Consider the following 112,980-nt stretch of genomic DNA (forward strand, 5'->3'; position numbering starts at 1 on the left):
GGCGCCGGCCACGAACACCACCGGCTTGCCCTGGCCCCAGTCGGTGTAGAACAGGCTTGTTTTGTCGGAGCCTTCGAAGTACGGCATGTGCGGGTCCCTCCTGGACGGTGCGGTGTGCTGTGCCGACAACTCTCGTCCAACGGGCAGCACACCGTCGATTACTCCACAGGTAACCGTGGAGCCCGAACCCGGCGGGCGGGTCGTCAGCGCGTGCTCGGGCCGCCGGTCCAGGGCCGGTTCGGGACGAGCCCGGCCATCGCGCCGCCGCCGGCGTCGACGCCGCCGCGCGGCTGACGGACCGGGAAGGGCGCCCCGTCCTGCCGGCACGTCGTTCCCGGCGGCGGGAGGGTGCCGTTGATGAAGTAGCGGCTCTCGTACGCGTTGACGCAGCTGCTGGGGTTGACCAGTGCGGTGTGTCCGTACCCGTTGTTGGTGAGCAGACGGGCGTTGGCCAGCTCCTTGGCCATGGCCTGCGCGTTCCGGTAGGGCGTGGCGGGGTCGTAGCGGGTGCCGACCAACAGGACGGGGGCCGCCGTCGGTTTGTTCCAGGGCCCCGTATAGCGGCGGGCGGCCATGGTGGGCCACGTGGCGCACGGCTCCGAGGCCCAGGTCCAGACGCGTCCGGCGTCGCCCGCACGGGCGGCGCTCGCCTCCTCCAGGGTGTGGAAGACGCCGGGATCGCGCGGGTTGGGGCTGTCACCGCAGAGGACGGCGGCGGCCTGCTCCTCGCCGGTGTACGGGACCGGGACCGGGGGCGTGGGCAGCGGCCCGGGCGCCGCCGGGGCGCGGCCCTGCCACAGTCCTTGGAGCCGGGCGGCGAGTTCGGTCCAGCCGGGGTGGACGACGTAGAGGCTGTTGATCGTGTCCGCCACCGTCCTGGCGTAGGTCCAGGTGCCGATCGGCCGCTCACGGAGGCGCCGCATCAGCCGGTTGAACTTGTCCCGGGTCGCCTCCGGGCCGCCGGCCGAGAAGGCACAGTTCGCCGTGGTGGTGGATCCGCACAGGGTGAGGAACTGGTCCAGGGTCGCCGCCGCGGAGCGGTCCGAGCCCATCCGCAGGAAGGTCGGGAGCCGGGGGGTGTCGTCGGCGTGGTTCGTCCAGGCCGACGGGTCGATGTTGCTGTCGAGCGTCAGGGCGCGGACCTTGCCGGGGAAGAGGTTGGCGTAGGTGGCGCCGAGGATCGTGCCGTAGGAGGCCCCCAGGTAGGTGAGCTTGGGGTCGCCCACCGACCGGCGGAGCTGGTCGAGGTCGCGAGCGGAGTCGGCGGTCGACACATGACGCAGCAGCGCGGCGTCGCGCTGCTCGCAGCGCCGGCCCAGGTCCCGGTACGCGGCGATCCAGGTCTTCCGCTGCCGCGCGCCGACCGGGAAACCGCTGGGTCTGCGGGCGAGCCAGGCCGCGTTCTCCTTGGCGGTGGCGAAGCAGTTCACGGCGGTGCTGTGGCCGACCCCGCGCGGGTCCCAGCTGACGATGTCGAACCGCTCCCGCACCTCGCGCGGGAACAGCGGGTAGTTCTGCGGCATCTGGACCGTTCCCGGCCCGCCGGGGCCGCCGGGGTTGAAGAACAGGGTGCCGATGCGCCGTCCGGGCCGGGTCGCCTTGCGTCGCACGACCGCCAGGTCGAGGGTGCGTCCGTGGGGGGCGCCGTAGTCCAGTGGCACCTTCGCGGTCGCGCAGTCGTAGTGCGCGTCCCGAGGACAGGGCCGCCAGTTCAGCGCCGGGGCGGGAACCGAAGGCGTCGGCGGGGCGTCCGCCGCGCCGAGGCCCGGTCCGGCCAGTGCCGCGTAGCAGCTCAGCGTCACGGCGATGGCCGCGGCCCGCTTCCGTCGGCCCGCTATCGGTCCGGATATGCGCATGCGTCGTCCTCCCACGGGCCGAGCACCCGTCGGCACCCGGGCAACGGATGCCGACGGCACCCGTGCCCACCCCACCGCGCCGCGGCACCGGACGCGACCGGCCGGGGGCCGAACGGCTGAGCCGGGCTCCGGACGGCTGAACCGGTGCCGCTCCCGCCTGCGAGGAGCGTCATTCCAGTGCCGCCCGTCTCCGCGGGTACCGGTCAGTGGGAGCGCTCCGGCTGCCAGTTGCCGGCGAGTTCGCGGTAGAGGGCCGAGTGTTCGAGCAGCTCGGTGTGACTGCCGACGGTGGCCCGGTTTCCGTCCAGCACGAGGATCCGGTCGGCCCGCCGGGCGGAGCTGATCCGGTGGGCGATGACGATCAGCGTGCCGGGCCGGTCGGCGAAGGCCCGCTCGGCGCGCTGCTCCGCCGCGGGGTCGAGGTGGCAGGTGGCCTCGTCGAGGAGGACGAGCGGGGCGGGGGAGAGGTGGGCCCGGCCGAGGGCGAGGAGCTGGCGTTCGCCCTGGGACAGCGTCGCCGGGTCGATCCGGGCGTCCAGCCCTCCCAGGCGGGAGAGCAACGGGCCCAGCCCGACCGCGTGCGACGTCGCCTCCAGGGCGGCCGTCGACGCCCCGTCGGGGCACAGGTAGAGCAGGTTGTCGCGCACGGTCCCGGAGAAGACGTACGCCTGCTGCGGGATGAGGACCCGGAGCCGGGCGGGGTCGGACCCGTACGCCGCCCCCGGTGGCAGTCCGTCCACCCGGACGTCGCCGCTGAGGGGGTGCAGCAGGCCGGCGAGGAGACCGGTCAGGGTGGACTTGCCGATGCCGCTCGGGCCGACGACGGCGAGGTGTTCGCCCGGCTCGACGACGAGAGCGAGGTCGTGGAGCACCGGTTGCGCGGCGGGCCCGTAGGCGAAGGTGACCGCCCGCAGTTCGACGCGTGAGCCCGCGAGGGGCTCGGGGGACGGGCGCAGGGAACGGGCCGGGAGCCGGGCGGCGTGCAGGCCCCCGGAGCCGTGGTCGCCGGGCGCTGAGCGGACGTCCGGATCTTCGGCCGGTGCCGGGACGGACGGGGCGGCGTCGGCACGTGACAGCCGGGCGTCGGTGGGCGGTCCGCCCGCCCCGTCCGCCCCGCGCCCCGGTGTCCGCGCGGTCCGGGTGAGCCGGTCCAGTACGACCAGGAGCCGGGTGCCTCCGGAGCCGAGGGCGTTCATCAGGGTGTGCAGGGCCGGCAGCAGGGCCTGGGTCAGATAGGTCAGCGCACCGAGCACGGCACCGGCGGTGAGGTGCTCACGCAGCAACCACGGGGTGCTGACCAGCAGCAGGAGGACCGGCAGCTGCCCGGCGACGCCGAGCGCGACGGCCCGGGCGGCGGCCCAGCCCGCGAGGTGCCGGGCGGCCCGCTCCTCGGCGTCGACCAGGGCGTTCGCCCGCGCCGCCACCTCTTCCCGCGCCCCGCACGCGACCACGTCGCGCAGCCCCGCCGCCACCGCGCCGAACTCCGCCGACAGCGTCTCGTCGGCGCGCAGGAAGGCACGCTGCCGCCGGGCCATCGGCACCAGGGTCGCCACGAACAGCAGCAGCCCGGCGACCAGCGGCGGCAGCACGATCAGCAGCAACTGCGGGGCCAGCGACACCAGTCCGAGCAGCGCCCCGGCCGCGGTGAAGACGAACGAACGGGCCACCAGGACCAGCCCGGCGAAGCTGTCCCGCGCCAGTTCCGTCTGATTGGTCAGCCGGGAGACCACCGCGGTGTCGGCCGCGCGGGCCGGGTCCGCGACCGCCTCGTCCAGCGCCCGGGCCACCACCGCACGGACCAGGGCGTCACGCAGCGGCTCGACCAGGCCGGCCAGTCCGCGAAAGACGCCCCGCCCGGCCAGACCGCCGAGGACGACGGCCACCGCGGCGACGGCCAGCCAGGTCAGACCGGTGGCGGTCCGGCCGGCGAGGAACCCGTCGTCCAGGGCCTTGGCCACGCTGTAGCCGCCCAGGAAGGTGTGGGCCGACTCCAGCAGGGACCAGCCGCCCATCAGCAGCAGGACGCGGGTGCGCGCCCGCAGGAAGCGGAGCGCCCGCGGCAGCAGCCGGACCGTGACCGGGGTCATGAGGCGGTACTCGGGTCCGGCGCGGTGCCGGCGAACACCGCGCGGTAGTCGGCGTCCTGCCACAGCAGCGCGTGCGGAGCGACCGCGCGGATCCGGCCGCCGTCCATCCAGGCGACCAGGTCGGCGCGGGCGGCCGAGGCGAGGCGGTGGGTGATCAGCAGGCGGGTGCCCGGCCGGACGTCCTCCAGCAGCGCCCGGCTGACGTGGTGTTCGGTGACGGTGTCCAGACTGGAGGTGGCGTCGTCGAGGATGAGCAGCCGCCCCGCGTGCGCGAACGCCCGTGCCACGCCCAGGCGTTGCAGCTCGCCGCCGGACAGCGGGGCGTCGGCCAGGGGCGTGGCGTAGCCGCGCGGCAGCAGGCGTACGAAGGTGTCGGCGCCGGCCGCGCGCGCCGCGGCCTCGACGGCGGGGGCGGCGGGCCGTTCCGACCCGAAGGCGAGGGCGGCGCCCACGGTCTCGCCGAAGAGCGCCGGCCGCTCGAAGGCGTAGCCGATCTCCCGGCGCAGATGCGCCGGGTCTGCCTCCGCGAGCGGGACCCCGTCCAGCAGCACCTGTCCGCTGTCGGGATCGGTGAGCCGTCCCGCGACGGCGGCCAGCGTGGACTTGCCGGCGCCGGAGTGGCCGACCACCGCCAGGGTCGTCCCGCCGGGCACCGCCAGGTCCACGCCGCGCAGCACCGGGGCGCCGTAGCGGGCGACGGTCACCCCGCGCAGTTCGAGTCGCCCCCGCCCGTCGGCGGGCAGCGGGCGGGCGCCGTGGCGGACCTGCGGCAGGGCGAGCAGTTCGGCGGTGCGCCGGGCCGCGGCGCGGCCCCGTACCAAGGCGTTGAGCTGGCCGGTCACTCCGCCCAGCGCCGCGGTGAGCGCGGCGTACCGGGAGGCCGCCAGCAACTCGCCCACGGTGAGGGCGCCGTGGGCGAGCCGGAGCCCGCCCACCGCGAGGACCACGGTGGTCAGCAGCGGCACCAGGATGCTGCTGCCGACGACCGCCCGCCCGTAGACCTGCCACATGAGCCGGCCGTGCGCGTCGAGTTCGGGCAGCGGCGCCAGGACGCGGGCGCGTTCCCGTGCCTCGGTGCCCGCGGCGGCGATCGTCCGGGCCCCGCCGAGCGCCTCGACGAGCCGGGAGGCGATCTCCGCCTGGACGCGCTGATAGCGCCGCACGCAGTCGGAGGAGCCCTGGGCGAAGGTCCGCAGCAGACGGGTCAGGAGGGGCAGACCGGCGAGGAAGACGACCGCCAGCCAGACGTCGGTCACCGCCAGCGCCACCAGTGCCCCCACCGGGGTGAGCACCGCGGCCAGGCCGGTGGCGGCGGTGGTGGGCGCGGTCCCGGCCTCCGCGGCGTTGCCGGTCAGCCGGGTCACCAGGTCGCCGGCGGTGAAGCGGTCGGCGGCGCGGTGCGGGGCCAGCGACAGCAGATGGCCGATGCCGCGCCGGCGCAGCCAGGCGGTGCTGCGGGCGGTGGTGACGCCGCCGGCGAGTGCCACCAGGGCGTCCAGCAGAACGTCCGCCACCAGCAGGACGGCACTGAGCGTGAGGGCGGCGCCGACGCCGGGCGCGGAGTCGAGCAGGAGGTCGAGGGTGTGGCCGAGGACGGCCGGCAGGGCGAGGGCCACAGCGGCACCGGCCACGCCGAAGAGGCACACCGCGACGGTGTGCACGGGGCTGTGCCGGAAGGCGTCGGTCAGGACGGCGGCACCGGGGTCCGGCTTCCGGCCGGTGGCCGGCGGGCGCGTCGGTGAGGGGGGCCCGGATGGGGCGGGCATGCGGTGGACCTCGCCTCCGTGGGTCGAACGATGCGGCGCGGCGGGGCGGAGGGCCCCGCGCAGCCGGTGCTGCGCGGGGCCCGTCTCACCGTGCCGTTGCGGGACTGGGGGCCCCGCTGCGGCAGGCGGTCAGTTACAGGTGGTGACGCTCAGGCTGCTGTCACCGCAGAGGAGGAGGCTCGCGCGGCTGCCGGTGTGCAGCTCCTCGGTGCCCTCGGGCTTCGGGGTCTCCATCGTCTGCAGGTCGAGAAGCGACATGATGATTCCTTTCGTAAGGGGACGGGAGTGCTTTTCTTGTACGGCCCCGGGAGGGGCCGGCTTCAGGGCCGCCGCAGCGGCGGGAGGAAGGGCAGGTGCACGGGTGAGTCGTGCAGCGCGCTGCCCAGAGCGAGCAGGCATCCGGCGGTGCCGGTGCTCAGGTCCATGGAGAGCCGCATCATCTGCTCCCCGGCGAAGGCCAGATGCCCCTGGTAGGGGACGGCGCCCCAGGAGAGGGACTCGATCTGGCGGTGGAGGTCGGCGGCGTCGGTGCCCGGGCCGGTGGCGGTGGTACGGCTCAGGTACAGCACCATGCCGGCCGCACCGCGGAACAGGCCGGGCTGGGCGTAGAACTTGGCCTGGGCGGCCTTGACGATCTCGTCCCGCGCCGCCGCGAACGCGTCGTCCGGCCGGTGGGCGAGGTAGTCGTCGAGCACCATGCCGATGCCCACGCTGCCGGCACCGAGGTAGGGCATGGTCCGCCAGCCCTCGTTGACCTGAAGGGTGCCGCCCACGCTCCGTACGCACCGGGCCAGGTCGCGGCGCAGCGCCTCGGCGGCCAGGTCCAGCAGCGCGCCGTCGCCGGTGCGTTCGTACAGCCGCAGGAAGAGCAGCGCGGCTCCGCTGTCGCCGTGCAGCAGCCCGGCGCGGGACGGCGCCGCGGTCCCGTCGGCGGGCGCGGTGGGTGGCGGCGCGGAGCGGAGGCGGTGGGCGACCAGCTCCGCGCAGCGCAGCGCCTGGTCCCGCGCGGCGCTCTCCCCGGTGGACCCGGCCAGCTCGTCCAGCGCCAGACCCACCCCGGCCAGTCCGCTGTGCAGGTCGGGTGCGATGTCCTGCCAGCTCTGCGCGGTGACGAGATCGACGAGATCCAGGGCCCGTTCGCGGTGCCCGAGCCGGTCGAGGACCCACGCCACACCGGAGAGCCCGTCGTAGAAGCCCAGCGGGCTGCCCGACGCGGGGCTCTTCGTCCGTTGCAGCAGCCATTCCTCGGCGTCGGGACATCGCTCGGCGCCGGTCGCGGCGAGCGCGTACAGGACGCCGGCCGCGCCGTAGGCGAAGCAGGTTCCCCCGCCGGCCGTGGAGAACTGGGCGATGTCACCGGGGAAGAGCCGGTCCTCCCGCTCGGGGGTGGCCGAGGCGAGCACGGCCCGGACCGCACTGTCCCTGCTGTGGGGCCAGTCGGCGAGCTTGACGGGTAAGTAGGCGTCGGCGGAAGGCTGTTGCGCGGTCGCCGGCGCGTGCGGGACGGGGTGGCCGCGCAGGATCTCCGCGACCGCCGCGTCGAGGAACTCCCGCGGCACCGGGAACTGCTCCGCGGCGATCCGTGCCAGATGCCGGGCCTTGTGCCGGTCCACCGCGAACAGACTGGTCAGCGGCAGGAACAGGGCCAGCCGCAGACAGGCCAGGGCGTAGCGGTCGACGTCCGCGCCGCGCCGGTCGGCGGGGGCGACGAAGCCGGGGTTGGCGATCACCTGCCGGCTGCCCGGGTCGTCGACGGAGGCGGCTTCGAAGTCCAGCAGCACCACCGAGGATTCGTCCTCGGACAGCATGATGTTGAACAGATGCAGGTCGTTGAAGACCACGCCCCGCGCGTGGATCGTCTCGACGGCCTCCTCCACGAGCCGGTGCACGCGCAGCGCCCACTGGGTGTACTCGGCCAGCCGCTCCGGGGACGGATCGGCCTCGATCAGCGGATGGCGGTGCGCGAAGAAGCTGTTGAGCGGCCGGCCCTCGATGTACTCCAGCACCAGGAAGGTGTGCTCCCCGAGCGTGAACCAGTCCAGCACCTCGGGGGCGCAGCCCAGCCCGGACAGCCGCCGCAGGGCGTCCCGTTCACGCTCCAGCCGTGCCACGGCGTCCGCGCCGTCCGCGGCCAGCCCGGCGTGCGGACGCCCCTCCTTGAGCACCACCCGGCGCTCGGTCCGCAGGTCCCGGCCGACGTAGACGCCGCCGCCGTTGGAGAAGTGCAGTGCCCGCTCTATCGCGTACGGCAGGTCGGCGACCGTGGTGGCGGAGCGTGCGTCCAGGTGGGGCTTGAGGAAGTCCGGGAGGGCGACCCACTCCGGAACCCGGAAGGCGGGCTCCCGGCGGTCGGGGACCAGTCGCCCCCGGTCGTCCTCGATCGCGGGGCAGAGCTCGCCCTTGTCGTCGTAGCAGTGCCGCTCGGTGAAGCTGCCGTAGCGCACGTACACCGGGCCGGCGCCCCAGCGCAGATCGCTGAGGATGTACGGACCGGGCTCGCCGGCCAGCAGGGCGTCCAGCTCCTCGGCGATGACGCGGCACTGCTCCGCGTCGGCCGGGTAGACGGTGACGAACTTCCCGCTGGCGCCCCGGTCGGTGTACTTGGCGTTGCGTATGTGCAGCAGATAGCGGCTCGGCATGCACTTGAACGCCACCGAGCGGGGGACGCAGTAGTCCCAGACCTTCTCGAGGATCCGCTCGGCGTTGTCCAGGCAGGCGGAGACATGAATTTTCCAGCCCTGGCTGGGCAGTTCACGGTCCAGTGGGCGGAACGCCAGCCAGTCACCCGACCGGTGGCGCTGCCAGCCGTCGGGCAACTCCCGGCGCAGTACGGGGTACAGGGCGCCGCGGCCCTCTTCGTCCGAGGGAAAGCGGTGCGGAGCGTCGTAGAACTGCCGGTCTGCGTCGCAGAAGACCGCGTACCCCTTGTTCATCCCACTCCCTCGGCCGGTGACATCACCACGCTGTCACGGCGCGGAGGGGGGAAACAGTCATGAGTGTCACGACGAGGTCGTGAGGAATGCATGTTTTACGTGACGGGGCGGCGGGCTCCGCAGGGGCCGCCGCGAGGGTGCGCCGTCGGTGCACGCCGGGGGCCGGGGCGGACACGGCGATGGCCCGGCGGAAGGATCCGCCGGGCCACCGCCTCAGTCTCTGCATGCGCGGCCGCATCTGCCGAAGTGGCTGCGGGGCGCCCTCATCGCTTCAGGGCGTCCTGGGCCTTGTGGCCGGCCTCCCGCATATCGCCCATGGCGCGCTCCGCGCGTCCTTCGGCGGTCATCCGCTCGTTGCCCACCGCGCGCCCGAGGGTTTCCTTCACGGCACCCTTGAGCTGGTCGGCCTTGGCGGACGTCTTCTTCTCGGCGGTCATGGTCGTGCTCCCTTGCTGTCGAGCCGTTCCTTGACAAAGATCCGCCTGCCCGGGGCGACACCGCACAAACCCGCTCCTTGCGCCGGTCCGTGTCCACCCCGGAGGACGCCGCTCACCGGTCCTCCGCGGCGTGCCGGACGGCCGCCCTCGCGAGTCCGGTGACCAGGGGGTGCGGCCGGGTGCCGTCGCCGTGGAGCTCGGGCTGGAACAGGGTGGTGAGGAAGAACGGATGGCCGGGAAGCTCGGCGATCCGGACGTCTCCGGCCTCGTCGGTCCCGGTGAAGCGCAGGCCGTGGGCGCGCAGGGTGTCCAGGTGGGCCGGGTTGGGACCGTAGTTGCAGTGGTAGCGCTCCACCGTGCGCTCCGCGCCGAGGAGTTGGGCGGCCCGGGAGCCGGGAGCGAGCCGGATCGCGCCCTCGTGCCCGACCAGCGAGCAGGCGAGCGGGACGATGACGGCCGACCCGAGGTCGGCCCCCGGGCTGTTCTCGGCGTGGTCCGCCCGGTGCAGTCCGCACACGTTCCGGGCGTATTCGAGCAGTGCGTGCTGGAAGCCGCCGCAGGTGCCGAGGAAGGGGACCCGGCCTTCCCGGGCCGCGCGGATGGCGGCGAGCGCACCCGACTCGCTGCGGTACGGACTCCCCGGCAGCACCCAGACGGCGTCGAAGCCCGCGATCCCCTCCTCGGCCTCCTCGGTGGGGATCCAGTACGCGTCCAGGTCGAGCCCGTCGCGGCTGCGCAGGGCGTCCAGAAGTACGGGGACGCGGAGGTGGGAGCGGACGTTCGGGGAGCGGTCGCCCACCAGGGCGATCCGTGCGTGAGGTGCCATGGCCCCATCGTGTGCGGCGACGGTCCATCAGGTCCAACGATGATCTGCGGACCCCGCATAAGCAACGCTGATGCTCAGGCGATACTGCTGCGCATGGATCCGCACCTCCTGCGCACCTTCGTCGCGGTGGTCGAGCACCGGTCGTTCTCCGCCGCGGCCCAGGACCTCGGCTACACCCAGTCCGCCGTCTCCCAGCACATCGCCACCCTCGAAGCCGACCTCGGTACGCGGCTGGTGGGACGCCGGCCGGTTGCCGCGACCGAGGCGGGCCGGCGCCTCCTCGAACACGCCCGGCCGCTGCTGCTGCGCCTCGACGCGGCCCGCGCCGACCTCGCCAGGCTGCGGGACGTGCGGCCCGCGCGCCTCGCCGTCGACTGCGGTCCGGCCGCGCTCACCCCCGCATGGGCCGGGGCGCTGGCCCGGATCCGGCAGGCCCTGCCCGGCCTCGCCGTCACCATCCGGATCCGCGGCCGGGAGGCCGTGCTGCGGGCGGTGCTGACCGGGGACGCGGACCTGGCCCTCGTCGACGGGGTCACCGCGCCCAGCGACCCGCTGCCGCTGCCGGACACCGGGACCCTGACCACCCTCGCGGTGGGCGAGCAGCCCCTCGTCATCCTGCTGCCGTCCGGCCACCCGCTGGCGGGCCGCCGCGGCCTGCGGCTGGCGGACCTCGCCGACGCCCACTGGCTGGACGCCCCCGACGCCGCGGTACCCCTCGACCGGCTGCGGGCGGCCGCCCACACGGACGGCTTCCGGGCCCACGCCACCTACGAGGGAACGGACTTGCGCGCACTCGGGGCGCTCGTCGCGGGCGGGAACGGCCTCGCCGCGCTCCCCTCCACGGCCGCCGACGGCCTGCCGGGAACGGTCGCCGTACCGGTGAGCGCGCCCCGGCTCGTACACCGCACCGAGGCACTGCACCCGAAGGCACCGGCCAAGGCCGTCGAGAAGCTCCTCGCGGAACCAGGGCTTGTCCGAGGGGCCGCGGCCTTCCCGGCGGCCTGACGTTTCCCCCACCGCCCCGGCAGGCCGGCGGCTCGTTCATGCGATCATGCGGCGATCGAGCCATCGGGCATCGAGCATGCGAGCGAGAACGGGAGTGCGGTGTGAGCGGGGCTGGGGGGCAGGACGGGTCGTCCGTGTCCGATGAGGAGTGGGAGCGGTTCCTCCGTGAATCGGTGGCGGGTACGGCCGGGGCACCCGTGGAGCCGTCGGCGCGCGCCCGTGAGGTGGCGCGGCGGCTGCGGGAGCGTCCCGGGGAGTCGACGGGCTGGCGTACGTACGCACCGGCCCGGCCCCGGCGCAGGACAGGCTGGTACGTGACCGGGCTGGTGGCGGCCGTGGTCCTCCTGGTCGTGGGGCTCTTCCCGGAGCAGGTCGTCGGCTGGTTCGGTGGCTCCGACGGCGGTCGGGACGGGGCGCCGTTGGCCGCCGAGTCGGAAGGCCCGCGGGAGGCACCCGGTGCCGAGCCGGCTCTGCGCCCCACCCTCGCCGAACCCTTCCGGGGTTCGCCTGCCGTCCACTGGGCTGACGGAGCGGCAGGGATCACGGTGCCCCCGGCCGAGGCGACCGGCTGGATGGACGCCGCCCAGGTCGAGCGGGCACTGCGGCAGAGCCGGGACTTCCTGGTGGCCGCGGGGCTCGACTCCCGTGTGCTGCGCGGCGAGCGGCCCACGAAGGCGATCGCGCTGCTGAACCCGCACCAGAAGGACGTCCAGGAGTATCTCCGTACCGCCCTGTCGTCGACGCCGCCCTCGCCCGAGACCAACCCGCTGCTGTTGTTCAGCCGCTTCCGTACGCAGCAGGCCCGGCTGGTCGGTGAGGTGGTCAAGACGCGCGGTCGACTCGCGTACCGGAAGGGGAAGCGGGGGTCGGTCGAGGTGACGGCGGACGTCACCTTCGTGTACCCGGTCACCCCGGCAGGCGACGGCGGGCGGGACGCCGAGGTCGTCCGTACGATCGTGCGGCGCAAGGTGGTGATGAGCTGGGACGACCCGGCCAAGGTCATCACCGAACCGGGCACGATGTCCCTCGTCTCGTACGCGCTCGACATGACCAACGGCGGCTGCGACGCCCCGACCGGCTACTTCGTGCCGCCCTTCGGCACAGCCGGCGAGCAGCCCGCCGACAAGGCCCACCGGGTCGATCCGTACGACCGCAGCAAGCCGATCGACACGAGCAACGGCACGACGGTCACACGCAACGGCTGCGCGACCGCCACCCGCTCCTAGGTTTTGTCGTCACATGTCACGCCCACATCAGGAGCGAGCGGAACCGGGTGTGGAGCGTGGCTCACGGCGATAACCGGATGCGCGCGACCGGTGATGCTGCCAGGCTGCGCCGGTGAATCGCGAACAGATGTCCCGCATCGCCCACACCGGGCACCCGATCAAGGCTCCGCTCGACGACGAATCCGTGCGCCGGCTGCTGGAACGCGGCACGCCACGCGGCGACGAGCGGCTGCTCGACCTCGGCTGCGGCAGCGCGGAATGGCTGCTGCGCGCCCTGGCCGCCCGCCCTCAACTGCACGCCGCAGGCGTGGACATCTCCGAGGACGCGCTGGCGCAGGCGCGAGAGGCGGCCGACCGCCGCGGCGTCGGGGAGCGCCTCGTCCTCCACCACGCAGCGGCCGCGGACTTCGTCTCCCCGGACCCGTTCGACCTGGTGCTCAGCGTCGGGGCCGCGCACGCCTTCGGCGGTCTGCTGCCCACGCTCGCCGCGGCCCGCGCGCACCTGGCGCCCGGCGGCGCCGTCCTGATCGGCGACGGGTTCTGGGAACACCCGCCGTCGCCGGAGGCCATCGAGATGCTCGGCGACTTCGCCGACCTCGCGACCACCGTGGACCGCGTCGTCGCCGACGGCTGGACCCCCGTCCACGGGCACGTCAGCACGCGCCAGGAGCTGGACGCCTACGAGTGGGCCTGCTGGGGGACCCTTGCCGCGTGGGGCCTGGACCATGCCGGCGACCCGGACGGCCCGGAGGCGCTGGCGATGGCCGCCACCCGGCGCTCCGAGTGGCTGCGGAGCTACCGCGACACCTGGGGATTCGTCACCCTGATCCTGCGCCGGACGGCCGACTGACCCGCCCCGCGATCGTCGTCACCGACCAACTCGCCGACGCCACTGGGGCGTTGGGGCGTCATCTCGGCCGGCGGTGTTCTCCGCAGCCCGTACCGCGCTGACCGGAGTGGAGGACGCCGTACCGGCTGACGCGCCGACCGCCGCAGGCAACCCACCGCGGCGGCGGGCCCGTCAGCCCGTGGTGAGGACCATCCGGAAGCGGGCGGCGCCGGAGAGCATCTTCCGGTACGCCTCGTCGGCCCGGTCGAGCGGCATGGTCTCGATCATCGGGCGGATCCCGTGCAGGGCACTGAACGCGATGGTCTCCTGCACGTCCTGCGCGGTGCCGGAGGGATGGCCGCGGACGACCTTGCCCTGCATGAGCAGCTGGTTGGGGCTGATTCCCAGGGGTTCGGTGTCCGCGCCGATGACGATCAGCTCGCCCCGCGGGGACAGTCCGTCCACCGTCGCGGTGATGGCCTGTGAGTTGGCGGCGGTGGCCAGTACGGCCTTGGCGCCGCCGAGCGCCTGCAGGGCGTCCCCGACGGGGGTGTCGGCCGTGGTGTCGATGTAGTGGTGTGCGCCGAGTTGCCGGGCGAAGTCCGCCTTGTCGGCCCCGCGGGCGAGGGCCACCGTTTCGAAGCCCATGGCGGCCGCGTACTGCACGCCCAGGTGGCCGAGGCCGCCGATGCCGAGGACGGCGACCAGGTCGCCCGGCCGCGCGGAGCTGCGCCGCAGACCGTTGAACGTGGTCACGCCGGCGCAGGCCATGGGTCCCGCGTCGGCGGACGGGACCGCGTCGGGGATGCGGGCCAGGGCGTCGGCCGGTGCGATCACCACCTCGCCGAAGCCGCCGTCGTACGCCCAGCCGGGGACCTTCAGGTTCTCGCACACGATGAAGTCGCCCCGGCGGCAGGGCGGACAGGCGTGACAGCTGCCCCCGAACCAGCCCACCACCACCCGGTCGCCCACCTGCCAGTCGCCCGGCGTCGCCTCGCCGATCTCGTCGATGCGCCCGGCGATCTCGTGCCCGGGGACCAGCGGGAACCGCACGCCCGGCAGCGCGGCCTGGACGAAGAAGGTGTCGCTGTGGCAGATCCCGCACGCCTCCACCGCCAGCCGCACCTGGCCGGGGCCCGGCCGCGGCACCTCCCGCTCGACGATCTCGAACGACCCGCCCGCGGCGGCGACCTGCGCGACTCGATAGGCACTCATCTGGACCTCTCCCGGGTGCACGGCGATCCCCCGACCCAGCAGACCAGTTCCGGTCCGAGGACGCGCGCCGGGCGGGAACCGACCGGCACCCGGCCGAGGCCGTCCCCACCGCACGAGGACGGCCCCGCCCCCGGACCTCCGGCACCGCCTCCCGCCCGCCCCGGCTCCGCCGATCGGGTGACGGCCTCGCGGCCGAGGGGCTGCCGACGCGCCGTAGGGGGAGCGGTGGTCAGGCCCGGGCGTAGTCGGCGAGCGCCGGCTCCAGGACCGCGAACGCCCGCTCGGCCTCCTCCGCCAGTACGGCGGCGATCTCCGGGCCGGCGCGGCCCGCGAGGGTGAGCTCCTGGATGCGCCGGAACAGGAGCCGGTGCACCCCGCCCAGCAGGGCCGCGGCGGTGCGCGGGGTGATGTCGTCACGGGCGGCGCCGGTCGCCTCGGCCAGCGCGGCGGTCAGGGCGTCCTCGCGCTGGTCGTGCAGGCTGCGCAGGCAGGCGGTCAGGGTGGGGCTCTCCGCGATCATGCGGGTGAACTCCGGTCCGGCGAAGCCCGCGACGGGGTCCTGCGCGGTGACGGCCGACAGGAACCCGCGGCGCAGTGCCGCGAGGGCGGACTCGCCGGGCCGGCGGTCCTCCACGGTCCGGGCCGGGCCGGCGACGAAGGCGTCCTGGTGATCGAGGGCCAGGTCCTCCTTGCGCGGGAAGTAGTTCGTCACCGTCTTCTTGGCGACGCGGGCGGCGTCGGCGATCTCGGCGACGGTGGTGCGCTCGAAGCCCTGCTCGACAAAGAGCCGGGTCGCCCGGTCGGAGATCAGCTGCCGCGTCTCGCGCTTCTTGGCCGCCCGCAGGCCCGGCGCCGCGGCGTCCGTCGTAGTGCTCGACTCGATACCCATGAGCGAATCTTACCCTCGTAGTATTTTTACGTTGACACCCCACTGCCCCTGACGTAATTTTACCCTCGTCGTAAATTCCCTACGGGTGCAACTCGCCCATGACGGAGGACCGTTGCTCACTCTCACTGCCGTTCCCGCCGGGCCCGGGCAGGCGCAGGCCGTCCGTGACCGCATCGGCGCGCTGGTCAGCGGCCCGCTCCCGGCCGACGCCGAGGTGCGTGGCGACTGGGTGCGCGCGCCGGGCGCCGGGAGCGGCGCGGTGATCTACGTACACGGCGGCGGTTTCACGGACACCTGGCCCGAGGCCGAGCGGATGATGGCCTACCGGCTGTCGCGGACGACCGGACGGCCGGCGCTGCGGGTCGCCTACCGGCTGGCGCCCGCGCATCCCTACCCCGCGGCGCTGGACGACGTACTGGCCGCGTGGCGCAGCGTGCTGGAGGCCGGCGTGCCGGCCTCGGAGGTGGTGTTCGTCGGCGAGTCGGCCGGCGCCACCCTGGTGCTCTCCGCCCTGCTGGAGCTCAAGCGCACCGGCGGCCCCCTCCCCGGCGCCGCGGTCGCGGTCTCACCCGTCACTGACCTCGCCCTGACCGGTGCGTCCCTGACCACCAACGACGGCAAGGACCTGATCGACCGCGCCGTGCTCGCCGCCGTCAGCGACCGGTACCTGGCCGGTGCCGGCCCCCGTCAGGCCCCGCAGTCGCCGCTGCACGGGGACCTGCGCGGGTTGCCGCCGCTGCTGGTCGCCGTCGGCACCGACGAGGTCCTGCTGGACGACGCCCGCCGCTTCGCCGAGGCCGCCGACGCCGCCGGGGTGAGCGTCCGTCTCGACACCTACGAGGACGCGCCGCACTCCTTCCACCTGTCCGACCTGGGCGAGGTGCTGCTCGACCGGATCGGCCGGTGGCTCGCCGACCCGGTCCGCGACCACACCGTCAGCGGGCCGGACGCGGGCCCGTACGCGCTCGCGGAGGGGCCCGACGGCGCGCTGTGGTTCACCCTCGTCCACCAGGGCGCGATCGGCCGCCGGGACGCGGCCGGGCACCTCACCGTCAACCCCGTGGGCGCGGGCCCGACGGTGATCACCCAGGGCCCGGACGGCGCCCTGTGGTTCACCGAGTACGGCACGCACCGCATCGGCCGGATCACCGTCGACGGCGAGGTCTCCGCCTTCGAGCCGCCCACCGCCGGCGGCGGTCCGTTCGGCATCGCACCCGGCCCGGACGGCGCCCTGTGGTTCACGCTGTCCGCCGCCGACCGCATCGGACGCCTCACCACCAGCGGCGAGTTCACCGAGTACCCGGCACCCGGAGCCTTCCCGTCCGCCCTGGTGGCGGGCCCCGACGGCGCCATGTGGTGCACCCTCAACCAGGCAGGCGCGATCGGCCGGATCACCATGGACGGCCGGACGACCGCCTTCCCGCTGCCGACCGAGGGGGCCGCGCCGGTCGGCATCACCGCGGGCCCGGACGGCGCGCTGTGGTTCACCGAGATCGGCGCGGGCCAGATCGGGCGGATCACCGTCGACGGCACCGTCACCGAGTACCCGCTGCCCGACCGCCAGGCACGGCCGCACGCCCTCACCACCGGCCCCGACGGCGCCCTGTGGTTCACCGAGTGGGGCAGCGGCCGGGTCGGACGCCTCACCACCGACGGCCGGTTCACCGGCTACGACCTGCCCCGCCCGGACTGCGAACCGCACGGCATCGCCGCGTACCGGGGCGCCGTGTGGTGCGCCCTGGAGACCGGCTCCCTGGCCGCCGTCGAGATCTCCCGGTGAGCGCCTCCCTGACCGCTGGCCGGCCGAGTGTCCCCATGACGAGAGGAATGTCCGTGACCCCTGCCCCCTTCGATGCGGGTGCCGAATTCGAGCGGCAGGTCCGCAATCTGACGGACCGTGACTACCCCGCGCTGTCCGGCCTCGACCCGGAGCGTTTCGGTGCGCTGCTGGCCCCCTTGCGGGCCCACGCGGTGGCCGCCGCGGCGGGCGGCCGGTGCGCACCGGAGACCGGCCGGGTGCCGTTCCTGCTGGTCGTCACCCGGAGCCTGGTCCCCGTCGAAGAGGCCATGCCCCGCACCGTCCTGCACGGCGGGCGGCTGCCCGGCTTCATCGACCGCTCCTTCGAGCCCGGCGCCCTCGAACGGTTCGTCGCCACCGAGGACACCGCGCTCCCGGCCCCGGACGCCTACCTGCTGCTCGACGTCGAGCGGGGGGAGGAGTTCTGTGGTGCGGTACCCCACGAGGCCATGGCGACCCTCGCCGGGCGGGGCCGCACCCTGCTGACCATCGAGGAGGGCATCGCGCTCCTCACCCACTTCCCGGAGGTGCTGGTCAAGAACAAGTGCTTCTCGCTGGGCGGTTCGCGGTGCGGCGACCGCAGGGTCCCGGCGATCTGGATCAGCCAGAAGGCACCGAAGCTCGGCTGGTGCTGGCAGGGCAACCCGCACACCTGGCTCGGCATGGCCTCGGCGGGCGCCCGTCGCGCGTGACGGCCCTCCGGCGGGCGGCACGCTGACGTCCGCCGGCCCGGCCGGGGGAGGGTTCCCCCGGCCGGGCCGGCGATCCGCTCAGCGGGTGGACTCCACCAACTGCGCGTACTCCTTGCCGAGCTGCGACATGGCGTGCGCGAACTCCTTCTGGGAGATGGCCTCTTGCAGGGTGCTGAGGACCGCCCGGACGCCCCGGGCGGCTTCCGGCTCGGTCAGCCCGGTGTGCTCGCCCACCCTGCGGATCGATTCGTCGGGACCGAAGATCTCCATCTCCCCCTGTCCGGACTGGAGCGAGCCACGCAGCGGCTCGGGAAGTTCGAGGGCCAGATCGCGGGCCTCGCCGGCGCTCAGCCGGTGCCCGAGCGTGTCGAGGGTGGCACGGGTGAGATCGGCCGCTTCCTGCCGGGAGAGTCCCGAGCGCTCCGCCACTGCGCGGAAGAACTCCTTGTCGTCCATGTGGGCCTCCTCTGCGGAATCGGATGGGCGAGGGAGGCAACCTCACCCACCACCTTGCCACGCCCCCCTCCCGCGTGCGAGGCGCCGCGGACGCGGCCGCACCGGCTCCGCCTGCGCCTGTGCACTGGTCCAGTCCAAAGTGTTGACGCGTACGCGACGAGCGGCCAGGCTGTGGGTGATTGGTCTGGACCACTTTCGCCCCGCGGGAGGGCATGTGCCACCTCGAAACGTCAGAACCTTCGCCGCCGTCGCCTCGGCGGCCTGCCTCGCACTCGTGGCGGCCGGTACGGCCCTCGCCACCGGGCCCGGCGCCGCCGCCGCGGCCCCGAAGGCCGTGGGCAGCAACTGGTACGCCGCGGCGCCGTACCTCATGCCGCTCGACAACGACCCGCCGGACGCCGGAGCCGTCATGGATGCCACCGGCCTCAAGGCGTTCCAGCTCGCCTTCCTGCTGGCGCCGAACGGCGGCGGCTGTTCGCCGACCTGGGGCGGGACCGGCCCGGTGTCCTCGGACACCGCCGTGGCCGGCGTGATCGCCGCGGTCCGCGCCAAGGGCGGCGACGTGTCGGCCTCCGTCGGCGGATACGGCGGCACCAAGCTCGGCCAGACGTGCGGCACCCCCGAGGCGACCGCCGCCGCGTATCAGCCGGCCATCGACAAGTACGGCCTCAAGGCGCTCGACTTCGACCTGGAGGAGCCGGAGTACGAGAACGCCGCGGCCATCCACAACGAGATCGGCGCCGCCAAGATCCTTCAGCAGAAGAACCCCGGCATCTACCTCTCCGTCACCACGGCCGGCACCGCCGACGGCACCGGCTGGTTCGGCAAGCAGATGCTCAACGAGGCCAAGGCCCAGTCCTTCACCCCGGACAACTTCTCCATCATGCCGTTCGACGGGGGCTTCAACGGCGCGGCGTCGCAGACCGCGGCCCTGACCAACTTCAACTCCGTCCTGCGGTCCACCTTCGGCTGGGACGAGGCCACCGCGTACGCCCACGAGGGCATCTCGCAGATGAACGGCCGCAGCGACACGGGGGAGTACTTCACCCAGGCGGACTTCCAGACGGTGCTGGACTTCGCCACCGCCCACCACATGGCGCGCTTCACCAACTGGTCCGTCAACCGCGACCGGCAGTGCTCCCCGCCGGACAACAACGGCAAGACGTCCGGTACCTGCAGCAGCGTTCCGCAGGGCGCCTACGACTTCACCAAGTACTCGGTGAAGTTCGCCGGGGCGACGCCGCCCACCACACCACCCACCACCCCGCCCACGACACCGCCGGGCAACGGCGGTTGCACCGCGGCCGCTTACGGCGCCGGCACCGTCTACCTGGGCGGCGACACGGTCTCCTACCAGGGCCACACCTGGAAGGCCAGATGGTGGACGCAGGGCGAGGCGCCCTCCACCGGCGGCTCGGGGGTCTGGCAGGACCTGGGCGCCTGCTGACCCGCGCTCGTGGCCTCCCGCCCACCGGGGAGCCGCCGGGCAGCACACAGACGCGCGTCCCGGCACCGGCGGCGAGGCCGGTGCCGGGACGCGCTGCGCCGGGGGCGCTCAGTTCACGTTCAGGCCGGTCCAGGCGGCGCCGACCGCCTTGTACTCGGCGCCCGTGGTGCCGTACAGGTCACCCGCCGCCTTCAGGGTCGCCGTGCGGGCGGCCTTGTAGTTGGTGGTGGAGGTCATGTACGTGGTGAGGGCCTTGTACCAGATCTTCTCGGCCTTGTCCCGGCCGATGCCGGTGACCTTGGAGCCGTTGTAGGTGGGGCTGTTGTAGCTGACGCCGTTGATGACCTTGGCGCCGCTGCCCTCGGACAGCAGGTAGAAGAAGTGGTTGGCGACGCCGGACGAGTAGTGCACGTCCTTGTTGCCGACGGAGCTCGACCAGTAGTCGGCCGAGGCGCCGTCCTTGCTGGGCTTGTCCATGTAGCGCAGCGGGGTGCCGTCGCCGTTGATGTCGATCTTCTCGCCGATGAGGTAGTCGCCCGGGTCCGAGGCGTTGTTGGCGTAGAACTCGGCCGACGTGCCGAAGATGTCGGACGTCGCCTCGTTCAAACCGCCGGACTCACCGCTGTAGTTGAGGCCGGCGGTGGCCGCCGTGACGCCGTGGCTCATCTCGTGGGCGGCCACGTCGAGGGAGGTCAGCGGGTGGGTGTTCCCGCTGCCGTCCCCGTAGGTCATGCAGAAGCAGCCGTCGTCCCAGAAGGCGTTGACGTAGCTGTTGCCGTAGTGCACGCGGGAGTAGGCGCCCTTGCCGTCGCCGCGGATGCCGCTGCGGCCGAAGGTGTTCTTGTAGAAGTCCCAGGTGACGGCCGCCCCGTAGTGCGCGTCGACGCCGGCGGTCTGGCGTCCGCCGCCCCACACGTCGTCCGCGTCGGTGAAGAGCGTGCCGGTGCCGGACGTCTTCTGGTTGAGGTCGTACGTCTTGTGGCCGCCGCGGGCGCCGTCGGTGAGCTGGTAGGTCGTTCCGCTCTTGGTGGTGGTGAGCGCGACCTTGCCGCTGTACGTGCTGGTGCCGGTACCGGTCTCGATGGCCTCGTTCTGCCACAGCTTCTTGCCGGTGGCGGCGTCGGTGATGACGTGCAGCCGGCTGGGCGTGCCGTCCTTCTGGACGCCGGTGACGACGGTTTCGTACGCGAGGACCGGCTTGCCGGTGGCCGCCCAGATCACCTTGCGCGGCGTGCCGGAGGCGTCCGTCTTGGTGTCCTTCCCCGCGGCGGCGGCGCGCAGGGCGCTCTTCTTCGCGGCGGAGGGGGCGAGCGTGGCGGACGTACTGGCCACGGATATGCGGGCGTTGGTCGCCTTGGTGACGCTGTGCGCGCCGTTCTTGGCCTGGTGCACGACGAGGTCGCCGCCGAGGACCGGCAGCCCGTCGAAGGTGCGCTCGTACCGGGTGTGCACCGTGCCGTCCGCGTCCTTGATGACGTCCCGGACGACGAGCTTCTCGCGTGCGCCGAGGCCGATCTTCGCGGCGGTCGCGGAGGCGTCGCTCTGGGCGCTCTTGAGCGCGGTGGCCCGCTGTGCGGCGGAGAGCTGGACCGCCGACGCGCCGGTCTCGCGGTCCGGCTGCGCACTGGCCGATCCGGCCTGGACGCCGATGGCGACCATGGCGGCCGAGGCGACAAGGGCGGCAGCGCGCAGGGTGTTCTTGCGGGGGGTGGACGAGATCCGTCTCAACTCGGTCTCCCTTGTGTGGGCCGCGGGGTCGCGGTCCCAAGAAGCGGCCGGGCAGCCGAGGGGTGGGGTGCCCGGTGGAGCAAGAGTGAATCGAGGGGAGACTGCCACGAGTTGACGCTTTTTGACAGATGTTCAACATCTAAGAAACAAAAAATTCACGGATTCAATCGCTTCGTAACGTCGATGTCCGAACGGCGTGCGACCGGGCCAGGGGATCGCCCCACGGGCCTCGTTCGCCCCTTCCGCCTCAGTGACCCCCTACTTTCCTCAAAATTCCCTATCGCCCCTCCAACAGGGGAAGTTAGAGTACTTTCATGACCGAGCGCTTCTACTCCGTGGAGCAAGTCGCCGAGCACCTCGGCCTGCACGTCCGCACCGTCCGCAACTACGTCCGCGACGGGCGGCTCCCCGCCGTCCGCATCGGCAAGCAGTACCGGATCGCGCACGAGGATCTGGCGGCCCTCACCGGCCGTCCGGCTCCCTCTCCGGGGGACCGGGCCGGCGGGCGGGCACCGCACACCGAGGTGTCGAGCATCGTGGAGATCGACGGGGTCGACGCCGGAAAGGCCGGCCGCCTGGCCGGCCTCCTGATGAGCGCGGCTACCCACGGCCGTCCCGACGGGGCGCCGTTGCGGATCGAGACGGCCTACGACCCGGAGCGGGCGCGCATGAAGGTCATCGTCCTGGGCAGCCCGGGTGACACCGCCCGGCTGCTGGAGTACATGGAGGGGGTACTCGCGTCATGAGCGCGATCTACAAGTCCGAGGCGGGCGCGCGGGAGTTACGGCGGCGCTACCGCGAGGGGCTGGACGCCTGGCCGGTCCCCGCGGAGCACCTCCGGGTACCCACCCGCGAGGGCGAGACCTTCGTCGTCGTCTCCGGCCCCGAGGACGCGCCGCCCGTGGTGCTGCTGCACGGCGCGGGGGCGAACACGACGATGTGGCAGGACGACATCACCACCTGGGCCCGGCACTTCCGCACCTACGCCCTCGACCTCGTCGGCGAGCCGGGACTGAGCGCACCGTCCCGCCCCCCGCTGGCCTCGGACGCCCCGGCCCGGTGGCTGGACGACGTACTGGACGCCCTCGGGATCGCCCGCGCCGCGTTCGTCGGGACGTCCCTCGGCGGCTGGCTGGCGCTGGACTACGCCACCCGCCGCCCGGCACGGGTGGACCGCCTGGCCCTGTTGTGCCCCGGTGGCGTGGGGCGGCAGAAGATGGGGTGGCTGTTCAGGGCCCTGCTGCTGCGCCCCCTCGGGGCCTGGGGCGTGCGCCGGTCGGCCGGGACCGTCGCGGGTCTGGACCGGCCCGAGCACCGGGCCGTTCTCGACCAACTCGTCCTGACCTTCGCGCAGTTCAAGCCCCGCACGGAGCGGTTGCCGGTGTTCCCCGACGGCGTGTTGCGCCGCCTGGCCATGCCCGTCCAGGTGACCGTCGGTGGCCGCGACGCCCTCTTCGACTCCGCGGACACCGCCCGCCGACTGGCCCGCTGCGTCCCGCACGCGACCGTGCATGTCCTGCCCGAGGCCGGACACGCACTCCTCGGGCAGACCGACGCCGTACTGGCCTTTCTCCGCAACTGACATGAAGGAGGTGTGGGCCGCGATGCCCACGACCGACCTGCTGGGCCCGCTCGCCACGTCCACGGACCGCTTCGTGCGGACCGTCACCGCGCTCACCGACGCGGACATCCGCGGAGCGACGCTGGTGCCGCCGTGGACCCGCGGCCATGTGATCACCCATGTGGCACGCGCCGGCGACAGCCTCTGCCGACTGCTCACCTGGGCCCGCACCGGTGTGGAGACACCGCAGTACACCGGGATGGACGCCCGGGCCGCCGAGATCGAGGCCGGCGCCCGGCGCCCGGTCGACGAGCTGGTGGCCGACGTCCTGGCGAGCGCCGCGCGCTTCGACGACGCCATCGGCGCCCTGCCCGACGCGGCGTGGGACCACGAAGTCCGCCTGCGCACCGGTGAAGCGCGCACACCGGCCGGCCTGATAGCCGCCCGGCTCCGCGAACTCGAAGTGCACCACGCCGACTTGGCGGCCGGCTACACCTTCGCCGATGTGCCGCCGGAGGCCGCCCGCTGGATCATCGACGACCTCATCGAGGCACAGCGCCGGCGCGACAGCACCCCGCCGCTGCGCATCGAGGCCACGGACACCGGCCTGACCCACGAGCTGGGCAGCGGAGGCCCGACCATCCGGGGCACCCAGGCGGACCTCCTCGGCTGGCTCACCGGCCGCACCGGCGGAGCCACCCTGACGACCTCCGAGCCCGGCCCGGTCCCCGACGCCCCGTACTGGATCTGACCGTCACCTTCTCAACGGCAAGGGGCCCGCCGTGCGCGGGACCCCTACGCCGGCTGCCCGCGGCAGCTACCGCACGCCGGCCAGGAACCCGAGCACCCGTTCCGTGAGCAGCGCCGCCGCCTTCTCGTCGTACGACGGCAGGCTGTTGTCGGCGAAGAGGTGCCGGTCGCCGGGGTAGAGGAACAGCTCGGCGTCCGGCGTCGAGGCGACCAGCGCACGGGCCGCGTCGAGGTCACCGTCCTCGACGAAGAACTCGTCCGCGTCCATACCGTGGATCTGGACCGGCACGCCCTGCGGCCAGGCGCCGCCGAACTCCGAGACCGGGACACAGGAGTGCAGCAGCAGCGCACCCTTGGCTCCGGCCCGCGTCTGGGCGAGGGCCTGGGCGGGCAGGACGCCGAGGGAGAAGCCGAGGTGGACGAGGCCGGCGGGCAGATTCTCGGCCGCGGCCCGTCCGCGCGCGGTGATCGCGTCGAAACCGACCTCCTGGGCGTACGCGACACCGTCCTGGAGGTCCTCGAAGACCCGTCCTTCGTACAGGTCAGGGACGTGGACGGGGTGACCGGCGGCCTCAAGCGCGCCGGCGAACGCGCGGACACCGGACGTCAGCCCGTGCGCGTGGTGGAACAGCAGTATTTCAGCCATGGCGATCCCCTCCGTGTGCGGCGCTCCGGCGGCCCCGCAGCGCCGATTATCACCCGGGATCCGCACCGCCCGGCCGTCCGGCCGTCCCTGGCTGCCGGGCGGTGCGGAGGGCACGTGACCGGCCACGGAACGGCCGATGGCCGGAGCCCGGGCCGGGGGCCGACCGACGCGTTACGCTCAAGGTGTAGGTACGCGTTCCGATCTTGCGGAGGCGGCCATGGGCCAGTACGACGAGTACACGACGCCGTCGCAGGCCGAGGGCGAGCGGCTGGAAGAGGACATGGATCCGGCCGAGCAGCGGCACCCCGAGACCATGCGCACCCAGCCGTCCCAGGCGGAGGGCGAGCGCAGCCTGGAGGACGACGAGGGCTGACGGCGGCAACCGCAGAACACCACGACAGGGCCGGGGCTCCCACGGCCGGGACGTCCCCACGGCCTGTACGAGTTCGCGAGCCCCGGCCGGCGGAGCGTTGTCAGTGGTGTCTGCTTGCATGGGCACATGTCTGTTCACGACGCCGCCCGAGCGCTGCCCGCCGTACCGGCCCTGCGAGCCCTGTGCCGGTCGATAGCCATGGCCGAGGCGGTGCTCACCACGGATGCCGACCGACGCCATGGGTTCAACTCCCGCTGGTCGGAGACCGAAGAGCTCGCCTCGATGAGCAACGGCTCCGGTGACGAGTACGCCATCGTTTTTTCGCCCGCCGGCGCGTACATACGGGGCTTCGACCATGAGTCCCCGTTGACCCCGTACCACCACGAGGACGTACCCGCGCCGTGGCCGGGTGTCGTGGACTCCGTCCCGGAGCCCTTCCGGCGCTACGTCGACGAGCCGGCCTTCACGGACGAGGACGGCACGCCCGTGGTGACGGTGTGCCTGTGGCGCGGGGCCGCGGACGAGCACTGGCAGGCCGGGCCGGTGGAGTTCCCCGAAGGACACCCGGATCCGGACGGATCGGGATGGCTGTTCGGGCTGCTGACGGACCCGACCCCGGAGGCTTTTCAGGAGTTCGCGGAGGACTACTACGAGACCGCCGTCGACCTGCGGGCCGTGCGCCAGGTGTACGACCTGCGCCCGCTGGACCGGGAGCTGATAACCGCGCTGAACCCCGCGGCGTCGGTCGAGCAGGTCGTCGAGGCGGCCGTAACGATCGGCTATCCCCTCGCCGTTGACCTGATACCCAGGGCTGCCTGACGCGCCTCACGGCGGCCGCCGCCCCGCCCTTTCCCTCCGCGGCAACGGGGAGACACGGGGGGAAAGGGCGGGGTGCAGGTGCAGGTGCAGGTGCGGATCGGCGGGCCGCTAGGGTCAACCCGCCCCGGGCAGCCCGTCCGGTTCAGCCCGTCCGGTTCAGCCCGTCTTCGGGATCTGCTGGGTGATGCAGTGGACGCCGCCACCGCCCCAGGCCAGCGTGGTGGCGGGGACGCCGACGATCCGCTTGCCGGGGAAGAGGGACTGGATGACGGCGAGCGCCGCGGTGTCGGATGCGGGGACGTTCGCCGTGGGGACCACGACACCGGTGGCCGTGGGGTAGTAGTTGGTGTAGCTGAAGGTGATCACCTCGTCCGTCCCCACGGTGAAGGTGGGCAGTTGATTCATCTCCGTCAGCTGGAAGCTGCGGCCCCGGGCGTCCGTGCTTGCCTGCAGCACCCTCTTGTTCTCGCTCAGCCGCGGGTAGTTGGGGTTGCCGGTGTCGGACGGCAGATTGATCAGCAGGCGGGCCGGGCCCGCGTAGGCGGCGACCAGATCGACGTGCCCGTTGGTGACGGTGTCGCCGTACATCCCGTACGGCAGCCAGATCATCTTGGTCGCCTGGTAGGCGTCGAGCAGCGCGGCCTCGATCTGGGCCTTGGTCATGTTCGGGTTGCGGTTGGGGTTGAGCAGACACTCCTCGGTGCCGATGATCGTCCCCTGCCCGTCCTGGAGGAGCGCACCGCCCTCGAAGACCATGCCGACGGGCAGCCGCGGCACCTTCAGGTAGTCACAGACGCCGGTCGGGAGATTGTCGTCCTTGTCGAACGGGAACTTGTTGCCCCACCCGTTGAACTGGAAGTCGAGGCCGAGCAGTTTCCGCCCGCCGGGATCGACGCCGAAGATCGGGCCGTTGTCACGCGGCCAGCAGTCGTTGATCGGGTACTCGATGACGGTGACCGTCGGGCCGACCTTCTGCCGTACGGTGGCGGCCATGCCGGGGTTGGCGACCATGGTGACCGGTTCGAACTGGGCGATGGCGCGGGCCACCTCCGCGACCTCGTTCTGGACGGCCGGCAGCTTGTCGCCCCAGTTGTCATCGGCGTCCCACGGGAAGGCCATGAGACAGCCCGCGTGCGGCACCCACTCCCCGGGGACGGTGTAGGTGGTGCCGTTGTACGTGGCAGCGGCGGCGCGCCCGGTACCGGTGCCGGTGAGGGCGGCCGTGGCGGCGGCCATCGCGGAGGCGGTCATGAAGCCCCGCCTGCTGAGCCGGAGGGTGCGAGGCTTTCGGGGTGCGGTCACGGTGCTCTCCTCAGGTGGCGTTCTGGGACGTGGACGTCGAGGTGGAGGTGGAGGTGGAGGTGACAGGAGAAGGGGAGTCGGGGGAGTCCAGGTGGTCCACCGGGCCGGCGGCCGGCAGCTTGTCCTGGGGCCGGCGGGCCATCAGATAGACGGTCCCGGCGCCCAGCACCACGGCGACGCCGAGCGGCGCGGCCCAGGTCTGGTACCAGGGCGCTCCCGGCGGTGCGAGCACCGCGCGCGGCCAGGCGACGTTGGTGACCTCGAAGCCGGTCCAGGCCACGGCGAGGACGTTGAGCACCGTGCCCTTGCGGCCCTGCCGGATGTGACCGCCGGGCACCCAGGTGCCCCGCAGCCGCGCGATCAGGGCGGCCGCGGAGACCAGGAAGAACGGCAGGAAGGTGGCCGCGGTGCCGAAGGCGATCAGTGAGCCGATCGCGGTGGCGTTCATGCCGAGCAGCAGCGCCGTGCCGGACACGAGGGTGGAGGCGATCAGGCCGCCGAGGGGCGCCCGGCGCGCGTTGACCTTGCGTACGTGCCGGGAGAAGGGGAACACGTCGTCGCGGGCGAGCGAGTACAGCCCGCGGGCGGCGCCGCCCTGGGAGGCCATGGCACAGGCGAGGAAGCTGATCAGGACGACCACGACGAACGGCTTGTCGGACCAGGAGCCGAACGAGGTCACCACCGCCGTGGTCACCGGGTCGACGTCCTTGCCCGCGACGACGGTGGCGGTATCCGGGTAGGAGATCGCGACGGCCACCGCGTTGAGGATGACCACCGCGCCGACCGACAGCAGCGCCCACCACATGGCCCGCGGCACCTGCCGGCCGGCGTCCCGGGTCTCCTCGGCCGTCGACACACAGGCGTCGAAGCCGATGAAGGCCCACCCCGCCACGGCCAGCACGGTCAGCAACGCCACCGGCAGGGAGCCGCCGGACAGCGACTCGGCGCCGAAGGTGTGGGTGAACAGCGAGAAGGGGTGTTTGCGGAAGAACAGCAGCAGGGACAGTCCGACGAGCACCGAGGCGATCGCCTCGCCCGCGATGCCCGCCGAGACGAACCACTTCAGGATGTTGATGCCGTACGCGTTGACCAGCGCGCAGAACAGGACGATCGCCAGCGAGACGGCGACCATCGCGCCGGGCGAGGGGGTCACGCCGATCAGCGCGAACACCCAGGGGGCGGCCAGGTAGGCGACGGTGGTGTTGCCGAACATCACGGCGAACTGCCACACCCAGCCGCTCAGCCAGCCGAACGACGGCCCGATGAGCCGGCGCCCCCACTGGTACGGGCCGCCGGCCAGTGGCCACTGCGACGTCAGCTCGGAATAGACGTTGACCACCAGGCACTGGCCGGCCAGGACGACGGGCAGGGCCCAGACCCAGACGGGCCCGGCGATCATCGTGCCGATCATGGAGACCGCGTACAGCGCGACCACCGGGGAGACCACGGCGAAGCCCATGGAGATGTTCCCCAGGATGTTCAGGCTGCGGCGGAGCTCCTGTTTGTACCCCAATGACGCAAGTCGGGCGGCGTCGTCGTCACCGCTGCCGGCGGGGGAGGGGGGCGGGGGTATGGGCATGGACGTACCTCGCCTCGACGTTCGAGCTAAAACTAACTTTGTTAGTCGGCGAACGTAGGGCCGTCCTGCCGGTCTGTGAAGCCCCTGCCGGTGAGTAACCTTGAAAAGCCAGGAATTCGAGGGGAAGCGAGAGGCGCATGGGTCGCCCACATCAGACATTGCTGAGCAGGACGGCCATAGCGCGCGCGGCACTTGAGCTGATCGACGACCGCGGCTACGAAGCGCTCACCATGCGGGCGCTGGCCGACCGGCTGGGCGTGCGCGGGGCCTCGCTGTACAACCACATCGGGTCGAAGGATGACATCCTGGACGCGGTCAGCGACCTGCTCGACGCCGAGATCGACACCACACCGCTGCACCACACCCCTTGGCCCGAGGGCATCGCCGCCTACGCCCGTGGCTACCGGCGGGTCTTCCAACGTCACCCCAACGCCATCGCGCTGGTCGCCCGCCGCGGGGTCCGCACCGAAGGCGCGCTCAAGGAGTACGACACCCTGCTCGGCACCCTGATCGGTGCGGGCTGCGACCCCGCGCTGGCCGCCGAGACCGCGGCCGCCCTCGACTTCCTGGTCATCGGGTCGGCGCTGGAGACGTACACGGCGGGCTTCACCAGGCCGCCGGCCGCGTACCGGCCCGCGTACCCCGCGCTGGCCGACTCCCTCGAAGCCGCCGCACGGCTCGACCCGGCCCCGACGGCACTCGACGACCGGGGCTTCGAGTTCGGCCTGCGCATGATCCTGGGGGGCCTGGCGCAGCAGCTCGACGCCGCGCGGAGCGACTGATCCGCGGCGCTCACCGGGCTCCGTTCGCACCCCGCCGATCCCGCACGCACGCCGAAGGGGCGAAGCCGGCCCGGCAGGTCGGCTTCGCCCCTTCGGCGCGGAGGCGGCGGCTGCCGCCGTCAGCCGGAGGCGCCCGGCGTGACGGCCGTGACGCTGAACTCGTCACCGCAGACCCGGAGGCCCGAAGTGCGCGCGGTCATCGCCTCCTTGGAGCCCGGCGGGTACGCCTGGACCAGGTCGGCGCTCTTCCAGCAGCCGGAGCCCTTCAGCCCCTCGTTGATGGTGTGCAGCACGGCGTGCGCGCTGGCACCGGGGGCCAGCCGCACGGCCTGGCCGGCGCCCTGCTCGCGGGTGGCCGGCTTGCCGATCGCCTGCGCGTCCCGGGCCATCAGCGACACCCCCGGGAAGCCGCGCAGGGTGCAGGTCTGCTTGCCGCTGTTGGTGAAGATCAGCGGGTAGCGGATGTTGCCCGCACCCGCGTCGGGCGCGCCCAGCCGCATCCGCATCGACGCCGCGGTACAGCGGTCCGAGGAGTTGTCGGCGGAGGCCGCGCTGCGTGCGGCGGTGGGCTGACCGCCGGTGCCCTGCGAGCTGCCCGCGGTGCCGCTGCCGCCGGACGTGTCGCCGGAACCGGCGCTCCGGGAGGCGGCGGCCGACGGGTTGCCGGCGCCGGTGGTCTTGCCTTCCTGGCAGGCGGTGAGGGCGACGGCGGCAACGGCGGCGAGCACCGCGGCAGCGGCGTGACGTGCGTGGCGCGGGGTGAGATGGGGGGACATGTCGCTCCTGATCTGGTCGAACGTGGTGCGTGAACCTGCGAGACACTCATCCGCCTGCCCCGGGAGGACGGGCGGCGCAACTCCCCTGGCATTCCGTGGGGTACGGCCAGGTGGGGGCGGGGTTGCGGAGCACGACCTACTCTCCACAGAGTCACTGACGGTCGGCTAATGCTGCGCTAACGTGCCGTCGACCTCGGCGGCGGCGCACCGGGCCGCGGTCGTCCGCCCCTCACGTGGGCGCGCCCTCGGACGGCAGCCGCCGTTCGAGATTCCCCGACAGATGGCGGGCCGCGTAGGAGCCTTCGCCGCCGTTCTCGGCCAGCATCCGCAGCAGCACGAGGGCTGCCTGCGCCTCGCGCAGCGTCAGCAGCGGCAGCCGCTTCTCGTCCATGTCGACGACGCCGTCCACCAGCGCCAGCAGGCGGTGATCCGTTTCATTCACGACCTGGATAACGGCGTGCGTCCGGCGCGGACACGCCTGCCCGCGCCGGGCCGTCCCGCTCCGCCTACGCGGAACGCCACTCGGGGGCGAGCACCGACCAGATCTCGGTGTCCTGCCGCACGCCCCGGTACGGGTGGTTCTCGCGCAGCACTCCGTCGCGGCGCATGCCGAGCCGCCTGGCCACGTTGATGCTCGGGGTGTTCTCCGAGGACACCAGCCACTCCACCCGGTGCATCCCGCGTTCCCGGATCGCCCAGTCGATGATGAGGCGGGTCGCGCGGGTGACCAGGCCGCGTCCGGCGGCATCCGGCTCCAGCCAGCAGCCGGCCTCGCAGTTGCCGGTCTCCGCGTCGAAGAGCCGGAAGAGGACGCCGCCGACGAGGAGTCCGTCGAGCCAGATGCCGTAGAGCCGGCCGGCGTCGGCGGCGGCCTTGTCGGCGTACGACTGGAGCCAGCGCCGGGCGGAGTCGAGGTCGGTCGTGGCGTCGGGGAGCCCGATGTGCCGGCCGATGAATGCGCGGCCGCGGTCCATGTGGGCGAGGAACTCCTCGGCCTGCCAGGGCTCCAGTGGCCGCAGTTCGGCCCCGTCACCCAGGGAAATCGCGAACATCCTCATCCTCCACAGTGCCCGTGCGTGATCACTGGATCCTCGCACGGGCCCCCGCGCGGCGCGGTGGCCGGTTCCGTACCGCGCGCCCCGCCCGCCGGCCCACCGTTCCGGGCTCCGCGGCGGAGGTCAGTCCTGGCCGGACTGGCGCAGCACCAGCAGTGCCCTGGCCTCCACCTCCACCGTGGCGCCGGCCTTCACCAGCGACCGGTACTCCACGTAGGGGATGGCGGTGTCCACGACCACGCTCCACCACGCGCCGAGGCCCTTCGGCACGGTGAAGTCGAGCGGTTCGTAGTGAGCGTTGAACAGCAGCAGGAACGAGTCGTCCTGGATGCGCCGGCCGCGCGGATCCGGCTCGGAGATGGCCTGCCCGTTGAGGAAGACGGTGAGTGACTTGGCGAACCCGGCGTCCCAGTCGTCGTCGGTCATCTCCCGGCCCGCGGGCGTGAACCAGCCGATGTCCGACAGCCCGTCCCGGCTGCCGCGCACCGCGACGCCCTGGAAGAAGCGCCGCCGCCGGAACACCGGATGGTTCCGGCGCAGCGCGATCAGTTCCCTGGTGAACTCCAGGATCTCGCTGCCCTCGGCGACCGCCGGCCAGTCCACCCAGGAGACGTCGTTGTCCTGGCAGTACGCGTTGTTGTTGCCGCCTTGCGTCCGGCCGAGCTCATCGCCGTGCGAGAGCATCGGAACGCCCTGGGACAGCAGCAGCGTGGCCAGGAAGTTGCGCTGCTGGCGGGCGCGCAGCGCCAGCACGTTCCGGTCGTCGGCCGGCCCCTCCGCCCCGCAGTTCCAGGACCGGTTGTGGTGCTCACCGTCGCGGTTGCCCTCGCCGTTCGCCTCGTTGTGCTTGTCGTTGTACGACACCAGGTCGCGCAGCGTGAAGCCGTCGTGGGCGGTGACGAAGTTGACCGAGGCGTGCGGGCGGCGGCCGTCGCTCTGGTACAGGTCCGAGGAGCCGGTCAGCCGGGAGGCGAATTCCCCCAGCGTGCCGCCCTCGCCGCGCCAGAAGTCGCGGACGCAGTCGCGGTACTTGCCGTTCCACTCCGTCCACAGCGGCGGGAAGTTCCCCACTTGGTACCCGCCGTCGCCGACGTCCCAGGGCTCGGCTATCAGTTTCACCTGCGAGATGACGGGGTCCTGCTGCACCAGGTCGAAGAACGACGACAGCCGGTCGACGCCGTGGAACTGGCGGGCCAGGGTCGCGGCGAGGTCGAAGCGGAAGCCGTCCACATGCATGTCGGTCACCCAGTACCGCAGCGAATCCATGATCAGTTGCAGGGTGTGCGGGTGGTTCATGCGCAGGCTGTTGCCGGTGCCGGTGGTGTCCCAGTAGTACCGGGGATCCGCGTCGGACAGCCGGTAGTAGGCGGCATTGTCCAGGCCCCGGAATGCCAGCGTGGGACCCAGGTGGTTCCCCTCGGCGGTGTGGTTGTAGACCACGTCGAGGATGACCTCGATGCCCGCCTCGTGGAGGCTCTTGACGAGGTACCGGAATTCCTGCACCTGCTCGCCGCGCTGCCCCGAGGAGCAGTAGGCGTTGTGCGGGGCGAAGAAGCCGATGGTGTTGTAACCCCAGTAGTTGGACAGTCCCCGCTGCGCGAGGGTGTGGTCGTGCAGGAACTGGTGCACGGGCATCAACTCGACGGCGGTGACGCCCAGTGCGGTGAGGTAGTCCAGCATCACCGGATGGGCCAGGGCCGCGTAGGTGCCGCGGAGGTCCTCGGGGATCGCCGGGTGGCTCCGGGTCAGCCCTTTGACGTGGGCCTCGTAGATCACCGTGTCGTGATAGGGAATGTGCGGAGGGTGGTCGTTTCCCCAGTCGAAGTAGGGATTGGTCACCACCGACTTCATGGTGTATGGCGCGGAGTCCGCGTCGTTCCGGCGGTGGGGAGCACCGAAGCGGTACGGGAACAGGGCCTCGTTCCACTCGATCCGGCCCTCGATAGCCTTGGCGTAGGGGTCGAGCAGCAGCTTGTGGGAGTTGCAGCGGTGCCCCCGGGACGGCTGGAACGGCCCGTGCACCCGGAACCCGTACCGCTGTCCGGGCCCGATGTCCGGAAGATAGACGTGATGGACGAACGCGTCGACCTCCTTCAGCTCGACGCGTTCCTCCTGCTCCCGCTCGTCGAACAGGCACAACTCGACCTTCTGGGCCACCTCGGAGAACACCGCGAAGTTCGTGCCGCTTCCGTCGTAGGTGGCCCCGAGGGGGGAGGCGCTGCCGGGCCACCGGCCCGATTCCGTGGTGTCCTGCCATATCTGCATGTTCGCAAGCCTCCCGACCGGACGGCACAGCACGGCATCACGCGGCATCCACACCACACCCATGCCCCTCCACGGCTCGCCGATGCCGGTGGGGCGCGCCGGGTTGCGCGGGCGGGCGGGAGCGGGGGGTGACGGATGCCCCGCACGCCACATAAGAAACACATAAATTGAAAGGTGTGGTGGTGGGGAGTGCGGGCACACGGTTGTCCGGAGGTTGATAACTATGGTTCCCCTTCTTCTCGTTCTGCTTCTCGCCCTGCTTCTTTTCGGCGCCGGATTCGCGCTCAAGGCCCTGTGGATCGTGGCCGTGGTCGTGCTTGCGGTGTGGTTGCTGGGCTTTGTTGTGCGCTCGGCCGGGCCCGGCGGAAAGCGAGGTCGTTGGTATCGCTGGTGACGGGCGACGTCCGGCGTAAAAGGGGTGGGGCCCCGGCACCGAGAGTGCCGGGGCCTCATCCGTGTGCGTCCGCCCGGCATTTGCCCCGGCCCTGTCGTCCGCTTGCTTTCCGGCCAAACGAAGACCGAAAACGGTGGGGCGTCACGGCGGTGAAGAACGTTTCCAGGGGTACACGGCAGCCGATGTCGAGCTCCGCGAGAGAGGAAATGCTGTGCTGAAGCCCCATCCGGCGATACTGCGGGATCTTGTGAAGCAGTATGAGGAACTTCGTGCCCAGAACCCGGAGCGGAACTCGTCGGAGACCCGGCGCCGGGCGGAGGACCTCTCCTACACGCTCTGCGTCTCCACCGGAACCCGGACCGTCGAAGCCGCCCTGGCCTTCGCCGCCGAACAACTCCAAGCGGATCTCGCGGAGCTGGCCTACGCACCGGGCGCCCCGGCGCCGTTGCAGCTCGCCACCTGAAGAGCCCCGGCCATGATTCTTTCCTCCGTTTCGGAAAGACAGGAATCATCGGCCGCGCAACGGACACAAGAAGAGATACGACGGTCCGGGGGTGCGGCCACGAATTCCCTCCCTCCGCTGCGCCCCTGGAACGTCATCCCCCGGAAATTCCTCGCCGTTCGGCGGGAGTTATCAGGGGCATACGACATACGAACCGCTGAGAAACCGATGAAGGGAGCCCCGATGAGTGCCGAGGAAAAGGCCAAGGCGAAGACGGAGCAGGTCACCGGAAAGGCGGAGAAGGCGGCAGGCCGCGCCGTGGGGAATGAGCGCATGGCAGCCGAGGGCTCGGCCAAGGAATCCAAGGGCGATCTGCGGAGTGCGAAGGAAAAGGCCAAGGACGCCCTTGACGACTGAGCACCGATAACTGAACCCCACACACTGTCACGCCTGTCGGGTGCGGGTCCGTCTCCAGCGGACCCGCACCCGACAGGCATGTGTTCACCCGTTCCAGCTGAGGACGAGCACCGCCAGATCATCGGTGTGCCGGCCGCCGTCGAGGGAACGGGCGGTGCCCGTCAGATGGTTGATCAGAGCGGGCGGTGGCAGGTGCCGGCCCTCCTCGATGATCCGGATGAGGCCGTCCGTGCCCAGCCGCTGATCGCTGTCCGTGTGGCCCTCGACGAGACCGTCGGTGTGCATGAGCAGCGTGGCGCGGGGCGGCATGCTGCACTCCGTGGGGTGCCACGAGGCGCTGCCCGGCAGCATGCCCAGGGCCATGCCGTGCCGCGCCGGCACCAGCCGGGTGGCTTCCGTGGGGGAGATCAGCAGCGGCTCGTCATGGCCGGCGAGGGTCACCGTGGCCCGGTGGCGCGCCGCGTCGAGGACGACCGTCGCGCAGGTCGCGAACATCTCCGCGGCGCTGCGCTCGGCGACCAGTACCTGCTCCATCAGGCCCAGGAGTTCGGTGCCGCGGTGCCCTCCGAGGACGAGGGACCGCCAGGTGATGCGGAGGCAGACCCCGAGCGCGGCGGCGTCCGGGCCGTGCCCGCTGACATCGCCGATGACGGCGTGCAGCAGACCGTCGGGAGTCTCGACGATGTCCAGGAAGTCGCCGCCGAGCAGGGCGTTCTTGCGGCCCGGCAGATAGCAGGTGCTGGAGACCACGGTGGTGGAGCGGAGCAGCGGGGCGGGCAGCAGGCCGCGTTCCAGGCGGGCGTTCTCCTGGGCGCGCAGTTCGTTCTCCCGCAGCCGGGCGGCGGTCCGCTCGGTGTTCTTGCGGTGCAGCGCGTAGCGGATGGCGCGGTCGAGCAGCTCGGGGGTGACGCGTGCCTTCGGCAGGTAGTCCTGGGCGCCGGCGGCCACCGCCTCCAGCCCCGCCCGGGTCTCGTCCAGGCCGGTGAGGACGATGACGGCCGCGTCCGGGCACAGGCTCTGCATCTCCTCGACGGCGCCGATCCCGGAGGCGTCGGGGAGGTGCAGGTCCAGCAGGACGCAGTCCGGCGTCCGGCCGGTGAGGTAGTCGCGGGCCGCGTCGAAGGTCTGCACCCAGGTGAGGCTGACCGGCAGCTCGGTGTCGTTGAGGTATTCCTCGACCAGCACGGCGTCACCGGAGTCGTCCTCGACCAGCAGGACGACCCCCGCGCCGTCCGCGGTCCGGGTGGGGATGACGGGCAGCGGCCGGGCGGCAGGGACGGTCATGACGCGGTCGCCTCTCTCTGCGGGGCACGCTCGGAGGTCTCCGACGCCACGGCCTCGGGAGTGTGGTCGGCCAGGGTGAAGGTGATACGGGTGCCGGGGGAGTGGTCGTGGTCGACGGCGATGGCGCCACCGTGGTACTCGACGACCTTCTTGCACAGCGCCAGCCCGATGCCCGTCCCCGCGTAGCTTTCCCGGGTGTGCAGGCGCTGGAAGATGACGAAGACCTTCTCGCTGTACGCGGGGTCGATGCCGATCCCGTTGTCCTCCATGGCGAACTGCCAGAACCCGTCCTCCTCCTTGCGGACCGACAGGTGAATGGCCGGAGGGCGGTCGGGCGAGCGGAACTTGACCGCGTTGCTCAGCAGGTTCTGCAACAGCATCCCGAGCTGGGTGGGGTCGCCGGGGACCGTCGGCAGCGGGTCGTGGGTGACGGTCGCGGACGCCTCCTCGATGGCGATGCTGAGGGACTCCCGCACCTGCCCGAAGAGCGGCTGGAGGTCGACGGACGTGTGGTCGGCGTGCACCCGTCCCACGCGGGAGAACGCGAGCAGGTCGTTGATGAGCGCCTGCATGCGGTTGGCGCCGTCCACCGCGAAGGCGATGTACTGCTGCGCCCGGTCGTCCAGTTGCTCGGCGTTGCGGCGCTGGAGGAGCTGGCAGAAGCTGGCCACCTTGCGCAGCGGCTCCTGGAGGTCGTGGGAGGCGACGTAGGCGAACTGCTCCAGTTCGTTGTTGGAGCGCTGCAGCTCGGTCGCCTGCTCGTCCAGCTGCGACCGGGCCGCGTCGCTGAACTCCAGCTCCTCGACGAGCCGCTTGCGCATGCCGTCGATGTCGGACGCCAGGGCCCGCAGATCGGCCGGCCCGGTGCCGTGCACCGGCCGGCGGAAGTCGCCCCGGGTCACCGCGCGGACGTCGGAGGACAGTGCGCCCAGGGGAGTGGTCACCGCGCGGCGGAGCCCGACGACGGCGAGCCCGAGCATCGCGAGGACGAGGACGGCGATGGCCGCGGAGACCCAGTTCTGCAGGACCCGCACCCGTTGCAGGTCCGCCCGGGCCCGGTCCCGCTCCTCCTGGAGATGACCGCGCTGGACGGCGAGTTCGGTCCGTACGGCGTCGAAGCTGTGCAGGCCAGCCTGGGCCCGCTGGGTGGCGAGCCGGACCGGTGCGCCGCTCGGTGCGGCGGCGACGGGCCGGGCCACCTGCTTCTGCCACGCCTCGCTCCGCTCCAGTACGCGGGCGAGGTCCTGTGCGGCCTGCCCGTCGTGCCCCAGAAGGGAGCGCAGACGCGCGGCGGCGGCGCGCTCCTGCGCCAGCCCGTCGTGGTACGGCTCCAGGAACTGCCGCTGGCCGGTCAGCCCGTACCCGCGGATGCCGGTCTCCTGGTTGACCAGCGCACTCTCCAGCTTGACCGCGGCGACCAGGGCGGGGCTGGAGCGGTCGACGAGCCGGCCGGTGGCCTCCGCGGAGCGCGCGAAGACCCATATCCCGCACCCGCCCAGGAGAGTCAGCAGCACCATCGTCACGAGCACGCTGACGTTCAGCGTCCGGCGCGTGGTCCACGACGATCCGGTGCGGAGGTCTTCGGGCGGCCGGCCGGCCGCACCGGTGTTGGCCGCCGCACCGGGCCCCTCGGCCCCTTGGGAGCTTTCGCGGTCCGGCAGTTCCTGACTCATCACGCCTGCTCTCTGCAGTCCGCGTCCCCGGTGGGCCGACGGTGTGGGCACAAGCAGCCATAGAGTACAGATTGTCGACAACACAGGTTGTCGGCACTGAGATGATCGCCGTATGGTGCCGACCATGGCCCGCGAGCAGTTTCCCGCCCGCCTCCAGCCCGACGACATAACCGAGTTCGCCGAGAGAGCGGTGCACCAACTCGCGAACGACCTGGCCGGACAAGCCTTCCAGGCCGCTCCCGCAACAGAGCACGACGACGGACCGCCGGCAGCAGGGCGTCCGGCGGACGGCAATCCCGCCCTGGCACGGCTCAGCGCCCTCGCCTACCTGGCGCGTGCCATCGACCTCTGCGCCGACCGACAGGCGCAGGAGGCCGCCGAGAACGGCGCCAAATACCCGCAGATCGGGCAGGCGTGGGGCATCAGCCGGCAGGGTGCCCGACGCCGCTGGCCAGGTCTCGTCTTCGCCTCCCGGCCCGCTGCCCGCCCCCATCCCACCCCTGATCACGGGAGCACCACCATGAACGCGCTGACGTCCGACCGCCCTTACCGCGTCCTGCTCGTCGAGGACGACCCCGCCGATGCCATGCTCATCGAAGACGCGCTGGTCGAACGAGGAGTGGCACGCACCCTGGACCAGGCCGTCGACGGGGTGGCCGCCCTGGAGCACCTGCGAGATCCGGCCACGGAGCGCCCCGACCTGATCGTCCTGGACCTGAACATGCCGCGGATGAACGGCCGGGAACTCCTCGCGGTCCTCAAGGACGACCCCGACCTCGGCAGCATCCCGGTCGTCGTCCTGACCACGTCCGCGGCGCCCGACGACATCAACGACGCCTACCGGCAGCACGCCAACGCCTATGTGACCAAGCCGGTCAACCTGGACGACTTCGTGCGCGCCGTGCACAGCATCGACGCCTTCTTCCTCGACACCGCCGCCAAGATCCAGCGGCCCTGACGACGCTCCGGGCCGACCTCACACGTGACGGGGAGCCGCCAGGCGGGCGGCGGCGATCTCCCGGCCGCGCGCCGCGGTGACCACGCCCACGACGGGCATGGCCGCCAGGGCGAGGAGGACCGGCCCGTAGCCGCCCCTGCTCGACACCGCCATCACCACCACCTCGCCGAAGGACAACGTCCCGCCGATCGCGAAGCAGACCATGGCCCGCAGCGGCGCGGAGGCCAGCAGCCGCTGGGGGACGTACGCCAGCACCAAGCCCGTCACCGCGCCGATCACGGCGCCCACGGCCAGCGAGCCCAGTACGGCGAGGACAGCTCGCGGCGGATCTTCAAGAGTGCTGTCGGTCGGGCCGTGGACCCACCGGGTCACCATCACCATGGCCCACAGCACGGCACACGCGACGGCCGGGATCGCCCCGGCCCGCAGACCGAACACCAGCCCCCGCCGCAGCACGGCACGTGACGTCCCCACCCGACCGCCCCCTCGTCAGCCCGCCTGGCGCGGTCTCGCGGCCCACTTTCTCACCCCGGGTGCACGGCCTTCGTACCGCCCCACCGCCCCGCCCCGCCCCGCCCCGCCCCGCGACGGGGCGGGCCGGCGCGGTCAGTCCGTGCGGAGCATGGCGGTGCGGAGCTGGGCCAGGCAGCGGTTGAGCAAGCGCGAGACGTGCATCTGGGAGATGCCGAGGAGATCGCCGATCTGGGCCTGGGTCAGTTCCTGGCCGAAGCGGAGTTCCAGTATCCGGCGGTCCCGGTCCTCCAGCCGGTCCAGCAGCGGCTTGAGGGTGTGCAGGTCCTCGAAGAGGTCCATGTCCTCGTCGTAGTCACCGAGCAGGTCCGCGAGCGGCGCGTCGTTGCCGTCGTCGCTGATGGTGACGTCGATGGAGGAGGCACTGTAGCCATTGGCGGCGACCTGCCCCTCGATGACCTCTTCCTCCGAAATGTCGAGGTGCGCCGCCAGCTCGGAAACCTTGGGGTCCCGGCCCAGCTCGTTGGCAAGGTGCTCACCGGCGCGGGCGAGGTCGACCCGCAGCTCCTGGAGCCGCCGGGGAACCCGCACGTCCCAGGTGGTGTCACGGAAGAAGCGCTTCATCTCGCCCGTGATGTACGGGATGGCGAGGGTGGTGAACTCCACGTTGCGCGAGAGGTCGTAACGGTCGATGGCCTTGATCAGACCGATCGTGCCGACCTGCACGATGTCCTCGAAGTCATCGCCGCGATTGCGGAACCGCCGGGCCGCGTAGCGCACCAGCGACAGGTTCATCTCGATGAGGGTGTTGCGCGCGTACTGGTACTCGTGCGTGCCCTCCTCCAGCTTCTCCAGCTGCTCGAAGAAGAGGTGAGTCAGTTCCCGGGCGTCGCTGGGAGCGAGGGTCTCGGGCGACTCGATCAGGGGCAGCTCGGAGCACGGAGCGGGCACCGAGGCCGGCCCGTCGACGACACCGCTCTCCTGAATGGTCTCCGCCGTCGCGCTGCTGATGCTCATGAGTGACTCCTTCCCATTCGCTAGCCCCCGGTCGTTGGGGCTCCTGCCCCGCCGAACGCCGAGCATGTACATCTTTTTTGCCGCGTGTCCGGCCCGCACGCCTGGTCAGTCGGTGTCGCCCGCGCTGCGCAGGAACTCCTTGGCCTTCGCGATGGCGAAACCCCAGCCCTGCTCGACCGTCGGCTTGGGCGGCACGGATATCTCGTCCGGGTTGGTGAGCACGTCCAGCAGCACCGGCCCCTCGGTGGCGAACGCCTCCCGCACGGCCTCGTTGAGCCGCGCCGGATCGGTGACCCGGATGCCGGTGATGCCCAACGCCGAGGCCACCGCGGCGAAATCGGGGTTGTCGAGTTCGGTCCCGAACTCCGGCAGCCCCGCCTGCTCCTGTTCCAGCTTCACCATGCCCAGGCGCCGGTTGTCGAAGAGCACGAGCTTCACCGGCAGTTGATAGGTGCGCAGGGTCAGCACGTCGCCCAGCAGCATGCTCAGGCCGCCGTCCCCGCAGAAGGCCACCACCTGCCGGTCCCGGTCGAGGAACTGCGCGCCGAGCGCCTGCGGCAGCGCGTTCGCCATCGAGCCGAGGTTGTAGGAACCCAGCAGGCGGCGCGTACCCCGCATGCGGACGAAGCGGGAGAGCCAGACGGTGGCCATGCCGGTGTCGGACGTGAACACGGCGTCGTCGGCGGCGGCTTCGTCGACGGCCGCGGCCAGCGCCTCCGGCCGGATCAGGTGGTGGCGGTTGTCCAGGCCGGCGCGGACCTTGCCGAGCAGGCTCTCGTCGTGCCGCGGTGAGGCCAGCTTCAGCTGGGAGCTGCGCCAGCGGTCGAACCGTTCCCGGGCCCGCTCCAGGTGGCCCGGGTCCTTCTCCTTCGTCAGCAGGCTGAGCAGCCCGCGCACGGTGGGGCCGACGTCACCCACCAGCGGGGCGTCCACCGGGACCCGCCGGCCGATGTGCGCGGCCTCGGAGTCGACCTGGACGACCTTCTTGCCGGTCGGATACCACTCCCTATACGGGAAGTCGGTGCCCAGCAGCAGGAGCGTGTCGGCGTCGTCCAGCGCCTTGGCGGCCGCGGGGTTGCCGATCAGCCCGGTCTGGCCGACCTCGAAGGGGTTGTCCTCCTCGAACCCCTCCTTGGCCTTCAGCGTCAGCACCATGGGGGCGGCCAGCCGTTCGGCGAGCCGGAGCACATCGCCGCGGGCGTGCCGGGCTCCCTTGCCGACCAGCAGCGTGACCCGGTCGGCCGCGTCGAGGAGCCCGGCGGCGTCCGCGAGTTCGGGGTCGTCGGGGCGGCTGCCGGTCCGGGGCAGCGAGAATCGGGGCTCCCGGTCGTCGGGGACCTCCCGGTCGCCGAGGTCCCCGGGGACGGTCAGCACCGCCACGCCCTTGCGCGCCAGCGCGGTACGCACCGCGTGCTCCAGCAGGCCGGGCAGCTGGTCCGGCGAGGTGATCGTCGCGCGGAACACGGCGACGTCGCGGAAGAGCAGGTCGTTGTCGACCTCCTGGAAGGTGTCGCTGCCCATGTCGGCCAGCGGCACCTGGCCGGCGATGGCCAGTACGGGGGTGTGGCTCTTCGCCGCGTCGTAGAGGCCGTTGAGCAGATGCACGGAACCGGGGCCGACGGTGCCCATGCACACGCCGAGCGTGCCGGTCAGCTGGGACTGCGCCCCGGCGGCGAAGGCCGCCGCCTCCTCGTGCCGGCACCCGACCCACTCCGTTCCGTCGGCCCGCCGGATGGCGTCCGTGAGGGGGTTGAGTGCGTCGCCGACCACGCCGAAGACTTGCTGAACCCCCAGCTGTTCGAGGGAGTCGACGATGACCTGGGCAACGGTGCGAGCCATGTGGCGGTCCTTTCGTTACGTCAGACGGTGAAGTGGTCGGGGTCGGCCGCCGCCCAGTCCGCGGCCCAGTCCTGTGGGGGAGCGGCCAGCAGCTCGCCGGGGGAGAGCCACGCGTACAGCTCCTCGTACGAGCGGACGGTGAGCGGGTCGAGGCGGCGGCGCAGCATGTGCGGCCGGAGCTCGTCCGGGTGCTGCACACCCATCGAGCCCATGATCTGCAGGGCGCTGTCCACCGTCGCCTGCTGGAACCGGTGCACGCGCGCCGACTTGTCCCCGACGTCCAGGGCACGGGCCCGGTGCGGGTCCTGGGTCGCCACCCCGACCGGGCAGGTGTTGGTGTGGCAGCGCTGGGCCTGTATGCAGCCGACGGCCATCATCATGGCGCGCGCCGCGTTGGTGAAGTCGGCGCCCTGGATCATGCGCTTGACCATGTCCGCCCCGGTGGCCACCTTCCCGCTCGCGCCGACCTTGACACGGTCCCGCAGCCCGCAGCCGACCAGCGCGTTGTGCACGGTGATCAGTCCCTCGGTCAGCGGGGAGCCCAGATGGTCGGCGAACTCCAGCGGAGCGGCCCCGGTGCCGCCCTCGGCGCCGTCGACGATGATGAAGTCCGGGGTGACGCCCTCCTGGAGCATGGCCTTGCAGACCGCGAGGAACTGCCGTCGGGAGCCGACGCAGAGCTTGAACCCGGTGGGCTTGCCGCCCGCCAGGGCGCGCATCCTCGCGAGGAAGCGGACCAGTTCGCGCGGGGTGGAGAAGGTCTGGTGGTAGGGCGGGGAGATCACCGTCCGCCCTTCCGGCACCTCCCGGACCCGGGCGATCTCCGCGCTGACCTTGTCGCCGGGCAGTACGCCGCCGATGCCCGGCTTGGCGCCCTGGGACAGTTTCAGGGAGACGCACTTGATGCTGTCGTGCGCGGCCTTGTCGGCGAACTCGGACGGGGCGAAGGCGCCCTGCGCCGTCCGGCAGCCGAAGTAGCCGGTCCCGATTTCCCAGACGAGATCGCCACCGTTCCGCAGGTGGTACTCGGACAGGCCGCCCTCCCCGGTGTCGTGGGCGAACCCGCCGAGGGCGGCACCGCGGTTCAGGGCGAGGATCGCGTTGGCGGACAGCGAGCCGAAACTCATCGCCGAGACGTTCAGCAGCGCCATGTCGTACGGCCGGGTGCAGTCCGGGCCGCCGACCCGGATCGTGGGACGCGCTTCGGGAACCGGCTTGGGCGCCATCGACGGCACCATGAACTCGTAGCCGGCGGCGTAGACGTCGCGTTCGGTGCCGAAGGGCTCCTCCGCCTCGGTGCCCTTGGCCCGCTCGTAGATGATGCTGCGCACGTCACGGTCGAAGGGCCGGCCGTCGAAGTTGCGCTCGACGAAGTACTGCTGGAGCTCCGGCCTGATCGCTTCCAGCGCGAACCGCAGATGGCCGATGACCGGGTAGTTGCGCAGCACCGAGTGCCGACGCTGCGCCAGGTCCGCGACGCCGACCGCGCCGAGGCCGAGGAAGAGCAGGGCCGGCGGCCACCACCAGGGCGACGACAGCACGGCGGCCGCCGCGAGACCGACCGCGACGACGAGCAGCGCCGCCACCGACAGCCACCGGAACAGATGGGCGAAGGGACGCATCCGCGCGCCGTCCGGACGTCCGCCGGAGCCGGCCCGCGAACCGCTCACGCCAGCGTTGGTGGTCACCATCAGCTCCCGAGAAGTAGGGCGACGGCCCCGCGCCGCGACGGACGCCCAGGGACGGACGGGCGGGACCGGGCCGTTCGATCAACGCTGGCCGTGTACCCGCCCGCCCCCGCTTCAGTCGGAGTCGTGCAGGTCGTGGGGCTGCCGGTCGACGTACCGCTGGAGGACGTCACAGGTGTGCTGGAACTCCTCCATGAGCCGGGTGGCCTCGACGACGAGCACCCCGTACGGGCGCGCCGGGTCCGCCAGCGGCAGGGCGTCCCGCTCGGCCTGCTCGGTCACCTCGTGGCAGCGTTGCCGCGCCGTGTCGGCCAGTTGGCACAGTTGGCGGGCCTGCTCGCGCAGGTGGTCCTGGTCCAGCTCGCCGAGGACCTGGGCCAGCCGGGCGACCGCTTCGAGGAAGTCCGCGTAGCGGGCGAGGAAGGAGCGGAAGGGGTAGTCCTCGTCGGCCTGCTGCCACTGGCGGAGGCTCCGGGTGAGCGACGCGATCTGGTGGAGGGTGCGCCCCAGCGCTTCGAGCACCGCGCCGTACCCGGCGAAGCCGGTCCGTCCGCGGTGCCGGCGGAAGAGCCGCCGGGGGTTGTAGTAGAGGCTCTCCTCGGCGGTCCGCAGCCCGGACCGGGCCTGCGCGATCAGCCCTTCCGTCTGCTCGGCCCGGGTCTGCCAGTGCCGGCTGCGCTCCTCGCCCGGCTCGCCCTCCCGCAGCACCGGATACATGTCGCTGACCAGGTCGCACAGGGCGTGCGCCAGGGTGTGGATGCCGTGTTCGGCGCCGCGGTAGCGCAGCGGCGGCATCACCGCGATGTTGATGACGACGCCCACGCCGCAACCGATGAGGACGAGCAGGATGATCTGTCCCAGCTGGGTGATCTTTTCGAGGTCCGAACTCGCCGAGAGGTAGGTGGAGTAGGCGAAGAACGCCGCCGTGGCCACCTGGGAGCCCTGTGCCCCGAGCGCCGGCCACCGGCCGATGGCCAGGGCGACCAGTGCCACCAGGAGGAACGTCAGCAGGTCGGGCCCGACCAGGAAGCCCAGGGCGGCCTGCACCGCGACCCCGGCCGAGACGGCGCCCACATAGCGCAGCGACTGCAGCAGTGACTGGTAGACGGTGACCTGCATGATCAGCACCGCGGAGAACGGTGCGAACGCCGGCGACTGGGCGTGCAGCAGGTTGTACGAGATCACCCAGGAGAGCGTGGCGGCCAGGGTGCTCTTGCCGATCAGGAGCAGGGTGCGGCGCTCGTATCCCTCCGATCCCCAGGCCCGCTGCCACCACTGGGCCACCCGGTGGATCCAGCCCTGCGGGGCGGGCAGCCTCCGTCGCTCCGCTTCCTGTCCGGCCATGCGCACGCTCCGTTCGTCGTCCGGCCACACCGTTGCCCGGTTTTCCGTGTGCGGAACCAGCGCGCTCACTCCCACGGCGCCGGGCCGGTACCGGATGCCCAGCCGACGAGGTCGTCGTGGTCGAAGCAGAGGATTCCGCACCGGTCGGCGTATTCCCGCGCCGGTTCGGTGAAGGCGCTGGTGGTGACGACGGCCGCGACATCGGCGCCGTGGACGGTGAAGCAGGTGCCGCCGAACCGCTGGAGATCCTGGGAGCCCACCTTGTTGTCCGCGCAGTAGCGCTTGCACTGGATGACGAGGCTGCGGCCGTCGGGGGCCACGGCGACCACGTCCGCGCCGAGGTCGTTGGCGCCGCCGACCACCTGCACCTCCGCGCAGCCGTCGCGCTCGCACAGCCCGGCCACCGCCTCCTCGAACGCGTCGGCGTCCATCTCCGCGTAGTCGTCGAGCTCCACCGGGCGCGGGTCGACGTACTCCAGCGGGGGCGCGTCGACGTCCTCCACCGGGCTCGGTGCGACCTCCTCCACCGGGGGTGCGGGCACGGGTTCGCCGGCCACGGTCACGGAGGCCGCGGACGTCCGGCCGTGCGGGGCCGTCCGGGCGGCGGCCCGCCCGCGGCGTCCCCGGTGCAGCAGCACCGCCAGTGCCATGATCACGACCAGCCCGACGACGACGGCGGGGCCGGGATGCGCACCCGCGGCGGCCACCGCCTTCCGCAGGGTCAGGCCCACTCCGGTGACGCCGATCGCGAGGACGCCGAACGAGACGGACAGCTGGCGCAGGCTGAAGGCGGTCCGGCGGCGCGGGGCCCTCGGCCGGCGTATGGGGGTCACCATGGTCTGTTGCTTCTCCCAACGGTCAACGAAGATCGTTTGGACCGTGTGCCCCCAACTCGCCGGCTCACCGCAACGGGGCGGATTCCAGGCGGTGTTGTTCCGGAAGGAGGCGGGGAGAGGGCGTACCGGTCGGTGACCGGGGTACGGGACGGACAGGGCCGGGACGTGCCGCGGCGGCGGTCATCCTCGCGGCGGCGTCCCGGCCCCGGCCGACCGGGAGGAGGCGGGGCCCGCCCCCGGGCCCCGCCTCACCGCCGTGGGCGCGCTACAACGCCGGACCCCGGCCGGTCCGGCAGCACCCGGGCGAGTTCGGCGGCCCAGCCCTCGGCCCAGTGGTGCAGGCCCCGCAGTTCTTCGCAGGCTCCCTCGCCGAGCGGGGTCAGCCGGTAGCCGTCCCCGGCGTCGCGCTCGACGAGGCGGGATTCCCGCAGCTCGGTGAGGCGTTGGTGCAGCACGCTGGACGACATGCCGTCGCACCGCTGCTGGAGGGGCCGGAAGCCGAGGGTGCCGTCCCGGAGCTCCCACAGGATGCGCAGGGTCCACCGGCGCCCGAACAGGTCGAGCGCCGCCATCAGCGGGCGCCCCGCGGACGATCCGCGAACCGGCCGTCGGGGTGCGGGAGTTGTCGCCATCATGCCTTCCGTTCTTCCGTGCCCGGGGGACGGGTCTTCCTCTTCCGCGCACCCTATGGTGCTTCGACTTCAGAAGCGCTACCCTCCGGTCAACTGCCTCTGAAACAGAAGCTTCGCCGACTTCCCCGGACCGGCGGGCCGTTAGCCAGGTGTGAGCCGTGCGGCGGCGGGGGCGGGCCGAGGGCCGGTATCCCGCCGTCACCCGGCGCCCCTTCCGTGCGGGCGCCGGGCTCCTCGGCCGGAGGCGGTCAGCAGACGGCGGTCCGGGCGTACGTCTTCGAGCCGTAGCGCACCGTCAGTGAGCCCCCGTTCGACATGGTGAAACACGGGGTCTCGGAACCGTCCTTGAAGACGACCGTGATCCGCATCGTCCTGTTGCACCAGTTCGCGAGGTCGACGTAGTGCCCGGCGGCGTTGACGCTCCGGCTGACGCACGCCGGCGCCGTGCCACCCGCCGCCGCGGCCGGGCCGGCCAGCGCGACCGGTGCGGCGATGGCGGCGAGCCCCATCACCGTGGAGGCGGCGGCGATCCTGGCCTTCGATGTCTTCCGCATGGTGTCTCTCTTTCGGTTGCCCGTCCCGCCCCTGGTGGGCGAGATGGCGACCACTGTGCTCCGCCGACCGTGGACGAACCTTGAGAAGAGCTTGAAAGCGCTGGTCAGGGCCGCTGGTTTCGGTTTTAGGATCGGGCTCCGGGGGGTGGTCCGCATGACGGTGGAATTCCGGGTGCTGGGCGGGGTGGAGGTTCTGGTCGACGGCAGCCGGGTGGACCTGGGGCCCGCCCGGCAGCAGCGCCTCCTGGCGGCCCTGCTGATCGGCGCGAACCAGGCGGTGACGGTGGACCAACTCGTCGAGCGCGTCTGGGGGGAGGACGCCCCGCAGCGCGCCCGGTCGACGCTCTACAGCTATCTGTCCAGGCTGCGCCACGCCCTGCGGCCCGCCGAGGAAGCGGCGCGGATCGCCCGCCGCTCGGGCCGCTACCAGCTGACCGTCGACCCCATGGCGGCCGACCTGCACCGCTTCCGCGCCCTCACCCCCCTGGCACGGGCCGCCGCGGACGCCGGCGACGAGGACGAGGCGGCGCGGCTGTTCGAGGAGGCCCTCGCGCTGTGGCAGGGAGCCCTGTGCCCCGGCACGGACACCCCCTGGTTCAACTCCCAGCGCGACACCGCGCACGCGGAGCTGCTCGCCGCGGCCCTCGACCGGGGCGACCTCCAGTTACGCCGCGGACGCCACGCGGAGCTGGCGCCCGTCCTGACCGACCACGCCGAGCGGCACCCCCTGGACGAGCGGATCGCCGCCCAGCTGATGCTCACCCTCTACCGCTGCGGCCGTCCCGCCGACGCCCTCCACCACTATCAGGAGCTGCGCCACCGCCTCGCCGAAGAACTGGGCATCGACCCGGGGCCGGCGCTGCGGGAGCTGTACCGGCAGATCCTGGTCTCCGACCCGCGCCTCGCCCCACCGGACCGCGCCCTGGTGAGACCCCGGCGCACCGCGCCAATCCCGCGTCAACTCCCCGCGCTGCCGCCCCTGTTCATCGGCCGCGACCGGGAACGTGCCCGGCTGGACAAGATGCTGACCCCGCAGGCCGCGCCGGGCGACGCGGTGCCGGTGTCCACGATCTGCGGCCCCGGCGGCGTCGGCAAGACCTGGCTCGCGCTGCGCTGGGCTCACGACCAGCAAGAGCGCTGCCCCGACGGGCAGTTGTACGCCGATCTGCGCGGCTTCACCCCCACCGGCGACCCCCTGGACCCGTACACGGTCCTGCGGGAATTCCTCGATGCCCTCGGGGCCGACCCCGCGCACCGCCCGACGGCCCCGCACGCCCAGGCCGCGCTGTACCGCAGCCTCACGAACGGCAAACGCCTCTTGATCGTCCTCGACAACGCCCGCGACACCGACCAGGTGCTGCCCCTCCTGCCCGGCAGTCCCACCTGCACGGTCCTGATCACCAGCCGCCACCAGCTCCCCGGTCTCGCCGCCGCCCACGGCACCACCCACCTCACCCTCGGCACACTCGACGACGACGAGGCGCACGACCTGCTCGGCCGCCGCCTCGGCGCCGACCGGCTCGCCGCCGAACCGGCCGCCGCGGCCCTGCTCCGCCACCACTGCGCCGGGCTCCCGCTGGCCCTCAGCGTCCTCGCCGCCCGCCTCACCACCAACCCGGTGCTCACCCTCACCGCCCTGGCAGCGGAACTGCACGAGACCGCGACCCGGCTCGACGCCCTGGACACCGGCGAGACGGGCACCGACGTACGGACCGTCTTCGCCTCCTCCTACCGCGCCCTCGACCCCGACTCCGCCCGGGTCTTCCGGCAACTGGCCCAGGCACCTGGCGCCGACATCGGCCTGGCCGCCGCGGCCGGCCTCACCGCCCTGCCGGCCGCCCGGCTCCGTACGAGGCTGCGCCGCCTCCAGGCCCACCACCTCCTCCAGGAGCGCAGCCCCGGCCGCTACAGCTGCCACGACCTGCTGCGGGCGTACGCCGTCGAACTCGCCGGAACCGTCGCGCCCGCCTCGGAGGGGCAGCAGGCGCTCACCCGGGTACTCGACCACTACGTGCACACGGCGTACGCGGCCGACCGGCTCCTGGTGCCGCACCGCGACCCGATCCGGCTCGTCCCGGCGCCCCCCGGCACCCACCCCGAGCAACTCGCCACGCACGACCGGGCGATGCGGTGGTTCACGGACGAGCACGCCGTACTGTCCGCTGCCGTCGACCGCGCGGAGCGCACCGGACACGACGCCCACGCCTGGCAGCTCGCCTGGGCGCTCACCACCTTCCTCGCGCGGCGGGGACGCTGGGCGGACCTGGCGGCCCTGCACACCACGGCCCTCGCCGCCGCGGAACGCATCGACGACGTGGCCGCCCGGGCCGAGTCGCACCGCACCCGCGCCTTCGCCTGCACCGAGACCGGCCGCCTCGCCGAGGCACACCGCGAACTGGCCCGGGCGCTGGCCCTGTCGGAGGCGAGCGGCAACCGCGCCTCCCTGGCCCACACCCACCTCGCGCTGGGCTGGCTGTACGAACGCGAGGGCGACCACCCCGCGGCCCTGCGCCACGACCGCAGCGCCGTGGACCTGTTCACCGCGCTCGGGAACCTGCCCTGGCGGGCCCGCGCCCTGAACGCGCTGGCCTGGGACCACGCCCGGCTCGGCGACCACCCGGCGGCGGTACGCAGTGGCCGGGAGGCGCTGGCCCTCCAGGACGAGCTGGCGGACGAACGCGGCCAGGCCGGCACCTGGGACACCCTCGGCTACGCCTACCACCATCTCGGCGACCACCCGAAGGCCGTCGACTGCTACCGACGCAGCCTGCACCTCAACCGCGCCCTGGGCCACCGCTACAACGAGGCCGAGACGCTGGTCCATCTGAGCCGCACCCACCGGGCGACCGGATCGGTCGACGCGGCCCGTGAGGCCCTGCGTCAGGCCCTCGCCCTCTACCGTGAGATCCAGGCGCCCGACGCGGAAGTGGAGCAGGTCCGCGCCCTGTTGGCGGAGCTGTCTCAGAGCGCGCGCAGGGCGGTGCCGAGGTCCGGGCCGTAACGGGACCAGCACCGGACGTCCCCCGCGTCGGACACCAGGTCGCCCAGGTACCAGTCCCCGTCGCCGGCCCGGACCGCGCAGCTCCCGTCCAGCGCGAGCGCCCAGTCGGCCGCAAGGGGCGCGCCCTGGTAGGTGACGGAGCCGAGACCGGTCAGCACCCGCGCCTCCGGGCAGCCGGTGACGCGCCGGACGTCGTCCAGGGTCCACGGCTCGGGCAGCTGCGCGTCGCGACGCCCGGCGGGGGCGGGGAGGAGCTCGGCCACGGCATGGCCGAGCCGGGGCCGGATCCATGCCCCCTCGCGTTCGATGCCCAGGACGCCCCCGAGGAAGGCCATGTCGGCGGTACCGGCGGGGGTCTCCCAGCGGAACGGGACGCGGGAGACATGGGCCGGGAACTCGTCGTCGGGCGTGGTGCCCGGGCCGAAGGACCGCTTGGGACACGGCCCGTCGTCGGTGTACCGGTGGGCGAAGAAGGCGCTGATCCAGCCGGTGACGCGGTCGCCGCCGGAGGCCGACTCCCACTTGTAGAGCGAACCCCAGAAGGCCCGGTCGACGCCCCATCCCGAAGCCGTCGTGCTGATCGCGTCGAGCACCGGCTGCAGCGCGGCGAACCACGGCCGCAGGCCCTCGAACCACCCCGCCAGCTCCCGCACCCGCGCCGCCAGCAGGCGCCAGTCCCGGTCCGTGCCTTCGAGCCGGATCCGGGGGATGCCGCAGAGCGTCTGCCAGCGGAAGCGGTAGTACGGGCTGACCACGTCCATCAGCGCCACCAGCGCGGCGGTCGCGTCGGCCGGGGTGGTGGTCGAGAAGGCCGGCTGGAACAGGTCGGCCACCTCGTCGCCGATCCGGGCGCGCAACGGCCCCTGCACCAGGTTGAGCGAGCGCTCCCAGTCCAGCGGGGCCAGGTCGTCGCGCACGGTCAGGGTCTGCCGGTGCCCGGGCGTATCGGTGAAGACCCCCTCGTACGTACCGGAGTTCAGCCGGACGTGCACCGCGACCTCGTGCACGACGGCGTACCAGAGCAGGTCGGGGGAGAGGCTGAGCGGCAGATGGGCCGTGAAGCAGAGGTGGACGGCGCGCAGCAGCAGGCTGGAGGTGGGCTCGGTGCCGTTCCCCGCCGCGGTGGGCCGGCCGACGAGGCGGTCGGTGCTGCGGTGCGCCAAGCGCACCGGGTCGCGGAGAACCGCGCGCAAAAAGCCCTCGTTGCCCACCTCGGCGAGCCCGGCGGCGAGCCGCGCCGCCTCGTCGTCCTCGGCAACCGCCAGCTCCATCTCGAAAGCCATCCGCGTTCCCCCGTGCTCCGTGTCGGCCCCGATCCTAGGCCGCGTCCGCCAGGCCGCCGCGAGCGGAGCCGCAGTCGCTACCCGGCAGCGGCCGTGCGGGCGCGGCGGCGGCGTACCTCGTCCAGGCGCCACCAGGTCGGGGACTCGGGCTCGGCGTCCGCGGCGAAACGGGCGAGCACCGCGTCGGCGCGCGGGTCGTGGCGCAGGGCGAGGCCGGCGGCGGCCTCCAGGCGGGCGGGGGCGTACGGGTCGGTGAGATGGGCGGCGAACAGGGACCGCAGCTCGGGACTGTCGGGGCCGTAGGTGGCGAGCGCGTGCAGGGCGGCCTCGCGGGTCTCGGGCCGGGGATCGTCGCAGCGGGCGGTGCACAGGTCGACGACGGCCGGGTTGCGGTTCATGGACGGGCCCAGTTCGTGCAGCACGCGCTCACGGACGGCGCCGTCGTGGTGGCTGCCGAAGGGGAGGATCGCGTACAGGTCCTCGCCGGTGCCGTACTCGTGCGCGTACCAGGAGTGCGCGAACAGCGCCCCGTCGAGGAGCTCGGGGTGGTCCTCGTCGGTGGCCAGGTACGCGCGGAGCAGGTCCAGGGCCTGCCGCCCGTGGCGCCAGGGACGCCGGAGGAAGAGGTGGGTGGCGATGGCGGACAGCAGGTCCAGGGCGAAGCGCCGGTGCGGCGGTTCGGGGGAGCGGATGAGCCGGGCCGCGCACGCGAAGGATTCCTCGTCGGCCCGGTCGGCCAGCCGCCACACCGAAGCCTGCCAGTCGCGGAAGCCGTGGCGGGCGTGGTGCAGGGCACGGTCGGCCAGCTCGTCCGGGGTGGTGGCGAAGGTGCCGATGGTCTTCTCCACGTCGGTGACGAGAGCGCGGTGCGCGGTTTCGACGGTGAGCGTGCGCCCGTCGGCAGCGGTGGCGTGGATGCGTACGGCGACCGGTGTGGGGTCGTACAGGTGCGGATTGTCCGGGTCCACGTCCTCGTGGACGTCCTCGTACGCGAAGGTGACGTCCCGCCCGCCGCCCAGCCGCCGCCGCAGCTCGTCCTCCTCGGAGCCCCCGAGCCAGGCGCGCGCCGCCTCCAGCGCCCGCCGCTGACGGGCCACCGGCCCCGGCAGCAGCGCCATCACCATCGAGTACGCGCCCCGGTCGGCCGCCTCGGCGACCAGGTCGACGCCGCCGGTGAATTCCGTGCGGTCCGGGTCGGCGCCGACGGCCACGAGGCGCTCCGCGATCCGGTGCCGGCCCGCACGGACGGCCCGGGTCAGCAGAGCCGCGCCCGCCGGCCCGGCGAGCACCGTCCTCGGCGCGTCGTCCAGCAGTCGCGCCACGGCGCTCTCGTCCCCGGCGGCGACGGCCGCACGCAATGCCCCTGTATCCACCGGCGCATCGTGCGGCAGGGAGGCGCTGCGGCGCCAGCGCATTACGGCGCCGCGAGGCCGGGGTTGCCGGGTGACAATCCGTCACATCGCTTGCGGGGCAAGCCATTCACCGTCCGTCGTGGCCGCACGATACGTTTCCCTAGCCGGCGGCGTCAGACGGGAACGCCGCTCGGGAACTCGGCGCCCGGGGGGCGCCCACCGGTGAGGGGGAGCGGGGCATGGTGGCGGAGGAATACGACTACGTCGTCATCGGGGCCGGGTCGGCCGGCTGTGTGCTGGCCGCGCGGCTGTCGGAGGACGCGGACCGGACGGTGCTGCTGCTGGAGGCGGGGCCGGAGGACACCAAGGCGGAGCTCGCGGTGCCGGGCGCGTGGCCCGCGTTGGCGGGCACCGAGGTCGACCACGCCTACACCACGGTGGCGCAGTCCGGCATCGGCGGGGCGGCGGTCGCGTATCCGCGCGGCAGGACCCTGGGCGGCTCCAGCGCGATCAACGCCATGGTGTTCCTCCGGGGGCACCGCAACGACTACGACCGCTGGGCGGCGGCCGGATGCACGGGCTGGGACCACGAGGCGCTGCTGCCGTACTTCCGGCGGATGGAGACCGCCGCGGGCGGCGACCCGAAGTTCCGCGGCGACAGCGGCCCGATGCGCCCGGCGCCCGCCTCGCCCGATGTCGCCCACCCGTTGTCGCAGGACTTCCTCGACGCGGCGGTGGCGGCGGGCCATCCGTTGACCGGTGACTTCAACGGCGCCGCCCAGGAGGGCGCCGGCTGGCACGACATGAACATCGCCGACGGCGCACGGCAGAGCGCCGCACGGGCCTATCTGCACCCGGTCCGCGCCGAGCGGCCGAACCTGACCGTCCTGACCGGCGCCCGCGCCCACCGGCTGACCTTCGACGGCAACCGGTGCACGGGCGTGGAGTTCCGGTGGGCGGAGCGGACGGTCACCGCCCGGGCCGCGGCCGAGGTGCTTGTCAGCGCCGGTGCCGTCGACTCGCCGCGGCTGCTCCTGCTGTCCGGTGTGGGCCCCGCCGACGAGCTGCGCCGGGCCGGCGTCGAGGTCCGCCACGACCTGCCCGGCGTCGGGCGCAACCTGCACGACCACCCGCTCTGCCCGGTCGTCCACGAAGCCGGCCGGCCCGTGCCCCCGGGCCACACCAACCTCGCGGAAACCTCGCTGCTCTGGCGCAGCGACGCGTCCCTGCCGGGGCCCGACATGCAGCTGATGTTCATCCATGTGCCGTACCACCCGACGATGCCGGCGCCGGCGAACGGCTTCACCTTCGGTGTGGCGACCGTCCCGGAGAGCCGGGGCTCGGTGCGCCTCGCCGACGCCGACCCGGACACGCCGCCGCTGATCGACCCCAACTACCTCGGCACGGAAGCGGACATCAGGCGCATGCTGCACGGCATCCGCACGGCACGGGACATCGCGGCGACCGGGCCCCTCGCCCGGTGGCGGTCGCGCGAGGTGCTCCCCGGGGACGGCGTCACCGACGAGGCGGCGCTGCGCCGCTATCTGGCGACGGCCACCGGGACGTACTTCCACCCCGTGGGCAGCTGTGCCATGGGGACCGGCGCCGACGCGGTGGTCACTCCCCACCTGACCGTGCACGGGCTGATGGGGCTGCGGGTGGTGGACGCGTCGGTGATGCCGACGATCGTCTCCGTCAACACGAATCCCGCGGCCATGGTGATCGCCGAGAAGGCGGCCGACCTGATCCGCGGGGCGGCCTGACAGGGGCGGTCGCCGCCGCTCCCCACCGGGGCTCCGGCCCGATGCGCCGTCAGGTGGCGAAGGGATCCGGCTGGACCATCTGGAAGAGGTTGCCGTCCGGGTCCCTGCCGACGGCGAGCAGGCCGATGTCCGGGACGGGGATGGTGGGAACGGTGATCTCGCCGCCGTGGTTCTCCACCGCCAGGGTCGTGTCGTCGATCGACGTGACGAGCATCCGGACCAGGAATCCGTTGACCGGGGCCGCGGGGTCCGGGTGCGGGCCCTGACGGGCCAGCAGGGTGCCGTCGATGCCCGGTTCCCCGTTGCCGGTGCGGATCACCCAGCGGTTGCCGTCCTTCTCGATGGACCAGCCGAAGACCGCCGTGTAGAAGGAGCGTGCGCGCTCCACGTCCGTGGCGTGGATCTCGAAGTGGACCGGACGAGCCATCACATTCCCTCCGGGCCGGTGCCGGGGCGGGGCAGCCCCGGCGTCGCTGTCGCTCGTACGTACCCCATTGCACACCCGGCCGCGGGGCCCCGCCACCGACGGCGCTCCCGGTGTTGCGGACGGCCGGTGGTGCGCTACGGGCACCCGTTGGAGTGGCAGCGTTCCGCCATGTGGTCGTAGCGTGTCGGCAGAGGAGCAACGACCGCCCCGCGGGGATGTCAGGCGTCCGTCAGGCGGACCGCGCGCCCCGCGTCGCAGCCGGTGTCCATCCGAACGAAACGGTTGAGGAGCGGATATGGGAGCTCGCAGGGCAAAGGGAGCACTTCTGGTCTGTGCCGGGACGGCACTGGCGGCAGCCACCGTGGCGGCACCGGCCGCCGCCTCCTCGGCGCTGCCCGCGACAGGCCGCGTGGCGGTCATCGACTGCGCCGGGAAACCGCAGGTGCGCCCCGGCACCTACACACTGGCCTGCGGCGACGGCAACAACGTCCTGACGTCGCTGCGCTGGTCGCAGTGGCAGCCGCGGTCCGCGGTGGCCGACGGAAGCGACATGGTCAACGACTGCCGGCCCTTCTGCGCTGCCGGCCACTTCCACCGCTACCGCGTCCACGTACGGCTGGACCACCCCCAGGCGCGCCCCGGCCACCCCGGGCAGCGGTACTACACCCGGCTGACGCTCTCGTACCCCGGTCAGCGGCCGAGCGGCACCCCGCGCGTCATCACCGTCAAGCTCCTGGGCTGAAGGGGCCCGCGCGCCCCACTCGGGCCCCGGCCCGGCCTCCCGCCCCGCCCGCGGAGTGCGGTGCGGAGTCCAACGAGCACGTTCCTGCGCCGAGTTGCCGTGTGCGGCCGAATGTGCGGGAGGCCGGCAGACGGCTGCGCTGAAGCTGTCGAGTCGCCGAACGCCGGGCCCCGCGCGAGGATGGGCCGTCGGGAGCGACTCGCGAGGAGGCATCATGCGGCTTCCGGTACGACGCAACGGCTTCTCCGCCGCCGCCCGGCAGGCGGCGAGCGCACGGGGCGCCGCCGCACGCGCCGAGGACGCGTTCCTCGACGCGCTCGACGCACTGGGCCGGCAGAAGGCGCTGGACGCGGTGGTCGCTCCCGTACAGCGGGTCGTGCGTGCGCTCCCGCTGGGCGGCGCCCGCGACGTCCTGCACGGACTCCCGTTGGGCCATCCGCTCCACCCGGTGCTCGTCCAGGTGCCGATCGGCGCCTGGATGTCCGCGTCGGTCCTGGACGCCGTCCCCGGCACCCGGCGCTCGGCCAGGTTCCTGGTCGGCCTCGGCGTGCTCGCCGCCGCGCCGGCGGCCGTCGCGGGCTGGGTGGACTGGGCCGAGCAGCACGAGGACCAGATGCGGACCGGGCTGGTCCACGCGCTCTCCACCGCTTCGGCGGTCGGGCTCTACGCGGCGTCCTGGGTGCAGCGCGGCCGCGGCCGGGTGGCGCTCGGCAAGGCCCTCGGCTGGGCCGGGCTCTGCGTCGCCGGCGCCGGCGGCCTGCTCGGCGGGCACCTCGCCTTCCGGCAGGCCGCGGGGCCCAACAAGACGGAGCCGGTGCCGCACCTGCTGGAACCCGACTGGCTGCCCCTGGGCAGCATGGCCGAGTTCCCCGCCGGGGAGGCGGTGCGCCGGATGCTCGGCGAGGTGCCCGTACTGGTGGTGCGCGAGACGGGCGGCCTCATCCACGTGCTCGCCGACCGGTGCAGCCACCTCTCCGGGCCGCTCTCGGAGGGCACGGTCGCCGACGGCTGCGTGGAATGCCCCTGGCACGGCAGTGTCTTCCGGCTCGCGGACGGCAAGAACGTCCGTGGCCCGGCGACCGCGCCGCAGCCCGCGTTCGAGGTACGCGTCGACAGCACCGGCACCGTCCACGTACGCCTGCCCGGTGCCGGCTGAGCGCGACTGACTTCCGTCACTTCGGCCGCGACTCACTTCAGCAGGGACGACTCCAGCCGCGCCAGCAGAGCGCCCGGCCCGTCGTAGACCTCCCGCGCGCCGGCGTCCAGGAGGTCCTGGCGGCAGTGGCCGCCGCTGAGCACGCCCACGCAGGCAACCCCGGCCCGTGCGCCGGCCTTCATGTCCCAGACCGTGTCCCCGACGAAGACCGCGCTGTCCGGCTCGGTGTCGGCCTCGGCCAGCGCCTGTTCCACCAGGTCGGGGGCGGGCTTGCTGGACTCCACGTCGTCCGCGCCGGTGACCGCGGTGAGGGCGTCCTCGGCATCCAGCGCCGTGCGCATGGCGTTCAGTTCCGCCTCGCTCGCCGAGCTGGCGAGCACCACTGTCCAGCCGCGTCGGGCACAGGCCCGCAACAGGTCGGCGGCACCGTCGAACGGCGCCAGCCGGGGCCAGTACTCGGCGTACAGCGTCTTGTGCGCCGCGCTGACGGTCGCGTCGCCGTCGCGGTCACGGTCCGGGCCCAGCAGATGGCCGATGAGATGGTCGGCACCCATACCGACCGCCTGGTGGATGTCGGCCATCGGCACCCGGTGACCGGACTGGCGGAACGCCTCCCACCAGGTGACGGCGTGCAGGTAGGTGGTGTCGACCAAGGTCCCGTCCACGTCGAACAGCGCGGCTCTGCGGTCGGTGGTGTTCATGAGGCCCGTCTCTTTCGCAGGGATGCGGAGGTCTCCTTCTCCCCGGGCGGCTGCCCACGCCGCCGGGACCCGATGCGGCGCCCCGGCGTCCGGGCGTGCCGTTCCTCCATGGCACGACCGATCGGTGGTGATCGCATCCCAGCGGCCGCCCGCCCCGCCGTGCGTCCTCCGACATGCGGGCGACGCGCAGAGCGCCGCAGACTACGGAGGTGACCGGACGCAGGCCGGTGAGGCGCGCAGGAGCTGATGTGACCACGGATGCGGCGTACCCCCTCCGTACGGACCCGGACCCCGGCGCCGAGCCGGGCCCGCCGGGGCCGGCGGAGCTGTGCCGTGCGGTCGCGCGGCGTTTCACCGCCCTGGTCGACGGCGGCACACTGCGCCTCCCGCTCCCCGGCTCCGGGCGGACCCGCGAGCGTTTCCGCCGCCTCGCCGACCTCGGGCGCGAGGACCTCTGCGTCGCCCGACTGGCCGAAGGGCACACCGACGCCGTGGCGATCCTCCACGAACTCGGCGGCCCCGCGGTACGCCCCGGCGAACGCTGGGGCGTGTGGGCGGCGCACCCGCCGGGCCCGGGGGTGCACGCGCACCGTGACGGGGCAGCCTGGCGGCTCACCGGCGTCAAACCGTACTGCTCCGGCGCGCAGACCTGTACGCATGCGCTGGTGACGGCCGACAGCGACGACGGGCGGCGACTGTTCGCCGTGCGGGTGGCCGGCCCGGCCGTCGCACCGGTGCCCGGCACCTGGCAGGCGGTCGGGATGGCCGGCAGCGACTCCCTCGACGTCCGCTTCTCCGATGCCCCGGCCGAGCCCGTCGGTGACGTGGACGGCTATGTCCGCCGCCCCGGTTTCCAGCACGGCGGCCTCGGCGTCGCCGCGTGCTGGCTGGGCGGCGCCCGAGCGGTGGCCGCCACCCTCTTCGCCGAGGCCGGGCGCCACCTCCTGGACGCGCACGCCGCCGCCCACCTGGGGGAGGTGGACGTGCTGCTGCACGCGGCCGGGACGGTGCTGGAACAGGCCGCGGATGCCGTGGACGACGACCCGTTCGACCGTGGCGGCGGCGCACGGCTGCGCAGCCTCCGGGTGCGCGCCCTGGTGGAGCGGGTCTGCACGGACGTCCTCCACCACGTCGGGCGGGCGACCGGCGCCGGACCGCTGTGCCGCGACGCCGCGCACGCCCGGGCGGTGGCCGACCTCGGCGTCTATCTGCGCCAGCACCACGCCGAACGCAGCACCGAGGAGCTCGCCCGGCTGCTCACCGAGACCGAGGGGCGGTCGTGAGCACCGCCCGGCAGGCCGCTGCCGACGCCCTCGACGCCCCGGGCACCCCCGAGGCGGAATGGGCCTCCTGGGCCGGGCTGCGCCGGCTTCCCTCCGCCGTACCGCCCAACGGGCCGGTCGTCGTCGTGGCCGCCCACCCGGACGACGAAGTCCTGGGCTTCGGCGGGACGATGGCCGTGCTGGCCGCACGCCGCACCCCCGTACACGTCGTCTCGCTCACCGACGGCGAAGCCTCGCACCCGCGCAGCCGCCGGATCACCGCCGAGCGGCTCGCCCGGGTCCGCCCGGCCGAACTCGGTGCCGCCCTGGACGAACTCGGCCTGACGGCGGCCCGCCCGGAGCGGCTCAGGATCCCGGACACCCGGGTGGACCGCTACGAACCCGCGGTACGCAGCCGGCTGGTGGCGCTGCTCCACGAGGCCGACGCGGCCCTGTGCGTGGCTCCCTGGACCGGTGACCTGCACAGCGATCACGAGGCCGCCGGCCGCGCGGCGGCCGCCGCCTGCCGCGTCTCGGGGGTGCCGCTGTGGATGTACCCGGTGTGGATGTGGCACTGGGCCCGCCCCGGTGACACCCGCGTGCCCTGGCACCACGCCGCCCGGCTGACGCTGCCGCCCGGTGCCGCGGCCCGGAAGGCGGCCGCCATCGACCGGTTCGCCAGCCAGATCCACCCGCTCGGCGACGACGAGGAGAGCGCGGCGATCCTGCCGCCGGAGGAACTCGCCCACCACACCCGCCCGTTCGAAGTGGTCTTCCGATGAGTACGCCCGCGGACTACTTCGACGCCATGTACGCCACCGCGGCGGATCCCTGGGACCTCGCCGGCCGCTGGTACGAGCAGCGCAAGTACGCCCTCACCCTCGCGTCGCTGCCCCGCCCCCGCTATCGCGCCGCCTTCGAGCCCGGCTGCTCCGTCGGTGTCCTGACCCGCCTGCTCGCCGCCCGCTGCGACCACCTGCTGGCGGCGGACCGGGTGCCCGCGGCCGTCACCGCCGCCACGGCCCGCACCCGCGACCTGCCGCACGTCGAGGTGCGCCGGCTCGCCGTCCCCGAAGAGTGGCCGGACGGCACCTTCGATCTCGTCGTGCTGTCCGAACTGCTCTACTACTTCGACGCCAGCACGCTCCGCGACACCCTCGGGCGCACCCTGGACAGCCTGGAGCCCGGCGGCACGCTGGTCACCGTGCACTGGAACCACCCGGTCCGCGAACACTGCCGTACCGGCCCCGAGGTCGCCTCCGCGCTGGCCGCCGTCCCCGCCCTCCACCTGCTCACCGAGGTGCGGGACACCGACTTCACCCTGCAGATCCACGGGCGCCGGTACCCCGACGGGACCCCGCCGCCCTCGCCGGCGGCGCAGGAAGGTCTGGTGTGAACGCCGGACGGGTGCCCCGGCCCGCGGCGCTGGCCGTCGTCGTCCCCGCCCACAACGAAGCGCGGGAGCTGCCGGCCGCCCTCCGGGCCCTCCGCGCGGCCGCCCGTCACCCGGACCTGGCCGGTCTGCCCGTGGTGACCGTGGTCGCCGCCGACGCCTGCACCGACGCCACCCCCACCGTCGCCGCGCGGCTGGGCGCGGCCGTCGTGGAGCTGCCCGGCCGCAACGTCGGGGCGGCCCGCGCGGCCGGCGTCGACCACGCGCTGCGGCTGCTCGGCCCGGGCGCCGACCGGGCCTGGATCGCGACCACCGACGCCGACACCCTCGTACCGCCCCACTGGCTGGCCCACCACGCGCACCGCGCCCGGCAGGGCTGGCACTGCGTCGTCGGCACCGTCCGCCTCCGCCGGAGCCCCTCGCTGCCCGAGCGGGCGCGGGCCCTGCACGACTCCCACTACTTCGCCGGCCGGCCGGGCGCGCCGCACCCCTGGGCCCATCCGCATGTGCACGGCGCCAACCTGGGCGTCGCCGCCCGCCGTTACCGGGCGGCGGGCGGCTTCCCGCCCCTGGCACACGGTGAGGACCGTGCGCTCGTCGCCGCGCTCGAAGAGCACGGCTGCCGGATCCTGCGCACCGACGAGTGCCCGGTACGCACCTCGGCCCGGCTCGACAGCCGGGCACCGCACGGCTTCGGCGCCTTTCTGCAGAACCTCGCCCTGCCGACGGAGGCCGCCGCCCCCGTCGGGCCCGCCGGCGGGTCACCTGCCGGGCTGCGCACCGAGACCGGAAGGAAGTGATCGCCATGGCACACGACGGAGACGTCGTCGCCGAGCTGACCGACGACCACCGCGAGGTGGGGGACCTGTTCCAGCGGTTCGAGAAGGCGATGCCGGGCAGCCCGGACCGCAAGCGGCTGGTCGACGCGCTGACCATCGCACTGGTGCGGCACGAGGTCGCGGAGGAGCAGCATCTCTACCCGGCCGTGCGGGAACACCTGGCGGAGGGCGAGGCGCTCGCGGACAAGGAACTCGCCGCCCACCACCGCGTCGAGCTGCTGCTCAAGGAGCTCGAACGGCGCGAACCCGCCGACCTCGACTTCGACCGGCTCGTCGTCAAGCTCAGGACGGAGGTCACCGCCCATGTGGCGGACGAGGAGCGGCAGCTGTTCCCCCGGCTGCGGGACGGTGTGCACCCCTATGTGCTGGAGAACCTCGGGAAGAAGGTGCGCGAGGCGAAGCGCACCGCGCCCACCCGGCCCCATCCCGCGGCTCCCAGCACCCCGCCGGCCAACAAGCTGCTGGCCCCGGGCCTGGGGCTGGTGGACCGGGTCCGTGACGTCGTCAGCGGCCGCGGGCGGTAGCCGCCCCGCGCGTCACGGCCCGTCGCCGGTCGAGACGGTGAACAGGGCGCCGTCCGGGTCGCGGATCACGGCCCGGGGGCCGGCCGCGCCCCCGGCCGGCTCGACGACGGGCGTGACGGTGCCGCCGGCCGCGACCGCCGCCGCGGTGGTCTTGTCGAGGTCGCGGACGCGGAAGTGGACGTGCCACCGCGGGCGGATCCGCGGGTCCGGGGCCGACTCGACGCCCCCGCCCCGCAGCGTGGCGACCGCACGGTCACCCTGCCGCACGATGACCTGCTCCTCCTCGTAGTCCACCCGGCACTCGCTCTCCGGAGTGGCCCAGTCGAAGATCTGCGCGTAGAAGATGGCCGCGTCGAACGCGTCGCGGGTCCGCAGTTCCAACAGGGCCGGGGCGTTGCCCTCGCCCACCGTCCAGGACAAGGACTGCCCTTCCCAGAGGCCGAACCTGGCGCCGTCACGGTCGGCGGCCAGCGCGGCACGGCCGTAGCCCAGGCGGAGTGGCCCCACCGCGACGGTGGCTCCGCGTTCCCGGACCCGGCCCGCGACGTCATCGGCGTCGGCCACGGCGAAGTACGGCGTCCAGTCCACCGGCGCCTGCCAGCCGGGCGCGACCTCCGCGATACCGGCCACCGGCTGATCATCGGCGAGCGCGACGCAGAACGCGTCCCCGAAGCTCGCCGTGCGGAAGCTCCAGTTCATCACCGCGCCGTAGAAGTCCTGCGCGGCGGTCAGGTCGCGGGCCGTCAGGCTGACCCAGCACGGCGCACCGAGCACGGGCGCGACGTGTCGGTCCATCGACATCACAACGTTCTCCTGCGGGGCGCCCGGCGCGCCCGGGTCCGGGTCGGCGGGGCGGTTCAGCGGCCTACTGCTTTGCGGAGTTCATCCTTGTTCATGGTGGAGCGGCCCTCGACGTTCTTCTTCTTGGCCTCCTCGTACAGCTGGTCCTTCGTGGGGCCCTGAGCCCCGCGGTGGGAACGCTCGCCGCCGCGCTGTGACGCGGACTTGGGGTCGCGCAACGACGTCCTGCTCGACGACTTGGCCTCGCCGGAGCGGGCGCGTTCCTTGTTGACGGTGCGCGCGGCGATCTCCTTCGCACGCTTCTCGGAGGTACCGCGCTCCTCGGCCTGTTCCTTGATGTGCTCGTACTGTCGCTCGCGTTTCTTGCTCGAACCCGCAGGCATCAGGCAACTCCTTGATCGAGAGGGGACGGATGAGGTGTTCCGCCGCGCGGCTGCCCGGCAGCCGGCGCCTCCGCGGGACGCAGGAGGCACTTACCAGTCCACGCCCTACGGGCGCCCGGCGCGACACGGGAGAGCCGACCAGGTCTGGACGGCACGCGGGGAGCCGGGGGAGCGGTCAGGGAGCCGTCTCGGTGAGCGCTGCCTCGATCGCCTTCAGGAAGTCCTCCAGGTCGTCGGGCGTGCGCGAGGTGACGAGCGTCCAGCCATTCGAGTGGTCACTGACGGCGGACTCGTCCACCCAGTGGCCCCCGGCATTGCGGATGTCGGTCCGCAGCGACGGATAGGAGGTCAGCGTCTTGCCCTTGACGACGTCCGCCTCGACCAGGCCCCACGGGCCGTGGCAGATCGCCGCGACCGGGCGGTGCGCGGAGGGGAAGGCGCGGACGAGGGCGACGGCCTTGTCCTGAAGCCGCAGCGCGTCCGCGTTCAGCGTGCCTCCCGGCAGCACCAGCACGTCGTACGCGGACGCGTCGACGTCGTCCAGCGTCCGGTCCGGGCTGACCTTCTGACCGGGGTCCTTGTCGCCGACGAGGGTCTGGATCGGGTCGGCGGTCACCGCGGCGATCTGCACCTCGGCGCCGGCGTCCCGCAGATGCTGCACCGGGACGAGAAGTTCGTCCTGTTCCACTCCGTAGTTGGCCACCACGACCAGAGCGGAGCGACCGCTCAGCTTGCTGTCAGCCATGCTTTCTCCTCTTCTCCTGCAGGTCCGCGGGCCGGCCCGGGTGCGGACGGCGTCTGTCTCCGCGGCTGCCCACAGCGCGGCACGCCATGCACCGGGCCGCCGGCCCTGGCTCCAGTCCACCCGGAGACACGGCCGCGCGCGACACGACCGGGCCGATGGTGCCGGTGCGGGAGCGCGCGGGCCGCTCCCGCACCGGCACGCCGTACCACCGCCGGCAGGCGTCGTCAGGCCGGCGTCAGGCGGAGACCTCGGGCCGGTCGTGCTCCGCCCAGCGGGTGTGGAAGCTGCCCTCGCGGTCGGTCCGGCGGTAGGTGTGGGCGCCGAAGAAGTCCCGCTGCCCTTGGGTGAGGGCCGCCGGCAGCCGTTCGGCGCGCAGCGAGTCGTAGTAGGCCAGCGCGGCGGAGAAGGCGGGGGCCGGGATGCCGTGGTGCGCGGCGGTGGCCACCACCTCGCGCCAGCTCTGCTGGGCACCGCCGATCTCCTGGCCGAACTCCTTGTCGGACAGCAGGCTGACGAGGCCGGGGTCGGCGGCGTAGGCCGCGCGGATGCGGTCGAGGAACGCGGCGCGGATGATGCAGCCGCCGCGCCAGATCGCGGCGATCGCGCCGGGGTCGATGTCCCAGTTGTACTCGGCGCTGCCATCCATGATCATCTTCCAGCCCTGGTCGTAGGCGATGATCTTCGACGCGTACAGGGCCTGCTCGACATGGGCGGTGAAGGTTTCCGCCTCGTGGGCGGACAGCGGCCGGGCACCGGCTCCCGGCAGGTCGCGGTAGGCGGCCCGCAGGTCGGTGTGTCCCGACGAGGAGCGGGCGAAGACCGCCTGGGCGATGGCGCTGACCGGGACGCCGAGGTCGAGGGCGAGCTGTACGGTCCAGCGTCCGGTGCCCTTCTGTTCGGCCTGGTCCTGGACGACGTCGACGAAGGGTTTGCCGGTGGCGGCGTCGGTGTGGGCGAGCACCTCGGCGGTGATCTCGATCAGATATGAGTCCAGGCGGCCGGTGTTCCAGCGGCGGAAGATCTCGGCGATCTGCGTCGGGTGGTAGCCACCCACCTGCCGCAGCAGGTCGTACGCCTCGCCGATGAGCTGCATGTCGGCGTACTCGATGCCGTTGTGCACCATCTTGACGAAGTGTCCGGCCCCGTCCGGCCCGATGTGGGTGCAGCAGGGCTGACGGTCCACCTTGGCGCTGATCGTCTCCAGCATCGGGCCGAGCGAGGCGTAGGACTCGGCCGAGCCGCCGGGCATGATCGAGGGCCCGTGCAGCGCACCCTCCTCACCGCCGGAGACGCCGGTGCCGACGAAGTGGACGCCCCGCTCGCGCAGGGCGCGTTCGCGGCGGCGGGTGTCGGCGAAGTGGGCGTTCCCGCCGTCGATGATCATGTCGCCGGGCTCCAGCAAGGGGGCGAACTCCTCGATCACCGTGTCGGTCGGATCGCCGGCCTTCACCATGATCATCAATCGTCTGGGGCGCTCCAGGGCGGCGACGAACTCCTCGGGCCGCTCGGTGGCCACGAAGTTTCCCTCGTGCCCGAACTCCGCGATGAGGTCATGGGTCCGGCTGGGCGTGCGGTTGTGCAGAGCCACGGTGTAGCCGTTGCGGGCGAAGTTGCGGGCCAGGTTGCGGCCCATCACCGCGAGCCCGGTGACACCGATCTGTGCGGTGGCGGCCATACGTACTCCCGTTGGTGGGGCGGACTGTGACAACCGACTCCACCAGACGGAGCGTGGAGCCTGGTGGAGGCACACCCGGCGGTTCCCGGCGGACGGCGACCCGGATACGGGTGGCCCCGTCAGGACTGCCGCCGGCTTCCGGGAACTCCGCGGCCGGTCCGGCCGACTAGTGGGCTGTGGAACGGAGCACGGAGTGGTCAGGTCCCCTTGAGGGACGGCAGAGGGACGGTGCGGGCGGTCTCGAGGTGCGGCTGCGGCACGTGGTGTGCCGGCACGGGCGGCTGGAGGCGGTCCGCGGAGTCGATCTGGAGGTGCGGGCCGGTGAGCGGATCGCGCTGACCGGCACCAACGGATCGGGAAAGACGACGCTGTTGCGGGCGGTGCTCGGTCTGCACCGGCAGGCCGACGGGGAGATCGTCGTCGGCGGCCGGGGCTGCCGCAGCGCCGCCGAATGGGCGTGGCGGCGGCGGGCGTGCGGATGGATTCCGCAACGGCCGGCCGCCGGCCGCTTCCCGCTGCTCGCGAGGGAGCTGCTGGCGAGCAGCGGTGACCTCGCCGAAGCGCGGCACGCGGCCGAGCGGCTGGGCGTGGGCGCCCTGACCGACCGGCCGGTGAGCAGCCTCTCGGGCGGCCAGTTGCAGCGGATGCACCTGGCGCGCGCGGTGGGCTGCGTGGCGGCCGGAGCGGGGGTGCTGCTCGCGGACGAGCCCACCGCCGCGCTGGACTTCGCCGGGCAGGAGGAGGCCGCGGAACTCCTCACCGCACTTCCGGTGACGCTGCTGGTGGTGACGCACGACCGGGCGATGGCCGGGCGCTGTGACCGGACGCTGGAGATGGCGGCCGGCCGGCTGCGGGAGGTCGCGTGAGCGCCCTCGGGCAGGTCGGCGACCTGCTCCAGCTGGTCCCGGTGCAGCGTGCGGGGGCCGGGCTGGTGCTCGCCGCCCTCGGCCTGCCGGTGATCGGTGTGGTGATCGTCGGCCTGGACATCATGCCGGTGCGCTTCGCCATGATGCATGTGGCACTGCTGGGCATCGCGGTGGGTCAACTCGTGGGTCTGGACCCGGTGTTGTGTGCGCTGGTGGCCTGTGCCCTGGCGGGCGCGGGGGTGGCCCCGCTGGCCCGTACGGCGGACGGCCTGTCGGGGGCGATGGGGCTGCTGATGAGCCTCGCGATCGCCGCCGCCCTGCTGATGCTGGCGCTGTCCGGGGTGAACGCCAACGGGGCGTTCGCGCTGCTGTGGGGCTCGATCCTGGCGGTGCGTCCGGCGGACCTCGTGGTGCTGGGCGCGCTGGCGGTGGCCGTACCGGCGCTGTTCGTCCGGCGGCGCCGCGATCTGGCGCTGCTGCTGCACGACCGGGAACTGGCGCTGTGCTCCGGCGTGGCGGTGCAGCGGCTGACCGTGGTGCTGCTGGTCCTGGTGGCGGTCGCGGTCGCCGGCGCCATCCGCCTGACGGGCGCGTTGCTGGTGGACGCGCTGACCCTGCTGCCGGCCCTGGCCGCCCGCCGCCTCGGCCGGTCGCTGGTGTCGATCACACTCTGGGCGGTCGGCATCGGCGTCGTCGTGAACGTCGTCGGCTTCCTGCTCGCGCTGGCCTGGGACCTGCCCCCCGGTCCGGTCCTCGTCCTCGCCGCGGGGGCCATCGCCCTTGCCGCTCATCTGATACCCGAACGGAGAACCTCATCATGGCGCACGTCCGCGTCCTCTTCCGCCCCGTCGCAGCCGTCACCGCACTGAGCGCCGGGCTGGCGCTGCTGACCGGCTGCGGCGGCAACGGCGGTACGGACACCTCGTCCGGCTCATCGCGGACGGGCGCGTCGTCCGGTCCGGAGGTGGTCGCCACCTCCACCTGGGAGGCGGCGCTGGCGAAGGCCGCCGGGGCCAGGAACGTCCGCTACCTCGTCCCCGCGTCGATCCGGCACGCCCCCGACTACGACCTCAAGCCGTCCGACCTGACCGCGGTCGCGGGCGCCGACTACGTGCTCTACGCCTCCTTCGAGCCCTGGGCCGGCAAGATCAAGGAAGCGGTCGGCTCGCACGCGAAGCTGGTCGAGGTCAATCTGGACAACACACCCGCGGCGACCCGGGCCGAAGTGACCGCGCTCGGCAGGAAGTTCGGTACGGAGCGCGCCGCGGCCCGGTGGAACGCCACCTTCACGCGCGCGTGGGACACGCTCGCCCAGCAGGTGAAGGGCGCCTGGCCGGGCGGCAAGGCGCCGGCGGTGGCGTCGCAGAGGTTCACCACGTGGGCGGCCGAGCTGGCGGGCGCGAAGGTGGTCGGCACCTACGGCCCCGAAGCGGTCACCCCCGCCCAGCTGTCCGCACTGTCCGCGAAGAAGCCGAAGTTCGTGCTGGAGAACGAGAACATGTCGAGCGGGACCGTGCTGCCGGGCTCGGGGGCCGAGCAGCTGAACATCGTCAACTACCCGGGCCGGGACCTCGACCTGCTGGCGGTCTACCGCAAGGCGGCCGGGCAGATGGAGAAGGCGTTCTCCGGCTCCTGAGCCGCCGGCGACGTGCACCCCGGGGAGGAGCTGCCGCGGCGGCCCCTCCCCGGTGGCGTGTCCGGCGGCGTCAGCCCGCCCGCACCTGGTCGGCGCTCACCTCGGCGGCGGCCCTCGCCCGCAGCGCGGCCCGGTCGGGCTTCCCCGCCGGGGTGAGCGGCAGCCCGTCGGTCACCAGGAGGACGTGCTCGGGATGCTTGCGGCGCTCCAGACCGCGGGTGTCCAGATGGGCGCACAAACCGGCAAGTTCCGGTGTGCGCCCGGGCCGCGGCACCACGCACGCGGCGAGCCTTTCGCCCATCAGCGGGTCCGGCACGCCGACGCACAGCACCTCGCGCACGTCCGGGTGGGAGGCGAGCTGACCCTCGACCTCGGCGGGGCTGATGTTCGCGCCGCCGCGGATCACGATGTCCTTGAGGCGGCCGATGACACGCAGGGTTCCGGTGGCGTCCAGCATGCCGAGGTCGCCGGTACGGACCCAGCCGCCGGCCGTGCGGTAGCGCATGTTCAGCTCGGGCGCGCCGACGTAGCACAGCGGGGTCATCGGGCCGCGCGCGAGGATCTCCCCGGCCTCCCCGCAAGCCGCCGCCGCACCGGGGGAACTGCCGCCCGGCAGCGGGGCGATGCGGATGTCGCACACGCCGGGATCGGGCCGGCCCACCGCGATGCCGGGACCGGCCTCCGAGCCGTCCTCGGCGGCCGCGCACGCGTCGAGGTCGCCGTGGCAGTTGACGCCGTCGGCCGAGCCGTAGAGGTTGACCACCGCGCAGCCGAAGGCCCGGCGGGCCTCTTCGCGGGTGGCCGCGTCGAGGGCCGCGCCGCCGAGTATCAAGGCGGTCGGCGCGGGGGGCGGGGCGGGCGCGTCCGCCAGCCGGTCGAGCATCATGCGCACCATGGTCGGCACGCCCAGTACGTGGGTGGGCCGGTGGGCGCGGAGCGCGTCCAGGGCCGCGTCGGGTGTGAAACGGTCGAGGAGCACCAGGGTCCCGCCGTGCCGGGCGAGGGTGACGGCGGTGCCGTTGCTGCCGAACGCCGACGCGAGCGGCACCAGGAACAGACAGCGCGGCGGGGTGCCCGGCCGCAGCAGCGAGGCAAGGCCGTTGCCCCGGCCGCCGGCCAGCGCGTTGTGCGAGTACGCCACCATCTTGGGCTCGGCCTCCGACCCGGAGGAGACCAGTATCCGGGCGGCGGTATCGGGGCCGGGGCGGGCCGGTGTGAAGGCGGTCGCGTCGGTGCGCAGCAGCTCGGCCAGCGACGGACAGTGCGCCGGGACCGGGCCGGGGCCGGCCGCGATCACCGTGCGCAGCTCGGGCAGTTCGCCGGGAACCGCGGCCAGTGCGGCCAGCTCCCGCGCGGGCTCGGCGCCCCGGTGTTCGGCGAGGGCGATGACCGCCCGGGCCCCCGAGCGGCCGAGCAGCGAGCGGGCCTCCCGTCTGCCGCGTCCGACCGGGAAGGGCAGCACGACGGCGCCCAGCGCGGCCAGCGCGAGGTCGGCCGTCACCGCGTCCCTGCCGTTGGGCAGCGCCACGCCCACCACGTCACCGGGCCGGACGCCGTGCGCGTCCAGCCCGGCGGCCAGACATCGGGCCCGGTCGTCCAGTTCGGCGTAACTGACCTCGCCGGCCGCGTCGATCACCGCGGTGGCGCCCGGGGCGGCGATCCGGCGGGCCCGGAACAGCGCGTACAGGTCCAGATCGGGGCAGTGGCCGTCGGCGGCCCAGGCGCGCCGCAGCGCCGCGGGGACCAGATCGTGGAACGGGGCGGCGGCGGGCAGGGTGCGGGACGGGATCGTCATGCGAACCTCCAGGGCGAGGGAACAACGAGGGATGCGTGCGCGTCGCGGGTGAACACCCCGGCCAGCCGGGGGTCCGCCGGCAGCGCGCCGAGATCGGTGGTGACGACGGTGGCGGCCAGACCCCGTGCGCGCAGGGCCGCCACAGCCTGGTCCGACGTCAGCTCGCGCAGTCGCGCGGAGAGGGCGCGGGCCGCGTCCGCGGAGTCGTCGGCCGGGGCGAGCCACCCGTCGGCGGTCCGCAGCGGGCGGCGGAAACCGGCCGGGCGGCGCGGATCCCGGCCCGCCGCGGCCCGCCGCAGCGCGGGTGCGGTGAGCGTCTCCGCGGCACCGAGCAGGGACGACTCCACCTGTACGCCGTGACCGGTGCGCTCCCGCAGCAGCAGGCCGGCCAGTACCGCCTCCGCACCGACCAGGCCACCGAGGACGTCGATCAGTGTCATCAACGAAGGCGCCGGCGGTTCGTCGGCGGGCCGGGCTGCCTCGCCGACGCCGGTGCGGGCCTGCACCATGAAGTCGGTGCCCATCGGGGCGTCGGGCAGCCGGCCCGCCCAGCCGCTGGTGTACGTGTACACCAGACGCGGGTTGACCGCGCCGAGAGCGTCGGCACCCAGCCCGAACTGCTCCGCCTTGCCCGGGGCCCAGTTGTGCAGGAAGACGTCCGCGCCGGCGGCCAGCTCGCGCAACTCACCTTGTCCCGCAACGGACTTGATGTCGATCTCCACGCTCCGCTTGCCCCGGTTGAGGGCGAGCCAGCGGGCGGAGACTCCCGAGGCGCACGGGGGCATCCCGCGCAGCGGGTCCCCGCCCGGCGGTTCGATCCGTACGACGTCGGCGCCGAGCAGCCCCAGCAGATGAGCGGCGAGCGGGGCCTGGATGCGGCGGCCGGCTTCGAGAACCGTCAGCCCCCGCAGCGGAAGGGTTCCGGCGGGCAGCGGGTCCGGCGCCGGCGGAACGCCCGCCCCGGCGTACGGAGTCAGCGTCCACGGCGCGGCGGCCGCTTCCCCCACCCTCCCGGAAAGCGCGTGCAGCGCGCACACCTCGGCCCCGGACGCGGCGGCGGCCTGCCGGACGCGCGCCCAGGACACCGCGCCGGCCGCCCGGTGCAGCGCCTCGGGCAGCGGCGCACAGGCCGTGGCGTAGCGGAACTGGAAGGCGGGCCAGCCGGCGCGGATCGGCTCCTCGGGCGCGCCGAGTTCGCGCCAGAACCGGGCCCACGGGCCGGGATCCAGTGCCTCCAGCTCGAATCGGGTGCCGCAGGAGGCGGTGAACGGCGGTCCGCCGGGTGCGGTGGGCACGGCCTCCGCCTCGGGGGCGTTCGCCGCCGCGGCGTACTGGGAGAGCGTCAGCAGCGCGGCCCGGTCGGCACCGGTGGCGACCTCACCGGCCCCGCCGCCGCCCCGCGCCCGGCCCAGCAGCCCGGCGAGCAGCCCCTGCACGGTGAGGACCGCCGCACAGGTGGCGGCGTAGTCGACGGCGAGGCCACGCGGTACGGCGTCGCGTCTCCCGTGGACGTGCATCATCCCGGTGGCCGCCTGGACCGTCGCCTCATCGGAGGCGTCCGCGTCCGGCAGCACATCGGCCCAGGCGGTGTGCGCGGTGATCTCGCCCGGCCCGGGGCCGGCCACGGCGACGCGGGCCGGACCGGTCCGCCCGGCCGGCGCCTCCGCCGCCCGCGCGCCGAGCGCCCTCAGGTGGGCGAGCGCCGGCGCGGTGAGTGCGGCCGGGCCCGCGACCCGTACGTCCACCTCCTCCAGTGGCCCGGTCGTACCGATGACGGTGGGGCTCCCCACGGCATGCACGGCATTCCTCTCCGGCGGCGGCAGGGCGCCGCGTCTCTCGCACGGACGTGGACGTACGGGAACCGGACGGCGCTCGCGGCCGACCAACTCCACGGCCAGTAAGTCGGAGCGTCGGTTCACCGGGTTCCCGGTGAACACGGAGGAAGCCGTGAACCCCCTACATCCCCTGCAGAGCACGCCGGGCGCCGAGCCGAGCGGCACGCCGGAGGCCGGTCCGCCGTCCGGCGCGGCCCCGTTCGGGACGCCGGCCTGTCCGCCGGAGGCCGCCGGGCTCCGCGAGCGGGTCGCGGCGTTCGTGCGGGAGCGGGTGCTGCCGAGCGAGCCGGTGCTCGACGCGGGCGGGCCGGCCGCGCGCGCCGAGCTGGGCCGGCTCAAGAGTGAAGCGCAGCAGGCCGGCCTCTGGGCGCTGCCGCTGCCCGTCGAATACGGCGGACAGGGTCTGCCGCTGTCCCGTTACGCGCACCTCGCCGAGGCCGAGGGAGCCAGTGACCACGGTCCCGCGGCCCTCGGCTCGGCGTCCCTGCTGGACGTGCTGATGCTCGGCCGGCACGCCACCGACGCCGTCCGGGAACGCTTTCTGCCGCGCATCGCGGCAGGTGAACTACGCACCTGCTACGCGATGACCGAGCCGGACACCCCCGGCACCGACCCCGCCCTGACCGCCACCCGCGCCGAGGCCGGACCCGGGGGGACGTGGACCCTGCACGGCCGCAAATGGTTCATCACGGGCGCGGGCGAGGCCGACCTGGTGACCGTGCTGGCCCGGACCGGCGACGACCTGTCGCTGTTCCTGGTGCCCACCGCCACCCCCGGGTTCCGGGTGGTGCGCGAGCTGCCGGTGCTCGGCGTCGGCGGTCAGTGGGAGATCGCACTGGACGGGGTCGTCGTGCCCCCGGACCATGTGGTCGGCGAGCACGGGACGGCACTGCGGATCGCCGGGGAGCGGCTGCGGCTCGGCCGTGTCCTGCGCTGTCTGCGCTGGCTCGGGCAGGCCGAGCGGGCCTTCGGCCTGATGTGCGCGCGGGCCCGGTCGCGCACCCAGGCGTCCGGCCCCCTGGCCGACCGCCAGCTGGTGCAACAGCTCGTCTTCGACGCCCTGTTGGCGATCCGTACCACCAGGCCGCTGGTGTACGAGGCGATGGCCCGGCTGGCGGCGGGGGACGATGCCCGGCTGGAGACCGGACTGGCGAAGGTCGCGGCGGCCCGGATGCTCCAGCAGGTCGCCGACGCGGCGATCCAGGTCCACGGAGCGGCCGGACTCGGGCCGGACACCGCACTGCCGGGGCTGTTCCGCACGGGGCGCGCGGCCCGCCTGCTGGACGGCCCGGACGAGCTGCACATCGCCGCGGTGGCCCGCCGGGTGCTCCGCGATTACGACGCCGCCCGGTGACACGGCGGCCCCCGCACCCACGTCCCCGTCACGGCACACGCCCCGTCACCGCACCCACGCCGCCGCGACCTCGGCCGTCACATGGTGAACGGCTCCACCAGCCCGGTCAGCGTCGCCAGCCCCCACGCGAGGAAGAAGTCCCCCCAGATCAGCTCGTGCTGCGGCGCGAGCCCGCGGTCGGCGTCGTAGCAGCCGTCGAGCAGCGCGCCGGTCGACGACAGGTGCGCCGTGGCCAGCCGGTGCAGTACCAGACGCCCCCGGTCCGTGAGGCGGTCGGCCGCCCGCCGGTCGCCGGCCGTCCGCGCGAGCACGGCCAGCTTCAGCGCGGCCACCGCCTCGATCGCGGCGGCCGAGGTGTCCACCGGGCCGCTCGGGTCGGCACCCCGGGCCGACGGCACGAGCCGCGCCCCGGGCGCCAGCCGCAGCGCGCTCAGCCGGTCCGCCGCCGCCCGCAGCCGGTCGTCCGCCCCGAAGCACCGCATCCCGTCGGCGACCGCCAGCAGCAGCCACGCGGCGGTACGACTCCACCCGGGCCCGGGTTCGGGCCACGCCGTCCACGTTCCCCGGGGCCCGGCCTGCCACGCGGGACGCGGCGGGTCCTGCGACAGGCACAGGTGGAGGTGCCGGTCGAGATGGGCGTACGCGGCGGCCGCCCCGCCGTCCGCCCGCGCCAGCAGCGGTACGAGCCCCGGCACGCCGTCGGCCCGTGCCAGCAACCGCGGCCCGCCGAACGCCCCGCCCCACGGCACCAGCCCCCACTCCGGCTCGTACGCCGCCAGGCAGGCCCGCGCCGCCTCGTCCCGCAGCGCGGCCGCCGCCCCGTCACCACCCGGCCCGGCGGCCAGGGAGGTGCCGTACCAGAGCACCAGGCCGCGGGTGGCGGTGTCCTGCGCCACCCAGTGCCGCAGCCGGCCGGTGCAGTCGGCCGCCGCGGCCCGGTGCTCCGCGGCGCCCGAGGACAGCGCGCGCAACCACAACAGCCCGGCCCAGAAGCCGCCGGTCCACGAACCCCGCGTGGTCGTCCGCCACGCGCCCGTGTCCGGATCCGCGTACAGCGGGAAGCGCGGACCGGCCGCGCGCGCCGTCACCGAGACCCGGGCCAGCACGGACGCGAGCGCCGTTTCCGCCCAGCCCGCCGCGGCCGGCGCAACCGGCGCGGTCATCGCGTCACCCCTCGGCGACCGGACATCAGCGGCACGGCCACCGCCCCCGCCGCCGCGAACTCGGCCGCCACCAGCAGCCATCCGGGCCCGTAGCCGGTCGCCGAGACCAGCGCGCCGAAGAGCGGCGGCCCCACCGCGAACCCGGCGAAGAAGCCCGCCGACACCAGGGCGGAGTCCTGCCCGGCGCGCCCCGGTGCCGCCCGCCGCATCACCAGCACCATCGACACCGCGTTCGCCGCCACCGCGAACGACCCGATGGCGAGCGCGCCCACCCAGACCAGCCAAGGCACCGGAACCGCCGCGGCGAGCAGCAGCGCCGCGCCCACCGCTCCGGCCGCCAGCAGGGCGGGCATCACCTCGGCGCGGCCCGGCCGGTCCGCCACCCGCGACCACCCCACCCGCCCCGCCATGCCCGCCACACCCAGGACGGCCACCAACGCGGCAGCGGTGGTCGGTCCGAGCCCCAGGCGCTGCGAACCGAACAGCGCCAGATAGGTGTTGACCGAGGCGATACCGCAGCCGAGCAGCAGCGAGAAGACCGCCAGCCGCCTCGTCGCACCCTGGGCGGCGGGCGTGCGGCACGCTCCCGGGGTCTCGGCGGCCGCGTCGTGCGGCAGCATCCGGGCGGCCCAGGCCGCGGCCACCGCCGCCGTACCGGCCGCCGTCCAGACGGCGCCGCGCCAGCCCACCCCCGCGGCGAGCAGCGACAGCGGCAGCCCCGCCGCGAACGCACCGACCTGCACGCCGGACTGCTTCAGACCGGTCACCGCGCCGCGCCGCTCGGGCGGAACGGCCGCCAGGATCACCTTGTTGGTCGCCGGGTTGGCCAGGGCCTGCGGCAGCCCGCCCAGCGTCACCGCCACCAGCAGTACCGCCGCTCCCGGAGCCGCCCCGATCAGCGCGAGCGAGACGGCGGCGAGCAGCAGCAGCGCCACCAGGCAGCGGCGCGGTCCCACCCGGTCCACCAGCCGCCCGGCCACCGGCGACAGCAGGGCCGCCGCGCCGAACCCGGCCGTCGTGGTCAGCCCGAGCGCCGTCCGGGAGATGCCCCACTCGTCGACCAGCCGCGGCCCGAGTGCCCCGAGCAGGAAGAGCTGCATCATCGAGAAGGCCATCGCGGAGGTCAGCAGCGCGGTCACCGCCGGTCCCGCGGGGCGCGCCCGGGAGGTGCCGCCGCCCGACCCGGCGGCCTCCGCTTCCGTCTCCGTACCGCGCTCTGCTCGCACCGCTGCCCTCCCGCAGGCTCCGGCCCCGCTCCGGGGCCCGGTCCAGTCAGTCGTACGGGCCGGGCCGCCAGTTCCCGACATCGCTGCCCGGACATCGCTGCCCGGTCGTTGCTGCACGGGGCCGGACCGACCGGACACCGGGGGAGGAGAGGTCAGTCCGCGGGGGCGGCGGCCCGACGCCGGTGCGCGAGCACGCCGAGGACGACGTCCACGAGCAGGAAGCCGACCAGCGAGACGCCGAGCAGCGGCACCGCCCAGCCCACCGCCGCGACGCCGCACACCAACGGGAGCAGTACCGGCAGCGGAACCCTCCGCCACGCTCCGCGCGGCACCGGGCGCCCGAAGGACAGCGTCCGCCCGTGCGTGGGCCGTCGCTGCCACCACATCCGGTAGCCCCACAGGATCAGGAAGACCAGGGCGAGCGCGAGCGCCGCCAGCGCGATCTGGTTGACGAGCCCGAACAGGGTGCCGGTGTGCAGGTCGATGCCGTAGCGGGTGAGCTTGGCCAGAACCGGGTAGTCGGCGAACCGCGAGACGTCGGTGACCCTGCCGGTGGCCGGGTCCACGGCGACCGCGTCCTGCTTCTCCGGCCAGCTGCGCCCGACCTGCTTGACGACGTAGGCGGTGCCCTTCGCCGTCGGCAGGTCGATCTCGACGGGAGAGGACAGGCCCTCGGCGCGGGCCGCCGCCAGCACCCGGTCGACGCCCACATCCGTAGCGGAGCCGCTCGGCGCGCCGCTTTGCTTCCCGTCCATGCCCGGCATGTCAGGCATCCCGGCCGTCCCGCCGGCACCGCCGTGGTGGGCATGGTGCCCGGCGTTCCCGGGATCCGCCGCGCCCACGGTCACGGCCGTGGAGACGCTCGGCGTCGCCTGCCCCAGGGACCGGCGGAACGCGTCGATGTGCGCGCCGGCATACCCGGACCAGGTCAGACCGGTCACCGAGAGGAAGAACAGACCGCCCGCCGCCCACACGCCGACCGCCCCGTGCCAGGACAGCGTCCGGCGGCGGCCGGTGGCGGTGCGGTCCGGCAGCGCCAGGGCCCGCACCTTGCGCTGGGTGCGCCTGCGTCCGATCCAGAGCGCGAGGCCACCGCCGGCGACCACCCACAGCCAGCTGGCGGCCAGTTCGCTGTAGAGGCGGCCGTTCTCCCCCAGGTGCAGGTCGCGATGGAGGGAGTCGAGCCAGGTACGCAGCGGCAGCGCCCCGGTGGAGCCGTACGTCTCCAGCGCGCCCCGGACCTCACCGGTGTGCGGGTCGACGAAGACGGCGAGCTGGTGGTCCTCGGGCACGCCGGGCGCGCCGGAGAGCAGCACGCGCGTGGTGTCCCCCGGTTCCGGTGCCGGGCGCACGGCGGCGACCGCACCCTCCGGGTGCGCCGCACGCGCCTTGGCGACCTGCTGTGACAGCGGCAGCGTCCGGCCACCCGCCGGAACGCTCAACTCATGGGCGTAGAGCACCTTCTCCGCCTGGAACGAGGCGGCGTAGAGCAGGCCGGTGAGGGCGGCGACGAGGAGGAAGGGCGCGACGAGCACCCCGGCGTAGAAGTGCAGGCGCAGCACCAGCGGGCGCAGTGCGGCCCATCCGGACCGCGGCACCGCCGTCTGCCGCTCGCCGGGGGCGGCGGCGTCCGGGGTCTCGTCCGCATCGCTCGGTACGAGACGTTGTTCAGTGGGCACGCGCGCTCCCAGGTCGAAGGCGGGGAAGGTGAGGTGGACCGGCCCGCTGCCGTTCCGGTTCAGGGAGTCGGACGAACGGAGCGTCGAGTTCCGGCGCGGTGCTGTGAGGTGACCCACAGGGCGGTCGGCCGGCATGCGCCGCGCACGCACCCTCCGGTCGCAGGTGTCCACGGGCCTCAGGCGCACAGGGCCGTCTCGCGGCGCCGGATGTCAGCGAGCGGCTGCTGGCCCTGAGCCACAGCCTGTACGACGAGCCGGAGACCGCCCTGGCCGAACACCGCTCGGCCGCGAAAATCGCGGACCTGCGGGAGACCGCTGGGTTCACCGTCACCCGGGGCGTCGGCGAGCTGCCCACCGCGCTGCTCGCCACCCGGGGATCGGGCGAGCTGGTGCTCGGCCTGTGCGCCGAGTACGACGCGCTGCCCGGCATCGGGCATGCCTGCGGGCGCAACGTCAACGGCGCGGCCTCGGAAGGGTCCGGGTCTGTTTCGAGGCCGGGGCGCTCGCCACCGGGGCCACCCTCGAACTGCGCCCGCACGGCCGGGACTTCGGGCGTGTGACGGTGCCGGTGGCCCGCCGGGACGGTCGGCCCCTGGTTCCCCGGCCGCCCGCCGTCCGGCCGGGCGCCGCGTCCTGCGCCTGGCCGGACGGGGTGGTTGACGGGCAGGAGTATCGTCTTGCGGTAGCCGGCCCCCGGCAGTTCCTGCTGGTCGTGCCGGAGTGTTCCGTACGAGCCGCGCGGACGGGGCCGGAAGCGCGTGGGCGGCGCCACCGGGAGGTGCTCCGCTGCCGTAGGACGTCATGGTCGACCGCCTTGAGCGCCGTACGACGGAGCAGAGCGCCGGGCCGGCATCTGGAGCGAGCAGGACCGACAAGGCTGGACGGGAGCGACCGCGGATGGACCACAATCTCCCTGCTTCGGAAAGCGAAACGCACGACGCGGCGACCGCGGCTTCCGAACTGATCGAGCTCCTCGAGGTGTTGTGGGAGCAGGGGCGGGACGCGGTGCCCACCGCCCCGGTGTCCCTGTCGCAGCTGCGGGTCCTGTATGCGGTGGAACGTGACGAAGGCATCAATCTGCGCACCCTGAGCCGGCTGCTGGACGCGGCGCCGTCCTCGGTGAGCCGGCTGTGCGACCGTCTCCAGGCGATCGGCTACCTCAGGCGGGCTCCCCACCCGTCCAGCGGGCGTGAGTTGGAACTGCGGCTGACCGGCCAGGGGGTGGCGTATCTCTTCGGCTTGCGTGCCCGTCGGGAGGAGGCGCTACGGTCGTTCATTGCCCGGATGCCGCGGGGGGAGCGAGCGGCGCTGACCGAAGGGCTGACGGGATTCCGGACGGTGGTGGACGCCGCGTCGCCGATCGGTCTGCAGGCGTCCCGGGACGTCGGGGCGCGCTCGGCCCGATCGGCCTGACCAGGCATTTCCCCGGTCCATAGGGGCTGCGGCGGCGGGGTAAGTACCCATCGGGGGTGCGGAGGAGGCCCTGTTGATCTTCGGGCTTTCCGTGCTTGACTGTCGTCGCTAACATTTGCCGGGCGACAACAATTCGGTCCGGCGAGACCGGAAGACCTGGCCGCACGTCGGACCGCCACCGTGTGCCGGCCACCGTAGGGAAGGGATCCTGTGCTGAGTTCCGCCGAGGCTGCCGCACGCAGGCGCATCAGCAGCGCGCTGCGCGCAGAAGCCGACGACATCGCCGACCGTTGGGTGCAGTTGCAGCTGGACCGAGGTGCCCTGGGCAAGCAGGTCAGCGAGGTGGAGCTGCGGGAGGAAGCGGACGACCTGGTGGCCGCGCTCACCTCCGGTCTCGACAGCGACATACCGGTGGAAAACCTCGTCGCCACCCACCAGGAGCTGCGGCAGGCGGTCTCCGAGCTGTCGCTGCGCAGGGCCCGCGCCGGCGCCCCGCCCACGGGCACCTCGCTGGCGGTGCTGTACCTCAAGGAAGCCCTGCTGGAGGCCGTACAGCGGCAGACCCGTGACGGCGACGAACTGTTCACCTCCGCGCTGCTGGTCAACCGGCTCCTCGACACCGCGGGCGCGCTCTCCTTCGAGACGTACGTGGAGGGCCGCGAGGAGATCATCCGGCGGCAGAGCCGCCAGTTGCTGGAGGTGTCCACGCCGGTGGTGCGGCTGTGGCGCCACGTGCTGGCCGTCCCCCTCATCGGCACCCTGGACACCGCCCGCACCCAGGTGGTGATGGAGAACCTCCTCCAGGCCATCCAGGAGAACGAGGCGCAGATCGCCATCATCGACATCACCGGCGTACCCACCGTCGACACCGCGGTCGCCCAGCACCTGCTGCAGACCGTCAACGCCGTACGCCTCATGGGCGCGGACTGCGTCATCAGCGGCATCCGGCCCCCCATCGCCCAGACCATCGCCCAGCTCGGCATCGACCTGTCCACCATCCTCACCCGCGCCACCCTCGCCGACGCGCTGACCGCCGCCGTCAAACTCACCGAGGACTCCTCCGCACAGGCCGACCCGCGGGACGCGCGATGAACGGCCGGCCCTCGAACGGGGTGCCGATCCTTCGGCTGGGAGACGTGCTGGTCACCGGGCTGCTCAACGAACTCGACGACAAGTCCGCGGTGGCGTTCACCGACGAACTCACCACGCGCATCAGTACCGACGGCGCACGCGGCGTCCTGGTCGACATCTCCCGCCTGGAGATCATCGATTCGTTCGTGGCCCGCACCCTGATGGAACTCACCACCATGGCGCGGCTTCTGGGCGCGCGAGTGATCGTGGCCGGCATGCGGCCCCCCGTGGCCATCACCCTGGTCGAACTGGGACTTCAGCTGGACGGCGTGGAAACCGCCCTCAACGCCGAGCTGGGCATGGCGGCGCTGGGCTGGTACCAGAGCGCCCAGCCTCCGCAGGGAGGTGGGCGTGACACGGACCGGTGAACTCGCCAGCACCACCACCGTCCGCGAGGCGGACCAGCACCACGGAGCCGACTCGCCGGCGGCACCCTCCCGCCATCCCGTACGGACCGAGGAGGACCTGCTCAGCGTGCGGCACGCGGTGCGCGCGGCCACGCTCAGCGCCGGATTCAGCATCATCGACCAGACGCGGGTGGTCACCGCGGCGAGCGAACTCGCCCGCAACGCCTACATCCACGGCGGAGGCGGCACGCTCGCCATCGACCACCTCACCCGCCACGGCACCGCGGGACTGCGGCTGACGATCCGGGACGACGGCCCGGGCATCAGCGACCTCGACCGGGCCTTCACCGACGGCTTCACCACCGGCGCGGGCCTCGGGCACGGACTCGGCGGCGCGCGGCGGCTGATGGACGAATTCGAGGTGCACAGCGAGCCCGGCGCGGGGACCACGGTGATCGCCGTCCGATGGGCGAGCCGGTGACCCAGCCCCCCACCCTGACGACCACGCACATCCGCGTCGACCACTACAGCGCCGTGCACCTGGCGGCTCAGACGGCCCGCTCACTCGCGCAGAGCCGGCAGCTTCCCGGACCGCTGCCCGAGCACTGCGCGGTCATCGCGTCCGAACTCGGCAGCAACCTCGCCAAGCACGCCACCGACGGTTCCCTGTTCGTCCAGCCGACGCTGCTCGGCGACGGCGTGGAGGTGCTTTCCGCGGACCGGGGACCCGGCATGCCCGAGCTCGACCGGTGCCTGACCGACGGCTACAGCACCACCGCCACGCTCGGAGCCGGTCTGGGGTCGGTCAGCCGGATAGCGTCGGACTTCACCATCCGCACCCAGGAAGGCACCGGCACCCTGGCCTGCGCACGGCTCTGGGCCCCCGGTGACCCGCCGCCGTCCGCAGCGGGGACCGGCGCGGTCTGCCTCCCCGCCGACGGCGAAGAGGTCAGCGGTGACGCCTGCGCGCTGCGCGACACCCCCGCCGGCCGCACCGCGATCGTCATCGACGGCCTCGGCCACGGGCCGTTGGCGGCGGAGGCCGCGCAGAGCGCCCTGCGCGCCTTCCACCGTGCGCCGGACGAACCGTTGCCGGACCTCCTGCACGGCATCCACCGCGCGCTGCGCCGCAGCCGCGGCGCGGCCGTCGGACTGCTCCGCCTCCACCCCCACCGGGGCGAATACTGCGGCGTGGGCAACGTCCGCGTCCTCGCCCTCGCCGGGCAGAGCGTCCACCACCGGCACACCGGCCAGCCCGGCATCGTCGGCCTGCGCATGCCACGGCCGCAGGTCCGCTCCCTGCCGCTGGAGCCCGGCACGACCGCCGTGCTCCACTCCGACGGCATCGACCACCGCTGGACCCTCAGCCCCCCGCCCCACCTCCTGCAGCTCCCGCCGCCCCTGCTGGCCGCGGCCCTCGCCCATGGCCACCGGCTCACCCGCGACGACGCGACCGTCCTGGTCGCCACCCTTTGACACAGAGACTTCCGTGACCCCCCACACCTTCCACCGCACCTTCCACTCGCTGCCGACGCTGCGCACCGCCGTCCGCAGCCTGGGCGACACCCACCGGCTGGCCATCGAGACCCGGGCCCGCCTGGTCCTGTCCGTGACCGCACTGGCCGACCGCGCGTTCCGGGCCGGGCGCCCCGTCACCCTGGAGGCCGCCTGCGCCGCCGGCACCGGCCGCAGCGACTCGCTGCTGTCCGTCACCCTCCGGACGAAGGGCCCGCTGCCCCCGGCCGAGCTGCCGCTGCCGGCGGAAACGGCACCCGACGGCACCGCGGCGACCTGGTGCCTCTCCCTCGCCGCACCGCACGCCCCCACCCCGCACGACGGGGCCGCGCCCGCCCGGCCCGCCCCGGTGACGACCGCCACCGCCAAGGACAACGGCCACGCCGAAGCACCCGTGACGGCCCCGACCGAGACGCACGCCCTCGAAGAGGAACTCCGGGCCGCCCTCGCCCAGGTCGACGCCCTCAGCGAGGCGCACCGCCAGCTCAAACACGAACTCGCCGAGACCAACAGCGGGGTGCTCGCCCTCTACGTCCAGCTCGAAGAACGCGACGAGCAACTCCGCACGGCACACGGCCAGGTCCTCAGGGAGCTCGAAGACGCCCTGCGCCCCCCGCCGATCGCCGTCGACGGCCTGGAACTCGCCGTCCACTACGCGCCCGCGGAGACGGACGCCCCCACCGGCGGCGACCTCTACGACTGGTTCTCCCTGCCCGACGGCACCGTCCACATCACGCTCGTCGACGCCCTCGGACACGGCGTACGCAGCACCCGCAGCGCCCTGAACGTCACCCACGCCGTGCGCACCCTGGCCCTCGAAGGACACCCGCTGGGCTCCATCGTCCGGCGCACCAACGAAATCCTCGCCCCCTTCGACCCCGACGTGATGGCGACCGTGATCCTCCTTCGGATCGACCCCGGCACCGGGCACCTGGAGTTGGCCAACGGCAGCCACCCACCCGCGCTGATGATGCGCCGCGACGGCACCTCGCAGTACCTGGAGGTCCGCGGCCGGGGCATCGGCTACCCCCTGCCCGGCAGCGACCGGGTGCTGTCGGAGAAGCTGGACGCCGGCGACCTCCTCGTCCTCTACACCGACGGCCTGACCGAGAGCCGCAGGGACCCGCTGGAAGGCGAAGCCCGCCTCATCGAGAGCGCCCGGCGCCACCGGCACCGCCCCATCGAGGACGTCCCCGGCGCCATCGCCGGCGACATGCACACCGTCGTCCTCCACCCCGACGACACCGTCGCCCTCACCGTCCGCAGAACGCCGGCAGGTCCCGCGGAAGAGAGCCGCTGAGTCCGGGCGGCCCCGCTTCCTGACAGGCAGCGGGGCCGCCGCCGAAACCCGTGTGCGCCCGGGCACACCGCTCTGGGATCATGCCGGAATGGGACACAGTCTCGAATCAATGGTTATCCGGCACACCTTCCGCCTCCCGTTCCCCACGGGGCCCGTGGGGAACGGTGGTGTCGCGGCGCGACAGTTCGACGCCGCCCTGATGTCGGTGGGTTTCAAACTCTCGGCGGATCTGCTGGAGCGGCTGTCGGGACTGTCCGAGGGGACGGTCGTCGACACCGCCGTCGACACACTGCGTACCGTCCGCGAGATGGTCGGGGACCACGTCCAGCACAACGTCTACTTCATCGACTTCCCGGCCAACGTGCCCGACACGTGCGACTTCTGGGCGCAGTGCATCATCGAGGCGCTGGCCGACGAGGCAAGCCGGGAAAGCACGCTCGAGCAGCTCAGCAGCGGTGTGGTGGACCTGCTCACGCTGCCGTCCTACGGCAACTACCCCCACACCTACCGCGAGATGCTCGCCGCCCAGGACGAGCTGATCGCGGCGGCGGGCGACCGGATGACCGTCCTGCACACGGGCGACCCCCTGGCCGACGAGATCACCGCTCTCTACCTGGCCCTGGCCGGAAGCACCACACCACTGGGCGACGACGACCTGGAGGACCTGCGGGCGCTCGCCGCGCACTGCGTGCACGGTCCCCAGCCCGAGGCCATCCCGATCCGCGAGAACCGTGCCCTGGTCAACCAGGCCCGCCTGGGCGTCGGCGCGGACCTCCTGGTGGACACCGTCACCGATGTGCTCCGCCTGGCCTGCGCCCTGTCGGACGGCGATGTGACCCTCCAGGAACCGACCCGCTTCAAGAACCTCTCACGTCCGGTGCGCCGCGCCCTGCTCGCGGGCCTCGACGGCGTGGTCGCCGCCGCCCCCGCCAAGCTCGCGGACGTGCACGCGCACCGCGAACCCTTCAAGCGCCTCGGCGAACGCCTCCACCCGCACGAGTACCCGCGCTGGCCGCACGCCGCCCAGGTGTTCGCGGTGGCCCGGGGCGAGCAGCAGGCCCGCTCCCTCGACAGCCGCGCCGAGGAACTGTTCGGGATGCACGACGTCACCGGGGCGGCGGAGCTCCTGCGGGCCGCGCCCGGCAAGCTCTTCCGCTCCCTGGACCGGCTGCTGCGGATGTGCCTCACCCAGGACGAGCGCGAGGCCGTCGTGGCCGTCGCCGAGCAGGTCGCCGACCGGGTCTCCGGCCGGGTCCTGCTGTCGGTCCGCGAACACCTCCACAACCGGCCCGAGGAGACCGGCGAACGCCGCGTCTTCGTCAACCGCCTCGGCCGCGCCTGGGTCACCTCCGACGAGCGCCAGCCGGTACTCCCGGACGAACGCAAGCGGCTGATCTCCGCCCTGGACGCCGAAATCCGCCGACGCCTGCCGGCCCCCGAGCACCTGCTGATCGATCCCGACGTCCTCGATGTCGCGCTCCCGCTCAGCGGAAAGGCGACAGCGTCCGGGCTCGGCGTGCTGCCCCGCGGCTCCCTCTCGCCCGTCGACGGCGAACTGCTGCGCTTCTTCGTCTACTGGAAGCAGACAGACCGGAGCACCGACTACGACCTGTCGGCACTGATGCTGAACGCCGACTACTCGACCCGGTGCTGGCTCTCGTACACCGCCCTCACGGAAGTCGAGGGCGAGCACTCCGGGGACATCACCGACGCGCCCGACGGGGCCTCGGAGTTCATCAACCTGCGCCTGGGCGCGGTCCGCGGCACCTTCATCGTCCCGCAGGTCAACATCTTCGCGGGGGAGGGCTTCGAAGAGGTCGAGGAGTCGTTCTTCGGCTTCATGCTGCGCGAGACCGCCCAGCAGGGCCGCCCGTTCGAACCGCGCACCGTACGGCTGAAGTCGGAACTGCGCGGCCCGGGCAAGGTGGCGCTGCCACTGGCGTTCCTGCGCGGCGACGACGGCCGCTGGCGCGCCAAGTGGCTGCACCTGCACCTCACGGGGAATCCGGCGGCCAACCGCGTCGAGGGGAACCGGGTATCGGTCGCGACGCTGCTGCGCGGCATCGTCGAACGCGAATACCTCACCGTGCGCTACCTCGTCGACCTGATGACCGGCGGCACCACGACCGTGACCCTGTGGGACGGCAGCAGCCTCCCGGACGGCCCGGTCACCTACCTCGGCCTGGAACGCCCGGAGGGCCTCCACCCGGACTCCCGCATCCTCACCCCCGAAAATCTGCGCGACCTGATCCCCGCCTGACTGTTATCGTTGCCCACGGCGAGGCCATGAAGGGGCTTCCTTCTCACTCCTTGAACTAGCCCTTTCGCTTTCCTCGCCTTCTACTTCGCCCCCTCGCGGGCCATGGTGAGCAGGGCCGGCAGAGGACGGTGGGCGACCAGCCCGGGGTAGCCCTCCTCATTCCGTCGGTACGGCGTGTCGTAAGGGATGCGGTGGGCGGTGGGCGGCGAGTGCCAACACCGGCGGCTCACGCAGAATGCAGCCATGACCGTCTTCTCGTGCAGTGCCTGTCAGCAGCGAATCACCCTCGCCCTCCGGGAATCGCCGATACCGCCTCCAGTGACGGAGGAAGCCCCGGGACACAGGTTCCTGCCACCGCTGATGCCGCACGGGTCGTATGCGGTCAGCCCCCACACCGGCGCCTTCGTTCTCAATCCTGACGACATCTCGGGGGTGTCCCGGCACCCTGACCGTGGGCGCCTCAACGGATGCTGCGGACTTGACGGTTTGGACGGCCCCAACCTCGTTTGCGATGCCTGCGGAGCCGAGGTCGCAACCCAGCAATCGGATTGCTGGTCTCAACAACTGATCACGCTGATCCCCGACGCGGTGACCACAGCCGTGTCGTCCTCCAGTTGAACCAGTGCAGTTTCGGCGGCACCTGGCACGGTCCGCCGGAGCGAAGCACGTTCCTCGCGGGCGGATGAACGAAACACCGCTCAACCTGGTTCGCGCCCGCGCGGCGCAGACATACTCCAGGCACCCGTGACCGGCCCACAACGGACGGCTGAGTATCCGGACTCATGCGCCCGGACGCGGGGGATGTTTGGCTGCTGAACATGCAGCAGATGCCGTCCCCGTACAGAGTCGAGCCGAGCCGCCCGACCGGCGATGAGCGCGATCGCCATGCGTTCGCCACCCCGGCCATCTCGACCGTCGTGACGCTGGCCGGGGGATTCGTGTTCGGTTGGCTCGCCATCATGACGTTTGTCGTGTGTGGATCGTCCTGTGACAGTGACCCCGCCGGGTCGGTCATCTTCACCGCGTGCACCTGGAGCCTCGTCGCCCCCGTCATGCTGCTGTTGATCAGTTGGCTTCTGCCGTGGCGACGGCGATACAGCGGGGCACGTCTCGGCTTCGCGATTTTGGCGCCGCTCTCCGTGGGGGCGATCTACGTCCTGTTCAACGTCTGGCTCGTCCTCACGTGAGTCCCGGCCGGCCGCTGGGTTCAGCCGAGCGCCGCGTCGGCCATGAGACACGGATGGCGCCAAGGGCACGTCGCTGTGGGGGTTGCGGGCTGACAACGACGACATGCCGTGGCTACTCCACTCGGGTCTGACTGTCACGCCATTGGCGGCGTTTCGGCCGCTCAAGGAGGCGATCGGCTCCCGGCACAGCCATGATGCGGCTGAGTTGCGACGCCAACCGCGAGCATCGGGAGATACCCACCAGTGAGCATCCTCAACGACCCCCACGGTGCCGCGGCAGCCGAGGACTCGTACGAAAACGAATTGCCGCTCAGGGGCAAAGAGCCCGGGAACGTGGTGATCAGGTGGCTGACGACCACCGACCACAAGACCATCGGCACGCTGTACCTGCTGACGTCGTTCGCGTTTTTCCTCGTCGGCGGCTTGATGGCGCTGGTGATGCGCGCCGAGCTGGCCCGGCCGGGCACGCAGATCGTGTCGAACGAGCAGTTCAACCAGGCGTTCACGATGCACGGCACCGTGATGCTGCTGATGTTCGCGACGCCACTGTTCGCCGGCTTCACGAACTGGATCATGCCGCTGCAGATCGGTGCCCCCGATGTGGCCTTCCCGCGGCTGAACATGTTCGCCTACTGGTTGTATCTCTTCGGCTCGCTGGTGGCGGTCGGGGGGTTCCTCACCCCGCAGGGCGCGGCGGACTTCGGCTGGTTCGCCTATACACCGCTGTCCGACGTGGTCCGGTCCCCGGGCATCGGTGCCGACATGTGGATCATGGGTCTGGCCTTCTCCGGCTTCGGCACGATCCTCGGCGCGGTCAACTTCATCACGACGGTCGTCTGCATGCGCGCGCCCGGCATGACCATGTTCCGCCTGCCCATCTTCACCTGGAACGTGCTGCTGACCGCTGTGCTGGTCCTGCTGGCCTTCCCGGTGCTGGCGGCGGCGCTGTTCGCCCTGGAGGCGGACCGCAAGTTCGGCGCCCACGTCTACGACCCGGCCAACGGTGGTGCGTTGCTGTGGCAACACCTCTTCTGGTTCTTCGGGCATCCAGAGGTGTACATCATCGCCCTGCCGTTCTTCGGCATCGTTACCGAGGTCATCCCGGTGTTCTCCCGCAAGCCGATCTTCGGCTACATCGGTCTGGTCGCCGCGACGATTTCCATTGCCGGTCTTTCGGTCACGGTCTGGGCGCACCATATGTACGTCACGGGCGGCGTGCTGTTGCCGTTCTTCTCCTTCATGACATTCCTGATCGCGGTCCCGACCGGTGTGAAGTTCTTCAACTGGATCGGCACGATGTGGAAGGGCTCACTATCCTTCGAAACGCCGATGCTGTGGGCGATCGGCTTTCTCGTCACCTTCCTTTTCGGTGGCCTGACCGGTGTCATCCTGGCTTCGCCGCCGATGGACTTCCACGTCTCCGACTCGTACTTCGTGGTGGCGCATTTCCACTACGTGGTCTTCGGCACGGTTGTTTTTGCGATGTTCTCCGGGTTCCATTTCTGGTGGCCGAAGTTCACCGGCAAGATGCTCGATGAGCGCCTGGGAAAAATCACCTTCTGGACGCTGTTCGTGGGGTTCCACGGCACCTTCCTGGTGCAGCACTGGCTGGGTGCGGAAGGCATGCCGCGGCGTTACGCGGACTACCTGGCCGCCGACGGTTTCACGGGGCTGAACACCGTCTCGTCGATCAGCTCGTTCCTGCTGGGCCTGTCGATGCTGCCGTTCCTCTACAACGTCTGGAAGACCGCCAAGTACGGCAAGCCGGTCGGCGTCGACGACCCGTGGGGCTACGGCCGTTCGCTGGAGTGGGCGACCTCCTGCCCGCCGCCGCGGCACAACTTCCTCACCCTGCCCCGTATCCGTAGCGAAGCCCCGGCGTTTGACCTGCACCACCCCGAGATCGCCCTGCACGACGAGGCGAACCACGGCAAACGCGACGTGGTGGAGGCGCCCAGACATGAAGGCGGCCCGTCTTGACCTCACCGGGGCGCCAGGGGCCCCCGCTCGCCGGGCAGGGGGCCGCACTCGCCAACGAGGTGGAGGGCTACCTCCTTGCGCAAGCGGAGCGAGAGCAGGCGCAGCATGAGGCCCAAGCGCTCTGCCGGCGCCTGACCTGGCTCACCAGGGGACAGGCCGAGGACCTCACCCGCCATTACACCGAGCAGCGTCTGGGCCTGACGCGCCAGGCGCTCCAGGCCACCGCCGACCGGGCCAAGCGCCTGCGCGGCGAATACGAGGCGCGCTACGCCGCATTGCGTCGCACCCTGCTCAGACGGCACGCCGTTTGTGCGTGCTTGCTGTTTGTGTGTTCCCTCGCCGTGAGTGCGGGGACCAGTCTGCTGGGCCGCTGACCTGAGCGGCAGTAGTGGTGAGTGCGGCGGCGTTCTGCCCGGCCTCCGTGCACGCGGAGGCCGGCGTCGTTTGCTTGCCTCACTCGTTCGGCGTGACGCACTCCGTATGTGCGCGCGGTTCGGGGACGCTCAGCCGGCCCGGCCGCCGGGTGCCTCCTGACCGGGTGGCCTCTCCGCCGCCTTGCCGCCCGCGCCGAACAGTCCGGTGGCTGTGAGGTCCGAGCGGTCGGTGAGGCGCGCGAACTCGTGACGGGAACGGCGCGCCACGATGTCCGGCAGGCCCGCTCGTACGGCCTGGGCGGCCCGCAGCCAGGGCTGGGCGTAGACGACGGGGGCGCGCCGCTCGATGCCGTGGACCAGGCGGGCGGCCACCGGGGCCACCGGGTGCGTCTTCGAGGCGGGCCACGGCAGCCCGGCGCGGAGTACCCGCATGACCGCGTGGCCGTCGGCGGCCTTGATCATGTCCGTGTCGGCCCAGCTGAGATAGGCGACCCCCACGCCCACGCCGCGGTGCGCCAGCTCCGCGCGTAGGGAGTGTGCGAACGCCTCGGCCCCCGACTTCGAGGCGCAGTACGCCGACATCATGGGTGCGGCGGCGATGCCCGCCAGGGACGAGACCTGCAGGTAGTAGCCGTGCGTGCGCAGCAGATCAGGGAGGAACACCCGGGCGGTGACCGCGCTGCCTAGCAGATTGACCTCCACGATGCGACGCCAGGTCGCGGGGGCGGTGTCCAGGAACGGCCCGGCCGCCGCCACCCCGGCGTTGGCGACCACCACGGACGGTGGGCCGAGGCGTTCCGTCACCTGGGTGGCCGTCCGTTCCATCGCGGCTTCGTCGGTCACGTCGACGGGCCAATACGCGCTTTCGCCCGGCAGCGAAGCCGCCACTCGGGCGAGTTCGGGCTCCTCCAGCCCGAGCAGGGCCACCTTGGCTCCCCGCCGTGCGAGGGCACGTGCCATGGCCTCACCCAGTCCGCGCGCGGCGCCGGTGATCACTGCGATGCGCCCGAGCAGGGGCAGTGTTTCGGCCATGGTCAGGTCTCCGTGTTTCTGCCGGCCGCCGGGCCTTGCCCGCCCCGCAGGACGGGAGGGAGAGGGCAGGAGGGGGATTTCTACCGTAATGCCGCACCGTCGGGAGTTCCTGCGCACGCCGGTGAGTGGGACGTCGTCGCACAGCCTCACGGCCGTCGCGGGCGCGGGCGCCGCCGGTCGGCTGCGGAGGGCCGAGTACGACGAGCCGCTCTAGGCTGAAAGTCGACCGCTGACGACCCGCTCCGTCGAGAGGGTCCATCGAGGGGGTCGAGAGGTTCCGTCGAGATGCCGGAGGGCGAAGCGCATGGCTGTGAGGCATCAGCTGATCAAGAGGGCTCCGGAAGCGGTCTGGGCGATTCTCGCCGACGGCACCCGTTACGCGGAGTGGGTCGTGGGCACGGCCAGCTCGCGGCCCGAGGACGGGGCCTGGCCCGAGGTGGGCTCCACCCTCGCGTACACCGTCCGCCTGGGGCCGTGGACGCTGAACGGCCGCACCATCGTCCGCCGCTGCGACCCGCCCCGGGAGCTGGAACTGGAGGTCGACAGCGGCTCGCTGGGCACCGCCCGGATCGCCATCGACGTCCGTCCCTGGGGCGAGGACAGTGTCGTCATCGTCGACGAGCACCCCCTGACCGGGCCCGGCGGAGTGCTGCACAACGCGGCCCTGGACGCCTTCCTCCAGCTGCGCCACCGCAGCATGCTGAGCCGGCTCGCCAAGCTGGTCGAGAGCTTCCCACGCGACCTCAGCGACCTGGACTGATCCGTACGGCCGGCCTCGCGGCGGCACGCTCCGACGGTCGGCGCCGCCCTGGTGAAGAGGAGACAGCGATGCCCGACGCGGTGGTGATCGGAGCCGGTCCCAATGGCCTGGTCGCCGCGAACCTGCTGGCGGACCGCGGTTGGACGGTCGACGTCCTGGAGGCACAGCCGGAGCCGGGCGGCGCGGTCCGCAGCGACCGCGGAGTGCACCCCGACTACGTCAACGACCTGTGCAGCTCCTTCTATCCGCTGGCCGCCGCTTCACCGGTGCTGAGCGCGCTCCGCCTCGAAGAGGAAGGGCTTCGCTGGAGCCATGCGCCCCGGGTTCTCGCCCACCCCTTGCGGGACGGCCGGTGCGCGGTCCTGGAGCGGCGGGTACCGGACACCGCGCGGGCCCTGGACGGCTTCGCCGTGGGCGACGGCGCGGCGTGGCGCGACCTGTGCGACGTCTGGGACCGCGTCGGGCACGACCTCATCGATGCCCTCTTCGCCCCCTTTCCGCCGGTGCGCGCCGGGGCCCGGCTCCTGGCCCGGCTGCGCGGGGCGGGCGGACTGCGCCTGGCACGGACGATGTTGCTGCCGGTACGGCGCCTGGGCGAGGAGGAATTCCGCGGCGAGGGGGGCCGGTTGCTGCTCGCCGGCAACGCCCTGCACGCCGATCTCGCTCCGGAGGCCGCGGGCAGCGGCGGCTTCGGCTGGCTGATGTCGATGCTCGGCCAGTCCGTCGGCTTTCCGGTCCCGGTCGGGGGCGCCGGAGCCCTCACCGATGCCTTGGTACGTCGCCTGGAGCGGCGCGGCGGCGCGGTGCGGTGCGACGCACGGGTCGTCGAGGTCGTGGTGCGCGGAGGCCGTGCCGTGGCGGTGCGCACGTCCGGCGGCGAGACGGTTTCGGCGGACCGGGCCGTCCTGGCGGACGTCTCCGTACCGGCCCTGTACGGCGAACTGGTCGACGCCCGGCACGTTCCCGGCCGGGTCCTCGCGGATCTGCGCCGGTTTCAGTGGGACTTCGCCACCTTCAAGGTCGACTGGGCACTGGACGGCAAGGTGCCCTGGACCGCCGAGGACGCGGCCACCGCGGGTACCGTGCACCTGGCCGACGGGGTCGACGGCCTGACCCGGTTCGCCTCCCAGATCTCCATGGGGCAGGTGCCGGACCGGCCCTTCGCGCTGTTCGGGCAGATGACCACTGCCGATGCCACCCGTTCGCCGGCCGGCACCGAGGCCGCCTGGGCCTACACCCACGTACCGCACCACGTCCGCGGCGACGCGGGCGACGACGGCCTGACGGGGGTGTGGAACCAGGCCGAGCAGGAGGCCATGGCCGATCGCATGGAGCACCAGGTGGAGCGCTACGCACCCGGCTTCCGCTCCCGGATCCGGGCCCGCCGGATCCTCGCGCCGCCCACGCTGGAGGCCATGAACGCCAACCTGCACGGCGGGGCGATCAACGGCGGCACCACCGCCCTCCATCAGCAGCTCCTCTTCCGCCCGACGCCCGGGACCGGGCGCCCGGAGACCCCGGTCAAGGGGCTGTACCTGGCCTCGGCCGGAGCGCACCCGGGCGGCGGGGTGCACGGCGCACCCGGCGCGAACGCCGCCCACGCGGCACTGCGCACCTGGTCGGCGAACGGCGTGCTCAGCCGTACCCAGCGCATGCTCGCCCGCCGGGACCGCCGGGGCGCCCGCACCACCCGGTCCTGAGACGCCGCTTGGCGCACGTCCGCAGGGCGCGACCGGATGCCCGCCGAGAGGGAGCGGCGCCGCGCCGGGCACCTGACGGGCGCGCGGGTGGTTGCGGCACTCCCCTGGCCGGGATCCATGATGGTGTGCCCGACGCGGGATCCGTACGCTCCTGGAGGTCAGCGCATGACCGAGCTCTCCGAAGACCTGCCGCTCTCCGGCATCACCGTCGTCAGCGTCGAACAGGCGGTGGCGGCCCCCTTCGCCACCCGTCAACTGGCCGACCTCGGTGCGCGCGTCATCAAGGTGGAACGCCCGGAAGGGGGCGATTTCGCGCGCCGTTACGACACCACGGTGCACGGTGAGTCCAGCTACTTCGTGTGGCTCAACCGGTCGAAGGAGTCGTTGACCCTCGACCTCAAGTCGGACCGGGGGCGGCAGATCCTGGAGCAACTGCTCGGCGGGGCCGATGTGTTCGTGCAGAACCTGGGCCCGGGCGCGGCCGCCAGGATGGGCCTGGACGCCGAGGCGCTCGCCGGGCGCTTCCCGTCGCTGATCCCGTGCTCCATCACCGGCTACGGATCGAGCGGGCCGTGGGCCGGCCGCAAGGCGTACGACCTGCTGGTGCAGTGCCAGACCGGCCTGGTCTCGCTGACCGGGAACGAGCACGGCCCGGCCCGGGTGGGAGTGTCGGTCGCCGACATCGCGGCCGGTATGTACGCCTACTCGGGCGTCCTCACCGCCCTGTTCACCCGGGCGACCAGGGGCGTGGCCCGCGCCGTGGAGGTCTCGCTGTTCGAGGCGCTCGCCGAGTGGATGAACCAGCCCGCCTACTACACCCGTTACGGTGCCGCCCAGCCCCCACGCCTCGGCACGCAGCACGCCACCATCGCCCCCTACGGCGCCTACACCGCAGCCGACGGCAAGGACGTGCTGTTCTCCATCCAGAACGAACGCGAATGGGCGGCCCTGTGCGAGCAGTTCCTGGGCCTGCCGGAACTCGTCGGGGACCCCCGCTTCGCCACCGGCTCCGACCGCGTGGCGCACCGCGAGGAACTCAACGCGCTCGTGGCCGGGCGGTTCGGCGAGGCGGACAGCGGCGAGGTGATGAAGCTGCTCGACGAGGCGGGCATTGCCAACGCCGGCGTCAACGACATCGAAGCGTTTCTGGCCCACCCCGTGCTCACGGCCCGGAACCGCTGGCGCGACGTACGGATTCCCGGGGGAGCGATGGTGCCCGCGCTGCTGCCGCCGGCGGACCTGTCCGGCACCGCGCCGCGCATGGACGCAGTGCCCGCCGCCGGCGAGCACTCCCGGAGCATCCTGGCCGAGCTGGGGTACGACGCGGCCGACATCGACGGGCTGAGCGCCGACCACGTCATCTGACCTGCCCCTACCGCGAGGAGCGGCCCGTATGAGCACTCTCGACATCCTGTCCGAGGACGAGCGGTTCCTCGTCCGCACGGTGCACGACTTCGTCGACGAGGACGTGAAGCCGGTCGTCCGGGAGCTGGAGCACAGCAATACGTACCCCGAGGCCCTGATCGAGCAGATGAAACGGCTGGGCATCTTCGGGCTCGCGGTCCCCGAGGAGTACGGCGGCACCCCGGTCTCCGTCCCCTGCTACGTCCTGATCACCGAGGAGCTCGCCCGTGGCTGGATGAGCCTGGCCGGGGCGATGGGTGGCCACACCGTGGTCGCCAAGCTGCTGCTGGAGTTCGGCACCGAGGAACAGCAGCAGCGGTACCTGCCGAAGATGGCCACCGGTGCGGTGCGGGCCACCATGGCCCTGACCGAGCCGAGCGGCGGCTCGGACCTTCAGGCCCTGCGCACCCTCGCCCGCAAGGACGGCGGGGGAGGGTATCTGGTCAACGGGTCGAAGACCTGGATCACCAACTCCCGGCGGTCCGGTCTGATCGCCCTGCTGTGCAAGACCGACCCGGACGCCGAGCCCGCGCACAAGGGCATCTCAATCCTGCTCGTCGAGCACGGGCCCGGCCTGACCGTCTCCCGCGACCTGCCCAAACTCGGCTACAAGGGGGTGGAGAGCTGCGAGGTGTCGTTCGACGACTACCGGGCGCCGGGCGAGGCCCTGCTGGGCGGGGTCGAGGGCGAGGGCTTCGCCCAGATCATGAAGGGCTTGGAGACCGGGCGGCTCCAGGTGGCGGCCCGGGCGCTCGGGGTCGGCCGGGCGGCGCTGGAGGACTCCCTCGCCTACGCCCGGGAGCGGGAGTCGTTCGGCAAGCCGATCTGGCAGCACCAGTCGGTCGGCAACTACCTCGCGGACATGGCCACTTCGCTGACCGCGGCCCGGCAGCTCACCCTCTTCGCGGCCCGGGAGGCCGAAGCGGGACGCCGGGTGGACATGGAGGCCGGTATGGCGAAGCTCTTCGCCTCCGAGACCGCGATGCAGATCGCGCTCAACGCCGTCCGCATCCACGGCGGTTACGGCTACTCGACCGAGTTCGACGTCGAGCGCTACTTCCGCGACGCCCCGCTGATGCTCGTCGGCGAGGGCACCAACGAGATCCAGCGCAACGTGATCACCCGCCAGCTGGTCCGGCGCGGAGGGCTCGACGCCTGACCTCCGGCGGTGACTGCGTCACGGACGCGTGCGGCTACGGCCGGCCGGGCGGCGGGGAGCCGAGCCGGCCCTCAGCTGAGGCGGGCGGCGATGGCGTGGGCACACGCCAGGGACTCGGTGTGCGTCGTGTCCACCTCCATGTCGTAGCGCACGCCCTCGTGCACCACCTCCGCCTGCGACGCGGCCATTCCCTGGGTGCGGTCTCCCCGTGCGACCTCACGGCCCGTGGCGACCGCACTCGCACACCGGACGCCGACCCACAGCACGGGCAGGTCGCCCAGCGCCTTCTGCCACCGCTGCTGGGACGCCGCTCCGCCGAGGAAGACGTCATCGATGATGACCCGGGCGCCGGCCCGGGCCGTCGCCACGAGGCCGTCCCGCCAGGCCGCCTCCAGCGTCCGGAAGTCGGCCCCGACGCTCACCCCGCCGTCCGCCGCGACCACGATCCCCTCGTCCGCCGCCTGCATCCGCGCAGGCAGCGCATCGACGAACCCGTCGCAGCCGAACGCCAGCCACGGGTCGGGCAGTACGGCCTGAAGGCACCGGACGATCCCGGACTTCCCCGAGCTGGAGCCACCGTTGAGAATGATCATCTGAGTCGTCACCGCGCCACAGTACGGCGCCGCCAACCCGGCAGGGAACGAGGAACAGTTCACACCGCTCTGCTGCCACCATCCGGCCCGCGTTCCCGGCCACGGCGCTAGCGGGCGGCGCGGCGCTTGTTCCAGACGTCGAAGCCGACCGCGGCGAGCAGGACGAGCCCCTTGATGACCTGCTGGTAGTCGGTGCCGATGCCGACCAGGGACATCCCGTTGTTCAGCACGCCGAGCACCAGGCCGCCGATCACCGCGCCCATCACCGTGCCGACGCCGCCGCTCATGGACGCGCCGCCGATGAACGAGGCCGCGATCGCCTCCAGTTCGAAGTTCAGACCCGCCTGCGGGGTGCCCGCGTTGAGCCGGGCCGCGTACACACAGCCGGCGAGCGCCGCCAGGACACCCATGGCGACGAAGACGGTGAGGGTGACGCGCTTGTCCTTGACGCCGGACAGCTGCGCGGCCGCCTTGTTGCCGCCGAGGGCGTACACATGCCGTCCCACGACCGCGTTGCGCATCACATACCCCAGGACGATCAGCAGCCCGCACATGATCAGCATCACCACGGGCACGCCGTGGAAGCTCGCCAGCGTCAGCGTGAAGGCCACGACGGCGGCCGTGATCGCCCCGCACTTCGCCGCCCACAGGCCCGTCGGCAGCACGTCGAGGTCATGCGCCAGCTGTCGCCTGCGGTCACGCCATTCCCGCAGCAGCAGGAACGCGACGGCGCACAGCCCGAGCACCAGCGTCGGGTTGTGGTACTGCGTGTACGGGCCCATCTCCGGGATGAAGCCCTTGGCGAGGTTCTGGAAGCCGTCCGGGAACGGCGCCAGTGACTGGCCCTCCAGGACGATCTGGGTGGCGCCGCGGAAGAGCAGCATGCCGGCCAGCGTCACGATGAACGAGGGGATCCCGACGTACGCGATGAAGAAGCCCTGCCAGGCGCCCGCCACCGCGCCGATCAGCAGCGACAGGAGGAGGGCGAGCACCCAGGGCACGTCGTACCGGACCATCATCACCGCCGCCATGGCACCGACGAAGGCGACGAGCGAGCCGACGGACAGGTCGATGTGGCCGGCGATGATGACGATCACCATGCCCATGGCCAGGACGAGGATGTAGCTGTTCTGCTGGATGAGGTTGGAGACGTTGTTCGGCAGCAGCAGTGTGCCGTCGGTCCAGATCTGGAACAGCACGACGAGGAAGGCCAGGGCGATGAGCATGCCGTACTGGCGCATGTTGGCCCGCACGCCGCGCACGAGCAGCGTCATCGCGGACGGCACGGCGGGCGGCGCTTCGGGGGCGCCCGGGGGAGGAGTGGTCGTGGTGGTCATGGCGGGGCGTCAGCTCCAGTCTTCGGTCAGGCGCCGCCGGGTCATCTGGCGCATCAGGACTTCCTGGGTGGCCTCGGCGCGGGTGACCTCAGCGGTCAGCCGGCCTTCGGCCATGGTGTAGATGCGGTCGCACATCCCGAGCAGCTCCGGCAGCTCGGAGGAGATGAGGAGCACCGCCTTGCCGCGTGCCGCGAGTGCGTCGATCACGGCGTAGATCTCGTATTTGGCGCCGACGTCGATGCCGCGCGTCGGCTCGTCGAGGATCAGCACCTGCGGGTCGGCGTGGATCCACTTGCTCAGTACGACCTTCTGCTGGTTGCCGCCCGACAGGCGCCCCACCTGCTCGAACACCGTGGGGGTCTTGATGTTCATGGAGGTGCGGTACCGCTCGGCGACGGACCGTTCGTGGTGCTCGTCGACGATGCCGCGCCTCGTCATCCCGGCCAGCGAGGCCAGGGAGACATTGCGGTTGATGTTGTCGATGAGGTTGAGGCCGTACCGCTTGCGGTCCTCGGTGACGTACGCGATCCCGGCCGCCACGGCCGCCGGCACGGTCTTCGTCTGCACCTCCCGCCCGTTCACGGCGACGGTCCCGGCCTCGTAGCTCCCGTACGACCGCCCGAACACCGACATCGCCAGTTCGGTGCGGCCCGCGCCCATGAGGCCCGCGATGCCGACGATCTCGCCGCGCCGCACAGTCAGTGAGACGTCGTCGACGACGGTGCGCTGAGGATCCACGGGGTGCCGCACCGTCCACCCGGACACCTCCAGGGCGACGGCCTGCTCGCCCTCGTAGGCGGTGCGCGCCGGGAAGCGGTGGTCGAGGTCGCGGCCGACCATGCCCCGGATGATCCGGTCCTCGCCCAACTCCGGTTCGGCGCCCGGCCGTTCGCGGACCGGCAGGGTCTCGATGGACCGCCCGTCCCGCAGGACGGTCACCGAGTCCGCGATCTGCCGGATCTCGCCCAGCTTGTGCGAGATGATGATCGAGGCGATGCCCTGCTCCCGCAGTTCCACGATCAGATCGAGGAGGGTGGCGCTGTCCTCGTCGTTCAGGGCGGCGGTCGGCTCGTCGAGGATCAGCAGACGCACCTCCTTGGAGAGCGCCTTGGCGATCTCCACGAGCTGCTGCTTGCCGACGCCGAGGTCCGCGACCGGCGTCTGCGGGTTCTCCCGCAGACCCACCCGCCGCAGGAGCTCCGACGCGCGCCGCAGTGTCCCGCTCCAGTCGATGAAGCCACGGGCCGTCGTCTGCTCGTTGCCGAGGAAGATGTTCTCCGCGATCGACAAGTACGGTATGAGCGCCAGCTCCTGATGGATGATCACGATGCCGCGCTTCTCGCTGGCCCGGATGTCCTTGAAGGCGACGGGCTCCCCGTCGAAGAGGATCTCCCCGTCGTACGTCCCGTGCGCGTGCACCCCGCTCAGGACCTTCATCAGCGTCGACTTGCCGGCCCCGTTCTCGCCGCAGATCGCGTGGATCTCACCGGCCCGGACGCCGAGGGTGACATCGGACAGGGCGCGCACACCGGGAAAGGTCTTGGTGATGCCCCGCATCTCCAGAAGGGGCCCGGGCGCACTCACTTCAGCTGTCCCGCCGTGAAGTACCCCTCGTCCACGAGGAGATGGGTGTTGGACTTGTCGACGCTGACCGGCTTCAGCAGGAAGGACGGCACGGTCTTCTTGCCGTTGGCGTAGTCCGTGGTGTTGTTGACCTTCGGCTTGCGGCCGTGCAGCACGGCATCGCCCATCGACACCGCCTCGGCGGCGAGCTTGCGGGTGTCCTTGAAGACGGTCTGCGTCTGCTCGCCCCGGATGATGGACTTCACCGAGGCCAGCTCGGCGTCCTGCCCGGTGACGACCGGCAGGTCCCCGGCGTGGTAACCGGCGCTCTTCAGCGCGGAGATGATGCCGATCGACATGCCGTCGTACGGGGACAGCACCGCGTCGACCTTCTGATCGCCGTAGCTCTTGCTGATGAGGTCGTCCATGCGCTTCTGCGCGATGCCGCCGTTCCAGTCCTGCGTGGTCGCCTGGTTCATCTTCGTCTGCTTGCTGCGCACGACGAGCTGACCGGAGTCGAAGTAGGGCCCCAGGACCTTCATGGCCCCGCTCCAGAAGTACTTCGTGTTGTTGTCGTTGGGCGATCCGGCGAACAGCTCGATGTTGTAGTGCTCGTCCGCGCCCTTGTCGGGCTTCGTGAGCTTCAACCGGTCGAGGATGTACTGCCCTTGCAGGCGGCCGACCTTCTCGTTGTCGAAGGACGCGTAGTAGTCGACGTACGGCGTGCCCAGGATGAGCCGGTCGTAGGAGATCACGGGGATGCCCGCGTCGTGCGCGCGCTGGAGGACCTCGGTGAGCGCGGAGCCGTTGATCGCCGCGATCACCAGCAGCCGGTGCCCCTTGGCGATCATGTTCTCGATCTGGGCGACCTGGTTCTCCACCTTGTCGTCGCCGTACTGCAGATCGGTCCGGTAGCCGGCCTTGTGGAACTGCTCGGCCATGTTCCTGCCGTCGGCGATCCAGCGTTCCGACGCCTTGGTAGGCATGGCGAGGCCGATGGTGCCGCCTTTGCCGGCCTCGGGCCGGTAGCGGCTGCCGCCCCTGGCCTCCTGGCCGCAGGCGGTGAGCGAGAGGGCGAGCAGGGCGGCGCTCGCCGTGACGAGGGAGGTGCGGAGGCGCATGGGTCAGTCCCCTTCCGGGACGGGGAAGCGGTGCAGCTCGCCCGGCAGGCGGGCGCCCAGCGGCGACATGCCGCCGTCCGCGCCGTGCCGGGCCAGCAGATCGAGGACGAGGCGCCCGCGCCGGACCCGTTCCCGGGCGGTGGCGAGGGCGTGCTCGCGCAGATGGGCACCGTAGGGATAGATGCCGGGTGACTTGCTCAGGCCGAACTTCAGGTACAGCGGGGCGCCGCGCCGGATCAGCTCGGCCGTCTCGTACATCCGCACGTACCCGCCGAGGTCGTCGGGCGCCTCGATGTACAGGTCCATGGGGGCGCGGCTGACCCGGCGGATCTCGGTGAGGTGGTCGGGGGTGAGGTCGGAGGGCACGTTGAGGGAGTCCGCGCCGAGCCGCTCGTACACGGCGAACGCGGCGGGGTTGACCGGCCCGGAGAGCGCGGACAGTTTGACGGTGGTATGGGCCGGCAGCAGCCCGGCGGTGCGCAGCCGGTGCAGGGTCCACAGCACCCCCTCGTCCGCCACGAGCAGGCAGCGCACCCCCAACTCGGCCGCGCGCAGGGCGTCTTCGACGCAACCGGCGAGGGCGTCGTGGCCTCGGGCGCGCAGGCCCGCACCGCCGGAGTCGGTGCGGGTGGAGCCGCCGATGTCCCAGGTGCCGCGCGGGCCGGTGAACAGGCACAGCTCGACGGCGCGCGCGGCGCACGCCTCGACCATCTCCGTGATCTCGTCGTCGGTGAGCATCCACACGCCGCTGCCCTGGCTGATCCGGTGGACCGGCAGATCGAGGCGCGCGCTCTCCTTGAGTACGACGGCCAGGGCCTCCGGGCCCTCCACCGAGGGGATCTCGGTACGCCAGGTACCGCCGTCGGGGAAGGTGTGCGGCGAGGCGTCGGCGGGATCGAGCGGGGGAGTGGGATGGCCGAGGCGGGCGAGGGCGCCGGCGCCGGGGCGACGGGGTTTTGACGGGAGGAGGGTCACAGGACTCCCTTGTTCGGTATATCGGACGACGTTCGATGCGTAGGGCATGGCTGGGTGCCGGGAACGGCCGTGCGCGGGCAGTGCGGTACGCAGGGCGGAGTACGGCGGTACGGGGGTGGGCGCCGTCCCGTACCGCCGTACGTCTCAGGGGCGCAGCAGCACCTTTCCGGTTCCCGGGTCGCCGGCGCCGACCAGCGCGACGGCCTCGGCGAACCGCTCCAGGGGGAATTCGTGGGTGATGAGCGGCGCCGGGTCGAGCAGCCCCAGTCCGAAGGCGCGCACCGCGTACGCCCAAGCCGATGACGGCGCCCCGAAGATGGAGCGGATCTCCAGCTGGCTGAGCGACAGGTGCACCGGATCGATCCCGGCCGCGCCCGGCGTGAACATCCCGGTGAGCACCACCCGGCCGCCCCGGCGGGCCAGCAGACACGACGAGGCCGCCGTGGTGGGCGCTCCCGCGGTCTCCACCACCAGGTCGAAGCGGCCGTGCAGCTTCTCGGCCTGCTCCGGGGTGCACACCGCGGTCGCGTCGAACCGCCGCGCCTGCGCGGCCCGCGACGTCCGCGGGTCGATCACCACGAGTTCGGCGGGCTCCGCCGCGGCGAGCAGCTGCACCGCGAGCAGTCCCAGGGTGCCGGCGCCGACCACCGCGATCCGCTCGCCGGGCCGCGGCCGCCCCGCCCGCATCGCCGCGGCCACCACCGCGGCGGGCTCCAGCAGTGCGGCGGCCCGCAGATCGGCGTCGTCGGGCAGTGGGTGCAGCAGTCGTGCGGGCACGAGGACGTGGTCGGCGAACCCGCCCGGCTCGGTGAACCCGGTCTCGGCGTACCCGCCGGTGCACAGGCTGGTCTCACCCGACCGGCAGCGTTCACACCCCCCGCAGGCCCGGAACCCCTCGGCCACCGCCTTGCGCCCCACGAGCGCCGGGTCGACTCCGACGCCGACCGCCGCCACCGTGCCCGACCACTCGTGCCCGGGGACGACCGGGTAGCGGACGTACGCGGCAGCACGCCGGCCGTCGTACACCTCGCGGTCGCTCATGCAGAGCCCGGCCGCGGCGACCCGCATCAGAACCTCGCCGGCGCCGGGCTCGGGCGCCGCGCCGTACGTCAGCCGGTGCTGTCCGGGCCGCTCGACGACGAGCGAGCGGCTGACCGCGGTGGAGGCCCGGCTCACCGCGGCCGCCTCTGCTCCCAGCCCTCGGCCCAGAGGTCGAACCGGGCCTGCGTCTGCGGGAATTCGGCTGCGGCGTCCACGTCGAACTCGACACCCAGGCCGGGCGCGTCCGACACCGTGAAGCAGCCGGTCTCGGGGTCGACCTGCGGGGCGCCGCGCACCACCTTGGTGATCTCGGCGTCCGCGAAGTCGTTGAAGTGCTCCAGAATCTTGAAGTTCGGTGTGCAGGCGGCGAGTTGCAGCGATGCCGCGGTCAGCACCGAACCGCCGACGTTGTGCGGCGCCACCAGTACGTAGTGGGTCTCGGCGGTCGCGGCGAGCTTGCGGGTCTCCAGAATGCCGCCGATGTGGCCGAGGTCGGGCTGGATGATGTCGGCGGCCTGTGTCTCGAACAGCTCACGGAACTCGATGCGGTCATGGATGCGCTCACCGGTGGCCACCGGCAGGTCCACCTTGTCCGCGACCTTCTTCAGGGCCTTGAGGTTCTCCGGCGGCACCGGCTCCTCCAGCCAGGCGGGCCGGAAGGGGGCGAGTTCGCGGGCGAGCCGCACCGCCGTGGCCGGACTGAACCGGCCGTGCATCTCCAGCATCAGTTCGGTGTCCGGGCCGATGGCGTCCCGCACCGCCTCGATCAGCGACACGGCGTACCGCGTCCGTTCGTGGTCCAGCTCGTAGTGCCCGGTCCCGAACGGGTCGATCTTCAGGGCCCGGTAGCCGCGCGCCACCACCTCCTGTGCCGCCTTGTGGTACGCCTCCGGGGTGCGCTCGGTGGTGTACCAGCCGTTGGCGTACGCCTGGACGCGGTCGGTGACCCGGCCGCCGAGCAGCTGCCACACCGGGACGCCCAGTGCCTTGCCCTTGATGTCCCAGCAGGCCATCTCGACGCAGGCGATCCCGGACATCACGATCTCGCCGGCCCGCCCGTAGTCCCCGTACTTCATCCGGCGGACCAGGTCCTCGATCGCGAACGGGTCGGATCCGCGGAGGTGATGGGCCTCCGCCTCGCGCAGATAGCCGACCAGCGCGTCGGTCCGGCCGAGCATCCTGGTCTCGCCGACCCCCGTGAGGCCCTCGTCGGTGTGGACGCGCACATAGGTGAGGTTGCGCCAGGGGGTTCCGACGACATGTGTGCTGATTCCCGTGATGCGCACGGCAGTTGCCCCCAGAGTCGTTCGATATTTCGTCACTCGTTCGAAATGGTGGCGTGACCGTAGTCACGCCCCGCCAGGGGTGTCAATGGGTCGCACAACGGCCCGGCCCCGCACCACCATTGCCCGGCGAACTGAGCTGTGCGTAGCCTGTGTTCGGGATACCGGGCAGTGACCGGGTCGTCGAACATGAGGGATGGTGAGGCACATGGGACGGCTGGTCCCCGCGGTGACCAGGGCGCTGGACATCCTGGAACTGTTCCTGGAGGGCGACGGCACCCTCTCCGCCCCCGAGATCACCCGCAAGGCGCAGCTGCCGCGCACCACCGTGCACGAGCTGGTCACCACCCTCGCCGCCCGCTCCTACCTGGTGCCCGTCCCCGGGCAGTCCGGTCGCTACCGCCTCGGCGTGCGCACCTACCAGCTCGGCAGCCGGTACGCCGAACAACTCGACCTCGCCGCCGAAGGCCAGCAGGTCGCCCGTGAGGTCGCGGAGACCTGCGACGAGACCGTGCACGTCGCGATCCTGGAGGACCTCGACGTCATCTACATCGCGAAGGTCGACTCCGTCCACGCGGTCCGCATGGTCTCGGCCGCCGGCCGCCGCCTCCCCGCACACTGCACCTCCGTCGGCAAGATGCTGCTCGCCGCGCTGCCCGCCGACGAGCTGGACACCCGGATCGAGGAGGCGGGCGAGCTGGCCGCCATGACGCACGACAGCATCACCGACCCCGAGGCACTGCGCTCCGCCCTCGCGACGGTGCGCGAGCGCGGCATCGCCGTCGAGCACCGCGAGTCCAACCCGGACGTGAGCTGTGTGGCCGCACCGGTGCGCGACGGCACGGGCCGGGTCGTCGCCGCCCTGTCCATCTCCGTGCCCATGATCCGCTGGAACGAGGAGCGCGAGGCCGAGCTCGCCGAGCTGGCCGCCAAGGGGGCGAGCGACCTGTCCGTACGCCTGGGGTACCGCGGCGGCGTCCGGTGAGGGCCGAGGTCGCGGTGCACACACCGGCGAGTCTCGGCGAGGGCCCCACCTGGGACCCGGTGACCGGCCGGCTGATCTGGGTGGACATCCTCGGCTCCCGGGTCCACACCTATGAGCCGGCCACCGGGCGGCGCACCGTGATGGCCACCGAACAGCACGTCGGCGCGGCAAAACCGCGGGCGGCCGGCGGCCTGGTGGTCAACCTGCGGGACGGCATCGGCCGCTACGACGCCGACGGCGCGTACTCCTGGCTCCTGCGCGACCCCGTCCCCGGCCGTCGCGGCAACGACGCGGCCGTCGCCCCCGACGGCTCGCTGTGGGCGGGCACCATGCGCTACGACGAGGCGGCGGGCGGCGGTGCCCTGACGCGCGTCGCCCCCGACGGCACGGCGCAGACGATATTCCCGTCCGTCGCCGTCAGCAACGGCATCGGCTGGAGCCCGGACGGCACCCTCGCCTACTACATCGACTCGCAGACCCGTCGCATCGACGTCTGCCGCATGGAAGACCAACTCCCGGTCGACAGACGCCCGTTGGCGGTCATCGAGCCCGGCGCCGGCTTCCCGGACGGCTTGACCGTCGACGCCGACGGCTGCGTCTGGGTCGCCCTGTGGGACGGCGGCCGGCTCCGCCGCTACACCCCGCGCGGCGAGCTGGACCGCACCCTCCCGCTCCCGGTGTCCCGCCCCACCGCGTGCTGCTTCGGCGGCCCCGGCCTGCGCGACCTCTACGTCACCACCGCCCGCACCGGCCTGTCCCGCCCCCACCCGCTGGCGGGCTCGGTCCTGGTGGTGCCGGACGCCGGCCAGGGGCTGCCGGGGGTGGCCTTCGCGGGCTGACGCGGCTCGCGGCGCTGCCGCGGCAGGAAGGGGCAGGCGCACCCGGGTCGACCCCGAGCCCGGGTCGTCCGCTTACCACACGCCCGGCTCTTTCACTCCCGGTTTCGACCCAGATCGAATAGATGGTGCGCCTACGGCATCTCGTGCCACATTTCTGTCGCGACAGCGGTGCGGCCCCCACGCCGCCTACGGCCGGGGACCCGTACCGCATGTCACGCCACCGGACCACGAGGGGGAACACCATGCGAAAGATCACCAAGGCCGCCGCGCTGGCACTTGCCGTCGGCGCCCTGTCCACGATCGGCGCGACCGGTGCCAGCGCCGCCCCGGCCGCCGCGGGCAGCCTGCACGGCTGCCCGTCCGGCGCCGTCTGCGTCTACCCGCAGAACGCCGGGTGGAACGGCGACCGCCCGTCGCTCGCCTTCTACAGCTACGGCGCCCACAACCTCAGCAACCAGGTCGGGCAGCACTACGTCCTGAACAACCAGACCGGGGGCGCCACGGCCCGCACCTGCACGGGCTACAACGGCACGGGGGACTGCCAGGGCTACCTCTGGGCCGGCTACTACATCGACAAGGACCTGACGCCGATCAACTCGATCCTCCTCGTCCGGCCGTAGCAACAGCCGGACCTCCTGCCTCGGTTCACTCGGGCCGGCCCGCGAAGGGCCGGCCCGAGTGCCGTGTCCCGCCCCGGGCCGCCGGCCCGCCGCGCACCGCAGGCGCCGGCCGCCGGGCCGCGTACCGGACGCCGAGCGTCGCCGTCGGGACCGGCGACACGTTTCACGGAACCTCGTCGGCTCGCGCCCGGCGTCCCTCGACCCATGTTTACTGCACGTGTTCACTGGACGAAGGAGAGCGTTGCGGGGAGGAGCGCGGCCCGGGGAGACGACGGAGGACGGCGGACGCGGATGAACGGCGGCGGACGTACCACCGGCGGGACGGAGCCGGCCCGCCCGGACGAGTCGGTGGCGGTGGAGGCCCAGGCACTGTTGCCGATGATCTGGGCCGATCCCCAGCACATGGCCGAGCAACTGGCCTTCTTCGCGGTACGGCGGTTCGGTCCCCGCGCCGCGGCCTCCGTGGCCCGTCGGAAGGAGCGCAAGCCGCAGGCCGGGGACGACGAACTCGCTCTGGACGCCATCGCGCACGGAACGCGCATGACGATCGTCGAGGGTGCGGCGCTCGGCGGGCCGTTCGTGGTCCTCATGCCGGTGAGTTTTGTGGCGGCCCTGCTCTCCCAGGCCCAGATGATCCTTGAGGTGGCCGCGCTCACGGGACACGACCCCCGCAGCGAGAAGCGGGTGGCGGACCTGCTCGTCCTCCAGGACGTGTACCCGTCCGTCGAGGAGGCCGAGAGTGCCCTGGTCGGGGTGCGGCGCCATCCGCCGGGGGGCCGGGGCCGGCTCCCCCGGCGGACGCGGTGGTCGCTGCTCGTCCGGATGGCGGCCGTCCTCGGCCTCACCGGCGGCGGCGAGAAGCGCAGCAGACTCCAGCGGGTGTGCTCGACGGCCGCGATCGCGGCGCTGTTCCTCGTCGGGATGGTGCTGCCGCTGGTCTGGGTGCCGGCGCTCGCGGTGCTCTACCGGAACAACTGCCTGCGGCTCGGGGCGAAAGCCGTGCAGTACTACACCCCGGGCGCCGCGGGGGACCGCATCCGACACCGGCGAGGGTTCACCCGCGTCTTCCGGGCGGCGGGGGTCGCCGCCGTGCTGCGGGTGCTCGCCCTCACCGTGGTGCCGTTCGCGGCCGCCGCCGCGGTCGCCCTGGCGGGCGTTCGACTGGTCGGCGGGTTCTGGGGCACCGCCCTGCTCGTGCTCGTCGCGGTCTCCTTCCTGGCGTCAACTGTCTGGTTCGTGCGCCGCCGGTCACGGCGCGGGCGGTGACGGTGGGGGAGCGGCCGGGCCCGTGGGGAAACCCTCTCGGCTACATCGACATCAACGACCCGGAGCTGGCGCTCGCAACCGTCGGCGTGGCCATGCTCGGCCTGCTCCAACTGCTCGAAGCCCGCCCGGAGATGGACGCCGGGAAGGCCGCCGACCGGCTGGCCCTCGACCTGCCGCGGATGTTCGGGCTGACCCGTAAGGCCGCCGAGAAGATCGTCAGCAGGCCGCTGCCGGAACTGTCGGTTTCCTGACCCCGTACGGGGCCTGTCAGGCACGGCCCCGCACGGCAAGCAGGCGGGGCAGGGCGGCCGTCGATCGGGCGACGCCGCACACCACCCGGTCCGGGCGGACGAGCACGGCGCGGGCCCGGTACCGGACCAGCCACCGGCCACAGGTGCTCGACGGGGCGACCTCGACGACCCGTGGACCGTCCGGTCCTCTTGGCACCGGGTCCAGGGTGACCAGCGCGAATCCGCCGCCGAGCGTGTCGTCGAACCAGACACCGCCGTCCCGCGACTGCGGACACGGCAGTCCGACGGGTGAGGTGCCGAAGGGCCGGGGCCGGGGTCCAGACGCAGGCGCGGCCGAGAGGCGGATCCATACGGTGCTGCGCGCAGCCAGGCCGGCTGGTGGCGATTTTCGCCGAGACAGGAGACGGCCGGGGGCCATGGCGCGCGTGACGGACACGGGTGCTCATCGAGCGCAACAGCTCCTACCCGGCGGAGCGGGTGCGCTTCGCCGGGTAGGAGCTGTTCTGGATGCGGGACCGGTCGGGCCGGGCCGGTCCGTTGCCGCGCCGTTGGGCCGCGGCAACGGTCACCGACGGCGGGGGCAGCGCGCTTGACCGCTTACTTCGCGTGCTGCACCTGTGCCACAAGCTTCTTGGTCAGGCCGAGGCCGGCGGCGCCCATGTCGCCGGACTGGACGCTGTAGAAGGTGGTGATGACGACGTTCCCCACCCGGCTCGCCACCAGGGTGGTGCCGCCCTCCCACTCGGGTGCGGAGAGCACGGCCTTGAGGGTCTCGTCGCCCGTCTTCGGCACTGCCGTGGTCTTGATCGTCACGGCGGCGCTGGCGCCGCTGGAGGTGTCCGTGTAGCGGGCGCAGTGCTTGAGTACCTGGTGCAGGCGCGTCATGACCGTGTGCGCCTCCGTGCCCCGGAAACTGTCGATCTCCTCGTTGAACTCCTCCTGGGCGGAGTTCACGAAGTCACCCTGGGCGAAGGAGGCGCTCTCGATGCCGGTGGTCTGGATCCAGGCGCTGGCCTCCAGCTTCGGGCAGGCGCCGGCCAGGTCGACGGGTGCGCTCGACGACGGGGCGAGGACGTTGCCCGAGTTGCGGGTGGCCTTGGGGTCGGCCCGGTAGCCCTTGGGCAGTACCCCGGCCGGCAGCAGCAGGGCCTTCAGCCGGGGGCCGCTCAGCAGGCCGGCGTTCGGGCCGCCCGTGGCGCCCCCCTGCTTCGTGGCAGGGGCCGACGCGTCGGACGCGGCCTTCGAGGGACTGCCGGTGTCACCGGAGGAACAGGCGGCGAGGGCGAACGACAGGACGGCAGGGGCGGCGACCGCCACCACGGCACGGCGGAGCTTCATGGAGCCTTCTTCTGGGTCACGAACGAAAGGAGGAAAGCAAGCGAGAGGCCGTCGCGGTATGGGGGTGTGCGGTGCGGCAGGCGCTGATCGTAAGGCTGCGCAGGCCGGGTGCCCAGCGCGCTCCCGCCGGCCGGACGTGGGCAGCCGGTTCTTGGCGGGGGAGGATCTCAGCCAATCCGGGCAGTTGCCCTGCCTTGCCGAAGCTTTCCTATGGGGAAGGTCACGCGGGGAGGCCCCGACGCCGGCCGTGGCCGCCCCGACCGCCGCCGCCGGTGCCGCCCAGATCGGCATCGAGGCGACCGCTCGCAGGCCGGCTACCAGGGAAGACGTCCCGCCGCGTCGAAGTAGCCGCCCGTCGGGCCGTCCGGGCCCGTCTGCGCCATACGGACGATGATCTCCGCGCCCTCCTCCACGGTTTGCGTGCCGGCGTGCGCGTTCAGGTCCGTCGCGGTGTAACCGGGCTCCACCGCGTTGATCCGCATGCCCGGCAACGCCTTCGCGAACTGCACGGTGAGCATGTTCACCGCGGCCTTCGACGCCGGGTAGGCCACCCCCGGGTACGCGTACGCCGGGGTGCCCGCGGCGCTGACCCGGGTCAGCGAGGCCAGTCCGCTGCTGACATTGACCACGACCGGGGCGGCGGACCGCAGCAGCAGCGGCAGGAAGGCGTGGGTGACGCGCACCGTCCCGAAGACGTTCGTGTCGAACACGTAGCGCATCACCTCCCCGGTCACCTCCGCGGCGCCGATCAGCCCGCCGTCCGGTGTCCGTGCCTCGACGCCGGCGTTGTTGACCAGCACGTCCAGTCCGCCGTCGGCTTCGACGGCCTGCGCCGCGGCTGCCACGGACGCGTCGTCCGTGACGTCGATGAGGACCGTGCGCGCACCCAGCTGCTCGGCGGCGCGACGTCCGCGTGCCGGGGAGGCCGTCACCCGACGGCCTCCCCGGCTCCGGTCGTCCGCGCGCCGCCGACGGCGCACCCGGCCCGACGGGCGCGCCACCACGGCACGAGCTCGACGACGCCGAACGCCGCCTCGGCGACGAAGAACAGCCACAGCAACCGGGTGGCACCGTGCGTCGCCGCATACGCCTGCCACAGCGCGAACAGGACGCGCGCGACACCGTCGAACAACCCGTGCACCGGCAGCGGTCCGACCAGGCGCAGCAGGGCCCAGACGACCACGACGGAACCCAGCAGATTCGCGTACAGGGTCTGCATCGGGTCGAGCGGGGGCAGGGCGCCCAGCCCCAGCGCGCGCCCCCACGACGACAGCGCGTCGTGCAGCAGGGCGTACGTCCACGGCGTCGCGAATCCCGCCGTGACGACGAGGTCGTACCAGGCGCTCGCGCGCACGACGCGCAGATAGCCGGGGCCGGCAGGGGCGGAAGGACTTGTCATGATGAGGATCCTGTTGTTCTCGGTGACAGCGACGCCTCACGCTAAACAGTGGACTACGCTCCAAGGTCAAGCCCGGAAACCCACGGAGGGTCATGCTTATCGGAGAGCTGGCCGTGCAAACGGGCATGACCAAGGACGGCATCCGGTTCTACGAGAAGGTCGGTCTCCTCACCGGCCGGCGGCTGCCCAACGGCTACCGCGACTTCCCGCCCGAGGCCGTGCCCTGGCTGCACTACGTCCGCACCGCGCAGACCCTCGGCTTCTCGCTGGCCGAGATCGCACGGCACGGCGAGGAACTGCGCGACGCACCGGACACCGCGGAAGCACTGTCCGCCCTGTTGGCGGAGAAGATCCGGCTCATCGACGCGCGCATGGCCGAACTCGCCGCCCTGCGCGCCGACCTCGACGCGCGCGTCGGCACCGGCTGCCCCCTCCGCGCGGCCGACCCCGTGAGCTGAACGCGCGTCTGCCGCGGCAGGCCGCTTCCCCGCCCGCGCGGGTCACATGTTCTTCGCGCCCGCCTTGATGGCTTCGCGGATACGGGAGTACGTACCGCAGCGGCAGATGTTGCGGATCTGGTCGAGGTCGGCGTCCGTGACCTCGCGGCCCTCGGCGGCCGCCTGCCGGACCTTGGCGACGGCGGTCATGATCTGGCCCGGCTGGCAGTAGCCGCACTGGGCGACGTCGAGGTCGAGCCACGCCTCCTGCATGGGGTGCAGATCCTTGCCCACCGTCGCGGGCAGGCCCTCGATCGTGGTGATCTCGTCGTCCGGCGTGATCTTCGCGACGGGGACGGAACAGGGGTTGAACGCCTTGCCGTTGAGGTGCGAGGTGCACGCCTGGCACACGCCGAGACCGCAGCCGTACTTGGGCCCGGTGACACCGAGCAGGTCGCGCAGGACCCAGAGCAGGCGCACGTCGTCCTCGGCCTCGACGGTGATCCGCTTGCCGTTCAGCGTGAAGGTGTGGCTGGGCATGGGTGTCGTACTCCTCAGCAGGCGTGGACGAGTCAGAAGGCGCGGTCGAGACCGTCGGTGGGGGACTGGGGCGTGGACGGTTCGAGCGGCAGCGGCTCGAAACTGAGGGTGTCGTGGTTGATAGGGAAGCGGGTCGGCAGCGTGCCGGTGGCCCGCGCGTAGGCGCAGGCGACGGCGGCGAAGGCCGGGGCCACACCGAGCTCACCGGCCCCGGACGGCTTGTCGCTGGTGCTCGGCATGACGACGACCCGCAGTTCCGGCGGGGTGTTCCACTGCCGGGTGTAGAAGTACTCGTCCCAGCTGCCCTCCAGCGGGATGCCGTCCTTGATGTGCAGGCTGGAGGTGAGCGCCAGCGCCAGCGCGTCGTTCAGGCAGCCCGCCATCTGCGCCTCCAGACCACGGGGGTTGATGGCGAACCCGGCGTCGACGACCATCAGCGCCTTGGTGACGCGCGGCCCGGTCACGGCGTCCCGGATCTTCCGGTTCACGGTCTCCGGCCGGCAGTCGATCTCGACGAGCGTGGCGACCGCGCCCCGGTACTCCGCGTGCAGCCCGATGCCCTGCGCCATGCCCGCGGGCAGTGACCTGCCCCAGTTCCCGACCTCGACCGCCTTGTCCAGCACGGCCCGCAGCCGCTCGTCCTTGAGGAAGCCGCGACGAAACGCGACGGGGTCCTTGCCCATGCGCGAGGCCAGCTGATCGACGATCAGTTCCCGTGCGCACGTCACGTTCGGCGAGTAGATGTTGCGCATACTGCCGGTGTTGAACCCCAGCGGCACCTCGTTGAGCAGCTGGGTGGTGACGCCGAAGTCGTACGGGGAGGACTGGGTCAGTTCGAAGATCGTCTCGGCGAAGGACAGATTGCCCGCGACGGGCAGCTTCGCCGCCGTCGACGTGATCATCTCGCCGAGCCCGTGGCCGAAGTCGGTCTGCGCGCTGGTGTGGCGCTGCTCGTAGCTGAGGACCTGCCCGAGCGCGTAGGTGGCGCGCACCCGCGAGAGGGACATCGGATGCGTACGGCCCTGGCGGAAGGTGTCGGTACGCGACCAGGACAGCTTGACCGGCTTGCCCGTCTTCTGTGAGATCTCCGCGGCCTCGGCGGCCACGTCGTGGAACAGGTGCCGCCCGAACGAGCCGCCACCCTCCACCACATGGACCGTCACCGCGTGCTGCGGCAGACCGAGGCGGTCGGCGATCTCGCGCTGGGCGACGATCGGAACCTTGAGGCTCGCCCATATCTCGGCGCGGTCGGCACGGACGTCCGCGATCGCGTTGTCCGGCTCCAGCGGACTGTTGCTGGCGAACGCGAACGTGAACTCCGCATCGATCTTCTTCGTGAGCAGCGGCGGCACGACCATGGGGAGCGCGGCCGCCCGGAGCTTGCGCAGCACGGTCTCGTCGGACTCCCCGTCCACGGTGCCCGGGCCCCAGGTCACCTCCAGGGCACGCAGCGCGTCGATGCACTGGCCGAAGGTCTCCCCGCGCACGGCCACCCCGTGCCTGAGCGGCACGACATCGGTGATGCCCGGCATCTGCCGCACGGCATCGGTGTTGTGGACCGCCTCCACCGTGCCGTTGAGCGTCGGCGGCCTGCGCACCATGGCCGGTTTGGCGCCCGGCACCTGGTGGTCCATGCCGAACCGCTTCCGGCCGGTCACGGCGTCGAGCGCGTCGATCCGGTTGCGGGACGTGCCCAGCACGGTGAACTCGGACGGCTTCTTGAGGCGGGGGCGGGTCGCGGCCGGCAGCACGCGCGCGCTGGCCGCGGCTTCCGCGAGCGAGCCGTACGTGGCCTGCTTCCGCGTGCCGTACGCGACGACGCCGTCCCGGGTGGTCAGCTCCGAGGCAGCAACACCCCATTGTGCGGCGGCAGTTGCGACCAGCCGCTCCCGTGCGACGGCCGCCGCGGTGCGTACCGGGAGGTAGCTGCTGCGCATCGAGTTGGAGCCGCCGGTGAGCTGGTTCATCAGCAGCTCCGGGCGGGCGTCGGCGAGTGAGACGCGCACTTTTTCCAGTGGCAGGTCCAGCTCCTCGGCGACCATCATCGCGACGGCCGTGGTCATGCCCTGACCGACCTCCGCCCGCGGCACCGCGAACGACGCGGTGCCGTCGGAGTGCACCTGGACGGTGATCAGACCCGAGGTCGGCGCCGCCGCCAGATTCTGCAGATCTCCGAGGTCGAAGAGGTCCTCGGGCTGCGGCGGGGACGGCACCGCCGCCTCCGCCGCCGGGCCGTCGACCGCGTCCAGCCCGAAACGCACGCCCACGGCGAGGGTCGGCGCCGCCAGGAGGTAGGCCAGCACTCTGCGGCGGCCCACCCCCTCGGGCACCGACTGCGGATTCCGTGACGAGCGGCTCGGTTCTGCCATGCGTGATCCCTCCAGGAGGCCGAACGGGCAGGCACCTGAGGCCCGTTCTGCAACCCGGAGCCTGTCACGAGGCGGCGGGCGCAGGCCAGAGTCACGTCGCGGCGCTTTGCTGCCGGGCCATCCGTATGAGCGCGGGGGCAACGGTCGCCGGCCGGCGTCGTGCGGGTGCCCGGCCTTCGGCCGATGGCCTGGCATTCCCGTGAGCGGTGCGGAGAGGAGGGCCGGACCGGGTAGGGAGGTGATGCATCGACCCACGACCACCCCGGTGCCTGACGGCCGCGGCCTCACGGGAAGTTCTCAGATGATCAGCAGGCGGACCTTCGGAAAGCTCTTCGGTGCGGGAGCGGCCACCGCCTCGGCGGCCGGCCTCTCCTCGGCGTGTTCGACGGCAGTGCACCAGCCCAACGATCCGTTTCCGCCCGCGACCGGACAGGGCAGGAAGGAACCCGGGGCGGAACCGTCGTTCGGTGCGCTGAAGCAGGTCAGGGCCGGTGTCCTGAACGTCGGATACGCCGAGGCGGGCCCGGCCCACGGGCCCGCGGTCCTGCTGCTGCACGGCTGGCCCTACGACATTCACAGCTACGTCGCTGTCGCGCCCTTGCTGGCGGAAAGGGGCTACCGCGTCATCGTTCCGTATCTACGGGGCCACGGCACGACGCGCTTCCTTTCGCACCGGACGTTCCGCAACGCACAGCAGTCGGTCTTCGCCCTCGACATCCTCGCCTTGATGGACGCGTTGCGGATCGACAGGGCGATCCTCGCCGGCTACGACTGGGGCTCGCGGACGGCGGACATCATCGCGGCGCTCCGGCCGGAGCGGGTCAAGGGCCTGGTCTCGGTGTCCGGCTATCTGATCACCAACCGTGAGGCCAACAAGAAGCCGTTGCCGCCGCAGCTCGAATGGGCATGGTGGTACCAGTTCTACTTCGCCACCGAAAGAGGCCGGCTCGGCCTTGCGGAGAACCGGCACGATCTGGCGCGACTGATCTGGAAGTTCAACTCCCCGACCTGGGATTTCGATGCCGCCACCTTCGACCGGACCGCGGCAGCGTTCAACAATCCCGACTACGTCCGCATCGTGATCCACAATTACCGCTGGCGACTGGGCCTGGCCCAGGGCGACCCCCGGTACGACGACCTCGAAAGGCGCCTCGCCCGAGGCCCGGTCATCACCGTGCCCACCGTCACCCTCGACGGCGCGGCCGATCCCTTC

Annotated in this window: 105 protein-coding genes and 1 pseudogene (1 of these 106 only partly in view); 52 read left to right on the plus strand and 54 right to left on the minus strand. The window is 72.8% G+C overall.

Annotated features, from left to right (window positions below; all coding sequences use genetic code 11):
* Nucleotides 1–203: 203 nt before the first annotated feature.
* The 7 genes from OO62_RS00005 to OO62_RS00035 all read right to left on the minus strand — a co-directional run bounded on the left by OO62_RS00005 (nt 204) and on the right by OO62_RS00035 (nt 9,905).
* Nucleotides 204–1,856: an alpha/beta hydrolase gene (locus OO62_RS00005; RefSeq protein ID WP_051732392.1), complete on the minus strand. Its 1,653-nt coding sequence runs from the start codon at nt 1,854–1,856 to the stop codon at nt 204–206.
* Nucleotides 1,857–2,059: 203 nt separating this feature from the next.
* Nucleotides 2,060–3,943, minus strand: coding sequence for an ATP-binding cassette domain-containing protein (locus tag OO62_RS00010; RefSeq protein ID WP_033265002.1), 1,884 nt, complete (start codon nt 3,941–3,943; stop codon nt 2,060–2,062).
* Nucleotides 3,940–5,709: an ABC transporter ATP-binding protein gene (locus OO62_RS00015; RefSeq protein ID WP_078616934.1), complete on the minus strand. Its 1,770-nt coding sequence runs from the start codon at nt 5,707–5,709 to the stop codon at nt 3,940–3,942. The genes OO62_RS00010 and OO62_RS00015 overlap by 4 nt, the downstream gene beginning before the upstream one ends.
* Before the next feature lie 129 nt (nt 5,710–5,838).
* On the minus strand, nt 5,839–5,967 hold the full coding sequence (locus OO62_RS00020; RefSeq protein WP_033265003.1) for a SapB/AmfS family lanthipeptide: 129 nt from the start codon (nt 5,965–5,967) through the stop codon (nt 5,839–5,841).
* Between the two features lie 62 nt (nt 5,968–6,029).
* Nucleotides 6,030–8,642 (minus strand): class III lanthionine synthetase LanKC, encoded by a 2,613-nt coding sequence (gene lanKC / locus OO62_RS00025; RefSeq protein WP_033265004.1) that lies wholly within the window; start codon nt 8,640–8,642, stop codon nt 6,030–6,032.
* 263 nt (nt 8,643–8,905) lie between these two features.
* Complete coding sequence (locus OO62_RS00030) at nt 8,906–9,079, minus strand: CsbD family protein (protein WP_033265005.1); 174 nt, start codon at nt 9,077–9,079, stop codon at nt 8,906–8,908.
* A 112-nt stretch (nt 9,080–9,191) separates the two neighbouring features.
* A complete protein-coding gene (locus OO62_RS00035) occupies nt 9,192–9,905 on the minus strand; it encodes a CTP synthase C-terminal region-related (seleno)protein (RefSeq protein WP_033265006.1) in 714 nt (237 codons plus the stop codon).
* A gap of 93 nt (nt 9,906–9,998) precedes the next feature.
* On the opposite strand from OO62_RS00035, the gene OO62_RS00040 reads away from it, so the two are divergent.
* The 3 genes from OO62_RS00040 to OO62_RS00050 all read left to right on the plus strand — a co-directional run bounded on the left by OO62_RS00040 (nt 9,999) and on the right by OO62_RS00050 (nt 12,986).
* Complete coding sequence (locus tag OO62_RS00040; RefSeq protein WP_033265007.1) at nt 9,999–10,910, plus strand: LysR family transcriptional regulator; 912 nt, start codon at nt 9,999–10,001, stop codon at nt 10,908–10,910.
* Nucleotides 10,911–11,044: 134 nt separating this feature from the next.
* Entirely contained in the window at nt 11,045–12,136 is a 1,092-nt protein-coding gene (locus OO62_RS00045; protein WP_033265008.1) for a hypothetical protein, read from the plus strand.
* Nucleotides 12,137–12,248: 112 nt separating this feature from the next.
* The gene (locus OO62_RS00050; RefSeq protein ID WP_033265009.1) at nt 12,249–12,986 is read left to right on the plus strand and encodes an SAM-dependent methyltransferase; all 738 of its coding nucleotides are present in this window, start codon (nt 12,249–12,251) and stop codon (nt 12,984–12,986) included.
* Between the two features lie 171 nt (nt 12,987–13,157).
* Here OO62_RS00050 and OO62_RS00055 read toward each other — a convergent pair whose 3' ends face one another.
* Together OO62_RS00055 and OO62_RS00060 are read right to left on the minus strand one after the other, a co-directional pair.
* On the minus strand, nt 13,158–14,180 hold the full coding sequence (locus OO62_RS00055; protein ID WP_033265010.1) for an alcohol dehydrogenase: 1,023 nt from the start codon (nt 14,178–14,180) through the stop codon (nt 13,158–13,160).
* Between the two features lie 229 nt (nt 14,181–14,409).
* Nucleotides 14,410–15,069, minus strand: coding sequence for a TetR/AcrR family transcriptional regulator (locus OO62_RS00060; RefSeq protein WP_051732394.1), 660 nt, complete (start codon nt 15,067–15,069; stop codon nt 14,410–14,412).
* Between the two features lie 259 nt (nt 15,070–15,328).
* Between OO62_RS00060 and OO62_RS40355 the strand changes: the two are divergent.
* The 3 genes and pseudogenes from OO62_RS40355 to OO62_RS00070 form a co-directional block, all read left to right on the plus strand.
* A pseudogene (locus OO62_RS40355) lies at nt 15,329–15,919 on the plus strand (alpha/beta hydrolase fold domain-containing protein); the annotation flags it as partial.
* Nucleotides 15,920–15,952: 33 nt separating this feature from the next.
* Nucleotides 15,953–16,849, plus strand: a complete 897-nt coding sequence (locus OO62_RS40360; protein WP_033265215.1) for a Vgb family protein — start codon at nt 15,953–15,955, stop codon at nt 16,847–16,849.
* Between the two features lie 53 nt (nt 16,850–16,902).
* Entirely contained in the window at nt 16,903–17,559 is a 657-nt protein-coding gene (locus OO62_RS00070) for a DUF5701 family protein (RefSeq protein ID WP_398742068.1), read from the plus strand.
* 78 nt (nt 17,560–17,637) lie between these two features.
* Here the strand turns inward: OO62_RS00070 and OO62_RS00075 are convergent, their stop codons facing one another.
* On the minus strand, nt 17,638–18,015 hold the full coding sequence (locus OO62_RS00075; RefSeq protein WP_033265012.1) for a DUF2267 domain-containing protein: 378 nt from the start codon (nt 18,013–18,015) through the stop codon (nt 17,638–17,640).
* A 214-nt stretch (nt 18,016–18,229) separates the two neighbouring features.
* On the opposite strand from OO62_RS00075, the gene OO62_RS00080 reads away from it, so the two are divergent.
* A complete protein-coding gene (locus OO62_RS00080; protein WP_033265013.1) occupies nt 18,230–19,462 on the plus strand; it encodes a carbohydrate-binding protein in 1,233 nt (410 codons plus the stop codon).
* A gap of 108 nt (nt 19,463–19,570) precedes the next feature.
* On the opposite strand, the gene OO62_RS00085 is transcribed toward OO62_RS00080, so the two are convergent.
* A complete protein-coding gene (locus OO62_RS00085) occupies nt 19,571–21,190 on the minus strand; it encodes a M4 family metallopeptidase (RefSeq protein ID WP_033265014.1) in 1,620 nt (539 codons plus the stop codon).
* Nucleotides 21,191–21,504: 314 nt separating this feature from the next.
* On the opposite strand from OO62_RS00085, the gene OO62_RS00090 reads away from it, so the two are divergent.
* The 3 genes from OO62_RS00090 to OO62_RS00100 are packed head-to-tail and all read left to right on the plus strand — an operon-like array spanning nt 21,505 to nt 23,502.
* Nucleotides 21,505–21,936: a helix-turn-helix domain-containing protein gene (locus tag OO62_RS00090; protein WP_033265015.1), complete on the plus strand. Its 432-nt coding sequence runs from the start codon at nt 21,505–21,507 to the stop codon at nt 21,934–21,936.
* Nucleotides 21,933–22,772 carry an alpha/beta fold hydrolase gene (locus tag OO62_RS00095; RefSeq protein ID WP_033265016.1) on the plus strand — a complete coding sequence of 280 codons (840 nt, stop codon included), beginning with the start codon at nt 21,933–21,935 and terminating at the stop codon, nt 22,770–22,772. The genes OO62_RS00090 and OO62_RS00095 overlap by 4 nt, the downstream gene beginning before the upstream one ends.
* 22 nt (nt 22,773–22,794) lie before the next feature.
* A complete protein-coding gene (locus OO62_RS00100) occupies nt 22,795–23,502 on the plus strand; it encodes a maleylpyruvate isomerase family mycothiol-dependent enzyme (protein WP_157850121.1) in 708 nt (235 codons plus the stop codon).
* A 66-nt stretch (nt 23,503–23,568) separates the two neighbouring features.
* On the opposite strand, the gene OO62_RS00105 is transcribed toward OO62_RS00100, so the two are convergent.
* Nucleotides 23,569–24,147, minus strand: coding sequence for a dienelactone hydrolase family protein (locus OO62_RS00105; RefSeq protein ID WP_033265018.1), 579 nt, complete (start codon nt 24,145–24,147; stop codon nt 23,569–23,571).
* Nucleotides 24,148–24,364: 217 nt separating this feature from the next.
* Between OO62_RS00105 and OO62_RS39865 the strand changes: the two genes are divergently transcribed.
* Together OO62_RS39865 and OO62_RS00110 are read left to right on the plus strand one after the other, a co-directional pair.
* A complete protein-coding gene (locus OO62_RS39865) occupies nt 24,365–24,520 on the plus strand; it encodes a hypothetical protein (protein WP_164993247.1) in 156 nt (51 codons plus the stop codon).
* Between the two features lie 126 nt (nt 24,521–24,646).
* Entirely contained in the window at nt 24,647–25,339 is a 693-nt protein-coding gene (locus tag OO62_RS00110) for a hypothetical protein (RefSeq protein ID WP_033265019.1), read from the plus strand.
* 156 nt (nt 25,340–25,495) lie between these two features.
* Here OO62_RS00110 and OO62_RS00115 read toward each other — a convergent pair whose 3' ends face one another.
* A complete protein-coding gene (locus OO62_RS00115) occupies nt 25,496–26,641 on the minus strand; it encodes an agmatine deiminase family protein (protein WP_228332376.1) in 1,146 nt (381 codons plus the stop codon).
* 10 nt (nt 26,642–26,651) lie between these two features.
* Nucleotides 26,652–28,220 carry an APC family permease gene (locus tag OO62_RS00120; protein ID WP_051732396.1) on the minus strand — a complete coding sequence of 523 codons (1,569 nt, stop codon included), beginning with the start codon at nt 28,218–28,220 and terminating at the stop codon, nt 26,652–26,654.
* A gap of 137 nt (nt 28,221–28,357) precedes the next feature.
* On the opposite strand from OO62_RS00120, the gene OO62_RS00125 reads away from it, so the two are divergent.
* A complete protein-coding gene (locus OO62_RS00125; protein ID WP_033265020.1) occupies nt 28,358–29,002 on the plus strand; it encodes a TetR/AcrR family transcriptional regulator in 645 nt (214 codons plus the stop codon).
* Between the two features lie 119 nt (nt 29,003–29,121).
* Here the strand turns inward: OO62_RS00125 and OO62_RS00130 are convergent, their stop codons facing one another.
* The 4 genes from OO62_RS00130 to glgX all read right to left on the minus strand — a co-directional run bounded on the left by OO62_RS00130 (nt 29,122) and on the right by glgX (nt 33,098).
* On the minus strand, nt 29,122–29,778 hold the full coding sequence (locus tag OO62_RS00130) for a DUF4232 domain-containing protein (RefSeq protein WP_033265021.1): 657 nt from the start codon (nt 29,776–29,778) through the stop codon (nt 29,122–29,124).
* A 229-nt stretch (nt 29,779–30,007) separates the two neighbouring features.
* On the minus strand, nt 30,008–30,220 hold the full coding sequence (locus tag OO62_RS00135; protein ID WP_033265022.1) for a hypothetical protein: 213 nt from the start codon (nt 30,218–30,220) through the stop codon (nt 30,008–30,010).
* 64 nt (nt 30,221–30,284) lie between these two features.
* Entirely contained in the window at nt 30,285–30,830 is a 546-nt protein-coding gene (locus tag OO62_RS00140) for a GNAT family N-acetyltransferase (RefSeq protein ID WP_033265023.1), read from the minus strand.
* 126 nt (nt 30,831–30,956) lie between these two features.
* Complete coding sequence (gene glgX / locus OO62_RS00145; RefSeq protein ID WP_051732398.1) at nt 30,957–33,098, minus strand: glycogen debranching protein GlgX; 2,142 nt, start codon at nt 33,096–33,098, stop codon at nt 30,957–30,959.
* A 223-nt stretch (nt 33,099–33,321) separates the two neighbouring features.
* On the opposite strand from glgX, the gene OO62_RS00150 reads away from it, so the two are divergent.
* The 3 genes from OO62_RS00150 to OO62_RS37500 all read left to right on the plus strand — a co-directional run bounded on the left by OO62_RS00150 (nt 33,322) and on the right by OO62_RS37500 (nt 34,351).
* Nucleotides 33,322–33,492 carry a hypothetical protein gene (locus OO62_RS00150; protein WP_033265024.1) on the plus strand — a complete coding sequence of 57 codons (171 nt, stop codon included), beginning with the start codon at nt 33,322–33,324 and terminating at the stop codon, nt 33,490–33,492.
* Nucleotides 33,493–33,703: 211 nt separating this feature from the next.
* Complete coding sequence (locus tag OO62_RS00155) at nt 33,704–33,955, plus strand: DUF5133 domain-containing protein (protein ID WP_033265025.1); 252 nt, start codon at nt 33,704–33,706, stop codon at nt 33,953–33,955.
* Between the two features lie 222 nt (nt 33,956–34,177).
* The gene (locus OO62_RS37500; RefSeq protein ID WP_077191536.1) at nt 34,178–34,351 is read left to right on the plus strand and encodes a CsbD family protein; all 174 of its coding nucleotides are present in this window, start codon (nt 34,178–34,180) and stop codon (nt 34,349–34,351) included.
* A gap of 84 nt (nt 34,352–34,435) precedes the next feature.
* Here OO62_RS37500 and OO62_RS00160 read toward each other — a convergent pair whose 3' ends face one another.
* Together OO62_RS00160 and OO62_RS00165 are read right to left on the minus strand one after the other, a co-directional pair.
* Complete coding sequence (locus OO62_RS00160; RefSeq protein WP_078616936.1) at nt 34,436–35,635, minus strand: PP2C family protein-serine/threonine phosphatase; 1,200 nt, start codon at nt 35,633–35,635, stop codon at nt 34,436–34,438.
* A complete protein-coding gene (locus OO62_RS00165; protein ID WP_078616937.1) occupies nt 35,632–37,308 on the minus strand; it encodes a sensor histidine kinase in 1,677 nt (558 codons plus the stop codon). Before OO62_RS00165 ends, OO62_RS00160 begins: the two co-directional genes overlap by 4 nt.
* A 124-nt stretch (nt 37,309–37,432) precedes the next feature.
* Between OO62_RS00165 and OO62_RS00170 the strand changes: the two genes are divergently transcribed.
* Complete coding sequence (locus OO62_RS00170) at nt 37,433–38,266, plus strand: response regulator (protein WP_206738481.1); 834 nt, start codon at nt 37,433–37,435, stop codon at nt 38,264–38,266.
* Between the two features lie 18 nt (nt 38,267–38,284).
* On the opposite strand, the gene OO62_RS00175 is transcribed toward OO62_RS00170, so the two are convergent.
* The 8 genes from OO62_RS00175 to OO62_RS00210 form a co-directional block, all read right to left on the minus strand.
* A complete protein-coding gene (locus tag OO62_RS00175; RefSeq protein WP_129322939.1) occupies nt 38,285–38,740 on the minus strand; it encodes a hypothetical protein in 456 nt (151 codons plus the stop codon).
* Between the two features lie 132 nt (nt 38,741–38,872).
* Nucleotides 38,873–39,754: an RNA polymerase sigma factor SigF gene (locus OO62_RS00180; protein WP_033265027.1), complete on the minus strand. Its 882-nt coding sequence runs from the start codon at nt 39,752–39,754 to the stop codon at nt 38,873–38,875.
* Between the two features lie 105 nt (nt 39,755–39,859).
* Complete coding sequence (locus OO62_RS00185) at nt 39,860–41,593, minus strand: thiamine pyrophosphate-dependent enzyme (RefSeq protein WP_033265028.1); 1,734 nt, start codon at nt 41,591–41,593, stop codon at nt 39,860–39,862.
* Between the two features lie 20 nt (nt 41,594–41,613).
* Nucleotides 41,614–43,215: an FMN-binding glutamate synthase family protein gene (locus OO62_RS00190; RefSeq protein ID WP_051732475.1), complete on the minus strand. Its 1,602-nt coding sequence runs from the start codon at nt 43,213–43,215 to the stop codon at nt 41,614–41,616.
* 180 nt (nt 43,216–43,395) lie between these two features.
* Nucleotides 43,396–44,625 carry an FUSC family protein gene (locus tag OO62_RS00195; RefSeq protein ID WP_051732476.1) on the minus strand — a complete coding sequence of 410 codons (1,230 nt, stop codon included), beginning with the start codon at nt 44,623–44,625 and terminating at the stop codon, nt 43,396–43,398.
* Nucleotides 44,626–44,690: 65 nt separating this feature from the next.
* Entirely contained in the window at nt 44,691–45,461 is a 771-nt protein-coding gene (locus tag OO62_RS00200; protein ID WP_033265029.1) for a restriction endonuclease, read from the minus strand.
* 248 nt (nt 45,462–45,709) lie between these two features.
* Nucleotides 45,710–46,033, minus strand: coding sequence for a winged helix-turn-helix transcriptional regulator (locus OO62_RS00205; RefSeq protein WP_206738460.1), 324 nt, complete (start codon nt 46,031–46,033; stop codon nt 45,710–45,712).
* Between the two features lie 308 nt (nt 46,034–46,341).
* Nucleotides 46,342–46,647, minus strand: coding sequence for a hypothetical protein (locus OO62_RS00210; protein ID WP_033265030.1), 306 nt, complete (start codon nt 46,645–46,647; stop codon nt 46,342–46,344).
* 154 nt (nt 46,648–46,801) lie between these two features.
* Between OO62_RS00210 and OO62_RS00215 the strand changes: the two genes are divergently transcribed.
* Complete coding sequence (locus tag OO62_RS00215) at nt 46,802–49,648, plus strand: AfsR/SARP family transcriptional regulator (protein ID WP_033265225.1); 2,847 nt, start codon at nt 46,802–46,804, stop codon at nt 49,646–49,648.
* Here the strand turns inward: OO62_RS00215 and OO62_RS00220 are convergent.
* Entirely contained in the window at nt 49,609–50,931 is a 1,323-nt protein-coding gene (locus tag OO62_RS00220) for a DUF4419 domain-containing protein (RefSeq protein WP_033265031.1), read from the minus strand. The genes OO62_RS00215 and OO62_RS00220 overlap by 40 nt on opposite strands.
* A gap of 77 nt (nt 50,932–51,008) precedes the next feature.
* Entirely contained in the window at nt 51,009–52,304 is a 1,296-nt protein-coding gene (locus tag OO62_RS00225; protein ID WP_129322938.1) for a HEAT repeat domain-containing protein, read from the minus strand.
* Nucleotides 52,305–52,522: 218 nt separating this feature from the next.
* On the opposite strand from OO62_RS00225, the gene OO62_RS00230 reads away from it, so the two are divergent.
* Entirely contained in the window at nt 52,523–54,046 is a 1,524-nt protein-coding gene (locus OO62_RS00230) for a GMC family oxidoreductase (RefSeq protein WP_033265033.1), read from the plus strand.
* A gap of 49 nt (nt 54,047–54,095) precedes the next feature.
* On the opposite strand, the gene OO62_RS00235 is transcribed toward OO62_RS00230, so the two are convergent.
* On the minus strand, nt 54,096–54,473 hold the full coding sequence (locus tag OO62_RS00235) for a VOC family protein (RefSeq protein ID WP_033265034.1): 378 nt from the start codon (nt 54,471–54,473) through the stop codon (nt 54,096–54,098).
* A gap of 295 nt (nt 54,474–54,768) precedes the next feature.
* Here OO62_RS00235 and OO62_RS00240 point away from each other — a divergent pair, with 295 nt between their 5' ends.
* Nucleotides 54,769–55,215 (plus strand): hypothetical protein, encoded by a 447-nt coding sequence (locus tag OO62_RS00240; RefSeq protein ID WP_033265035.1) that lies wholly within the window; start codon nt 54,769–54,771, stop codon nt 55,213–55,215.
* Nucleotides 55,216–55,429: 214 nt separating this feature from the next.
* Nucleotides 55,430–56,371, plus strand: a complete 942-nt coding sequence (locus OO62_RS00245) for a Rieske (2Fe-2S) protein (RefSeq protein ID WP_033265036.1) — start codon at nt 55,430–55,432, stop codon at nt 56,369–56,371.
* A gap of 32 nt (nt 56,372–56,403) precedes the next feature.
* Here OO62_RS00245 and OO62_RS00250 read toward each other — a convergent pair whose 3' ends face one another.
* Nucleotides 56,404–57,072, minus strand: coding sequence for an HAD family hydrolase (locus OO62_RS00250; protein WP_033265037.1), 669 nt, complete (start codon nt 57,070–57,072; stop codon nt 56,404–56,406).
* Nucleotides 57,073–57,320: 248 nt separating this feature from the next.
* On the opposite strand from OO62_RS00250, the gene OO62_RS00255 reads away from it, so the two are divergent.
* From OO62_RS00255 to OO62_RS00275, 5 genes are read left to right on the plus strand one after another with little or no spacing between them, the layout of a single operon-like run.
* On the plus strand, nt 57,321–58,355 hold the full coding sequence (locus OO62_RS00255; RefSeq protein ID WP_033265038.1) for an acyl-CoA dehydrogenase: 1,035 nt from the start codon (nt 57,321–57,323) through the stop codon (nt 58,353–58,355).
* Nucleotides 58,352–59,116 carry a PIG-L deacetylase family protein gene (locus OO62_RS00260; protein WP_033265039.1) on the plus strand — a complete coding sequence of 255 codons (765 nt, stop codon included), beginning with the start codon at nt 58,352–58,354 and terminating at the stop codon, nt 59,114–59,116. Before OO62_RS00255 ends, OO62_RS00260 begins: the two co-directional genes overlap by 4 nt.
* Nucleotides 59,113–59,730, plus strand: a complete 618-nt coding sequence (locus OO62_RS00265) for an SAM-dependent methyltransferase (protein WP_033265040.1) — start codon at nt 59,113–59,115, stop codon at nt 59,728–59,730. Before OO62_RS00260 ends, OO62_RS00265 begins: the two co-directional genes overlap by 4 nt.
* Complete coding sequence (locus tag OO62_RS00270; protein ID WP_051732404.1) at nt 59,727–60,527, plus strand: glycosyltransferase family 2 protein; 801 nt, start codon at nt 59,727–59,729, stop codon at nt 60,525–60,527. Before OO62_RS00265 ends, OO62_RS00270 begins: the two co-directional genes overlap by 4 nt.
* A gap of 5 nt (nt 60,528–60,532) precedes the next feature.
* Nucleotides 60,533–61,090, plus strand: coding sequence for a hemerythrin domain-containing protein (locus tag OO62_RS00275; protein WP_033265227.1), 558 nt, complete (start codon nt 60,533–60,535; stop codon nt 61,088–61,090).
* Nucleotides 61,091–61,102: 12 nt separating this feature from the next.
* Here the strand turns inward: OO62_RS00275 and OO62_RS00280 are convergent, their stop codons facing one another.
* From OO62_RS00280 to gndA, 4 genes are all read right to left on the minus strand, one after another.
* The gene (locus tag OO62_RS00280; RefSeq protein WP_033265041.1) at nt 61,103–61,891 is read right to left on the minus strand and encodes a VOC family protein; all 789 of its coding nucleotides are present in this window, start codon (nt 61,889–61,891) and stop codon (nt 61,103–61,105) included.
* 56 nt (nt 61,892–61,947) lie between these two features.
* The gene (locus tag OO62_RS00285; RefSeq protein WP_033265042.1) at nt 61,948–62,274 is read right to left on the minus strand and encodes a hypothetical protein; all 327 of its coding nucleotides are present in this window, start codon (nt 62,272–62,274) and stop codon (nt 61,948–61,950) included.
* Nucleotides 62,275–62,449: 175 nt separating this feature from the next.
* Nucleotides 62,450–63,019 carry a type 1 glutamine amidotransferase domain-containing protein gene (locus OO62_RS00290; RefSeq protein WP_033265043.1) on the minus strand — a complete coding sequence of 190 codons (570 nt, stop codon included), beginning with the start codon at nt 63,017–63,019 and terminating at the stop codon, nt 62,450–62,452.
* A 235-nt stretch (nt 63,020–63,254) separates the two neighbouring features.
* Nucleotides 63,255–64,694 (minus strand): NADP-dependent phosphogluconate dehydrogenase, encoded by a 1,440-nt coding sequence (gene gndA, locus OO62_RS00295; RefSeq protein WP_033265044.1) that lies wholly within the window; start codon nt 64,692–64,694, stop codon nt 63,255–63,257.
* A gap of 245 nt (nt 64,695–64,939) precedes the next feature.
* Between gndA and OO62_RS00300 the strand changes: the two genes are divergently transcribed.
* The 3 genes from OO62_RS00300 to OO62_RS00310 are packed head-to-tail and all read left to right on the plus strand — an operon-like array spanning nt 64,940 to nt 67,196.
* Complete coding sequence (locus OO62_RS00300; protein WP_033265045.1) at nt 64,940–65,560, plus strand: metal ABC transporter ATP-binding protein; 621 nt, start codon at nt 64,940–64,942, stop codon at nt 65,558–65,560.
* Complete coding sequence (locus tag OO62_RS00305) at nt 65,557–66,429, plus strand: metal ABC transporter permease (RefSeq protein ID WP_033265046.1); 873 nt, start codon at nt 65,557–65,559, stop codon at nt 66,427–66,429. The genes OO62_RS00300 and OO62_RS00305 overlap by 4 nt, the downstream gene beginning before the upstream one ends.
* Nucleotides 66,378–67,196, plus strand: coding sequence for a metal ABC transporter substrate-binding protein (locus OO62_RS00310; RefSeq protein ID WP_033265047.1), 819 nt, complete (start codon nt 66,378–66,380; stop codon nt 67,194–67,196). Before OO62_RS00305 ends, OO62_RS00310 begins: the two co-directional genes overlap by 52 nt.
* Nucleotides 67,197–67,266: 70 nt before the next feature.
* On the opposite strand, the gene OO62_RS00315 is transcribed toward OO62_RS00310, so the two are convergent.
* Together OO62_RS00315 and OO62_RS00320 are read right to left on the minus strand one after the other, a co-directional pair.
* Nucleotides 67,267–68,991 carry a class I adenylate-forming enzyme family protein gene (locus OO62_RS00315; RefSeq protein ID WP_051732408.1) on the minus strand — a complete coding sequence of 575 codons (1,725 nt, stop codon included), beginning with the start codon at nt 68,989–68,991 and terminating at the stop codon, nt 67,267–67,269.
* Nucleotides 68,988–70,781 (minus strand): CoA transferase, encoded by a 1,794-nt coding sequence (locus tag OO62_RS00320; protein WP_033265048.1) that lies wholly within the window; start codon nt 70,779–70,781, stop codon nt 68,988–68,990. Before OO62_RS00320 ends, OO62_RS00315 begins: the two co-directional genes overlap by 4 nt.
* Before the next feature lie 304 nt (nt 70,782–71,085).
* Between OO62_RS00320 and OO62_RS00325 the strand changes: the two genes are divergently transcribed.
* On the plus strand, nt 71,086–72,180 hold the full coding sequence (locus OO62_RS00325) for an acyl-CoA dehydrogenase family protein (protein ID WP_033265229.1): 1,095 nt from the start codon (nt 71,086–71,088) through the stop codon (nt 72,178–72,180).
* Nucleotides 72,181–72,257: 77 nt separating this feature from the next.
* Here OO62_RS00325 and OO62_RS00330 read toward each other — a convergent pair whose 3' ends face one another.
* The 3 genes from OO62_RS00330 to OO62_RS00340 all read right to left on the minus strand — a co-directional run bounded on the left by OO62_RS00330 (nt 72,258) and on the right by OO62_RS00340 (nt 76,248).
* Nucleotides 72,258–73,343 (minus strand): hypothetical protein, encoded by a 1,086-nt coding sequence (locus tag OO62_RS00330; protein ID WP_033265049.1) that lies wholly within the window; start codon nt 73,341–73,343, stop codon nt 72,258–72,260.
* Complete coding sequence (locus tag OO62_RS00335) at nt 73,340–74,569, minus strand: MFS transporter (protein WP_051732411.1); 1,230 nt, start codon at nt 74,567–74,569, stop codon at nt 73,340–73,342. The genes OO62_RS00330 and OO62_RS00335 overlap by 4 nt, the downstream gene beginning before the upstream one ends.
* Before the next feature lie 152 nt (nt 74,570–74,721).
* On the minus strand, nt 74,722–76,248 hold the full coding sequence (locus OO62_RS00340) for a PepSY-associated TM helix domain-containing protein (RefSeq protein ID WP_033265231.1): 1,527 nt from the start codon (nt 76,246–76,248) through the stop codon (nt 74,722–74,724).
* A gap of 897 nt (nt 76,249–77,145) precedes the next feature.
* On the opposite strand from OO62_RS00340, the gene OO62_RS00350 reads away from it, so the two are divergent.
* From OO62_RS00350 to OO62_RS00395, 11 genes are all read left to right on the plus strand, one after another.
* Nucleotides 77,146–77,661 (plus strand): MarR family winged helix-turn-helix transcriptional regulator, encoded by a 516-nt coding sequence (locus tag OO62_RS00350; protein WP_051732413.1) that lies wholly within the window; start codon nt 77,146–77,148, stop codon nt 77,659–77,661.
* Between the two features lie 213 nt (nt 77,662–77,874).
* Complete coding sequence (locus tag OO62_RS00355) at nt 77,875–78,753, plus strand: STAS domain-containing protein (protein ID WP_033265233.1); 879 nt, start codon at nt 77,875–77,877, stop codon at nt 78,751–78,753.
* Nucleotides 78,750–79,160: an STAS domain-containing protein gene (locus tag OO62_RS00360; protein ID WP_033265051.1), complete on the plus strand. Its 411-nt coding sequence runs from the start codon at nt 78,750–78,752 to the stop codon at nt 79,158–79,160. The genes OO62_RS00355 and OO62_RS00360 overlap by 4 nt, the downstream gene beginning before the upstream one ends.
* Nucleotides 79,144–79,620 carry an ATP-binding protein gene (locus tag OO62_RS00365; protein WP_078616942.1) on the plus strand — a complete coding sequence of 159 codons (477 nt, stop codon included), beginning with the start codon at nt 79,144–79,146 and terminating at the stop codon, nt 79,618–79,620. The genes OO62_RS00360 and OO62_RS00365 overlap by 17 nt, the downstream gene beginning before the upstream one ends.
* Nucleotides 79,605–80,615: a SpoIIE family protein phosphatase gene (locus tag OO62_RS00370; RefSeq protein ID WP_051732415.1), complete on the plus strand. Its 1,011-nt coding sequence runs from the start codon at nt 79,605–79,607 to the stop codon at nt 80,613–80,615. Before OO62_RS00365 ends, OO62_RS00370 begins: the two co-directional genes overlap by 16 nt.
* Nucleotides 80,616–80,628: 13 nt before the next feature.
* A complete protein-coding gene (locus OO62_RS00375; protein ID WP_033265052.1) occupies nt 80,629–81,954 on the plus strand; it encodes a PP2C family protein-serine/threonine phosphatase in 1,326 nt (441 codons plus the stop codon).
* A gap of 88 nt (nt 81,955–82,042) precedes the next feature.
* Nucleotides 82,043–84,214: a TerD family protein gene (locus OO62_RS00380; protein WP_033265053.1), complete on the plus strand. Its 2,172-nt coding sequence runs from the start codon at nt 82,043–82,045 to the stop codon at nt 84,212–84,214.
* Between the two features lie 243 nt (nt 84,215–84,457).
* Nucleotides 84,458–84,832: a hypothetical protein gene (locus OO62_RS39395; RefSeq protein ID WP_157850122.1), complete on the plus strand. Its 375-nt coding sequence runs from the start codon at nt 84,458–84,460 to the stop codon at nt 84,830–84,832.
* A 200-nt stretch (nt 84,833–85,032) separates the two neighbouring features.
* The gene (locus OO62_RS00385) at nt 85,033–85,401 is read left to right on the plus strand and encodes a hypothetical protein (protein ID WP_129322937.1); all 369 of its coding nucleotides are present in this window, start codon (nt 85,033–85,035) and stop codon (nt 85,399–85,401) included.
* Nucleotides 85,402–85,644: 243 nt separating this feature from the next.
* On the plus strand, nt 85,645–87,381 hold the full coding sequence (gene ctaD, locus OO62_RS00390; protein ID WP_051732419.1) for an aa3-type cytochrome oxidase subunit I: 1,737 nt from the start codon (nt 85,645–85,647) through the stop codon (nt 87,379–87,381).
* Nucleotides 87,378–87,755 (plus strand): hypothetical protein, encoded by a 378-nt coding sequence (locus tag OO62_RS00395; RefSeq protein WP_228332373.1) that lies wholly within the window; start codon nt 87,378–87,380, stop codon nt 87,753–87,755. The genes ctaD and OO62_RS00395 overlap by 4 nt, the downstream gene beginning before the upstream one ends.
* A 129-nt stretch (nt 87,756–87,884) precedes the next feature.
* On the opposite strand, the gene OO62_RS00400 is transcribed toward OO62_RS00395, so the two are convergent.
* The gene (locus tag OO62_RS00400) at nt 87,885–88,787 is read right to left on the minus strand and encodes an SDR family oxidoreductase (RefSeq protein WP_033265054.1); all 903 of its coding nucleotides are present in this window, start codon (nt 88,785–88,787) and stop codon (nt 87,885–87,887) included.
* Between the two features lie 304 nt (nt 88,788–89,091).
* On the opposite strand from OO62_RS00400, the gene OO62_RS00405 reads away from it, so the two are divergent.
* The 4 genes from OO62_RS00405 (at nt 89,092) to OO62_RS00420 (ending at nt 93,810) form a co-directional block, all read left to right on the plus strand.
* Complete coding sequence (locus OO62_RS00405) at nt 89,092–89,547, plus strand: SRPBCC family protein (RefSeq protein ID WP_033265055.1); 456 nt, start codon at nt 89,092–89,094, stop codon at nt 89,545–89,547.
* Between the two features lie 68 nt (nt 89,548–89,615).
* A complete protein-coding gene (locus tag OO62_RS00410) occupies nt 89,616–91,247 on the plus strand; it encodes a phytoene desaturase family protein (RefSeq protein WP_033265056.1) in 1,632 nt (543 codons plus the stop codon).
* A 165-nt stretch (nt 91,248–91,412) separates the two neighbouring features.
* A complete protein-coding gene (locus tag OO62_RS00415; RefSeq protein WP_033265057.1) occupies nt 91,413–92,612 on the plus strand; it encodes a CaiB/BaiF CoA transferase family protein in 1,200 nt (399 codons plus the stop codon).
* Between the two features lie 28 nt (nt 92,613–92,640).
* Nucleotides 92,641–93,810: an acyl-CoA dehydrogenase family protein gene (locus OO62_RS00420; protein WP_033265058.1), complete on the plus strand. Its 1,170-nt coding sequence runs from the start codon at nt 92,641–92,643 to the stop codon at nt 93,808–93,810.
* A gap of 71 nt (nt 93,811–93,881) precedes the next feature.
* Here the strand turns inward: OO62_RS00420 and cpt are convergent, their stop codons facing one another.
* From cpt to OO62_RS00455, 7 genes are all read right to left on the minus strand, one after another.
* The gene (gene cpt / locus OO62_RS00425; protein ID WP_228332372.1) at nt 93,882–94,415 is read right to left on the minus strand and encodes a chloramphenicol phosphotransferase CPT; all 534 of its coding nucleotides are present in this window, start codon (nt 94,413–94,415) and stop codon (nt 93,882–93,884) included.
* Nucleotides 94,416–94,510: 95 nt separating this feature from the next.
* Nucleotides 94,511–95,740 carry a multiple monosaccharide ABC transporter permease gene (mmsB, locus tag OO62_RS00430; RefSeq protein WP_180290276.1) on the minus strand — a complete coding sequence of 410 codons (1,230 nt, stop codon included), beginning with the start codon at nt 95,738–95,740 and terminating at the stop codon, nt 94,511–94,513.
* Nucleotides 95,741–95,749: 9 nt separating this feature from the next.
* A complete protein-coding gene (mmsA, locus tag OO62_RS00435) occupies nt 95,750–97,297 on the minus strand; it encodes a multiple monosaccharide ABC transporter ATP-binding protein (RefSeq protein ID WP_033265060.1) in 1,548 nt (515 codons plus the stop codon).
* 23 nt (nt 97,298–97,320) lie between these two features.
* On the minus strand, nt 97,321–98,424 hold the full coding sequence (gene chvE, locus OO62_RS00440) for a multiple monosaccharide ABC transporter substrate-binding protein (protein ID WP_033265061.1): 1,104 nt from the start codon (nt 98,422–98,424) through the stop codon (nt 97,321–97,323).
* A 3-nt stretch (nt 98,425–98,427) separates the two neighbouring features.
* Complete coding sequence (locus tag OO62_RS00445; RefSeq protein WP_033265062.1) at nt 98,428–99,399, minus strand: hypothetical protein; 972 nt, start codon at nt 99,397–99,399, stop codon at nt 98,428–98,430.
* Nucleotides 99,400–99,543: 144 nt separating this feature from the next.
* Nucleotides 99,544–100,575 carry a zinc-dependent alcohol dehydrogenase gene (locus OO62_RS00450; RefSeq protein ID WP_033265063.1) on the minus strand — a complete coding sequence of 344 codons (1,032 nt, stop codon included), beginning with the start codon at nt 100,573–100,575 and terminating at the stop codon, nt 99,544–99,546.
* Nucleotides 100,572–101,726, minus strand: coding sequence for a mandelate racemase/muconate lactonizing enzyme family protein (locus tag OO62_RS00455; RefSeq protein WP_033265064.1), 1,155 nt, complete (start codon nt 101,724–101,726; stop codon nt 100,572–100,574). Before OO62_RS00455 ends, OO62_RS00450 begins: the two co-directional genes overlap by 4 nt.
* A gap of 205 nt (nt 101,727–101,931) precedes the next feature.
* On the opposite strand from OO62_RS00455, the gene OO62_RS00460 reads away from it, so the two are divergent.
* The 5 genes from OO62_RS00460 (at nt 101,932) to OO62_RS00480 (ending at nt 105,684) form a co-directional block, all read left to right on the plus strand.
* Entirely contained in the window at nt 101,932–102,708 is a 777-nt protein-coding gene (locus OO62_RS00460; protein ID WP_033265065.1) for an IclR family transcriptional regulator, read from the plus strand.
* Nucleotides 102,705–103,547, plus strand: coding sequence for an SMP-30/gluconolactonase/LRE family protein (locus OO62_RS00465; protein WP_033265066.1), 843 nt, complete (start codon nt 102,705–102,707; stop codon nt 103,545–103,547). The genes OO62_RS00460 and OO62_RS00465 overlap by 4 nt, the downstream gene beginning before the upstream one ends.
* A 242-nt stretch (nt 103,548–103,789) precedes the next feature.
* Entirely contained in the window at nt 103,790–104,167 is a 378-nt protein-coding gene (locus tag OO62_RS00470; protein ID WP_033265067.1) for a hypothetical protein, read from the plus strand.
* Between the two features lie 291 nt (nt 104,168–104,458).
* A complete protein-coding gene (locus OO62_RS00475) occupies nt 104,459–105,433 on the plus strand; it encodes a hypothetical protein (protein WP_051732421.1) in 975 nt (324 codons plus the stop codon).
* Complete coding sequence (locus OO62_RS00480) at nt 105,430–105,684, plus strand: hypothetical protein (RefSeq protein ID WP_129322936.1); 255 nt, start codon at nt 105,430–105,432, stop codon at nt 105,682–105,684. Before OO62_RS00475 ends, OO62_RS00480 begins: the two co-directional genes overlap by 4 nt.
* A 597-nt stretch (nt 105,685–106,281) precedes the next feature.
* Here OO62_RS00480 and OO62_RS00485 read toward each other — a convergent pair.
* The 3 genes from OO62_RS00485 to OO62_RS00495 all read right to left on the minus strand — a co-directional run bounded on the left by OO62_RS00485 (nt 106,282) and on the right by OO62_RS00495 (nt 108,421).
* Nucleotides 106,282–107,022: a hypothetical protein gene (locus OO62_RS00485; protein ID WP_033265068.1), complete on the minus strand. Its 741-nt coding sequence runs from the start codon at nt 107,020–107,022 to the stop codon at nt 106,282–106,284.
* 314 nt (nt 107,023–107,336) lie between these two features.
* Nucleotides 107,337–107,954 carry an SDR family NAD(P)-dependent oxidoreductase gene (locus tag OO62_RS00490; RefSeq protein ID WP_228332371.1) on the minus strand — a complete coding sequence of 206 codons (618 nt, stop codon included), beginning with the start codon at nt 107,952–107,954 and terminating at the stop codon, nt 107,337–107,339.
* On the minus strand, nt 107,951–108,421 hold the full coding sequence (locus tag OO62_RS00495) for a hypothetical protein (RefSeq protein ID WP_033265069.1): 471 nt from the start codon (nt 108,419–108,421) through the stop codon (nt 107,951–107,953). Before OO62_RS00495 ends, OO62_RS00490 begins: the two co-directional genes overlap by 4 nt.
* A 92-nt stretch (nt 108,422–108,513) precedes the next feature.
* Here OO62_RS00495 and OO62_RS00500 point away from each other — a divergent pair, with 92 nt between their 5' ends.
* The gene (locus tag OO62_RS00500; protein WP_033265070.1) at nt 108,514–108,879 is read left to right on the plus strand and encodes a MerR family transcriptional regulator; all 366 of its coding nucleotides are present in this window, start codon (nt 108,514–108,516) and stop codon (nt 108,877–108,879) included.
* Between the two features lie 42 nt (nt 108,880–108,921).
* On the opposite strand, the gene OO62_RS00505 is transcribed toward OO62_RS00500, so the two are convergent.
* Both OO62_RS00505 and OO62_RS00510 read right to left on the minus strand, forming a co-directional pair.
* Nucleotides 108,922–109,398 carry a (2Fe-2S)-binding protein gene (locus OO62_RS00505; RefSeq protein ID WP_033265071.1) on the minus strand — a complete coding sequence of 159 codons (477 nt, stop codon included), beginning with the start codon at nt 109,396–109,398 and terminating at the stop codon, nt 108,922–108,924.
* A 32-nt stretch (nt 109,399–109,430) separates the two neighbouring features.
* The gene (locus OO62_RS00510) at nt 109,431–111,767 is read right to left on the minus strand and encodes a molybdopterin cofactor-binding domain-containing protein (protein WP_033265072.1); all 2,337 of its coding nucleotides are present in this window, start codon (nt 111,765–111,767) and stop codon (nt 109,431–109,433) included.
* Between the two features lie 301 nt (nt 111,768–112,068).
* Here OO62_RS00510 and OO62_RS00515 point away from each other — a divergent pair, with 301 nt between their 5' ends.
* Nucleotides 112,069–112,980, plus strand: partial view of an alpha/beta fold hydrolase gene (locus OO62_RS00515; protein WP_051732425.1) — the 5' portion only. 195 nt of this gene lie beyond the right edge of the window; the window shows 912 of its 1,107 coding nt (coding positions 1–912); the start codon lies at nt 112,069–112,071; its stop codon lies off the right edge, out of view.

The organism is Streptomyces lydicus (assembly GCF_000717345.1).
GTDB classification, from domain to species: Bacteria; Actinomycetota; Actinomycetes; order Streptomycetales; family Streptomycetaceae; genus Streptomyces; species Streptomyces lydicus.

What these genes read in the sequence shown, in the direction of transcription:
- OO62_RS00405 (WP_033265055.1), top strand. Translation starts at nt 89,092, where the DNA reads ATGGCTGTGAGGCATCAGCTGATCAAGAGGGCTCCGGAAGCGGTCTGG.
- OO62_RS00510 (WP_033265072.1), bottom strand. Translation starts at nt 111,767, where the DNA reads ATGGCAGAACCGAGCCGCTCGTCACGGAATCCGCAGTCGGTGCCCGAG.
- OO62_RS00120 (WP_051732396.1), bottom strand. Translation starts at nt 28,220, where the DNA reads ATGCCCATACCCCCGCCCCCCTCCCCCGCCGGCAGCGGTGACGACGAC.
- OO62_RS00230 (WP_033265033.1), top strand. Translation starts at nt 52,523, where the DNA reads ATGGTGGCGGAGGAATACGACTACGTCGTCATCGGGGCCGGGTCGGCC.
- OO62_RS00030 (WP_033265005.1), bottom strand. Translation starts at nt 9,079, where the DNA reads ATGACCGCCGAGAAGAAGACGTCCGCCAAGGCCGACCAGCTCAAGGGT.
- OO62_RS00010 (WP_033265002.1), bottom strand. Translation starts at nt 3,943, where the DNA reads ATGACCCCGGTCACGGTCCGGCTGCTGCCGCGGGCGCTCCGCTTCCTG.
- OO62_RS00100 (WP_157850121.1), top strand. Translation starts at nt 22,795, where the DNA reads ATGCCCACGACCGACCTGCTGGGCCCGCTCGCCACGTCCACGGACCGC.
- OO62_RS00140 (WP_033265023.1), bottom strand. Translation starts at nt 30,830, where the DNA reads ATGTTCGCGATTTCCCTGGGTGACGGGGCCGAACTGCGGCCACTGGAG.
- OO62_RS00125 (WP_033265020.1), top strand. Translation starts at nt 28,358, where the DNA reads ATGGGTCGCCCACATCAGACATTGCTGAGCAGGACGGCCATAGCGCGC.
- OO62_RS00410 (WP_033265056.1), top strand. Translation starts at nt 89,616, where the DNA reads ATGCCCGACGCGGTGGTGATCGGAGCCGGTCCCAATGGCCTGGTCGCC.
- OO62_RS00180 (WP_033265027.1), bottom strand. Translation starts at nt 39,754, where the DNA reads ATGAGCATCAGCAGCGCGACGGCGGAGACCATTCAGGAGAGCGGTGTC.
- OO62_RS00505 (WP_033265071.1), bottom strand. Translation starts at nt 109,398, where the DNA reads ATGCCCAGCCACACCTTCACGCTGAACGGCAAGCGGATCACCGTCGAG.
- mmsB (WP_180290276.1), bottom strand. Translation starts at nt 95,740, where the DNA reads ATGACCACCACGACCACTCCTCCCCCGGGCGCCCCCGAAGCGCCGCCC.
- OO62_RS00170 (WP_206738481.1), top strand. Translation starts at nt 37,433, where the DNA reads ATGGCCCGCGAGCAGTTTCCCGCCCGCCTCCAGCCCGACGACATAACC.
- OO62_RS00250 (WP_033265037.1), bottom strand. Translation starts at nt 57,072, where the DNA reads ATGAACACCACCGACCGCAGAGCCGCGCTGTTCGACGTGGACGGGACC.
- OO62_RS00240 (WP_033265035.1), top strand. Translation starts at nt 54,769, where the DNA reads ATGGGAGCTCGCAGGGCAAAGGGAGCACTTCTGGTCTGTGCCGGGACG.
- OO62_RS00020 (WP_033265003.1), bottom strand. Translation starts at nt 5,967, where the DNA reads ATGTCGCTTCTCGACCTGCAGACGATGGAGACCCCGAAGCCCGAGGGC.
- OO62_RS00360 (WP_033265051.1), top strand. Translation starts at nt 78,750, where the DNA reads ATGAACGGCCGGCCCTCGAACGGGGTGCCGATCCTTCGGCTGGGAGAC.
- OO62_RS00400 (WP_033265054.1), bottom strand. Translation starts at nt 88,787, where the DNA reads ATGGCCGAAACACTGCCCCTGCTCGGGCGCATCGCAGTGATCACCGGC.
- OO62_RS00495 (WP_033265069.1), bottom strand. Translation starts at nt 108,421, where the DNA reads ATGACAAGTCCTTCCGCCCCTGCCGGCCCCGGCTATCTGCGCGTCGTG.
- OO62_RS39865 (WP_164993247.1), top strand. Translation starts at nt 24,365, where the DNA reads ATGGGCCAGTACGACGAGTACACGACGCCGTCGCAGGCCGAGGGCGAG.
- OO62_RS00420 (WP_033265058.1), top strand. Translation starts at nt 92,641, where the DNA reads ATGAGCACTCTCGACATCCTGTCCGAGGACGAGCGGTTCCTCGTCCGC.
- OO62_RS00370 (WP_051732415.1), top strand. Translation starts at nt 79,605, where the DNA reads ATGGGCGAGCCGGTGACCCAGCCCCCCACCCTGACGACCACGCACATC.
- OO62_RS00310 (WP_033265047.1), top strand. Translation starts at nt 66,378, where the DNA reads ATGGCGCACGTCCGCGTCCTCTTCCGCCCCGTCGCAGCCGTCACCGCA.
- OO62_RS00130 (WP_033265021.1), bottom strand. Translation starts at nt 29,778, where the DNA reads ATGTCCCCCCATCTCACCCCGCGCCACGCACGTCACGCCGCTGCCGCG.
- OO62_RS00060 (WP_051732394.1), bottom strand. Translation starts at nt 15,069, where the DNA reads ATGGGTATCGAGTCGAGCACTACGACGGACGCCGCGGCGCCGGGCCTG.
- OO62_RS00220 (WP_033265031.1), bottom strand. Translation starts at nt 50,931, where the DNA reads ATGGCTTTCGAGATGGAGCTGGCGGTTGCCGAGGACGACGAGGCGGCG.
- OO62_RS00215 (WP_033265225.1), top strand. Translation starts at nt 46,802, where the DNA reads ATGACGGTGGAATTCCGGGTGCTGGGCGGGGTGGAGGTTCTGGTCGAC.
- OO62_RS00150 (WP_033265024.1), top strand. Translation starts at nt 33,322, where the DNA reads ATGGTTCCCCTTCTTCTCGTTCTGCTTCTCGCCCTGCTTCTTTTCGGC.
- OO62_RS00165 (WP_078616937.1), bottom strand. Translation starts at nt 37,308, where the DNA reads ATGAGTCAGGAACTGCCGGACCGCGAAAGCTCCCAAGGGGCCGAGGGG.
- OO62_RS00095 (WP_033265016.1), top strand. Translation starts at nt 21,933, where the DNA reads ATGAGCGCGATCTACAAGTCCGAGGCGGGCGCGCGGGAGTTACGGCGG.
- gndA (WP_033265044.1), bottom strand. Translation starts at nt 64,694, where the DNA reads ATGGCCGCCACCGCACAGATCGGTGTCACCGGGCTCGCGGTGATGGGC.
- chvE (WP_033265061.1), bottom strand. Translation starts at nt 98,424, where the DNA reads ATGCGCCTCCGCACCTCCCTCGTCACGGCGAGCGCCGCCCTGCTCGCC.
- OO62_RS00315 (WP_051732408.1), bottom strand. Translation starts at nt 68,991, where the DNA reads ATGACGATCCCGTCCCGCACCCTGCCCGCCGCCGCCCCGTTCCACGAT.
- OO62_RS00290 (WP_033265043.1), bottom strand. Translation starts at nt 63,019, where the DNA reads ATGGCTGACAGCAAGCTGAGCGGTCGCTCCGCTCTGGTCGTGGTGGCC.
- OO62_RS00380 (WP_033265053.1), top strand. Translation starts at nt 82,043, where the DNA reads ATGGGACACAGTCTCGAATCAATGGTTATCCGGCACACCTTCCGCCTC.
- OO62_RS00245 (WP_033265036.1), top strand. Translation starts at nt 55,430, where the DNA reads ATGCGGCTTCCGGTACGACGCAACGGCTTCTCCGCCGCCGCCCGGCAG.
- OO62_RS00350 (WP_051732413.1), top strand. Translation starts at nt 77,146, where the DNA reads ATGGACCACAATCTCCCTGCTTCGGAAAGCGAAACGCACGACGCGGCG.
- OO62_RS00090 (WP_033265015.1), top strand. Translation starts at nt 21,505, where the DNA reads ATGACCGAGCGCTTCTACTCCGTGGAGCAAGTCGCCGAGCACCTCGGC.
- OO62_RS00200 (WP_033265029.1), bottom strand. Translation starts at nt 45,461, where the DNA reads ATGGTGACCCCCATACGCCGGCCGAGGGCCCCGCGCCGCCGGACCGCC.
- OO62_RS00275 (WP_033265227.1), top strand. Translation starts at nt 60,533, where the DNA reads ATGGCACACGACGGAGACGTCGTCGCCGAGCTGACCGACGACCACCGC.
- OO62_RS00500 (WP_033265070.1), top strand. Translation starts at nt 108,514, where the DNA reads ATGCTTATCGGAGAGCTGGCCGTGCAAACGGGCATGACCAAGGACGGC.
- OO62_RS00475 (WP_051732421.1), top strand. Translation starts at nt 104,459, where the DNA reads ATGAACGGCGGCGGACGTACCACCGGCGGGACGGAGCCGGCCCGCCCG.
- mmsA (WP_033265060.1), bottom strand. Translation starts at nt 97,297, where the DNA reads ATGCGGGGCATCACCAAGACCTTTCCCGGTGTGCGCGCCCTGTCCGAT.
- OO62_RS00160 (WP_078616936.1), bottom strand. Translation starts at nt 35,635, where the DNA reads ATGACCGTCCCTGCCGCCCGGCCGCTGCCCGTCATCCCCACCCGGACC.
- OO62_RS00385 (WP_129322937.1), top strand. Translation starts at nt 85,033, where the DNA reads ATGCAGCAGATGCCGTCCCCGTACAGAGTCGAGCCGAGCCGCCCGACC.
- OO62_RS00005 (WP_051732392.1), bottom strand. Translation starts at nt 1,856, where the DNA reads ATGCGCATATCCGGACCGATAGCGGGCCGACGGAAGCGGGCCGCGGCC.
- OO62_RS39395 (WP_157850122.1), top strand. Translation starts at nt 84,458, where the DNA reads ATGACCGTCTTCTCGTGCAGTGCCTGTCAGCAGCGAATCACCCTCGCC.
- OO62_RS00470 (WP_033265067.1), top strand. Translation starts at nt 103,790, where the DNA reads ATGCGAAAGATCACCAAGGCCGCCGCGCTGGCACTTGCCGTCGGCGCC.
- OO62_RS00075 (WP_033265012.1), bottom strand. Translation starts at nt 18,015, where the DNA reads ATGGACGACAAGGAGTTCTTCCGCGCAGTGGCGGAGCGCTCGGGACTC.
- OO62_RS00035 (WP_033265006.1), bottom strand. Translation starts at nt 9,905, where the DNA reads ATGGCACCTCACGCACGGATCGCCCTGGTGGGCGACCGCTCCCCGAAC.
- OO62_RS00190 (WP_051732475.1), bottom strand. Translation starts at nt 43,215, where the DNA reads ATGCGTCCCTTCGCCCATCTGTTCCGGTGGCTGTCGGTGGCGGCGCTG.
- OO62_RS00205 (WP_206738460.1), bottom strand. Translation starts at nt 46,033, where the DNA reads ATGGCGGCGCTCGACCTGTTCGGGCGCCGGTGGACCCTGCGCATCCTG.
- lanKC (WP_033265004.1), bottom strand. Translation starts at nt 8,642, where the DNA reads ATGAACAAGGGGTACGCGGTCTTCTGCGACGCAGACCGGCAGTTCTAC.
- glgX (WP_051732398.1), bottom strand. Translation starts at nt 33,098, where the DNA reads ATGCAGATATGGCAGGACACCACGGAATCGGGCCGGTGGCCCGGCAGC.
- OO62_RS00285 (WP_033265042.1), bottom strand. Translation starts at nt 62,274, where the DNA reads ATGCCTGCGGGTTCGAGCAAGAAACGCGAGCGACAGTACGAGCACATC.
- OO62_RS37500 (WP_077191536.1), top strand. Translation starts at nt 34,178, where the DNA reads ATGAGTGCCGAGGAAAAGGCCAAGGCGAAGACGGAGCAGGTCACCGGA.
- OO62_RS00015 (WP_078616934.1), bottom strand. Translation starts at nt 5,709, where the DNA reads ATGCCCGCCCCATCCGGGCCCCCCTCACCGACGCGCCCGCCGGCCACC.
- OO62_RS00210 (WP_033265030.1), bottom strand. Translation starts at nt 46,647, where the DNA reads ATGCGGAAGACATCGAAGGCCAGGATCGCCGCCGCCTCCACGGTGATG.
- OO62_RS00265 (WP_033265040.1), top strand. Translation starts at nt 59,113, where the DNA reads ATGAGTACGCCCGCGGACTACTTCGACGCCATGTACGCCACCGCGGCG.
- OO62_RS00185 (WP_033265028.1), bottom strand. Translation starts at nt 41,593, where the DNA reads ATGGCTCGCACCGTTGCCCAGGTCATCGTCGACTCCCTCGAACAGCTG.
- OO62_RS00110 (WP_033265019.1), top strand. Translation starts at nt 24,647, where the DNA reads ATGTCTGTTCACGACGCCGCCCGAGCGCTGCCCGCCGTACCGGCCCTG.
- OO62_RS00485 (WP_033265068.1), bottom strand. Translation starts at nt 107,022, where the DNA reads ATGAAGCTCCGCCGTGCCGTGGTGGCGGTCGCCGCCCCTGCCGTCCTG.
- OO62_RS00195 (WP_051732476.1), bottom strand. Translation starts at nt 44,625, where the DNA reads ATGGCCGGACAGGAAGCGGAGCGACGGAGGCTGCCCGCCCCGCAGGGC.
- OO62_RS00055 (WP_033265010.1), bottom strand. Translation starts at nt 14,180, where the DNA reads ATGAGTGCCTATCGAGTCGCGCAGGTCGCCGCCGCGGGCGGGTCGTTC.
- OO62_RS00460 (WP_033265065.1), top strand. Translation starts at nt 101,932, where the DNA reads ATGGGACGGCTGGTCCCCGCGGTGACCAGGGCGCTGGACATCCTGGAA.
- OO62_RS00330 (WP_033265049.1), bottom strand. Translation starts at nt 73,343, where the DNA reads ATGACCGCGCCGGTTGCGCCGGCCGCGGCGGGCTGGGCGGAAACGGCG.
- OO62_RS00105 (WP_033265018.1), bottom strand. Translation starts at nt 24,147, where the DNA reads ATGGCTGAAATACTGCTGTTCCACCACGCGCACGGGCTGACGTCCGGT.
- OO62_RS00040 (WP_033265007.1), top strand. Translation starts at nt 9,999, where the DNA reads ATGGATCCGCACCTCCTGCGCACCTTCGTCGCGGTGGTCGAGCACCGG.
- OO62_RS00415 (WP_033265057.1), top strand. Translation starts at nt 91,413, where the DNA reads ATGACCGAGCTCTCCGAAGACCTGCCGCTCTCCGGCATCACCGTCGTC.
- OO62_RS00280 (WP_033265041.1), bottom strand. Translation starts at nt 61,891, where the DNA reads ATGTCGATGGACCGACACGTCGCGCCCGTGCTCGGTGCGCCGTGCTGG.
- OO62_RS00235 (WP_033265034.1), bottom strand. Translation starts at nt 54,473, where the DNA reads ATGGCTCGTCCGGTCCACTTCGAGATCCACGCCACGGACGTGGAGCGC.